Here is a 105773-nt window from a genome sequence, read left to right as displayed (position 1 = left end):
ATGTGCCAACTATGTTGACAGACTCCGTGTGTAGATTTATAGTCATCCATAAGAACAATTCGGAATATGACTACTCCCATTGATGACGCACAGAAAAAGCTGGGTTCCGTGATCCGAGAGCGTAGACGCGCTGCCGGTATTTCCCAGGAAGCCTTCGCCACCGAGGTCGGGATTCATCGCACCTATATTGGCGCGGTGGAGCGGGGCGAGCGCAATGTCTCCCTGGCGAACATCCTGCGTATCGCCAGGGCGTTGAACGTCTCCGCCGCCGAATTGTTCAATGAGGCCGGCCTTTAGTTCGCACGGGATTCAAAGGCTTTCTCTCCAAGCTTTCCTGTCGCCACCCCACCAGGAGACAACCATGATCATCTCCTCCACCCACGATTACCGCCTCGCCGCCAAACGCCGCCTGCCGCCGTTCCTGTTCCACTACATCGACGGGGGCGCGTACGACGAGCACACCCTGGGGCGCAATGTGGCAGATCTGCGCGATCTGGCGTTGCGGCAGCGGGTGTTGAAGGAAGTGGGGGAGGTGGATCTTTCGGCGCGGTTGTTCGGGGAGGCTGTGAGTCTGCCGGTGGCGCTGGCGCCGGTGGGGCTCACCGGGATGTACGCGCGGCGCGGCGAGGTGCAGGCGGCGCGGGCGGCGTCGTCGCGGGGCGTGCCGTTTACGTTGTCGTCGGTGTCGGTGTGTCCCATTGAGGAGGTGCAGCCGGCGATGACGCGGCCGATGTGGTTTCAGCTGTACGTGCTGCGCGACCGCGGTTTCATGAAGAACGCGCTGGAGCGGGCCTGGGCGGCGGGGGTGCGGACCCTGGTGTTCACGGTGGATATGCCGGTGCCGGGGGCGCGCTATCGCGATCGGCATTCGGGGATGTCCGGGCCGTTCGCGGCCTGGCGGCGGATGCTGCAGGCGGTGACGCATCCGCGCTGGGCGTGGGACGTGGGCCTGCGCGGGCGGCCGCACGATCTGGGCAATGTGTCGGCCTATCTGGGTCACCGCATCCACCTGGAGGATTACATCGGCTGGCTGGGCGAGAACTTCGATCCGGCCATCGGCTGGCGGGATCTGGAATGGATTCGGGAGTCCTGGAAGGGCTCCATGGTGCTCAAGGGCATTCTCGATCCGGAGGACGCCCGCGAGGCGGTGCGCTTCGGCGCGGACGGCATCGTGGTCTCTAACCACGGCGGGCGCCAGCTCGATGGCGTGCTGTCCTCGGCCCGGGCCCTGCCGGCCATCGCCGACGCCGCGCAGGGCGACCTGACGATCCTGGCGGATTACGGCGTCCGCTCCGGCCTGGACGGGGTGCGCCTGCTCGCCCTGGGCGCGGACGGCGTGCTGCTGGGCCGCGCCTTCGTCTACGCCCTGGCCGCCGCCGGCGAGCAGGGCGTGGCCCATGTGCTGGACCTGATCGCCAGCGAGATGAAGGTGGCGATGACGTTGACCGGGGCGCGGGCGGTTGGGGAGGTTTCGCGGGAGAGTTTGATGCGGGTGTGATGCCGGTAGCGAGTGGGTTTGGCACGCCTGCTTGACACAAACTACAGAATAACTACATTGTAATGCATGAGCCATTTGGAATTTGAATGGGACCCGCGAAAGGAAGCGTCCAATCAGCGCAAGCACGGCGTCTCGTTTCAGGAAGCCAAGACAGCGTTTACCGACGAGTTCGCCCGCGTCATTGGAGACCCGGACCATTCTACTGAGGAGGACCGGTTCATCCTTCTCGGCACGAGCATCCATTCGCGCCTGTTGGTGGTCTGTCATTGCGTCCGAGAGGCGGACACCATCCGCATCATCTCCGCCCGTAAGGCCAACAAGCGCGAGCGAACCACCTATGAGGAATGCCGCCATGCGTGACGACTACGATTTTTCCAAGTCCACCAAGAATCCCTACGCCAAGAAGCTCAAGAAGCAGGTCACGATCCGGCTTGATGAAGACACCATCGAGTACTTCAAGGACCTGGCGGAGAAGAAGGATCTGCCGTATCAGAGCCTGATCAACCTTTATTTGAGGGACTGCGCGCAGTCGCATAAAGACCTCAAGATTGAGTGGCAGTAGTCGAGCAGGGTTATAAAGTATGAAGGGCGCTATTGGTATGTGGGATAACCAAATCCGAGCTTCAGGCTTGGTTTTGAGAGGACATGCAGGGTGGTGAAATATGACCGCTTTGTCATCGGCTGACTGATTGGGTCTGGAAACAGGGTGCGCGAGGGGGTATGGACTGGGAATTATTGAATGGGGTAACCGGGCTGATCAGTGCCGTGTGTGCCATTATCAGTGTTGGTTATTTCAGCTTTCATAAGGAGAGCCCCGATAAAACCGGGCCGGAAGCGGTCTTGAGTCTTCCGAAACTGGCTTCATTCCTCGTGGCTTGCTCCGGTTGGGCGCTGTGCTGTTTGAGTTTTCTATGGGTCTTTGAACCTTTCGGGCGCTTTCCGTCAGACGCAGAATATCGACAGCTTTACGGCGTGATTCTGGCGTTTCCTGCCTATGTTCTCTTGAATTTTGGTATGGGTCTTTTGAGGTCGAATCAGAGTGATCAAGAGCCGGAGGATAGTGGGTCGGCCGCATCACAAAAGAATATTGATACGTAAGGAAAGCAATGCAGGGAGAATGGGTCAGGTCATTGCTGGGTGCTATTGAGAATGGCGAATGGTTGCTCGTTGCAGTCACTTTGTTTGTCGCTGCTCTGTCAGGGTTTTCTAGTATTGCCCGGTATATGATTAACCGTAGGAAAGTGCAAGTCGCGAATATCGAAGAAGCTTGGAGGTCGAAATATTGCGACGGGGAAAGTCAGGAAGCCTTGACGCGCCAAGCTGCCGCGGAATACTTTAATCTGGCTACAGGGATTCGACTGGAGAAAGAGCCTCGTGAAGCCTTGATGGCTATTTACAATCGTGCCGCGGGCAGAATGCCTTTTGTTCACTTTAAACGCGCTGCTCGATTGGCTCGTTACGAGAAAGACAAGTTGGATATCCACATAAGCCGCCTAGACTGGTTTCTTCTTTGGGTTGGTCTTCTTTTCGGTGGCAGTATGTCCGTTATTGGTATTCCTCTGATTCTGTTATTCATTGCAATAGTGGAGGATCCTTGGTCTCGTGTTTTGGGGGCTGGGTACATGATTGTTTCGGCTGTTGTTCTTTTACTGCAAGCGCTGCCCATCTGGTCGGCATATAGGGTAAAGAGGGAAATTGCCCGGCAGGCAGCGTGCTGCACGAAAGAATCCAAATGATGATGCCATGGTGCTCAAGGGCATTCTCGCCCCGGAGGACGCCCGCGAGGCGGTGCGGTTCGGCGCGGACGGCATCGTCGTCTCCAACCACGGCGGGCGCCAGCTCGATGGCGTGCTCTCCTCAGCCCGGGCCCTGCCGGCCATCGCCGACGCCGTGCAGGGCGACCTGACGATCCTGGCGGATTCCGGCGTCCGCTCCGGCCTGGACGTGGTGCGCCTGCTCGCCCTGGGCGCGGACGGCGTGCTGCTCGGCCGCGCCTTCGTCTACGCCCTCGCCGCCGCCGGCGAGCAGGGCGTGGCTCAATGTGCTGGACCTGATCGCCAGCGAGATGAAGGTGGCGATGACGCTCACCGGGGCCAGGGCGATTGGGGAGATTTCGCGGGAGAGTTTGGTGCGGGCGGGTGGCTGAGACCCGTTTGACAAGTGTCACGTGACAAAATACGGTCATCGGCATGATCTGGAGGTCTGCGATTACCACTGAAGTGAGGTGATGACAATGGCGATTTCCAATACCACCGGTATCCAGCGTAAGCCGACGCATCCCGGCGAAATGCTCCGAGAGGATTTCATGCCGGACTATGACCTGACGGTGGCAAAGCTTGCCGAGCGCCTCGGCGTGTCCCGGCAGTCGGTGAATGAGCTGTTGCGCGAGCGCCGCGCTGTCAGCCCGGAGATGGCGTTGCGGCTTGGGCGGTTGTTCGGCAATTCTCCGGAGTTCTGGCTTAACGCGCAGCGCGCTGTGGATTTATGGGCCGCGTCACGGTCAGTGCAAGAGGAAGTGTCGCGGATTAAGCCGCTGCATGCTGCGTAAGCTGCCATGCGTGACGACTACGATTTTTCCAAGTCAACGAAGAACCCCTACTCCAAGAAGCTGGCGGAGAAGAAGGACCTGCCGTAAAGCGACGGAGTATTTTGGGGGTCCAGGGTACAATTGGACGGCACCCCAGTATGCAATCAGACGCTCCTTTGGCCGTTAACGCCTAATCAAAAATCGAAGGCGAGAGAACCGTCGCCTTCGCCAGGTACTCGATATCCCCGGCTTCCATGCCCGCCGCTGAAAACAGCGCCTTCCAGTGTTTCTCCACCACCTGCTTCATGGCGTCGACGCATTCGGCGGCTTCATGTTCGTTCAGGCCAAACCGTTCCGCCTGGCTGAGGGCGTTGTTGAGCGTGGCCGCGCGGCCCTGGTGGCCGACCACCATTGCCAGGTCCGCCGAGTAGCCCAGCCTGGGCTGGGGGCAGATGTCGTAGCCGGGTGTTAGGTCGAGGGCGGTGCCGTCCCAGAAACAGGCGTGGTTGCGGGCGTGGTCGTCGGTGTTGCCGATCAGGATGTTGAAGACCATGCGCCGGAAGAGCTCCTGGCCGTCCTGTTCGAAGTCCCTGGCGTATTGGCGCAGGACGTCGGCCAACTCCAGGTAGCTGGCTTCGCCGGTGCGGACGGCGTATTCGTCCAGGTCCAGCAGGGTCATGGCGCTGAGCATGTGGCGGCGGGTTGGGTGGCCGGTCGCGTGGGTGTCGCGGTCGAAGCGGCGGACCAGCAGCACGTCCTTGCCGGAGACTTCCAGGACCCGGGTGTCCGCCACGTTCAGGCCGGCTTTGGCGGCGAGCCGCATGGCGCCGCTTTCCGCGGCGATCATGTTGAGGGTGTCCCGGCTTGAGCTGAATTTGGCGACCAGCCAGGATTTGCCGCGCCGGAACAGCACCTTGGGCCGGGCGCCGCCGATGCTGGTGCCGTGATTCAGGGCGGCGTCCAGGTCATCATCCAGTTCCTGGCCGCGTTCCATCCGTTCCGCCGCTTCCAGGGCGTCCGCCAGCGGGCGGATCGGCTTGGCGCGGGGCGCGTAGGCGTCCGGTCGGTCGGTGGCGTCCAGGGCGCCGATGCGGTCGGTGCCGGCGCCGAGCAGGTAATCAATCTCCCCGAGCTCGCCTTCGAGGCGGTAATGGGCCTCGTCGGTGGGGTCGAGGGTTTTCGCGATTTCCCGCTGGATGATGCGCCGCCCCCAGGCGTCCGGCGCCGCGTCGCGCACGGCACCGCTGAGCTCGTGGTCGAGGACGTAGGGCTCGCCGGTGAGCTCGCCCAGGGGGCGACCGGGGATCGAGAGCGGGATGGCATCCGGCCGGGCGAGGTAGCTTTTGCCGTAGCGGAACACGTACTCGGCGCCATTCCAGGCCACCACGCCGCACACCACCGGTTCCGCCTGCCCCGGCGGAAAGAGCCACAGGTAGGCGCGATCAGAAATCATTGTCGACGTCCTGCGGCCGGAACCGGCGCCGGCTGGCGGGGCGGCGCGCGCCGGCACGGCCCTCGGCGACGCGGTAATACCCCGTGGGGGCGGCGTGCCCGGGTTGCGGCAGGGTCGCCAGCAGGGGCAGGTCAAGCAGCCACAGCGCCGCCACCACCAGGCCGACGTCGACCTTCGGATCGCCTTTTTCCAGGGCGCTCACGTGCCGCCGGTCCACCTTGCCCAGGCGCGCGCCCAGGTCGGTCTGGGACCAGCCGCGCGCCTTGCGGGCCTCGGCGATCAGGGCGCCGGTGTCGCGCAGGGCATCGAGAACCTGGGCCTTCTGGAAAACGGGAGAATCGACTGTCCTGGGCATTTGATCATTAAACCGTACAAAATGGCGTTGAATGTACAGTATGGCGTTCCTTTTGATTCGTCAAGATGTTTTCTGCGCGTGATGTACTTATAGAAGTGCATCGTTCGACTTTTTGTACGCTTTAATGATCAAAAAGCAGTGGCCAGCGAGCGGGGTGTGGCGCATCTGCTGGACCTGGTCGCCAGCGAGATGGAGATGGCGATGACGCTCACCGGGGCGAGGGCAATTGGGGAGATTTCGCGGGAGAGTCTGGCGCGCGTGGGTGAGTGAGCCCTGACTAAGGATCAATTGGACGCAGCCTCACTATACAAATGGACGCGCCATGCTCACTTCTCCGTCATGGCTCTCAAACCGCTGATCACCCGCTCAAACAACCCCGCATCACGCCGCGCCCGGGCCAGGGTGATCGCGCCCTGTATCCCCGCCACCACCTGCTCGGCAATCGCGTCGGCGCGCTCCCCGTCGTGGCCCTGGCGGCCCAGGGCGTCGGCGAGCGCTTCGATCCAGCGTTCGAAATACGCGTTCACGGCGCTGGCGAATCGGTCCCGCGTGTCCGAGAGCGCAAAGGCGCCCACCAGGCACACCCGCTGCCCGGACTGAAAGTAGGCCGAGACCGCCTCCCACATGGCGTCGATGGCCGCTTGCGCGTCCGTCTCTGAACGGAGGGGAGCGAAGATTTCGCGCTCGAACCAGGCCTCGATGTTCTCCAGTACCGCCGCCGCCATCTCCGCCTTCCCGCCCGGGAAAAAGTGGTACAGGCTGCCGCGGCCCAGCCCGGTCTGTTTAGTGATGACCGACAGGCTGGCTCCTTCATAACCGTGCTCGCGGAAGGCCTCGCCCAGCAGGGGAAGCACGTCCGAGCGCTCCATGACCAGGCGCGCCATGGTTCAGAGCCCCAGATCGCTGAGCCCGGGATGGTCATCCGGACGGCGGCCCAGGGGCCAGTGGAACTTGCGCTCGGACTCCGCGATGGGCACATCGTTGATGGACGCGATCCGCCGCCGCATCAGGCCCTGGTTGTCGAACTCCCAGTTTTCGTTGCCGTAGGCCCGGAACCACTGCCCGCTGTCGTCGTGGTACTCATAGGCGAAGCGCACCGCGATGCGGTCGCCGCTCCAGGCCCAGACTTCCTTGATCAGGCGGTAGTCCAGCTCGCGATCCCACTTGCGACGCAGGAAGGCGACGATCTCCTCGCGGCCTTGCAGGAACTCCGCCCGGTTTCGCCAGAGGCTGTCTTCGGTGTAGGCCAGTGACACCTTTTCGGGGTCGCGGCTGTTCCAGGCGTCTTCCGCCATTCGCGCTTTCTGCGCGGCGGTGTCCTGTTCAAAGGGGGGAAGGGGTGGTCGGGCCATCTTGAATCTCCTGTTGTGTACCAATCGGAATATACTTGAACGATTGGTACAGAGCAAGATTTCGGGCTACCTCGGAAGCGCCTTTTGTGCTGGCGACCGAGGAGATGGCTGACACCGATCCTCTTGCTTCTCTGACAGCATCTGCCGTTTTCGCTGATTCTCCGTGGGGTCTTCCAGAGCGAGTATGGGGAAACCTGTCCGATGAGGTAGTTTTGAGAAAGTCATGAAAATCGTAGTTTCAATACGATAATAGGGAGTTTTCTAAATTGCAGGCTGTTTTGGAAAAGCGTATAAGTCGTAGTATGGCTACGACAGGACGTAACAAACTAAATGCGCTCTACACCCGGTTTGAGCCGGGCGCACCGCTGATGTCGGAGGATCTGGCGGCGCTGGGGATCTCCGCTGATCTGGCGGTGCACTACGTGCGCGCCGGCTGGCTCACGCGGCTGGCGCGTGGCGTCTATTGTCGCCCCAACGACACCCTGGCGCTGGGGCCCTGTCTGGTGCTGCTTGAGCGCCGGTTCGAGGGGCTGCACGTGGGCGGCAAAACGGCGCTCGATTGGTATGGCGTGCGCCAGTACGTTGCCCAGCAGCCGGTGCTACAGCTCTATGGCTGGCAGTCCGGCCAATTGCCCGATTGGTTTACTGATCGCTTCCCTGCGGAGTATCACCGGAAGCGGCTGTTTGATGAGCGGCCTGACGCGTTGCGGCAGGTGAGGCCGTTTCAGGGAGAAGCCGGCGCGCCACGGGTTTCGACGCCGGAGCGCGCCTTGCTGGAAATGCTCAGCGATGTGGGTGTGCGCCAGCCGCTGCAGGAGGCCCGCGAGTTGATGGAAAGCAGCTACAACCTGCGGGCCCGGGTGCTGCAGGACCTGTTGGAACACTGCACGAGCGTGAAGACCGTGCGGCTGTGCTTACAGCTCGGCCGCGAGGGTGAATTACCCTGGGCGGCCAAGCTTGATCCCGCCAGGCTGCCCACCGGCAGCGACCGGCCCTGGGTGTCCCGGTCCGGCGATGGCCTGTTGGTGCTCAAGCCATGAAGTCCGTTTACCTCGACACCGCCCGTCTGCTCACTCAGGTGGCGCCGCTGGTGTTCGTTGATGACACCTTTGCCTTGAAGGGCGGGACAGCGATCAATCTGTTCGTCCGTGATATGCCGCGCTTGTCGGTGGATCTGGACTTGGTGTTTCCCGATCACACGTTGCCGCGCAAGGAGGCGCTGGGGAAGATCAACGCAGCGATCCGTCAGTCGGCGGAACGGTTGGAGAATCAGGGCTTTCAGGTCCACATCCCCAAAGCTGACGCCGGCGAGACCAGGTTGCTGGTGCGACGTGGGTCTATCGAAGTGAAGGTGGAGACCAACTTCGTGATGCGCGGCACGGTGAAACCGGTACAACAAACCTCGCTGACGGCTGCGGCCAGCGACGCTCTGCTCGCCGATCTGGATACCCCGGTGGTGTCACTGGAAGACCTGTACGCCGGCAAGCTGGTCGCGGCGATGGATCGCCAGCACCCCCGCGACCTGTTCGACGCGATGCAGCTTTTCGACCATGAAGGGATTACGCCGGGCATCCGTCGCGCCTTTGTGGTGTATCTGGCCAGCAACAATCGGCCGGTTCATGAGGTGCTGTTTCCCCAGTTCAGGGATATCCAGCACGACCACACCCACAACTTCGACGGCATGACCGCTGAACCGGTTTCGCTGGACGATTTGTTGGCGACCCGGGAGCGGTTGGCGCGGGAGCTTCAGCAGGGCTTGGATGACAACGAACGGCGATTCCTGCTGTCCCTGGTATCCACTGAACCCGAGTGGTCTCTGCTGGGCATCGATCACCTCGATCAACTGCCGGCCATCCGCTGGAAGCTTCAGAACCTGGAGAAGCTGAAGAAAAACAATCCAAAGAAGTTCGCCGAACAAGCGGAGACGCTGGCCGAGCGGTTGGACGCCATCGATTGATCCCCCGACGATGGCGTGAAATGCGTTGCTGGATTCGCGTCTGGCTAAAGTTTATATAGCACCGGAAATGCTCACTCTTGGTGACCAAAAGGCAATTTCTATAAACCGTCCTCTGTTTGTGTGAGTCAGCTCCTAGCGGCTCGCATCCGGCCGCGCCTCCACGCTCACCATCATGCTGCGTTCCAGCAGCCAGCCGCGCAGGCGGCGGGGCAGCAGGTTGGTGTAGACAGCCACCTTGTTGAGCAGGCCGGGCACGTACACCACCTGCCGGCGTACATGGCGTCCACGCAGAGCCTGGCCACTTCGGGGGCGGTCATGATGCCGGTCTGTTTCTTCACGGTCTGGCCGGCCTGGTCGAGGAAGGGCGTGAGCACGCCGCCGGGGCAGGCCGCCGTGACGCTGATGGGGCTGTCGCGCAGCTCGTAATCCAGGATTTCGGTAAAGAACCGCACATAGCCTTTGGTGGCGGAGTAGGTGGCGTAGCGGGGTGTGGGCAGGATGCCCGCCAGGGAGGCGATGTTGAGCAGGTAACCGGGCTGGCCGTGGGCCCGGGCGCGTTCAATAAAGCCGTGGCTGAGGGTGGTCAGCGCGGTGACATTAAGGTCGATGTCCCGCTGCAAACCGGCCAGGTCCTGGTCGGCGAACGGCGCCCAGAAGCCGGTGCCGGCGTTGTTGACCAGCACTGTCAGCTGGTCGTTATGCCGGGCGAGGGTGGCATCCACGTCATCGAACAGCGCCGCCAGGCTCTGCCGGTCGGCTAGGTCGCAGGCCAGTGCCGTGGTGGTGATGCCATGGCTGGTGGCCAGTTCATCGGCGAGTTGGTCCAGCAGCTCTTTGCGGCGGGCGACCAGGATCAGGTTCAGGCCGCGCGCGGCCAGTTGCCGGGCGATGTCCAGGCCAATGCCACTGGAGGCGCCGGTGATCAGTGCGGTGTTCATGCTGTTTCCTCGCGTCGGGTGGAGCGGCAAACCAAGGATCCCACTATGCCGCGCCCCGCGCGTGAAAGGCATTGGCCTGAAAGTACAACCCAGAAGACACCAGTGCGCACTGGCCGGCATGCCAGGGGCGATCACACCCGCCGGGAACCCACCAGCGCGAACGGCGCCCCCTGAGGATCGACGCCTTTGACGGCGAAGTCGCCGCCGGGAATCTCATCCGGACCGTGAAGGATTTGCCCGCCGTGTTCGGTGATGGCCTCAAGCGCGGCGTCGATGTCGGCGACACGGAAGTAGTAGTGCCACATCGGCACCGGCATGTCGTCCGGCTTGGGCATAAAGGCGCCGATCACGCCGTTGTGGCGGATGAATTCGTAGGCGCCCATCGGGCCCAGGTCCATTTCACCCTCCTTGGTCCAGCCGAACGCCTCGAAATAGAAAGCTTTCGCGGCGTCGGGGTCGGGGGTGGCCAGCTCGTTCCAGGCGCAGTGGCCCACGCGTGGGCGGACGGAGGCGAACGCCAGGCTGGTGTGGTCGCTGTGGCCGCGCATCACATAGAAGGGCGTGCCTTGCGGGTCGGTCACCATGGCGAGCCGGCCCACGTCGGGGATGTCCCTGGCGGGCATTTGCACGCTGCCGCCGAGGGCGGTGACCTTCGCTACGGTCTGGTCTACGTCGTCGACGCCGATATCGCCGAGCCACACCGGCCTGGCACCACACTGTTTCATCTCTTCGCTGAGCTGCATCAGGCCGCCGATGGCGCGCCATTCGCCCGTGTCCTCGTCGCGGGCATGGAGAAGGCGGTAATCCACGCCGGGCTGCCCGCTGTCGGTGACCCGCCAGCCGAGTATGGCGCTGTAAAACTGCTGGGCGGCGTCCGCGTTGTCGGTGGCCAGTTCGTACCAGATAAATTCGCCGTGTTGGTTGGGCATGGTTCGCTCCCTATCGGTTGTGTACCCGATGGTCGATCCGGCCGGTCAGGAATCGACGGAGCGAGCGTCCTCTTTTGTGCCACGACTATGGGCTCTATGCCCGGGCCCGGCATGGATCCACACCCCATAGCCCACGGCCAGCACACCCAGCCCGCCACCCAGCAGGCACACACCCAGCCAGCCGTTTTGCTGGTAGGCCGCGGCGGAGCCCAGCGAGCCCAGGGCGCCGCCGACGAAATACAGGAACATGTAGCCGGAATTCAGCCGGTTCCGGGCGGCCTCATCCAGGTTGAAGATCATGTTCATGTTGGTGATGTGCACCGCCTGCAGCGCCAGGTCCAGCAGCACGATCCCCGCGATCAGGGCGATCAGAGAATAGAGCCCCAGCCCCAGCAGCCCCCAGGAGACCAGCAGCGCCACCACGCCGAGCACGGTGAGCTGGGCGCCGTGGCCCCGGTCGGTCAGTACGCCGGCGTGGCGGGCGGACAGCGCGCCCATGGCGCCGGCCAGGCCGAACAGGCCGATGGTGGCGTCGGAATAGGACCAGGGCTCGCTGGACAGCAGGAAGGCCAGCGAGGTCCACAGCACGCTGAACATGGCGAAGATCAGGCAGCCCAGCAGGGAGCGTTGCCGGTGCAGCGGGTAGCGGGCGAACTGGGCGAACACCGAGCCAATCAGCTGCCCGTAGTGCATGCGGGCGGTCGGGGCGTAGCGGGGCAGAGCGCGCCACAGGGCCAGGGTGTTGAGCAGCATGAGCGCCGCCGCCACCCAGTAGACCGTGTGCCAGTCGCCCAGGCTGGACAGCGCGCCGGCCACGGTGCGGGCCAGCAGGATGCCCATCAGCAGGCCGCTCATCACCGTGCCGACCACTTTGCCGCGCTGGGCTACCGGCGACAGGGTGGCGGCGAACGGCACCAGCACCTGGGCCACCACGGAAAACGCCCCGGTAATGGCCGTGCCGATCAGCAGGGCGGCCAGGGACCCGGCGGTGGCGCTCACCAGCAGGCCGGCGGTGGCGAACAGCATCATGGTGACGATCAGGCGCCGGCGCTCCACCAGGTCGCCGAGCGGCACCAGCAGGATCAGGCCCAGCGCATAGCTGGCCTGGGCCACGGTGACGATGATGCCGGCCCGGGCGTAGGACAGGCCGAGCTGATCCGAGATGGTGTGCAGCAGCGGCTGGGCGTAGTAGTTGCTGGCCACCACCAGGCCGGTGGTGGTGGCCATCAGCAGTATCAGCCAGGTGCTGAGGGCGGAATCGGTGGTGTTCTCGGCGTGCCTCATGGTGCCTCCTCCGGGTGAGGCCGGGAGTGTCGGCGACTCGGTGCCATCGGGCAAATGTATTATTATGATGCCAACTATCGTTTTTCGAGATGCATGCCATGAAGCTGAAGCAGGTGGAGTATGTGCTGGCGGTGGCCGAGGCCGGCAGCTTTACCGGCGCCGCCCGTCGGTGCCATACGGTCCAGTCCGCGCTCAGCCATCAGGTCGCTCAGCTGGAAAGCGAGCTGGGCGTCACGCTGTTTGAGCGCAACTCCCGCTCGGTGCGTCTGACCGAGGCGGGCAGAGTGTTCGTTCAGCAGGGGCGCCAGGCGCTGGAAGCCGTGCAGCGCATCACCGATGAGGTGGTCGCCTCCACCGGCGAGGTGCGCGGGCGCCTTTCCATGGGCACCATCTCCACTCTCACCAGCCCGGACCCGATCGAGCTGCTGGCGCGCTTTCACCGCCGCTTCCCGCACGTGCGTGTGGAGCTGGTCATGGAGGGCAGTGAGAAGATGCTGGCCAAACTGGAAGAGCGCCGCCTGGATGTGGCGTTTATCGGCGTCTGGCCGGGCGAGACGGTGCCCAGTAGCCTTTGTAGCCGGTCGCTGTGTAACGAAGAGCTGGTGGCTTTGATGTCGCCGTCCCATCCGCTGACCGCGCACGACACGGTGACCCTGGGCCAGCTGGCGTCCTGCCCGGTGGTGGATTTCCCCGTGGGCAGCAGTGCGCACCGCCAGTCCGCGGAGGCCTTCGCCGCCCAGGGGCTGGAATATACCGTCCAGTTCGAGGTGAGCACCGTGCAGCATCTGGTGGCGATCGTTCGCCAGGGGCTGGCGGTGGGGTTGATTCCGCAAAGCCTGTCGCACCAATTGACGGACGTCAGCACCCGGCGGGTGGACAATGCGCCCCAGCGCTCGGTGCGCGTGGTGTGGCCAAAGACCGCCTCACCCGCCACCCGGGCCCTGCTGGCGTTGCTGGCGGTGGAAGACGAAGGCGCGTAAAAGAGGCCCTCGGCATTCAACGAATAAAACAATGAAGCCGGCACAACGCCGGCGGCAAAAAAGGGAGAGAAACAACGTGTTCAACCACATCATGATCGGTTCCAACGATATCGAACGTTCCAAGCGCTTCTACGACGCAGTACTCGGCGTGCTCGGCGCCGGCGAGCCGATCCGTAACGAGACCGCTTCCGGCATCGTGCGGCTGTTCTATCGCCACGACGGCAACACCCTGGCGATCACCCAGCCGCTCAACGGCCAGCCGGCCACCGGCGCCAACGGCGGCACCATCGGCTTCAAGTGCGACTCTCCGGAGCAGGTGAAAGAGCTGCACGACGTGGCGGTGGCCCACGGCGGCACCTCCGTGGAGGATCCGCCGGGCCTGCGCGAAAGCGCCATGGGCGCCATGCACCTGAGCTACGTGCTCGACCCGGACGGCAATAAGCTTTGCGGGCTCTACCGCGTTAAGTAAGTCCCCCCGTTCGCTATCCAGCCGGATGACTGCCATGCTGCGTTGATTCGCCGCACAGGGAGTGATTCGGTATGGAAGTAAAAGCGTGGCGCTGGCGGAGGGTCTGCTGGCGTTGGCGCTGTTGATCGGCATGCAGTTCGCCATTTCCTGGTCGAGCACGCGCATGCCGTGGCTGCGTCGGGTGGTCACCGGCGAACCGCGCCTGCTGTTGCGCGACGGCGCCATGCTCGACGACGCGCTGCGCGACGCCCGGGTGACCCGGGAAGAAGTACACGCGGCGGTGCGTTCCGCCGGCATCGGCGCCCTTGGCGAGGTCGCCGCCGTGGTGCTGGAGACCGACGGCTCCTTCAGCGTGATCGCCGGCCAACCCGGCGCCGCCCTATCCAGCCTGGACGGCGTCAAATAGCGCCCCAGTCCTGTCCTACATCCATCAGAGCATTCAGCTCACATGATCTTCCGTTCTCGCTGACTGTCCCGCCCACAGTACAGAGCGAGCATGCCGGCTCATTCCCTGTGAACGGAGCCGGCATGAGCGAGATCGTGATTTTCGAGGAAGACGCCCAGAAGGTTGAAGTACGGCTGGAGGGCGAGACCGTCTGGCTCACCCAGCGGCAGATGGCTGAGCTGTTCGGTAAGGACTTGCGCACCGTCAGTGAGCACATCGGTAACGTGTTTGAGGAAGGTGAATTGGATCGGGAGGGAACTGTCCGGAATTTCCGGATAGTTCGTTCAGAGGGGCATCGTCGGGTCGAACGGCCTATCGAACATTACAATCTCGACGTCATTATCTCGGTAGGTTACCGCGTCAAGTCCAGGCGCGGGGTGCGCTTCCGCCAATGGGCCACCACGGTCCTGCGCCACCACCTGACCCGCGGCTACAGCCTCAATGAGCACCGCCTGGCCCGGCAGGGCCTGTCCGAGTTGGAGCAGGCTGTCGAAGTGCTGGGGCAGACACTGACCCGGCAAGAGCTGGTCTCTGACCTGGGCCAGGAGGTGGTGGGTCTGATCCTGGGTTATGCCCGCACCTGGCGTCTTTTGTTGGACTACGATGAGGGCGGGCTGGGCGTGCCTGCCGGTGCCCGCCCGGCGCGTGGTGTACTGGGACTGGACGAGGCCCGGAGGGCGCTGAATGCTTTGAAGGAAGAATTGCGGGATCGCAAGGAAGCGGGGCCGCTTTTCGCCTTGGACCAGGGTGATGGTTTGGCATCGATTCTCGGCAATATCGAACAGAGCATGTTTGGCGAGCCGCTGTACAAAACTCGCGAAGAGCGGGCGGCACACCTGCTCTATTTTATGGTTAAAAGCCACCCGTTCACGGACGGTAACAAGCGCTCCGGCGCGTTTCTGTTTCTGCTGTATCTGCGCCAGGAGGGCATGAGGCTGACGCTGGATGAGCGCGGTCTGACCGCGTTGACGTTATTGATCGCTGAAAGTGCGCCGCGCGCAAAAAGCTTGATGGTGCGACTGGTGATGAATCTGGTGGCGTAGCCGCAGCCGCTTAAAACCGGTCCGCCCGATAGGGCGCCATATCCACCTCGGTCGGCTCCCCATCCATCATCTGCCCGAGCAACTTGCCGGTAATCGGCCCCATGGTGAAGCCCTGGTGGCCGTGCCCGAAGGCCAGCCACAGCCCGGGCAGACCGGGGGCCGGGCCGATCACGGGTTTCATGTCCGGGGTGCAGGGGCGGGCGCCCATCCAGGGTTGCGGGTCGAGCCGGTCGCCCAGGGGGAAGAGCGTGCGGGCGACGGCTTCGGCGGCGGCCAGTTGCCGGTAATGGGGCCGGGCGTCGTGGCGGGCCAGTTCGGCGCCGGTGGTGAGGCGGATGCCGGCGCGCATGGGGGCGAGCAGGTAGCCGGTTTCGGAGTCCATCAGCCAGTGGTGCAGGCGGGCGTTGTCGCGGGCGCCGTAGTGCATGTGGTAGCCGCGTTTCACGAACAGCGGCACATGCAGGCGCTGTTGGTCGAGCCATTGCGTGGACCAGGGGCCGAGGGCCAGCACCACCTGCTCGGCGAAGAACGTGTCCCCGCCGACCACGGCCTGCCAGCCGTTGCCGTGGCGCGACAGCGTTTCCAGTGGCGCCTGGACGAAGCGTCCGCCCTGTTGCTGGAAGTGGTCGGCGTAGGCGGCCACCAGAGCGCCGGGGTCGGTGGCGGTCCAGGGCTGGGTCCAGTGGATGGCGCCGGCGAGGCCGGGCGCCAGGTCCGGTTCCAGCTTGGAAAGTGTGGCGCTGTCCAGGACCTCATGGGTGACATCGTATTCGGCGGCGTCCTGTTCCGCCTGCCGGCATTCCGCGTCGAACGCTTCGGCGGTGCGGAACACTTCCAGGTAGCCGTCCCGCCGGATCAGCTCGCCGGCGCCGGCGGCGTCGATCATCTTCGTGTGGGCGTTCAGCGCCCGGGTGATCAGCGCCGCGTATTCGGGGACGATGCGCGCGTAGCGCTCCGGCGCCGAATTACGCCAGTACTGAAACAGGGGCAGCGCGGCTTGCGCCATGCCGGACGGCTGGTAGCGGATATCCACCTGCCGGTTGGGCAGCACCCGGGTCAGCGTGGTCAGATCGCGGGGGAAGCGGTAGGGCCGCACGGCCTCGCGCTGAATAATGCCGGCGTTGCCGAACGAGGTCTCGCGCCCCGGCGCGTTACGGTCCACCAGGGTGACCCGGTGGCCGCGTTGCAGCAGGTGCCAGGCGGTGGAGACGCCGACCATGCCGGCGCCCAGAACCAGAATGTCGCGGGCCATGTTTGCTCCTGTTGTGGACACCCAGGAGACCATAGAAGGCCGGCCCGGCACTAGCGTCTGCGTTCGCTTGCCCGCCGGTCCGCGACGGCGTTTCAATGGCGGCCACCAACGTCCACGAATGCAACGGAGTGTTTTATGGACCAGGTACTACAGAGCCGTCTGCAAAAAACACTGAGTGAACGGCCGCCCGGCTTGTTCCATTTTCCCGAGGTTTACGGTCGGGGCTGGAGCGGGCTCTACATCGGGGACCGCGTTAAGTTGGGCAACGACTTCCTACGGCTGGTCCGGCAAGGCCGTTTCGAGGGCGTCGAGGACACCGGAGATAAGAAGCGCGGCGGGCGCCTTTACCGCAAAGTGAGAGGACGTCGAGACCGTGACGGCGCCGGTTGACAGCGAACGGCGATCTGGCACGCTTCAAACCATCCGAAAAACCAAACGGTTGTAAGGGACGATGGCGAACAAGGACACTCACTCTCAATTTAAAGCGCGACTGCTTCGCCCAAAAAAACCGGGCGATGACGAGGCTTGGGCCTTCGTGGTTCTGCCCAAGGACGCCAGTGCGAAGCTGCCCCGGCGCGGGCGGACCTCCGTGGACGGTACCCTCAACGGCACGCCGTTCAGCGCTTTGTTATTGGAGCCGGACGGCCAGAAAAGCCACTGGTTGCGGCTCGATAGCGGCCTGCTGGAAGCGTCCGGGGCCGAGCCTGATGAGGTTGCTGAGTTCGAGATCGCAGCCGTGGCGCAGGAGCCGGAGCCGGCGGTCCCCGAAGATCTGGACCAGGCGTTACAGGCGTCCCCGGAAGCCCTCGCCACTTGGGAGGCCACCACTACGTTGGCGCGCGTGGACTGGATTCATTGGGTGGTCACCGCCAAGCAGGCGAAGACGCGCGCCAAGCGGATCAACGACGCCTTGGACAAGCTGGCGTCCGGCGAAAAGCGGGTGTGTTGTTTCGACCCGTCCGGGTTTTACAGCAAGGCCCTGAAAGCGCCGGAGGCCGAGGCGTAACCGCTGCGGGTCATGTTCCCGTCGTCTGGATTGCGGCACTATAGGGCCACCCCTTTATCGCCCGGAGACACACAACAATGATAATGCTGATTCTCGGTTTGCTGATTTTCCTGGGTATTCACTGCGTCGGCTTCTTCCCGGAATGGCGGCAGCGCCGCGTCGATGGCATGGGCCTCTTGCCCTGGAAAGGGCTCTACAGCCTGATCGCTCTGGCCGGCTTCGTGCTGATTATTCTCGGTTTCCAGCGGGCCCGGCTGGACCCGGTGGTGTTGTATGCGCCGCCCGCCTGGCTGGGACATCTGAATTCACTGTTCACTCTGATCGCCTTCATCCTGCTGGCCGCCGCCTATGTGCCCGGCAACCGTATTCGCGCCCGCCTCGGCCACCCCATGGTTGTGGCCGCCAAGGTCTGGGCGTTCGGCCACTTGCTGTCCATCGGCCTGTTGCACGACGTGGTGCTGTTCGGTGCTTTCCTGGTGTGGGCGATCGTGGCGTTCGCCAAACTGCGCCGCCGTGACCGCGCCCAGGGCGTCACCTACGCGCCCGGTACTCTCAAGGGCGACGTGATCACGCTGGTGGTGGGCGTGGTGGCCTGGGCGCTGTTCGCGTTCTGGCTGCATGGCGCCCTGATCGGCGTGCGGCCGTTCGGCTGAGAGGACGGGCCGTGGACGACAACGAGCTGAAAGCCCTGTTTGACCAGATGGCGCCGGGCTACGACAAGCAGTGGGAAAGAACCGCGCCGATCAACCAATGCCTGTACTTGCTCCTGGAGTCCGTGTTCGCGGCGTTGCCTGCCGACGCCAGGATGCTTTGCGTGGGCGCCGGCACTGGCAGTGAAATCCTGCATCTGGCCCATCGCTTCCCCGGCTGGCGGTTCACCGCGGTGGAACCGGCCCGTGGCATGTTGGACGTGTGCCGGCGCCGGGCTGACGAGGCGGGCATCGCCGAGCGGTGCGAATTCCATGAAGGCTACCTGGATTCGTTACCGGCCGGTGCGTCTTACCATGCCGCCACCTGTTTTCTGGTGTCGCAGTTTATTCTGGATCAAACGGCGCGCTCGGCGTTCTTCGAAAGGATCGCCGAGCGATTGGTGCCGGGTGGCATGCTGGCCAGTTCTGATTTGTCCACCGAGCAGGACGCGCCAGGTTACGACGATCTACTGCGCGTCTGGCAGCGTGCCACCTCGCCCGCGGAGGTCACCGACGAAGGGCTGCGCCGGATGAAAGCCACCTACGCCAAGGACGTGGCCGTGCTGCCGCCCGCCGAGGTCGCCGCGATTCTGCGGGCCGGCGGCTTCGAGACGCCGCGACCCTTTTTCCAGGCCGGGTTGATTCGTGCCTGGTTCACCCGGCGTCGCTAGCGTACCGGCCGAGTTCAGGCGAATACGTCTTTGCTCATTAGTACGTCCAAGCGATGAACATGCGCCGGGCGCGCCAGAATGCCGTTCATCCGCGTCACGTCCCGAAATATCTCGCCGCCGCCCCCTTCCACATGTGCTTGGCGGCCGGCGCGGTTGGGGAAGACTTCAAAGATGCCGAAGGTTGACCGCGAATAGCGTACGGCATACCAGGGTCCGGTGGCGGGTTCGCCTTGCACGCACCCCAGAATGTCCTCAAGCATGCGGATTACCTCGTTCTCCTTGCCAGGCAGTGCTTCGATGTGGATGTAGAAAGCTTTACGGCCTTCTTCGCCGTCCTGTCCGGAGACCTCGACGCCCCGGTGAGGGCGTGCGGCTATTGGCTGTGGTTGCGGCGTCGGTCCTGGGTTTCGGGGGGCGCTATCGGTCATGGTGTTCTCCCGTTGCTGAGGTTTATACGGTAGTCGGAAGCGGGCAACGTAGGATGCTTAAAACACGCTTGTTTTTGCCTGATTGTCCTGACTGCCTGTACCCGGAGCCGGCACTGGATAACAATGGGGCATGTCCGATGCTCTGCGCCAAGTGGTAAATCACTACACCCGAACCCACGCCGACGCGGCGGGGATCGCCCCGACGCCGGTGCCGGGGCTGTTTCTGGTGCGTGGTACCGCCCCCGGAGGGCTGGAGCACATCATTGCCTGCCCGTTGGTGTGCCTGGTGCTGCAGGGGCGCAAGCAGGTCACTCTCGGCAACCGGGATCTCAGCTTTGCTTCTGGGGATTCAATGATCGTTCCGGCCGCGATGCCCACCGTCAGCCGTATCAGTGAGGCCAGCATCGCCAGGCCCTATCTGTCGTTCGCGTTGGATCTGGACCCGTCAGTGATTGCGGAGCTGGATGTGGTGATCGACGGTGCTGAACAGCCCGTTCTGGAGCCCCCTGCCGTTATCGATAACCACCTCCGTGATGCCGTGCTCCGGCTGGTGCGGCTGCTGGATCGCCCCGCTTCGCTGGCGGTGCTGGGCACGTCGCTGGTGCGCGAGATCCACTATTGGCTGTTGCTTGGCGAGCAGGGTGAAGCGATTCGGCGGCTCGGCCCGCCGAACGGCCGTGTTCGGCGCATCGCGCGGGCCGTGGCGCTACTGCGCCGGGACTACGCGCAGCCGCTAACCATTGAGCGGCTGGCCCGGGAAGCCGGAATGAGCCGGTCCGCCTTCCACCAGCATTTTCGCGCGGTCACCACGGTGTCGCCGCTGCAGTTTCAGAAGCAACTGCGTTTGATCGAAGCGCGCCGACTGATGCTGGCGGAGGGCAAGAGCGCCAGCCGCGCCGCGTTCGATGTGGGCTACGCCAGCGTGCCGCAGTTCACCCGCGAGTACGCTCGCATGTTCGGACTGCCGCCGGCGAAGGACCGTAAATATAGCAACGAAGAGGCTCTGCCGGGGGCGTGGACGGTGGCCGATGACGTCAGTCGGTGATCACCTCTGGCACCACCGACATGCCCACTTTCAGCTTGCCCACATCGGGCTGGTCCGGGTCCACGGCGATGCGTACCGGAAGACGCTGAACGATCTTGGTGAAGTTGCCGGTGGCGTTGTGGGGTGGAATCGCTGAGAAGCTTACGCCACTGGCGGGGCCGAGGCTGGCTACCTTGCCGGTCAGGGTCGCGCCGGGCAGCGCGTCCACGGTGAAGCGCACCGGCTGGCCGGTGTGCATGTGCGCGATCTGGGTCTCGCGGAAGTTGGCGTTGATGTAGAGATCATCCAGCGGCACCAGGGTGAGCAGGGTCTCGCCGACGTTGACGTAGGCGCCGGGGCGTACCACTTTTTGTGCCACGGTGCCGTCCACCGGTGCCTCGATGCGGGTGTAGGAGAGCGCCAGCTCCGCCGCGTCCAGTCTGGCCCGCGCGGTGTTCTCGGCGGCGCGGGCTTTTTCGATGTCCGCACGCAGCACTGCCCGTTCCTGTTTAGCGGCGTCGTAGGCGGCGCGGTCGCCCATCTGGCCGGCGCGCCGGGCGGCCAGCTCCGCTTCCGCTCTTTGTTGAGCCTGGACGGTGCCGGCCCCGATTTCCGCCAGGTCGTGGTAACGGGTTTGTTCCTGCCGGGCGAGGTTGACGGCGGCGCGGTCCGCTTCCAGTTGGGCCCGCGCCTGCTCGATGGTGCTTGCCTGGCGTTTCAGCCGTGCTTGCAGGCCCACCACTTCGGCGCTCGCCTGGGCGAGGGCGGCGCGCGCCTCCTCCACCTGGATACGCGCGTCGCGGTCGTCGATTTCCACCAGTGGCTCGCCGGCGCGCACCGCCTGATTTTCCTCCACCAGTACCTTGCCGACGCGGCCGGCGATTTGCGGCGACACCCGGGTCAGGTCCGCTTGTACATAGGCGTCGGTGGTGGACTGCTCTCCGGCGGCGCTCTCCGGGCGGTTAAGCAGATGGAAACCGATACCGGCGAGAATCAGGATGGCCAGCACGGCTAATAGGCGAAACAATCGAGAAGAAGCCATGGGGTTATTCCGTTGAGGGTGAAGGAAGCCGCGGTGGCGCCACGGGGGTCAGACAAAGCGCCAGGGGAATCAGAACCAGCGCGAGGATGCCGAGCACGCGGTAGGCATCGGCGGTGGCCAGAGTGGTGGCCTGGGTGGCGACGCTGTCGGACAGCGCCACCATACGGTCGTCGTGCAGCCCCAGGGTGGCGCCGGCGCGGGCCAGGTTGCCCAGCAGCATGTCGCTATGAAACCGCCCGCGTTCCAGCATCATCTGGGTGATCAGGGCACTGCCTAAGGCAGTGCCGAAGGCACGCAACATGTTCACCATGCCGGAGACGAACGGACCTTCCTCAGGCTGGACCACGCTGGTGGACAGGAACAGCAACGACACCACCGCCATCGGCTGTCCGAACGACTGCAGCACCTGCACGGTGACGAACTGCCGCCACATCCATTCACTGTTGACCTGCGCACCAAGCCAGCAAGACAGCGCCAGAAGCACCAGACCGGCGGCGAGTACTTTGCGTGCGTCCACCCAGGGCCGGTAGAGCATCAGCGCCACCAGCGAGCCGAGCACCAGTTGCGGCAACCCGATAATCAAACTGAGCACGCCGGACTGCAGCGGTCGGTAACCCTGAACCTCAGCGAGGAAGTGCATCGGCAGCAGCGCCCCGGACAAAAACAACACCAACAGCCCGATAAACAAGGTGAAGCCCAGCCCCAGGTTGCGGCGCGCCAGCAGTTGCAGACGGATAAACGGGCTGGGGTGGCGCCATTCGCTGATCAGGCCGGCGGCGGTGGCGATCAGGCCGCCGGTGAGGGCGCCGGTGATCAGCGGCGAATGAAACCAGTTCAGCCGTACGCCCTGGCTCATCGCCACCGCCAGCAGCGCGAGGCCGGTAACCAGTAGAACGTGCCCGACCCAATTCCCTTGGCCGAAGCGCTCATGGCGCGGTGGGTCCTGGGGCAGGCCCCAGGCGCAAAGCACCAGACTGAGCAGACCCAGCGGCACGACCTGCCAGTAGATCCAGCGCCAATCGAAAAGTTGGTCGGTCCAGGCCCCGGCCAGCCACACAGCCAGGTTGGGCGCCAGGGTGGCGGTCATGGCGTACAGCGCCAGGCCGTGCAGCCGGATCGGCAGCGGCAGAAAGCGCAGCGCCGCCATCATCAATGTTGGGATCAGTCCGCCGGCGACGATGCCCTGCAGGCTTCTTAGCACCAGCATCGCCGGCAGCGATTGGGCAAACGGCAGCAGCAGGGCGAGCAGGGTGGCAACGCTGATCAGCGCCATCTGGTAGCGGCGCAACGAGAAGGTAATGGCGAACCAGGCGGCGAACGGCTGCACCGCGATTTCACCGACCAGATAGACGGTATCCAACCAGGACGCCGGATCGACACCGAAGCCGTGGGCGCCGCGGATATCCATCAGCGCCAGCGAAGCCACCCGACTGTTCAGACCGGCCATGATGGCGGCGATAAACACACCGGTGAGCCCAGCGGCGAGCCGGGGGCCGAAAACGGGTTGGGCCGGCGCGGTGGCCGGAACGCTGGTCATGCTGGGAACTCCGGCGTGCAGGGCAGGAAAATCGAACTGTACCTATCGGTTCGATATGTTAGAGATGAGCGTGCATTAGCGCAAGTGAGATAACGAAGGGAGTGATATATAAAGGGTTTTCCCTCGGCGACCCGGGCGATGACGCCAGCCGAGACATCCGGTACACTTTCGGGCATTCTTCCGCCGGAGACCGCCATGAGCCCCGCCGCTCCCTCCAACCAGAAAGCCCGGACTATTTTGCAGGCGGCGCGAAAAGTGTTCCTGGAGCACGGTTTCAGCGCCGCCACCACCGACATGATTCAGCAGCAGGCGGGGGTCTCCAAGTCCACCGTGTACGCGCACTATCCCACCAAGGAAAAGCTGTTTATCGCTGTGGTCGAAGCGGAGTGCGAGTCTTTCCTGAGCGGCATGCAGCGCATTGAGTTTCAGCCCAACGGGGTAGAGGCGCTGCTGCACCAACTGGCCAACACCTATCTGGACATCGTGTTGTCGCCGGTGGCCCTGGCCCAGTACCGGGTGCTGGTGGGCGAAGCGCCGAAGTTTCCGGAGCTGGCCCACCGTTTCTATCAGGCTGGTCCGCGCGCCATGATCCGCCAGGCCACGGAGTTGCTGTCACGGGCGGCGGAGGCCGGCGAGTTGGATTTCGGCGGGCTGTCCGCGGAGACGGCGGCCACCGCCTTCGCTAACCTGGTGCGCTCCGAGCTGCAGCAGCATTACCTGCTGCACCCCGAGGCCCGGCCCAGCCGCGCCCAGATCGAGCAATGGGCGGAAACCTGCGTGTTTATTTTTCTGCGCGCTTTCGCGGCGAAACGCTGACCTGCCGCACGCGGCCACTGGGCCCGCCACCACAGTAGAAGCTGCCGTTGCCGTCGTAGGTCAGCCCGGAGACATGAACGCCTTCGGGCATGTCGATGCGCTCCAGCACTTCGCCGGTCTGCGAATCAATGTGCCGCAGGTCGGCGTCTTCGCCTTCCCAGGTGCCGTGCCAGAGTTCGTCGTTGATCCAGGTCACGCCGGTGACGAAGCGGTCGGATTCCAGAGTGCGCAGTACCGCGCCGGTTTCCGGGTCCACCTGATGGATCTTTCGTTTCCGGTACTGGCCGACCCACAGCGAGCCTTCCGCCCAGGCCATGCCGGAATCCTCGCCGTCGCCGGGGGCGGGCACGGTGGCGATAATCTCACCGGTGTTCGGGTCGATCTTTTGAATCCGCTTTTCGGCGATCTGGTAGAGGTGGGTGCCGTCGAAGGCGGTGCCGGCGTCGGCGGCCACATTCAGGCTGCGTTGTAGCTCGCCGCTGTCCGGGTCGAGGGCCTGAAGCTTGTCGCCCATGGCTAGCCACACGTGGCGGCCGTCGTAGTCGATGCCGTGGATAATGGGTGCGCCTGGGAAGGGGCCGTATTCGCGGGTGACCCGCGCTTTGGATTGTTTCATGTCGATATCCTCCTTGTAGGTTCAGGCCATCCTAGCCGCCGGGCAGTGGCGCGGTGAGTAACAAGGTTGTCGTGAATCCGAGCACCGGCGAAGCCACCCAGCGGCGCGCTCGGCCTTGCCCGATGGCTTCCACTTTGCCGGCGTTCGCCAGAGCGTCCAGCGCCCGTTGCACGGTGCGCTGGCTGGTGCCCAGCGCCAGTGCCAGGGCGGAGCTGGACCAGGCTTCGCCGTCGGAAAGAAACGCCAGTATCGGCGCGTGCTTCTCTTCCACCGGCCGGGCCAGCACGGCGACGTCGCCGGTCAGCGGCTCCAGCTTGAAGCCGTGACGGGTGGCGTGCAGTCGGGCCAGCGGTCGCAACGCCTGCCGCAGCCGGCCGATTTCCACGCGCAGGCGGGCACGGTGGGATTCTTCCACCTGACGCAGGCGGAAGGCGCGCTCGATCAAGGTGTCGCGGCGGGCGTCGCCGGGCCAGGCTTCGGCCAGCGTGCGCGCCAGGGTGAACAGCACCGGCCGTGTTGCCAGTTCGATCACGGTGCCGGCCTGGCGCACGCTGTAGCGGCAGGCGTCCACCACCAGGGTGGGGGAGGCGAACAGCGCTTCCACTTCATCAAGCCGCACCGGTCGGTCTTCGCCGTGCGTGATCAGCCGGGCGGCCGGCGCCTGCAGCACCCGGGCGGCCTTGTCCACTTCGTTGATCAGGGCGGCGATGCCTGAGCGTCGCGCCGCTTGACTGGCGTGGCCCAGGGCGGTGCCTGCGGTGCCGGTATCGAGCCGGCGCAGGGCAATACCGGCGACGGCCAGCTGGTGGGTGGCCTGCAAGGCCGGCGGCAAAACATCAGGGTTGAGTGCCTGGAGCTGTTCCCCGGCATCGTCGAGCCGACCGATCAGCAACAGACGGTGAATCGCCAGGTAGCGGGCGTGGGCGGCGTTCACGGTGTCGCCGTGGCGCTGCAGGGTCTCCCGCGCCGCGTCCAGCGCCTTGGAGGAGGCGTGCAGGTCGCGGGCGGCCAGCGCCACCTCCGCCTCGGCCACCACGCAGCGGGCGCGCGCCACCGTTTCCTTTGTGGTGAAGGCCCGCGCCGCGCGCCGCAACAGGGCCCTGGCGCGGGCCAGGTCGCCGAGCTGCGCCATGGCGATGCCGCGTAAGGCCAGCGCCGGCGCGTCGTCCCGTAGCGAGACATGGTTCAGCGCCCGCAACGGGTCGCCGCCGGCCAGGGCCCGCGCCGCCGCTGAAATCAGCGAATCCATAGGGGTGCCACCATCTGTCTCCGCCTGTTATAACCGCCCTGAGTCTAGCAGTGTTGAACGAACGCGTGACGCGCGAGGTAGACCATGAAAGTGAAACGTATCATGGCCAACACGGCCACTTCCGATTTGGACAAGGCCGACCGCTTTTACGGCGACATTCTTGGCCTGGAACGGCTAATGGACCACGGCTGGTTCCGCACCTATGGCTCCCATGAAACCATGATGGTGCAGGTCAGCTTCGGGTCCGAGGGCGGTTCGGGCACCCCGGTCCCCGACCTTTCCATCGAGGTGGACGATCTGGAAGGCGCCCTGTCCCGGTTCCAGCAGGCCGGTGTGCCGATTGAGTACGGCCCGGTCAGCGAGCCCTGGGGGGTGCGGCGCTTCTACGTGCGTGATCCGTTCGGCAAGCTGCTCAACATCCTTCAGCACGAGTGAACCCTGTGGCGTGCCGAGTAACCTAATGTCCACCTTGTTTGGCACGAAAGGCCCGTTACAGGTCCGCCCGCCGGCGCCATGATGGTGGCCGACTTGGTAAAGGGGCAGACTATGCAAATCGATACGAGCACGCCGGTGATGGTCACCGGCGCCACCGGCTACGTGGCCGGCCGTCTGGTGGAGCGTTTGCTGGAAGAGGGCGTTACCGTGCACGCGGCGGTGCGCGACCCGGACGACAGCCGCAAGCTTCAGTATCTGAACGCCATCGCGGAAAAGACGCCGGGCAGTATCCGCTACTTCAAGGCGGACCTGCTCTCCCCCGGCTCCTACGCGGAGGCCATGGCCGGCTGTTCGGTGGTGTTTCACACCGCGTCGCCGTTCACCACCACGGTGAAGGACCCGCAAAAGGAGCTGGTGGAACCGGCGCAGCTGGGCACCCGCAACGTGTTGGAAACCGTCAACGAGACACCGTCCGTGAAACGGGTGGTGCTGACCAGCAGCTGCGCGGCGATCTACGGGGACAACGCGGATCTGAAACACACCGCCGGCGGCGTCTTCACGGAAGCGGACTGGAACACCAGCTCGTCGCTGGATCACCAGCCCTACGCCTACTCCAAGACGATGGCGGAGAAAGAGGCCTGGAAGATCGCCGATGCTCAGGACCGCTGGGATCTGGTCACCATCAATCCGTCCCTGGTGGTGGGGCCGGGCATCAACCCGAACGCCACCTCCGAAAGTTTCGATATTCTGTGTCAATTCGGCGACGGCACCGCGCGCCCCGGCGTGCCCGATGTGGGCATCGGCGTGGTGGACGTGCGTGAAGTGGCCGAGGCGCACCTGCGCGCCGCCTGGCTGCCCGAAGCCAATGGCCGCTATATCCTCTCCGGCCATAACACCGACTTCCCCGAAATGGCCGCCGTGCTGCGCCGCCGCTTCGGCAGAAACTACCCGATCCCCAAGCGCGCCCTGCCCAAGGCGGCGGTATGGCTGGTGGGCCCGGTGGTGAACAAAACCCTCACCCGCAAATTCGTCAGCCGCAACGTCAACCTGCCGTGGCGCGCCGATAACAGCCGCAGCCGTGAACAACTCGGCATCCAGTACCGCCCCTTAGATGAATCCCTGAACGAATTCTTCCAGCAATTGGTGGACAGCGGTCGCCTGAAGAAATAACGCCGTCCGCTGTCTCCTCGCGGGGCCTTCGGGCCCTGTCACACCGAACAAACGCTTACCTGCCAGCGAGCAAAGCTCTCACAGCAGATTCCATGTGTTGCCGACATCCCTAGGGATTTTGTCGCTCTACAGTGTGTGGAGGGCTGATAAGCCGTTCTTTCAATTTATACGCAGGTAGCGTACAGTATGGATGCTGTGTTCGTGGAACTCGCGCCGTTTCGCCGCCATCGCCCCTTGTACCTGGACGATGACGCCTATCGGTTGTTGCAGCAGCTATTGATGTCGCGCCCGGAGGCGGGCGCCCTGATGCGCGGGACAGGCGGGCTTCGTAAGCTGCGCTTCGCCGATGAGCGCCGGGGTAAGGGCAAGCGCGGGGGCTTGCGGGTTATTTATTATTGGTGGCGCGGTGGCGGCCAGTTCTGGCTGTTCACTCTCTACGGTAAAAACGAAGCGAGTGATCTGACCGCAGAGCAACGAACCGCGTTGAAGAGGATGCTGCAGGTAGAAACAGAGGCCAGGAGAGGCTTATGAAACGGGATCTGTTTGCCGAACTGAAAGAGGGCTTCGCGGAGCTTGAAGCCGAGCGCCACGGGAAACTCACCCTGCGCGACCAGCCCGCGCGCTGGGCGCCGGTGGCCGGCTTCGATGCGCAGGAGCTGTTGGCGCTGCGCGAGAAGCTGGGCCTGTCGCGGGGCGTGTTCGCGACTTACCTGCGCACCAACCCCCGTACGCTGGAAAACTGGGAGCAGGGGCGGGCCAGGCCGAACGCCCAGGCCGCTATCCTGCTCCGTCTTATCCAACAATACCCAGACACTCTGGAGCGCCTGGCGCGTCTCTAATCCAGTCCCATGGCCGCGTCGACGCCGGTTTCCACCGAGGCTTCCGTATCCTGGCGGATCTCCAGGTAGGTGTCGTTGGCCTCGGTGTAGGCCGGCCATTGCAGGCTGGACGGGCTGGGGTCGCCGGTCTTCGCGAAGTTGGTCCACATCGTCATCATCAGCTCGCTGACGGTGGCGTCGTCGGCGCCGTACTGCATGGACAGGAAGATGTCCTGCGGGTCGCCGGCGCTGCCGGTCACGCCGTTGCCGTTCAGGTCGCCGATCTCCGGCCGCGTGCCTTCCGGCGTCAGCACCAGGCCGAGCAGGAAGTTCTGCACCAGCCCGGTGGGATGATTGAACAGGTAGGGCAGTTCGCAGCCGTGGCAGCTCTGCAGGCCAAGGGCTTCCCAGCCTTCCGGTACCCGGGTGAACTTGTAAACGTACTGGTCGGACTGGTAATCCTGGGAACGCTGTTCCAGCCACACTGGCAGGGCGCCGCGCAGGCTGGTGTAGTCGCCGGCGGTGACGCCGGCCATCAGCGGCACGTCGCTGGGCATGCCATCGAGCACGTTCTGGTAGTAGGTTTTCGGCTGGTAGTAATAGTCCGCGTTGGGCCGGTAGGTCTGGCGCGGAATGTTATTCTCCGCGTCGGCGTCGGTGAAGGCGGTCCAGGGCAGTTGCCGGGCCTCTTCCAGGGAGTCCACGCCGACCCGGTCGAACAGGGCGGTGCCGATGGCTTCCGATTCCGCCAGGGAGTCCGCCGGCACGCTGTCGATGTCCATGGGCGCGAAGCCGCTCATCACGATGGCCTTGTGGAACAGGCCGGTGGCCTGCGGCGAGTTCATCAGCGAGTAGGTTTTGCCGCCGCCGCCGGACTGGCCGAAGATCGTCACGTTGTCGGCGTTGCCGCCGAAGGCGGCGATGTTGTCCCGGACCCATTCCAGGGCCATCACCAGGTCCATCTGCCCGTAGTTGCCGGAGCCGCCGTAGCCGCTTTCCTCGCTGAGTTCCGGGTGGGCGATGTAGCCGAACGGGCCCAGCCGGTGGTTGACGGTGACCAGCACCACGCCCTTGGTGGTGAGGCTGTCCGGGTTGTTGTACTGCTCGGAATTGGCGGACAGGATCGCGAACGAACCGCCATGGAACCAGACCATCACCGGCAGGTTGTCGGCGTCCTTGGGTGCGGTCACGTTGAGGTACAGCGAGTCTTCACTCATGCCGCCTTCGTTGATGCTTTCCAGCGCCCGGTCCTGGGCGGACTGGTCCGCCCACTCCACCGCGTCACGCACACCGCTCCAGGGCTCCGGCGCCACCGGCGGGCGCCAGCGCAGCTCGCCCAGTGGCGGCTTGGCGTAGGGGATGCCCAGGAATTGCCAGGTCGTGTCGTTGGCTTCGAAGCCGCGCAGTTCGCCGCCGGTGGTGCTGACCACCGCGCGTGCGCCGGTGGACCGGCTGAAGTGCGCCAGCGCGTCGGCCGCCTCACGGACCTGGCGTGGTCGCGGGTCAGTGTCGGTGAACAGCTCGCTGGTCTCCAGGGCCGTCATTAGCGGCGCCAGACTGGTGCGGAAGCTGTCCGAGGGCTGGTCGAAATCGATGCCCGCGGCGTTCTCGGACACCAGGACGCCAATGGCCTCGGTGATCTGGATGCCGTTGTTGAGATCGCCGTCCTGATCCAGCGTTTGAAGCAAAACCAGCTTGTTGCTGACGCGGTCGTCCTCGGCGGTGTCGGCGCCCTCGGTGATCGTCAGCGGCGTCAGTTGCCGGGCGCCCTCCGCACTGCCCAGCGGCAGATCGCCGATGGAGAAGGTGAGGGTTTCGCCGTCCTGGTATTGGAACTGGCCGGCGTCGTTGGTGACGCCGGCGGCACCGTCGGTGCCGGCGTAGTCGAGCCCGGCCACCGGGCTGTCCACGAAGGTGCCGGTGCGCAGGGTCGGGCCGGCGGAACCGCCGTGGTCATTGTCGCTGTCGCCGCCGCAGGCGACCAGCGCCAGCATCAGGGGCGTGACGGCGGCGGCCAGCCAGGCCGGCCGGGCGCCGTGTCGTTTTGGGTGTGTCATGGTGCTCTCCCTTTGTTGTTCTCAATGTTTGTTGTTGGTGTTAGTCGTTCAGGACGTTACCCAGACCCGCCTTCACCTCGGCGGTGTCGCTGATTTCGACATAGCTTTCGGTGGCCGCGTCGTAGAGCGGGTAGTCGATCTCGCCGTCGATGCTGGGGTCGCCGGTCTTGGCGAAATTGGTCCAGATAGTGAGCATGCGGTCGATCACCTGTTGGTCGGTGGCGTCGAAACCGGCGGAGGCAAAAATGTCCGCCGGATCGCCCTGGGAGCCGGTCACGCCGTTGCCGTTCAGGTCGCCGATCTCCAGCGAATCGCCGGTGGCCGGGTCGATCACCAGGCCGAGCAGGTAATGGGTGATCACGCTTTCCGGCATGTTGAACACATAGGCCAGTTCGGCGGCGTGGTAGGCCTCGACGCCCTGGGCTTTCCAGCCGGCGGGTTGATGGGTGAAGTAGGTGGCGTAGTGGTTGGCCGAGCACAACGGCGCCATCCACGGAAACACATTGATCGCCGTGTTGGTCGGGTCCGGGGTGTCGTTGGCGTTAATGCTGAACATGAACGGCACATCGTTCTGGTTGCCGGATTCGAAGGCGACCCGTTCGGTGTAGGGCAGATAGTGGTTGTCCACGTTGGTGTAGGGCACCAGGGTCGCGGCGGCGGCCACCACGTCCTGCCAGCTTTTCTCGCGCATTTCCGTGAGCGAGGCGGCACCGAGATTGGTTTGCAGCTCGCTGCCGATGGTTTCGGCGGCTACCAGGCTGCGGGTATCCGGAATCAGGGTGCCACTCTGGCTGATGGCCCGGTGGAACAGGCCCGCGGCTTCCGGTGAAGCCATCAGCGACAGCACCTTACGGCCGCCACCGGACTCACCGAAAATGGTCACGTTGTCCGGGTCACCGCCGAACGCGGCGATGTTGTCCTGCACCCACTCCAGCGCGGCGATCAGGTCCATCTGGCCGTAGTTGCCAGAGCCGTTGTAGCCGCTTTCCGCGCTGAGGCCTGGGTGGGCGATGTAGCCGAACGGGCCCAGCCGGTGGTTCACCGACACCTGCACCACGCCCTTGCTGGCCACCGCTTTCGGGTTGTTGAAGGGTTTGGTGTTGCTGGTCAGCGCGGTAAAGCCGCCGCCGTGGAACCACACCATCACCGGCAGGCCGTCGGCGTTCTTGGGGGCGGTCACGTTCAGATACAGCGAGTCCTCGCTCATGCCGCCTTCGCCGAACCGTTCCAGGGCGGCGTTCTGGGCCGCCTGGTCGCTCCAGGCGGTGGCGTCGCGAACGTCGTCCCAGGGTTCTAACGGTTGCGGCGCGCGCCATCTCAGATCGCCGAGCGGCGGCTGCGCGTAGGGAATGCCGAGAAATTGCCAGGTGTTGTCGTCCGCTTCGAAGCCGCTCAGGCGCCCGTCCGCCGTGTCCACGATCCGGCGCGGGCTGCTGGCGCGGTCGAACTGCTCCAGGGCGTCGGCGGCGTCGGTCAGGGTGCGGGCCCTCGGGTCCGTGTCCGAAAACGCGCCGGCGTTGTCCAGGTCGGCGACCAGGTTTTCCAGCGCGGTGGTGAAATCGGCGGTGGGCTGGTCGAAGTCCAGATTGGCGGCGTTAGCGGAGACGGCGTCCCGAATCTGTTCGGTGAGCTGGATGCCGTTGTTCAGGTCGCCGTCCGCGTCCAGCGTTTGTAGTAGTATCAGCCTGTTGAGGACGCCGGGGTCGCTGGCGGACGCGGACTCACCGCTGACCCCCAGTACGTTGACGTTTGCCGCGCCCGGTGCCGAACCGAATGCCAGTTCGCCGATGGAGAACGCGACCTCCTGGTTGCCGGTATAGCGGAAGCCGCCGCGCTCATCGGTAAGGCCTGCCGGCGCGTCGCCGCTTCGGTAGTGCAGCCCGGACACCGCGGTGCTGCCGAAGATGCCGGTGCGAGACACCTGGCCTGGTTCAGGGTCCGACGACGAAGAGCCGCCGCACCCGGCCAGCGATAGGCACAGCAGCGCCACTGAAGCAGTCAACCGGTTGCGCGGGCCGTGAGCGCTGTCACGTTTTTTCATAAGTTGTTCTCCCGAGGTGTTTTTATTCTGAAATTTGTGTTTTCAGGGTGTTATAGAGTCGGGAGTGAAGTATTGAATGTTTTTGCCGCACCAGCGCAAAAACGTACAAGCCCGGCCATCGACGCGCTGGGCTATGATCGGGGTTGGTAAAAAGGGGGAGCTGTGTCTTGGCGCCGTTTATTGAGTGCGCCACCTAGGGCAGGAGAGATCCCATGGGTTTAAAGTACCAAGAACAAGAAACCGCATTGCCGGCCAGCGCGGCGGACCACCCGATAGACAACGTCTACATTGTGGGCTGCTCGGGGTTTATTTACACCGCCGCGTCGATCGTCAGTGAAGAAACCCGGCCGCCTTCCGCGGCCTTGATTGTGTCGGTCGGCGCGGCGCCGTTCCGCATCACTTTTAAAGGCAAGGCGCTGTGGACCCGAGCGGCGGTGATACCGCCGTTCCTGGCGCGCGGCCTGTGCGCCCGTGATGTGCCGGTGGTGTGTTTCCATATCACGCCCGGTTCGCCCCGGTACGCCGGTTTCAGGGCGTTGGCGCGGGGTGGAGTTGCACCGCTCGAGCGCGACTTTTTCAAGGATATCGACGCCCCGCTGGAGGCCCTCTATCAAGGCCGTCTGGCGCCGGCTCTGGCGCCGGAAATCTATGAGCAGGCGCTGTGCGTTCCGTTCCGGCATCTGACGCCTCAGTCCCAGCCGGATTCCAGAGAACCGCTGATACGTGAACTGCTGGAGAGCGGCCGGGACCTGACGCTGACCGATCTGGCCCGGGAGCTGGGCACGTCGTATTTCTGGGCGTCGCGTCTGATGAGCGACGTGTTCGGGATGTCATTGCGTGACTATAAATCCTGGCAAAAACTGCAGCGCGTGTTCCATCTGCTGCACTCTAAACGCAGCATCACCGAGATTGCCCACGCGGCCGGCTTCACCGATTCGGCGCATCTGTCCCGCACCTACCAGCGCTGGTTCGGCCAGCCGCCGTCTTACAGCCGCAACCGCAACAATGTGCGGGTCATGCGTTGCGGGTGACCTTCACCGGGACCGGCGGCCGCGCTTTAACCCGGGCTGACCCACCCGCAATGAAAGCCGTGGGGAATATGATGCGGCAACGGCACCGCGGCCACTTCTTCCAGGTTCTCGCTACGGGCGTCCAACAGCACGATCTCACTGCAATGCGTATTGACGTCGTAGACGGCGGCGCATAAATAGCCGTCACCCTCTTTTTCACCCTCAGGCACGAAGACCGCTTCGGAAACGAAGCGCCCCGGTCCCATTCTGTGCAGGGCGGTGTGGCCGCTCTCGGTGTCCAGTCTCTGCACGGCGTTGAAGAAGCCGCCCTGGTCGGCGAGCGCGGTATTAAAGAGAACGCGGCTGCGCTCGCCCTGATAGCGGTTATCGAAAGTGGGAAACTCGCAGCCGGCCTGATGCGGCAGTGGCCGATAGGTCTGTTTGCCGGTGCGTAGATTCAGCCGTAGCTGTCCTGGTTCGCCGGCGTCATTTTGATAGTGGCGGGTGAAATCCCGCAGGCCCTGGTTGACGGTGAAATCAGGAAAGCGCACCAGTTCCACGATCAATTCGTCGCCGATCTCGCGGGCGTTGCCGAAGTGGAACACCACGAACGGATCAAGTTCGAAGGTGTGAGTGCGTTCCAGGGAATTCAGGTCGATCACATGGGCGCGCATGCCCCAGGCCGGATTATGGGTCATGCACTGGTCGACGGTACGTAAGCCAAGCATCATCTTGGTGACGCCGGTCATGGCCACCGGCTGCTCCAGGAACAACCAGTGACGTTTCGACATGGCGGAGCCGTGCAGAAACGTCAGGCGCGGCAGCGGGAAACGCCCGCGCCGTTCCATGCGCCCGCCGGGGCCGATCTGGTAGAGATTCACTTGCGGGCCGTGCCGCCCCAGGCTGACGCCATGGTTGTAGTAGCGCCCGCTGTCCGGGTGATGGTGGCCGTGGGCGCTGAAGGGCTCGAACGGTTTCAGACCGCCACCGAAGCTGGCTTCGCCCAGGGTCTTCAGGTCATGCGGGTCCAGGGCCCAGGGGCGGCCGCCTTCCCATTGTGCCAGCAGCCGATCGCCATGCTGGACAATACTGGTGTTGGCGGCGTTGGCCGGTGGCCGGCCGATGTTGGCGAGGATGCCGCCCGGGGCGTTGTGCCCGAAGCTGCGTTTTTTAATCTGGCCGGCGGCGGTTTCGGCCCGGTATTTGGGCGTGCGTACGAAACGGTTGCGGTAGCGGGCGCCCTGTTCGTCGAAGGTAAGCGCGTGCACCATGCCGTCGCCGTCGAACCAGTGGCCGAAGGTCCGTCCGCCCAGTTCACTGCGGCCTGGCCCGATGCGTAAGAAGGTGCCCCGCACGGCGTCCGGTATCTTGCCGCGAATCTCGCGGTTGGCGATGCGCAGGCTGACTTCCCGCTCCAGGTTCTCGAAGCCCCGGCAATGGTCGGGGACCGGATTATTGTCCATAAGACGTGCCCTCCTGACGCCAAGGTATACGCTCTGTTTATCAGAGGGGCAAGAGCGCGACGCCGGTCCCCTACACGCGGCGACCCCGGATTGCCGAGCCGTTCATAGCGCGGACGCCGCTGGCGGTTTATTGTCGGTGTCCTCTCCCTGGCCCCGGATTCCTTGCATGAAATACCACGCCTTTTACGCACCCTGGTTGTTACTCCTCGGTTTGCTGACGGTCGGCTGCCAAAGCGATCACCGCCATTCTCCGCCCGGCAACCCGGGTCTTCAGGTCGAGCAGCTTGAGCCCGGCGTCTGGATGCACACCTCCTACAACACCTTCGACGGCGTGCTGTATCCCTCCAACGGGTTGATCGTGCGCGAAGGCGATCACCTGGTTCTGCTCGATTCCGCCTGGGGCGCCGAGGCCACCGAAGAGCTGCAGGTCTGGATCGACGAAGAGATCGGTTTGCCGGTGGACCGGGCGCTGTCCACGCATTTTCACAGCGACCGCACCGGCGGCGTGGCGGTGCTGGAAGCCGCGGGCATCCCGGTCTGGTCGCACCCGATGACGCAACGCCTGAGCGCGGAAGAGGGCAATCCGGTGCCAGCTAACGCGTTGAAGGGCATTGAAGCCCCGGGCAGCACCACCGGTTCCGGCAGTTTGGAAGTGCTCTACCCCGGCGGTGGCCACGCCCGCGACAACATTATGGTGTGGCTGCCCGAGCAGAAGATCCTCTACGGCGGCTGCGCGGTGCGCGAGCTGGCCACCGATAATCTGGGCAACACCGCCGACGCGGACCTGGGCTATTGGCCGCAAGCGATCCGTCATGCACAGGCAATGTACCCGCAAGCCGAGGTGGTGATCCCCGGCCACGGTAAGCCCGGCGGCCCCGAGTTGCTTGAGCACATGCATACGTTGTTTGAGGACAGCGGCAACTGAACAGGGACGGTTTTATGATCAGCGAGGACGTTCGGCGGTATATCCAGGGCCGCCTGAGGACCGTCGAGGAAGAGCACGGTGTGCGCGTGCTGTTTGCGGTGGAGTCCGGCAGCCGGGCCTGGGGCTTTCCCTCACCGAACAGCGATTACGACGTGCGCTTTATCTACGCGCACCCGCGTGAATGGTACCTGTCGCTGGATCTGGAAGAGCGCCGCGATGTCATCGAATGCGAGATCGTCGACGATATGGATCTCAGCGGCTGGGATATTCGCAAAGCTCTGAAATTATTCTGGCAGTCCAACCCGTCGTTCGTGGAGTGGCTGCACTCCCCTATTGTCTATCGCGACGAGGTCGGTTTTGCCGACCGTGCGAGGGCACTGCTGCCTGACATCTACGACGTGAACAAAGGCGTGCATCATTATTGGAGCATGGCGGACAAGAACTATCGCGGCTATCTGAAGGCGAAGCTGGTGCCGCTGAAGAAATACTTTTACGTCCTGCGTTCCCTATTGGCAATCCGCTGGCTGGAACGTTATCGCTCTCCCGCACCGGTTGAATTCGAGCGCTTGCGACCGTTGGTGGCTGACGATGAAACGGTGGATAAAGAAATTACCCGTCTGCTGGCAAAAAAACAGCGCAGCGAGGAAAAGGAATTTGTCCCGGTGATGGCGGAGCTGAACGATTATATTGAAAAAGAACTGTCCCGGCTTTCGCGTTACTCAGACAAGGCCGCGCCGGTCAGTCGCGACTTGAGCAGTTTGAACACGCTGTTTCGCGATTGTCTGGACAGCGCCGATGCTTGATACAAGTGGCTTCGTGGCCGTCTCAGCGCGTGTCGATCGTGGCCGAGAGCCGCTGGCGCTTGGGCGCCGGCTGCGCCGGCAGCTCCAGTAACTCGGTGAGAAATTCCCGCCAGACTTTATAAATCATAAAACGCCCGAGGCCGGGGAAGCTGCGGAAGCGCGCGTTGGGTAAATCCCCTGCCAGCCCGCGGGCGCTGCCTATGGAGATGATGCGGTCGTCCTCACCGTGCCAGTGCAGGATCGGTACTTTGATTTGCTTCAGGTCCACCAGCCAGGGGTGCTGCATGCGTATGTATTCGTCGATCAGGATGCGCGCGCCCTGGAAGTGGCTGGCGTGCATGCGCTCGATCAGTCGCGCCAGCAGGTCCGGATCGTTGAGCACCGCTTGATCCTCCGGGCACAGCGACTTGGCCAGGCGGGCCAGGTATTTTTCCGGGGAACGCCGCACGCCACGCAACGCTAGACGGCCCACCAGCACGAACAGTCGCGGATCCTTGCGGAAGATGCGCAGAAACATGGCGTGGATGCGGTCGAGCTTGTCCAGTTCGAAGTGCTCAATCGGCACGGTGCTGGCTAGCAGGCCCAGCCGGTCGAACAGATCGGGATGCAGCGCCGCCGCGCACAGCGCATAGGGGCCGCCGCCACAGTACGCCGCCATCGGCGGTCGCTGCAGGCCCAGATGGTGGCACAGGGCGCGGATGTCCGGGCCAAAGTCGCGGAATTCCATGTCCGCTCGGGCAGTGGACAGTCCGTAGCCGGGGCGTACGATCAGAATCATGCGCAGGCCGTTCGCCCGGTACCACTCATCGAAGAGGCGGTGGTCGGGCAGGGCGCTGCCCAGGTTGTCGAGGGTCAGCACCGCTCGTCCCGACGGATCACCGTATTCGAACCAGCTCAACACGCGGCCATCGGGCAGGGTCAGGGTGTGTTCCGGCGTTTGGCTCAGGGCCGGGGGCTGGGCCGCCTGGACCAAGGCATGCCCCATCGCTTGACTGACTAACTGCACCTGACTGTTGGCTTCCAGCTTCGCCATGGTCGACTTAAGCTGACTGCGCGCGGTGTGCACGCTGATCGAGAGCAGCGCCGCGCTTTGACTGAGGTTGCCGATCTTGCAGAGCAGATGCAGCAGGCGGGATTCTGCGTGCGTGATCGGAAAAATGGCTTTCAGGGATTCCGCTGATGGCGTCACCACGCTGTGGCCGGCCAGCACCCAGACGATGGTGCGGACTCTGGCGATGTTGCCTGGTGCGTCGGATTTCTTGACCGGCAGACAAAGCAAGGTCACCGCGTCACGCTGGGACGCAAGCAGCTGGGTATGCCGGCCGGCGGCCAGGCTGTGAACTCGTTTCAGGCCCTCTTTCAATGCCCGATCAGCGAATCGCAGGGTGCCGTCCGGCAGCAGTTCAATGGGCGCCTGGGTGAGTGCCTGCCGCGCCGCCGGATTGCACTCCAGCGCGCGCATTTGCTCGTCGAGCATCAGCATGGGCCAGGGCATCTGGTTGTACATGCTGTTGAGAATCTGGGTGCGGTCCTCAAGAGCGTGCATATAGGCGCTGCTGCGCACCGCCCGTTCCAGGTGCCCGATCAATTGCTCCACTTCCATGGGCGCGCCGTTGGCGTCGCCCGGTGGGTTGTCGTCGGTCCAGCCGGTGATGGTGTCGAGCAGGTCCATCCAGTCGCCGGGGGACAGGGCGGTTTCGTAGATCCGACCAATCAGGTCGTTATTCTCATCCTGCAAGGCGACGGCCCCGGATTCGGCAAGGTGGTTGTCCGGATCATAGGAAGCGCGCGCCGGGAGCGCAACGAAAAAGACCCCGGGGGGGCCGGGGTCAAAGGGTGCGGCGAGGCCGAAGCCCGCCGCGGGGGTACGCCTGGCGGCGTTCGGGGGTGAAGCGGTTACTCGGTGACGTCGATCAGCACCACCAGGCCCAGCTCGTTGGGGTCGCCGCCCTGCGGAACCCAGCGGGTGGTGAATACGCCCAGGCTGGCGTCCTGGTTGAAAAAGCCTTCCATGATATTGCTGCCGTCCTGATCGGCGAGGGTCAGGGTGGTGGCGCCGTTGGCGGCGACAGTGACGTTAAGGGCGGCGCTTGCCGTATCGCTGTCCACGGAGAGATCACCGCCGAGGCCGGTTTTATGGACTTCCGTGAAGTCCCCGGCCAGGGTGCCGGCGGTATTGCTGCTCAGGGTCACGTAGCTGTTGAACTGGCTGTTGATCATCTCGATGTCGCTGGTGCCGTTGCCGACCCCTTCAAGGGCAGCGGACAGCAGCATCAATCGGTATTTTTTTCCGGCCACGTCGGGGGCGCTTTCAGGCAGCTTCACCATCAGGGTTTTGTTGAACTGGGCCCAAACGTTCTCATTGTTTTCCGTTTCCGCGAAGGCGATGAAATCGAAAGTGTCGTTGACAAAGCCATCGGCGGGCACGGGCTGGCCGTCGTCGGTGCCGGCGGAAATGATGTCGCCGTCGGCGCCGACGTCGATGGGCTCGCCGTTGGTGCCAATTTCGTTCAGCGCCTGGTAGGTGCTGCCGTTGCTTTCCAGCCCTACCCGGTGGCCGGTGGCGTCGCCGTAATCGAAGGTGCCGTCGCCATTGAAGGTGACCACGTTGACCTCGGTCTGCAGTTCGATCACACCGGTTTGCGCGTAGGTTTCCAGGAACACGCGGCCGAAGGCGCCGCTGAGATCCGAATCGCTCATCCCGGACGGTGAGCGGGCGAACACTTCCAGGGCGCGGAACACTTCATCGCCACGGCGGTCATTGGGGTCGAGCGCGTCCGGCTCTTCGTCGCCGTTGGTGTCGGTGGTGCCGTAGCGTACCGCCGCTTCCTGGGACAACAGGAAGAACAGACCTTTGTTCTTGACCTGTTGCAGGTTGTAGATCACCGACGGATAGCGGAACGCATTGTCTCCGTTGATTTCTTCTTCGAACGCGCCCTCGATGGACAGGATGCCGGAGTCGGTAAGTGTGCCCGAGAGGTTTTCGGATTCGGTGTCGATGTCTGTTTCGTAGTAGATCGATCCGGTGGCCACGCTCATGCCGGAAAAGTTCGAGTAGGCACTTTCTTCGCCTTCCAGGGTGATCGCCACGGTGTCGCCGCCGTTGGCGAAGTTGAACTGGCTGCGCCACATATCGTTGGCGAAGGTGCCGAAATTGTTATTGTCGCTGTCATGCAGGCCGAGGCTGAAGGCCGCGCTTCGGTAATCGCCGGTCACGCTGTCCACGTCGCCGGGTTGCTCTTTGATGACCGCTACCTGCTGCTCGACGAACTCGCCCACTTCCTGGTCCAGTTTGGCGAGCATGTCACTGAGGTCGTTGCCGGCGGTGAGATCAAAGGTGTCCACCTTGCCGCTCAGGGTGACCACGTCCGTGACCACCAACTGGTCCAGATCGGTACCTTCCTCGATGAACTTACGCAGCACGAATTCCGATACCGGGTTGATGTTCACCGCCTGATCCACCACCTGGGCCCGCATCTCGGTGCCGGTGCCGGTAATCCTCACGATCAGATCGCCCGCCAGGTTCACGCCTTCGGGGAGCGTCAGACGGTAGTCGCCGGTGATCGAGGTGACGGTTTCCGCCAGCACCTCACCCACCGGGTTGCCGGCGTTATCCACCCGCAGTAGCTCGACGGTCGCGCCGCCGACCGGATCAAGACCGGTGATGGCCGCGTGCGCCGACGGGATCAGCGCGTTCAGGGCCAGTTCGAAGACGCTTGGGGCCTCGTGAAAGGCCACGGCGCCGGCCGGTGCCGTGGCGGTGCCGCTGATGGTGCGCGAGGTGGCGCCGCCGCCGGTATCGTCGCTGGATGAGGAGGAACCGCCCCCACACCCCGCCAGAATCGTGGCCGATGCCACGCACGCAATGAGGAATAACGCTGCTTTCTTCATGGTTGCCCTTCCGATGTCCAATCAGGTTCGATCGAGCCTAGGGCGTTTGCTTAATGGGCACATACCCCATATGGGCTAAACCGTCACCGATTGTTGGTGGGGCCCTTTAAATCCCACTTTCCATCGCCACGCAGGGGTGATAGGTAAACAACACAAGGAGACAAGCCATGGACGACGATCATCATTCGCAGGCTGTCCCTGGCACCATGTCGGCCATGGTGCTCACCGGCCACGGTGGCGTGGATAAGCTGGTTCACCGCGACGATGTGCCGGTGCCTCGACCCGCGCCGGGCCAAGTGCTGGTGCGCGTCACCGCCACCGCCAAGAACAACACCGACCGTAAGGCCCGTGAAGGCCTGTATCCCACCAAGGACAAGGACGAGGTGGCGTCCTTTCAGATGGGTGGTTCGGCCACGCTCACCTTCCCCCGTATTCAGGGCGCCGACGTGGCCGGGCGGGTTGCCGCGGTCGGTGAAGGCGTGGATCCGGCACGCCTCGGCGAGCGCGGCCTGCTGGATTTCAATCTTTATCCGGACGACCGCCGCGACATCAACCTGACGCCGGACTACTACGGCCACGGCGCCGACGGCGGCTTCGCCGAGTACGTGGCGGTGCCCTCGGACCAGTTCCACACCGTGGACAAGGCGGACCTGGCCGACGCGGAGCTGGCGGCCATGGGCATGTGCTCCTACCAGACCGCCCTGCATATGCTCACCTCCGCCAATGTCGTCGCCGGGGAGCGGGTGCTGGTGACCGGCGCCAGCGGCGGTGTCGGCACGGCGCTGATCCAGCTGTGCCGGGTCCTGGGCGCGATTCCCTATGCGTTGAGCACGCCGGACAAGGCGGGCGCCCTGCGTGAGCTGGGCGCCGAAGCGGTGCTCGACCGTTCCGACATGGACGGCTTCACCGACCGGGTCCGCGAGCTGACCGGCGGCGCGCCTCTGGACGCGGTGATGGATCTGGTCGGCGGCGACATGACCGACCGCTTTATCGACGCCATGATCTTCGACATGAAGGCACGCGACAGCTATCCGCGTCTGAGCATCGCCGGCGCCAGCGGTGGCAACCTGAGCGAGATCATGTGGACGCGCATCTACCTCTATCAGGTACAGGTATTCGGTGTGTCCCACGGCACCCGGGAAGAGGCGCAACAGTTGATCGACTGGATCCGCTCCGGCGAGCTCAAACCGGTGCTGCACGCCGCCTTCAAACTCTCCGACCTGCACCGCGCGGAGGACTACTTCGTCAGCCGCGGCAACAACTTCCTCGGCAAGATCGTCATCGTCCCCGACCGCCAGTGGGCGGACTTCGGCGAACCCTTCGCGTTAAAGGAGACAACCTGATGCGCCAGGAGTTAAGCCTGAACCTTATGGACACCCACGCCGGCGGCGATGTCAGTCGCATCGTTCTCGGCGGTATTGATCCGCTGCCCGGTAAAACCGTGCGCCAGCAAATGGAGTACCTGCGCGACGACGCCGACGGCCTGCGCCGGCTTTTACTGGAGGAGCCCTACGGCATTCCGGAGATGTCGGTGGATCTGATCGTGCCGCCGTCCCACCCGGACGCCAGCGTCGGCTACATCATCATGGAAGTGATGGGCTATGCGATTTACTCCGGCTCCAACACCATCTGCACCGCCACGGCGGTGCTGGAAAGCGGGCTGGTGCCCAAGGAAGAGGGCCGGCAAAGCTTTATGATGGAATCGCCGGCGGGGCTGGTGCACATCGAGGCCCAGGTCCACGACGGCGTGGTGGAATCGATCACCTGCGGCGGCCTGCCCAGCTACATCGACACCCACCGTGCCACCATCCATGTGCCGTCGCTGGGCAACGTCACCTACAGCGTGGCTTACAGCGGCGGGTTCTACGCTCTGGTGGACGCCACCGAGCTGGGCTTCCATCTGACCCTGGATGAGGAGGCGGATCTGGCGCGCTGCGCCCGCGCCATCGTCGAGGCGATTCAGGCGGAGCGCGGCTTTTCCCACTACACCCTGGGCGACGTGGGGCCGCTGCCGTTCCTGCACTTCATGGGCCCGGTGGAGCAGGTGGGGGATCACTTCTACCGCTCCCGCTCCGCCACCTATGTGCACCCCGGCGTGATCTGCCGCAGCACCACCGGCACCGGCACCTCCGCGCGGCTGGCGCTGATGCACCACGAAGGCAGGATCAAACCCGGCGACCGGCTGGAAACCGTCTCCCTGCGCGGCTCCGGCTTTATCGGCGAGTTCATCGACACCCGCCGGGAGGAGGACCACGACGTGGTGGAGAACACCATCACCGGCAAAAGCTACGTGCTGGCGCACTCCAGAACCGTGGTCAACTGCGAGGACCCGATGGTCGACTGCGGCGGGCTGCACCACATCCTCAGCGACGGCCACGACTGACGGCTCTCGCTCTAATCGGAATCGTTGAGTCGCTCCTGGCGCTCCTGTTCTTCCTCAAAGGCGGCTTTGATTTCGGCCAGGACGTCCTCGACGTTGGCGGCTTCGCCGGAGTCCTCGAATACGCCCGTGAGTGACACCTCCGGGTGCAGTTCGCCGGCCTCGTAGAGCGCCCAGATCTCCTCGCCGTAGCGGCTGCCCAACAGGGCCGGGGCGTACTGGCCGTAGTAACGTGTCATGTTGTTGACGTCGCGCAGCAGGAAGGCTTCGGCGTGGTTGTTGGCGGCGGCGTCCACCGCCTGGGGCAGGTCGATCACCACCGGCCCGTAGGCGTCCACCAGCACGTTGAATTCGGACAGGTCGCCGTGGACCAGCCCGGCGCACAGCATCAGCACCACGTAGTGCATCATCAGGGCGTGGTCTTCCAGTGCCTGTTCCTCGGTGAGCACCACGTCGCACAGGCGCGGCGCCACGTCGCCGGCGTCGTCGGTGATCAGCTCCATCAGCAGCACGCCTTCCAGCATGTCGTAGGGCCGAGGCACGCGCACGCCGGCGTCCGCCAGGCGGCGCAGGGCGTCCACCTCGGCGGTCTGCCAGACCTTTTCCTGCTGATCGCGGCCGAACTTGGAGCCCTTTTCCATGGCCCGGGCACGGCGCGTGCTGCGCACCTTGCGGCCTTCCTGGTAGTGCACCGCCTGCTTGAAGCCGCGCTTGGCGGCCTCCTTGTACACCTTGGCGCACTGCACCCGGTCGCCGCAGCGGACCACATAGATGTCCGCCTCTTTGCCGCTCATCAGCCGGCTGATCACTTCGTCCACCAGGCCGTCATCGACCAGGGGTTGTATCCGTTTCGGGGTTTTCATGCCGCCCTTATACGCTATTCGCCGATGGCGGGCATCCCCTGGTGGAGGGGGTGGTTCACGGCGCTCGGCCGGCGGCGTCGAGTTCCGCCTCCAATTGCCGGTGAAAACGCGGCGCGCTGTACTCAAACGTGCCGAAAGTGAGTACCTGATTGGCGCCGGACGGCAGTCCCTTCTGGATCGATTCCGACAGGTTGTAGTCCTCGGCCAGGGTGCGCCGGTACAGGTCCACGTTGGCTTGCCAGTAACGCTCCGCTTTGTCGCTGTCCGGGGCGGCGGGCAGCAGGGTGATCTCGTGGACACGGGTACGGTTCGGCCCGAGCGGCTCCAGGGTGCTGAACTGGGCGTGGTCGGGCTGCACCAGCACGGTGGTGTTGGGAAAAAAGAAGTACAGAATGTTGCCGTGCCGGCGCGGTTCAAAGCCTTCGGCGTCCGGCGGGTTGGCCGGGTCCAGGTTGGATTTGACCAAATACAGCCGGCGATTGAGTCCCGCTTCGTCGATGATCTGGAGGTTGTCGGTGAACAGGTGCGCGATGGTATTCCGGTGCGCCACCTTGAAGTGGTAGGCCTCTAGGGAACCGTCCACCAGCAGTTTCCAGTTGGCGGCCACCTCATAGTGGCGCGGCGCGTAGGCCACGGGCGCGGACAGATCCAGGGCTTCCAGCTCGCCCATCAATGGATCGAGATGGCTGTCGATATCGCTGTCCGCGAGATCCGGGTCGGCGACTACCCAGACCAGGCCGCCGCGCTCCCGAACGGCCAGGCGCCGCAGCCCGGATTCCGCCTTGTTCAGGCAGGGAAAGCCGAACGCCTGGGGCAGCCCCTTCAGGCTTCCGTCCAGGGCGTAGGTCCAGGCGTGGTAAGGGCAAACAAAGGTCCGGGCGCTGTGGCCGGCGCCTTCGTCCAGCAGGCGGGCGCCCCGGTGGCGACATACGTTGAGGAAGGCCCGCAAGGCGCCGTCCTCCTGACGCACCAGCAGCAAAGGCACGCCCAGCCGGTCGCGGGCCAGCCAGGCGCCGGCGGCGGGCAGTTCGCTGCTGGCGGCCACCGCCTGGGGGCGGCGCCGCATCAGGGCCCGCTCCCGGTCGGCACGGCCGCGGTCCAGATAGCGGTCCACCGGCACCTCGCCGGGGGCGGCCCGACCTTCCGGCCGCGTCCCGTTGAGCGCCTCCAGGGTGCGCCGGTGAAGGTCTGCACGGACCTCTGGTTTCATGTTGGGGCTCCGGTGTCATCTTGTTGTTCTGATCGGACCAAAATGCGCGTGGCGCCGACAGTCTGTCAATGCGCCCTTGCCGGCTCGGCGCGCTTGCAATGGTGAGGCCTCCTGTGACGTTATAGACGGCTTCGGCGTTGTGTCGTGGCGAAAGAGGAAAAGGGATGTCCAACCGGCGTTGTTTCGGTGTGCTGATGGCGCTGTTCGTGGTGCTGTTCGCGGTGCTGGCGGTGGCGCCCCGCGAGCCGGCGACCTGGGCGATGGAAAACGCCGTGGCGGCGCTGTTCGTCATCGGCCTGTGGGTGACGCGCCGCTGGTTCCGGTTCTCGCGCAGCGCCTACCTGATGATGTTCTCGTTTCTGGCGCTGCATGAGATCGGCGCCCACTACACCTATTCCCATGTGCCCTACGACCAGACCCTGCATACGCTCTTCGGTTTCAGTCCGGACGCGGTGATGGGGTGGCAGCGTAACCAGTACGACCGCTTTCTACATCTGCTCTATGGCCTGCTGTTGGTGTTGCCGCTGAGTGAGCTGTGCCGGGAATGGGGCGGCTTGCGGCGGCCTGCCGCGGCGCTGTTCGCGTTCACCCTGATACTGGCGTCGTCGCTGCTCTACGAGCTGATCGAGTGGGGCGCCGCCGTGGCGCTGGGGGACGGCAGCACCGCCTTTCTCGGCACCCAGGGCGACCCCTGGGACGCCCAGAAGGACATGGCACTGGCCACGGTCGGCGCGCTGGCCTCGCTGGTGATCGCGGCACTGGCACGGCGTATCCGGTGAGCTCTAACCGGATTTTGCATTCGCGCCGTATCCGCGCCGCCGGCCGGGTGTCTACACTGGAACTCGTTCATACACGCCCAATGGCAAGGAGAGCACCATGACCTATAGCGCGGAGTACGCTACCGATCACCCCACCCGGGACGAGGTGGAAGCCATCCGCGAGCCCACCGTGGTGGAATTCGGCCAGCCCGGTTGCGGCCACTGCCAGGCCGCCGCGCCGCTGATCAAGGCGGCGTTCGCCGATTTTACCGGGGTGGTGCACCTGAAACTGGAGGACGCCAAGGGCCGGTTGCTCGGGCGCGCGTTCAAGGTAAAACAATGGCCGACACTGATCTTCCTGCAGGAGGGCGAGGAAGTGGCGCGTCTGGTGCGCCCGCAGAGCGAGCAGGCGGTGCGCGAAGCCCTGGAGAAAATCGACACCAAGGCCTACCGGGACGCCGACCAGGCGGGCACGGGCGGCAGCAAGGATCCGTGAAGAACCGGTTTTAATTTGTGGCGCGCAATTACATTAACAATGTGGTTGCGCGTCCTTTGTCATGCTAAGTTTGCCCGAAATAAAAATAAACATAATTAATGGGGTAAACAATGCGCATTGGTATTGTCGTGGATTCCACCTGCGATTTACCGGAATCCTATTTCGAAAAAAATAATATACAGATTCTTCCTATCTCCATTCGCCTGGGCGACGAGCTGCTGGTCGACAAGCGCGACGCGCAGGCCACGCGGCGGTTCTACCAGGAGCAGCTGGATTCGGAAGGCATCCACGCGGAATCCATTCCTTATTCCGTGGATCAGATTCAGGCGGTATTTCTGGAGCAGCTGGTCATCGATTATGACCTGGTGTTCTGCATTACCGTATCCGGTAAGCGCAGCCTGATTTTTGATAACGCCACCAAGGCCTCGTTCTCGATTCTCAAGCAGTACCAGAAAGTGCGCGCCGACGCCGGCGTGCCCGGCCCTTTCTCGATGCGGGTGATCGACAGTAAAACCCTGTTTTCCGGCACCGCGGTATTGGTGTGCGAGGTGGCTAAAATGATCGAGCAGGGCGCCAACCGTAATGCGATCCGCCTGCGTATCGATGAGATGCTGCCGCACATCTGCGGTTACATGGTGCCGGAGAAACTGGCCTATGTGCGCGACCGGGGTTTCAAGAAGGGCGAGCGCAAAAGCTTTTCCGATTCCATGCGCGGCGTGGCGCTCACCGTGGGGTCGGCGCTGTCCATGCATCCGGTGATCCGCATCCACGGCGGTGAGGAAAACCCGGCCACGGTGAACCGCAGCTACGAGAAGTCCGTGCGCCGCATGCTGGAGCACGTCGCCAAGCAGATCCGCGCCGGAAAGTTGATGTCCGGCCATGTCTGTCTCAGCTACGCCGGCGACGCCGCCCGCGTGCCGACCATGCCCGGTTATGCCGAGCTGGAGGCCGCCGCCCGCGAGCACGATGTGCAGCTGCTGGTCTCCACCATGAGCCCCACCGGCGCCATTAACGTGGGCGCCGGCTGCCTGTTCGTGGCGTTCGCCAGCCAGGACGATGAGTTCGAGTAAAGGGGCGGCCCTAGGGCTGCTCCTCCACGGTTTCCGCCGCGCCGGCCGGGGCGGCGGCGTTCGCCGGCCGGCCCCGCAGTAACAGCGCCGTCATCAGGGCGGTGCCGGCGATGATCACCGCGCCGATGGCGGAATTGGTGTGCAGGGCGGCGCTGAAGCCGGCGCGGGCCGCTTCCAGCACCTGGGCGGCCAGCGCCGGTGGCAGTTGCGCGGCGGCGCCGATGGCGCCCCCCAGCGTATCGCCGGCGGCCAGGGTCTGGGCGTCGTTGAGCCCCGCCGGCATGGCGTCCAGCATATGCCGCCGGTAGACCGCCGCGCCAACACTGCCGATCACCGCGATGCCCAGGGCCATGCCCAGCTCGGTGGCGGTCTCGGACGTGGCCGAGGCGGCCCCCGCCTTGGTGGCCGGCGCCGCGCTCACCACCATGTCGGTGCCGAGGATCATCATCGGCATCACGCCCATGCCCATGATCGTCATGCCCACCACCAGCAGCATCAGGTCGTCGATATCGTTGACCCGCATCAGCGCCGCCAGGCCCACGGCGGCCAGTACCAGGCCGCCGCTCACCAGCCGCGAATGCGGTATGTAGCGGGTGGCCGCCGGAATCAGTAACGACGCCGCCGTCTGCACCACCGCCGGCGGCAGCATGGCCAGCCCCGCCTGCAGCGGCGACAACCCCAGCACCCCCTGCAAATACTGAAACACCATCAGCCAGGCGCCGGAGAGCGCCAGGATGGTCAGCATCATGGCCGCGACCGAGGTGCTGAAATGGCGGCTGCGGAACAGGCTCAGGTCGAACATCGGTTCACTGAGACGGCGCTGGCGCCGGGTGAACACCGCGGCCAGGCCCAGGCCCAGCAGCATCGACAGGAACAACGCCGCGTGCACGCCGTTGCGGGCCAGATCCTTGAGCCCGTAGATCACCGCCAGCACCATCGCCACCGACAGCAGGGCGCTGGGCAGATCCTGGCGGCCGGCGTTCTCGTCGCGGAACTCCGGCAACAACCAGGGACCGCACAGCAACAACAGCAGCATCACCGGCACCCCCAGCAGGAACACCGAGCCCCACCAGAAGAATTCCAGCAAGGCGCCGCCCACCAGCGGGCCGATGGCGTTGCCGACGATAAAACCGGTCATCCACACGGTGATCGCCAGGGTGCGTTCGCGCTCCACCTGGAACATATTGCGCAGCAGCGACAGGGTGGACGGCATCAGCGTGGCGCCGGCCACGCCCAGCAGAGCACGCGCCGCGATCAGGGTTTCCGCGCTCTCCGAAAACGCCGCCATCACCGACGCCAGCCCGAAGGCGCTGGCGCCGGCCAGCAGCAGCTTGCGGCGGCCGATGCGGTCGCCCAGCGTGCCCATGGTCACCAGGAAGCCGGCGATCATGAAGCCGTAGATATCCAGAATCCACAGCAACTGATCGCTGGTGGGCCGCAGGTCGGCGCTGAGATGCGGCGCGGCCAGGTGCAGCACCGTCATATCCAGCGCCAGCAGCACCGTGGGCAGCATCAATACCGCCAGGCCCAGCCATTCGCGGCGGGTCGCCGGGGTCGCGGTGATTTCATCGGGTACAGCGGGGGGCATGGTGGGATCCTTTCAGTAACGTCCTTCTTCGCGCAACTCGGCCTCGATGGGCCGCACTTCGATAGCGCCGATGCGGGCCGACGGCCAGTGGGCGGCGATCTCCAGCGCGTGCTCGTCGTCGCGGGCTTCGATCAGGAAGTAACCGCCGATCTGCTCCTTGGTTTCCGCGAACGGACCGTCGGTCACCGAACCTTTGCCGTCGCGCACGCGGGCGACCCTGGCGCGGGTGGGGCTTTGCAGGGCCTGGGTGTCGAGCAGCTCGCCGCGCTCGCGCAGCGCCGCCACATAATCCAGGGTTTCCTGGCGCAGTGCCAGCCACTCCTCGCGGCTCAGGGACTTGAGGTCCTGTTCCGCTTCATAAGCCAGACAAAGATATTTCATGTTCGCTCCTGTTAACGGAAGGGTGTCGTCTCACAGTCGTCGTGGCGGCCGCCGTTTCGACAATCCGGGTTTCACGTTTTGTGGATACTTTTTCGCCTATCCAGTGTCCAGTGGTCTAGTCTGACCAAAAATAATGCCGTTGGAGAGTGACAAGGAGAGTGCCATGTTTTCACGTCGTGATTTCCTCAATACCAGCCTCTGGGCCGGCGCCGGCCTGGCCCTGGGCGTGCACCGCGCGGCACTGGCGGCGGACGGCAAGGGCGCGCTGCCCGCCGGCGAAAGCCTGCGCACCCGCGCCATCCCGGCCAGCGGCGAACAAATTCCGGTGGTCGGCGCCGGCACCTCCGGCAGCTTCGTGGCCGAGATCGGCTCGGAGAAGTACCAGCGCCTCAAGGAGGTCATGGCGATCTTCTTCAACAGCGGCGCCACCGTGTTCGATACCTCGCCCAACTACGGCGGCGCGGACAAGGTGCTGGGCGCGCTGCTGGAAGAGGGCGGCTGGCGGGACCAATGCTTCCTGGCCACCAAGATCGCCGCCGACAGCCGCGCCGAGGCCGAGCGGCAGTGGGCCGAATCCCTCAAGGCATTGCGCACCGACAAGGTGGAACTGCTGCAGGTGCACAACCTGCGCGACTGGAAAACCCAGCTGCCTTACGCCCGCGAGCTGAAAGAGCAGGGCAAAACCAAGTATGTGGGTGTCACCCACTACCTGGATCGTGGCCTGGACGAAATGGAGCGGATCCTGCGCAGCGAACCGCTGGATTTTATCCAGATCCACTACTCCATCAACGCGCCGGCGGCGGCGGAAACCGTCCTGCCGCTGGCCCGTGACAAGGGTGTGGCGGTGCTGATCAACCGCGCCTTTGACGACGGCAAGCTGTTTGGCCGGGTGAAGGACAAGCCGCTGCCCGGCTGGGCGGCGGAAGTAGGGGTGGAATCCTGGGCGCAGATGTTCCTCAAGTTCGCCATCAGCCATCCGGCGGTGACCTCGGTGATCCCCGCCACCAGCAAGCCCAAGCATCAAAGGGACAACCTGCAGGCCGGCTACGGGCCGCTGCTCAGCGAGGCACAAACCCGGGAACTGATCGCGATGGACCTGTAGCGGCGTGAGCACCTTCGCCCGCTTGTTCAATCTGCACAGCCGGGAAGCGCCTTCGGTGCTTGCCGGTCTGTTGATGTTCTTCCTGCTGTTCACCGGTTATTTCATGCTGCGCCCGGTACGCGAAACCATGGGCGTGGCCGGCGGCGTGGACAACCTGCAGTGGCTGTTCACCGGCACCTTCGTGGCGACGCTGGCGGTGCTGCCGCTGTTTGGCTGGCTGGCCTCGAGAGTGGCGCGGCGGCGCATCATGCCCTGGGCCTACGGTTTTTTCGTCGCCAACCTGCTGCTGTTCGCCGCGGTTTTCCTGCGCTGGCCGGAAAACCCCTGGGCGGCGCGCAGTTTTTATATCTGGTTGTCGGTGTTCAACCTGGTGGCGATTTCCCTGGCCTGGAGCGTGCTCGCCGACGTGTTCTCCACCACCCAGGCCAAGCGCCTGTTCGGCATGATCGCCGGCGGCGCCAGCCTGGGCGGGCTCACCGGGCCCGGCCTGGGGGCGCTGCTGGTGGCGCCGGTGGGCCATGTGGGCCTGCTGATGCTGGCGGCCCTGTTGCTGGCGGCGAGCGCCGGCGCCGGGGTATGGCTGTACCGTTGGCGCGACCGCAATCCCTTGCCGGCCGGGACGCGGTCGCAGGAGGAGAGCCGCCATGTGCCGCTCGGCGGCAACCCCTTCGAGGGCGCCGCCGAGGTGGCCCGCACCCCGTTTCTGATCGGCATCGCCGTGTTCGTGGTGCTGCTGGCCAGCGTCAGCACCTTTCTCTACTTCGAGCAGGCGCGGCTGGTGGCGGAGCACTTCCCGGACCCCACCCGGCAGACCCAGGTGTTCGGCCTGATCGATACCGTGGTCCAGGGGCTCGCCATCCTGACCCAGGTTTTCCTCACCGGGCGCATCGCCCAGCGTTTGGGCATCGGCGTGCTGCTGGTGGCGGTGCCGGTGGTGATCGCCGCCGGTTTCCTGTGGCTGGCGCTGGCGCCCACCTTCGCGGTGTTCGTGGTGATCATGGTGGCGCGCCGGGCCGGGGAATACGCGCTGGTGCGGCCCGGCCGGGAGATGCTCTACACCGTGGTGCCGCCGCAGCAGAAGTTCAAAGCCAAGAACTTCATCGACACCGTGGTCTATCGCGGCGGCGACGCGGTCAGCGGCTGGGTGAAGCGGGCGCTGGATCTGCTCGGCGAGCTGCCGGGGCTGGCCATGTTCATCGGCGCTGGCATTGCCCTCACCTGGGCGGGCACCGGCTTTCTGCTGGGACGGGCCCAGCGGCGCCGGGAAGCGGATCCGGAGGCCCCGGCGCGGCGCTCTTGAAGCGCCGCCCGGGCCGCCGAAAACCGCCAGGGTAAACACGGCGTTTCACGGAAGGCTCACGCCGCCGTGACGACGATGACAAGTTTGGATCACCGGGAGCCCGATAATGATAACAGCGCGCCGCCTGCCCCTTTTGGCCTTGCTCTTCGCGATCCTCTGGTCGCCGTCCGTACTGGCCGCCGGAGGCGATGACGCCGCCGGCGCCGTGCCCGCCCAGGTGTTGAGCGAGCAGGGACGTTACCGGGTGGAAGTGCGCCAGGTGCCCGAGCCGCTGCCCGAGGGCGAGCACTTCAGCCTGGGGTTACGGGTGGTGAGCATGGATAACCCCGACACGCCCTTGGACGCCTCCGCCGTCTCCGTTGAAGCGGGCATGCGCCACGGCCGTGAAGACGGCTTCGCCCACGGCATGCAGTCCGAACCGCAAGTGAGCGCCCGCGACGGCCTGATCCTGGTGGAGGGGCTGTACTTCCATATGGGCGGTGCCTGGACCCTGCAGCTCGCCATCGACGGTGACGACGGCGAAGACCGGGCCTGGCTGACGCTGCCCTGCTGCGGGGGATGAGCCGGCTCTTGGGAGGCGCCGCCCTGATCGCGGCGCTGGCTGTGGCGGTGCCCTGGCTGGCCGCCGCTGGCGCCGGTGACACCGCGTTCACGGACGCCGAGCGGGCCGCGGTGCGGGCGCTGGCGGTGCCGCCGGGCCATACCCCGCCGGAAATTCCGGACCCGGCGCTGGCGGAGTTCGGCCAGCGCCTGTTCTTCGACCGCCGGCTGTCCGGGGACGGCCGCTTTTCCTGCGCCTCTTGCCACCAGCCGGAACGCGCCTTCACGGACGGCCTGGCCCTGCCGGAAGCGGCCGGGCGCGGCCACCGCAATACTCCGACTCTGATCAATGTGGCGGACAACCCCTGGTTTCAATGGGACGGCGCCGCCGATAGCCTCTGGTCGCAAATGCTTCTGGTGATTGAGAACCCTCGGGAGCTGGATAACGACCGTCTGAACCTGGCGCATACGCTGTATCGAAATAAGGATTTGCGCGCCGCCTACCGGCGCCGCTTCGGCCCCCTGCCACCGATGTCCGAGGGCACGCGTTTCCCGGCCCACGGCTCGCCCCAGGCCGCATCGGACTCGCTCGAAGGCCGGGCCTGGCGGCGCATGGCGGCGGCCGACCAGGAGGCGGTCAACCGGGTGATGGCCAATCTGGGCGTGGCGCTGGCCGCCTGGCAGCGGCGGCTGGTGCGCTATGATTCGCCGTTCGACCGCTTCGCCGCCGCGCTCGCCGACAACCCGGACCCGCTGCCGGACGACGCCTTCCCCGCCGCCGCCCGGCGCGGGCTCAAGCTGTTCGTCGGCGAGGCGCAATGCACGCTCTGCCACAGCGGCCCGGAGTTCAGCAACCAGGCGTTCCACAACCTGGGCGTGCCGGTCACGGACCACCGGGACACCGGCCGGGAGCAGGGGCTGCGGCGCCTCGCCGCGAGCCCGTTCAACGCCGCCGGGCCCTACGCGGGCGATGACGGCGACGCCGACCGTCTGCGTTTCCTGCCGCCGCCGGAAAGCCAGCGCGGCGCCTTCAAGACCCCCAGCCTGCGCAACGTGGCGCGCACCGCGCCGTATTTCCACGACGGGCGCTTCGCCACGCTGGAACAGGCGGTGCGGTTTTACCTGGAGCCACCGGACGGCGAGACCCTGGGCAAGCGCGAAGACACCCTGGACCTGATCCCCGACCTCACCGACCGCCAGGTGGCGGACCTGGTCGCCTTCCTGAAAACCCTGAACAGCGCGCCGCTGCCCGAGGCCGTTACAGCGCCGCCGTCTCCTTAAACGCGGTAACCTCCGCCACCAGCCAGTCGCTGAACGCGCTCAGGCTGGGGTCTTCCGCTTTGCGCTCCGGCAATACCAGGTGGTAGGCCTTGGCGGTGCGGTAGCTGTGCTGAAACGGCACAACCAGCCGCCCGGCCTCCAGCTCCTGGCGGATCAGGAAGGGCGGAATCAGCGCCACGCCCATGTCCTGCATGGCCGCCTCGGCGAGCATTGAGAACAGCTCGTAGCGCGGGCCGGCCATGTCCTGGTCCACCCGCAGGCCCAGCGAATCAAACCATTCCCGCCAGGCGTAGGGGCGCGTAGTCTGTTGAAGCAGGGTCTGCTCGGCGAGCTGCTGCGGAGTGCGCACGCCGTTGGCGTTGAGCAGGCGCGGGCTGCACACCGGCACCGGCTCTTCGTGCATCAGCGCGGTGGTGCGGGTGCCGGGCCACTCGCCGTCGCCGAAGTAGATGGCGGCGTCGAATTCGGTGTCCGCGAACAGGAACGGCCGGGTGCGGTTGGTCAGGTTCACGGTGATGCCCGGGTGGGCGTCGTGGAAGCCGCGCAGTCGGGGCAGCAGCCAGCGGGTGGCGAAGGTGGGCACCACCGCCAGTTCCAGGGTCTGCCCTGGGCCGTGCTGGCCCATCACCGCCAGGGTATCGCGCTCCAGATCGTCCAGACGCGCGGTGACCCGGCGGCTGTAGGTGCGGCCGGCCTCGGTGAGCTGCACGCCGCGCCGGGTGCGCCGGAACAGCTTCACGCCCAGGAAGTCCTCCAGGTTGGCGATCTGCCGGCAGATGGCGCTCTGGGTCAGGGCCAGCTCTTCCGCCGCCTTGGTGAAACTCTGGTGGCGGGCGGCGGCCTCGAAGCCGACCAGGGCGGTGGTGGCGGGGATTTTTCGGCGCATGATTCACTCGCTTGCTATCAAAAAGTGACAAAATAGCACAGGTTGGTGCAATTTTATCGTTTGAAAGCGGTGCGCTGTTCTCCCTAGGATGACGCCCAAATCCAATAATGACACCGGTTTGCGGCGCCCCGGGGCGTGACAGGCCGACTTTGGTTCGGAATGAAGAGGACGAATTCCATGGCACAGAACGCATCTTTTGATTGGGCCAGCCCGCTGCTGCTGGACCAGCAACTCACCGAAGACGAGCGCATGGTGCGCCAGACCGCCGAGCAATACGCCCAGAACAAGCTGGCGCCGCGTGTTCTGGAAGCCTTCCGCCATGAGAAGACCGACCCGGAAATCTTCCGCGAAATGGGCGAGCTGGGCCTGCTCGGCGCCACCATTCCGGAAGCCTACGGCGGCGCCGGCATGAACTATGTGTGCTACGGCCTGATCGCCCGCGAAGTGGAGCGGGTGGATTCCGGCTACCGCTCGATGATGAGCGTGCAGTCCTCCCTGGTGATGGTGCCGATCAACGAATTCGGCAGCGAAGAGCAGAAGCAGAAGTACCTGCCCAAGCTGGCCAGCGGCGAGTGGATCGGCTGTTTCGGCCTGACCGAGCCGGACCACGGCTCCGACCCGGGCAGCATGGCCACCCGCGCCAAGAAAGTGGACGGCGGCTACAGCCTCACCGGCAACAAGATGTGGATCACCAACAGCCCGATCGCCGACGTGTTCGTGGTGTGGGGCAAGACCGAAGACGGCAAAATCCGCGGCTTTATTCTGGAAAAAGGCTGGGACGGTCTGTCCGCCCCGGCGATCCACGGCAAGATGGGCCTGCGCGCCTCCATCACCGGTGAAATCGTCATGGACAATGTGTTCGTGCCGGAAGAGAACATGTTCCCCGAAGTGACCGGCCTGAAAGGTCCGTTCACCTGCCTCAACTCCGCCCGCTACGGCATCTCCTGGGGCGCGCTGGGCGCCGCCGAGGACTGCTGGCACAAGGCGCGCCAGTACACCCTGGACCGCAAGCAGTTCGGCCGCCCGCTGGCCGCCAACCAGCTGATCCAGAAAAAACTGGCCGACATGCAGACCGAGATCACCCTGGGCCTGCAGGGTTGCCTGCGCCTGGGCCGCATGAAGGACGAAGGCACCGCGGCGGTGGAGATCACCTCCATCATGAAGCGCAACTCCTGCGGGAAGGCCCTGGACATCGCGCGGATGGCCCGCGACATGCTCGGCGGCAACGGCATCTCCGACGAGTTCGGCGTGATCCGTCACCTGGTGAACCTGGAAGTGGTCAACACCTACGAAGGCACCCACGACGTGCACGCGCTGATTCTGGGCCGTGCCCAGACCGGCCTTCAGGCCTTCACCGGCGAATGACCGGGATGCGAACGGGCGCCGCCAGGGGCGCCCTGGACGGCCTGCGCGTCCTGGATCTGTCGCGGGTTCTGGCCGGCCCCTGGGCCGGTCAGATCCTCGGCGATCTGGGCGCCGAAGTGATTAAAGTCGAGCGCCCCGGCCGGGGCGACGACACCCGCGCCTGGGGCCCGCCCTATCTCAACGACGGCCAGGGCGCGCCCACCTCCGAATCCGCCTACTACCTGAGCGCCAACCGCAACAAGCAGTCGGTCACCATCGACATCACCCGCCCGGAAGGCCAGCGGCTGGTGAAAGAGCTGGTGGCGGAAAGCGACGTGCTGTTGGAGAACTTCAAGGTCGGCGGCCTCAAGCGCTACGGCCTGGATTATGCGTCCCTGGCGGCGATCAATCCGCGCCTGATCTACTGCTCAATCACCGGCTTCGGCCAGGACGGGCCCTACGCGGAGCGGCCGGGCTATGACTTTCTGATCCAGGGCCTGGGCGGCCTGATGAGCATCACCGGCCAGCCGGACGGCGAACCCGGCGGCGGTCCGGTGAAAGCCGGCGTGGCCCTCACCGACATCACCACCGGCCTGTACGCGGCCATCGCGGTGCTGGCGGCGGTGAACCATCGCCATCAATCCGGCCAGGGTCAGCACATCGACATGGCCCTGCTGGACGTGCAGGTGGCCACCCTCGCCAATCAGGCGATGAACTTCCTCACCAGCGGCACCGCCCCCGGGCGCATGGGCAACGCCCACCCCAACATCGTGCCCTACCAGACGTTCCCCGCCGCCGACGGCGACATCATTCTCACCATCGGCAACGACGGCCAGTTCGCCCGCTTCTGTGAAGTCGCCGGCCGCCCGGAGTGGGCCACCGACGAGCGCTACGCCACCAACGCCGCCCGGGTGGCCAACCGCGATTCGCTGATTCCGGCCCTGCGCCAGACCACGGTGATGAAGACCACCGCCGAGTGGCTGCGCCTGCTTGAGGAAGCCGGCGTGCCCGGCGGCCCGGTGAACACCATCGAGCAGGTGTTTGGGGATCCGCAGGTGCAACACCGGGGGCTGCGCATCGATCTCTCCCACCCGTTGAGCCAAAGCGTGCCCCTGGTGGGCAGCCCCCTGCGCCTGTCCGGTTCGCCGGTGCGTTACGCCAGTGCGCCGCCGCTGCTCGGCGAGCACACCGGCGACGTGCTGAGCCAGGTGCTGGGCCTCGACACGGTCGCCATCGAACAGCTGCGGCGCGACGGCGTTATCTGACCGGAACGGACTGATTGGAGCGGGCACTGTCCATTGGTATGCTAGCCAAATGGACAGTGCCCCGATCGCCAACGTCACTCTGGACGACCCGTTTTACTACCTGCACCACTTCCAGGAAGTGCTGAGCTGGGTGGCGTCGCGCCATGGCGATCTGCTGAACGACGACGAGCTGGTCTTCGTGTCGGCGTTTGGCGCACTGCCCCGGCCGGCCCGGGCGCTGCTGGTGCGCATGGTGATGCGCAAGGGCGAACACTTCCGGGCGGATAAACTGGTCTACCCGGAGATCGGCGACACCCTCAGCGCCGCCGCGCCGCTGATCGATCACGGCTGGCTGGACCCGGCCCCGACGCTCGACCTGCCGACCCTGTTCCGGCTGTTCACCAAGGCGGAACTGCGCCACCTGTTGCGTGAGCCGTTGGCCGCCGCCGGGGTGCCGGCCTCGGCCCGCAAGGCGGACTGGCTGGAAGCGCTGTCCGAACTCGAAGACGTTCACCAGGCGCCTTCGGACACGCCGGTGTACCACCTCACCCTGATGCCCCTGTGCGACCGCTTCCGGCTGATGTTCTTCGGCAATCTCTATCAGGACTGGTCCGAGTTCGTGCTCAGCGACCTGGGCACCTTCCAGTACGAGCCGGTGAGTTTCAGCCAGAGCGTGCGGCCGTTTCAGAGCCGGCGGGACGTGGACGCCTACCTGCACCTGAACGCCTGCCGGGACCGGTTTCAGGCGGGCGACGCCCTGGAGGAGGTGGAAGCGGGGCTGCCGCCGGCGCCGGATAGCCCTTGGGCCCGGGAGCGCTGGGACCGGCTGTGTTTCAAGCTGGCGCGGGAGTGGGAGCGGGCCGGGGAACTGGAACGGGCCGGTGCGCTGTATAGTGATTGCCGCCATCCTGGTGCCCGGGGCCGGCAACTGCGGGTGCTGGAGCGCCGGGAACAGTATGACGCCGCCCTGACCCTGGCGCGGGACGCTGAGCAGGCTCCGGAAAGCGAAGCGGAGCGCCAGCAGCTGCGGCGCCTGCTGCCCCGGCTGCACCGCAAGCTGGGCCTGCCCCGGCCAACCCCGACGGCGCCGGCCCGGCCCCAGGTGCTGCACCTGTCCCTGCCGCCGGCGGCCAGCGTGGAGCAGGCGGCGGCCCAGGCCCTGGCCACCCCCGAGGCACCGGTCCATTACGTGGAGAACAGCCTGATCCCGGGGCTGTTCGGGTTGCTGTTCTGGGATGCGATCTTCGCGCCCGTGCCCGGCGCCTTCTTCCACCCGTTCCAGGGCGGCCCGGCGGATTTGCACCACCCGGAGTTTCGCCACCGCCGCCGGGCCGAATTCGACGCCGGCTTCCAGACCTTGGCGGACGGCGAGCACCGGGCGCGGATCCTGGCCCGCTACCGGGAAAAGTTCGGTCGCCTGTCGCCGTTCGTGCACTGGGGCCGGCTCTCCGAAGCGCTGCTGGAACAGGCGCTGGATTGCCTGCCCGCCGAGCATCTGGCGCTGTGTTTTGAACGGTTGCTGGCGGACATCGCCGCCAACCGGGCCGGCCTGCCGGACCTGATCCAGTTCTGGCCGGCGCAGCGTCGCTACCGGATGGTGGAAGTCAAAGGCCCCGGCGACCGGCTCCAGGACAACCAGCGCCGCTGGCTGGATTTTTTCATCGCCCGCGACCTGCCGGTGGCGGTCTGCCAGGTGACGTGGCAATGACCGACGCCATCGGGACCCCCAACACCTACACCGTGGCGGTGCGCGCCCTGTGCGAGTTCACCGCCAAGGCCGGCGACCTGGACCTGCGGTTCACGCCGTCGCCCACCGCCCAGGAAGGCATCGCCGGCCACGCCGTGGTGGCCGGTCGCCGGGGCGAGGGTTACGAAAACGAGGTCGCGTTGAGTGGCGAGTTCAAACACCTGAAAGTGCGCGGCCGTGCCGACGGCTACGACCCCAAGCACAACCGTCTGGAAGAGGTGAAAACCTTCCGCGGCGACCTGGACCTGATGCCCGCCAACCACCGCGCCCTGCACTGGGCCCAGGCGAAAATCTACGGCTGGCTGCTGTGCGCCGAGCGGGGGCTGGACGAACTGGAACTGGCGCTGGTTTATTTCGACATCGTCAAACAGAAAGAAACCCCGCTGCGCGAAACCCACAGCGCGGAAGACCTGCGCGCCTTTTTCGAAACCCAGTGCGAGATTTTTATTCACTGGGCCGATCAGGAACTGGCCCACCGCCACGCCCGCGACCGGGCCCTGGCTGATTTGGCATTTCCCCACGAACGCTTCCGGCCCGGGCAACGGGAGCTGGCGGAAGCGGTCTACCAAAGCGCCAGCACCGGCCGCTGCTTGCTCACCGAAGCGCCCACCGGCATCGGCAAGACCGTCGGCACCCTGTTCCCGCTGCTCAAAGCCATGCCCGGCCAGAAACTGGATAAAATCTTTTTTCTCAGCGCCAAAACCCCCGGCCGCAAGCTGGCACTGGACGCGCTGGAAACCCTGGACCCGGCGCCCCTGCGCACGCTGGAACTGGTGGCCCGCGACAAAAGCTGCGAACACCCGGACAAAGCCTGCCACGGCGAATCCTGCCCGCTGGCGCAGGGGTTCTATGACCGGCTTCCCGCCGCCCGCGCCGCCGCCGCCAAAGAAACCCGGCTGACCCAGGGGCGCCTGCGCGAACTGGCCCTCGAACACAGCGTCTGCCCCTACTACCTGAGCCAGGAAATGGCGCGCTGGAGCGACCTGGTGGTGGGCGACTACAACTACTACTTCGACCTCAGCGCGCTGCTGCACGGCCTCACCACCAGCAACCAATGGCGCGTCGCCGTGCTCGCCGACGAAGCGCACAACCTGGTGGAGCGGGGCCGGGGCATGTACTCCGCCGAGCTGGATCAGGCCGCTTTCCGCGCCGTCAAAAAACAAGCGCCGGTGGCGCTCAAAAAAGCCTTCGAAAAACTGCACCGGCAATGGAACAGCCTGAACCGGGACAGCGAAGTCGAGGACCCGCACGCCGATTACCAGGTACAGCCGGAACTGCCCATCGCCTTCCTGAACACGCTGCAAAGCACCGCCGCCGCCATCACCGACTACCTCGCCGAACAACCCTTCGCCCTGGACAGCGACCTCACCCGCTTCTATTTCGACGCGCTGCACTTTTTACGGGTGGCGGAACTGTTCGACGACGATGCGTTTCTGTTCGACATCACCTGGCAACAAAACCTGAAAGGCCGCCGCGCCAGCCGCCTTTGTCTGCGCAACGTGGTGCCCGCCGCGCTACTGCGCCCGCGCTTTGAAAGCACCCGCAGCACGGTGCTGTTCTCCGCCACCCTGCGCCCGCCGCGTTACTACGCCGACCTGCTCGGCCTGCCGGACAACACCGCCTGGAGCGAAGTGCCGTCGCCGTTCCAGGCCGACCAGCTGCAAGTGCGCGTGGCGCGCCGCATCTCCACCCGCTTCCGCGACCGCCCGGCCTCGCTGATCCCCATCGCCGACCTTATCGCCGACCAGTACCGCCAGCGGCCCGGCAACTACCTGGCCTTCTTCAGCAGCTACGACTACCTGGACCAGGCCCTCGCCACCCTGCGCCAGCGCCACCCGGACCTCACCGTCTGGGCCCAGGACCGGCGCATGGACGAAGCCGCCCGCGACGCCTTCCTGGAACGCTTCCAGGCCCACAGCCAGGGCATCGGCTTCGCGGTGCTCGGCGGCGCCTTCGCCGAAGGCATCGACCTGCCCGGCGCGCGCCTGATCGGCGCCTTCGTCGCCACCCTCGGCCTGCCGCAAATGAACCCGGTCAACGAGCAGTTCAAACAACGCATGGCGGCCCTGTTCGGCGACGGCTACGACTACACCTACCTCTACCCCGGCCTGCAGAAAGTAGTGCAGGCCGCCGGCCGCGTGATCCGCACCGAAACCGACCGGGGCGTGGTGCACCTGATCGACGACCGTTTCGCACGCGGCGAAGTGAAGGCGTTGTTGCCGGTGTGGTGGACGGTGCAGTAACCCGCTGCCAGAGCATTCTGGAACCGAGTTCACACTTCGTTGCCGACTGGCTGATTTCTTACAGCCGGTGTAAGCGATCTCTTATGCATCTTGTTGGTTAGCTTTGCTAGTTTTGGCGGCTCTAGGTTTGCCGCTCTCGGTCCGTGGGGGATCAAAAGCGCAAGGAATAGCAATTTGGGGGTAGGGCATGGAGACGCCTTTTGCCGGACCTGGCTTCCGGTTTCGTGTTGTGTTTTTTCTTTTTGCCGTCCTGATGGCGGTAGCAGCCTCATCACCGGCGCACGCTGGTCTGGCGGAAGGCCGCAGCTGGCTGGCCAGTCAGGTCACCGACAATGGCGGCATGGCCGGAGACGCCAGCCTGGCTATCGGTTTTCAGGCCACCTCGGAGGCGGTGGCACTGTGGCGCGCGGCGGAATGGTCCGGCGGTGCGCTAATCGATGGCCTTCCGGCCTATCTGCAAACCGCGGAAGCGGACGCCAGCACGGAAAATCTGGCGCGGCGTTTGTTCATGGGGCTCGCTGTCAACGGTGTTGATGGCGACCTTCGTGATCGACTGCTGCGCCGCAAGGGCGAGCGTTCCGGGTTCGGTGCCTTCCCGGGCTATCAGCCCGATCCGCTTAGCACGGCGTTCGCTCTCGCCGCGCTGCGGCAGTACAACATCACCGGTGAGCCGGCGGCCCAGGCCATCGGTTTTCTGCTTGATAGCCAGAACGAAGACGGTGGCTGGGGCCTGGACGGGGAAAGCTCCCAGGTCCAGACCAGTGCCCTGGTAATGCAATCGCTGTGGGAGTTCCGGCGTGACTTCAATATCGCCGGCGCGCTTGCCGAGGCGCGTGGGTTCTTAAGCAACCGCCTTGCCAACGGCGCCGTGACCCACACGGAGAGCCTGGCCCTCGCATTGATTCCGCTACTGAACGAAGCGGTGGACCGGTCCCCTTACGGTGACTGGATAGCGGAACTGACGAGCCGGCAGAACCCCGCCGGCGACTTTGAGAGTGACACCTACATCACGGCTCTGGCGCTTCGGGCGCTGGCCTTGTCGGCACAACCGCCGGCCGATCTCACGGTGCTGAACGGCACGATTGTCGACGCGGACAGCGGCCAGCCCTTGCCCGATGCGCTGATCGCCTTGCAAGGTCCACAGGACATCGACGCGCGCAGCGACCAGGCGGGCGCCTTTCGTTTTACCGATCTTCAGCGCGGCCATTACCGCGTAGAAATATCCCGTTCCGGCTATCGCACGCTGATTCTTAACACCGTGTTGGAGACCGGTGACAAGCGTGACCTTGGCGAGATCCGACTGGATGTGCGTGCCACCGATCCGGACACCGGCGAGCCGGTGACCACCGGGCTGATACGCGGGCAGGTTACCGACCGCCGCAGTGGCGCGCCGCTGTCCGGGGCAACCATTGCTCTGGCCGGTGGCACGTCGGTGATTACCGGCGCGGATGGACGCTATTTGCTGGACGAGGTCGCCGCCGGAAGCGTTGCGGTGTCCGCCTCGGCGCCGGGTTACGGGCAGGCCCAGGGCCAGGCCGAGGTGGTGGCCGGCCAGACACTGATTTTTTCCCCGGCTCTGGATCCGCAGCCGGACGGTGATGTGACCCTGTCCGGTACGGTGACCGCGCAAGAGGGCGGTGAGCCTGTCGCCGGGGCGATGGTAACGGCTCAGGTCGGTAACGACAGCAAAAGTGCCACCACTGGCGCCGACGGCTTCTACCAGCTGGACGAACTGAACGACGGCGAACTGACAGTGACGGTCAGCGCCGGTGGCTTTGCGCCGGCATCCGGCGTGGCGCAGGCCTCACCGGGCGCCGACATCACTTTTTCTCCGCGCCTCGTCGAGGAAGGCGCCCCCGGCGGCGAACAGCCCGGCGGCTTTACCGGCACGGTGGTGGACGCCATCACCGGGCGCGGCATCGAAGGCGCCCGGGTGCTGGTGGAAGGCGACAGCTATCAGGAAGAAAGCCTGACCGACCAGGACGGTGGCTTCCAGGTTGCAGGGCTGCCGAGCGGTGACGTGAGTTTGGAAGTCAGCATGGATGGCTACCTGCCACTGACCGGATCCGGTGCGGTGGAGGCCGGCTTCATCAATGATCTGGGTGAAGTGGCCATCACGCCTCGGGACGAAGCGGTGAACAGCGTGACCGGCCGTGTGGTGGACGTGCGCACCGGTGATCCGCTTCAAGGCGTGCTGGTGCAGGTCGGGCCGCCGGGGAGTGCCACCGTGAACGGCGAAGGGCTCACCGGCCAGGACGGTGCGTTCGAGGTGCCGGGACTGCTGCTCGCGGATTATGAAATCCGCTTCTCCCTGGATGACTATCAGGACAAGGCATTCCCACTGGTGATGACCACCGGCGGCACGCTTGATCTGGGTGAAATCCGCATGCGTCATCCCGGCGTCGACGCGCTGCTTCCGGATCTTGCCGTACAGGGCCTGGATACCGCCGCGCTGACCTCGAATCAAGCCACCTTCGCCGCCGGCGGTACGCTGGGCGTCACGCTGATTAACCGGGGTAACAGCGATCTTACCCAACCGTTCGAAGTGATCGCGTTCAGTGATCTGGATGGCGACGGCGTCTGGGGTGTCGATAACGAGCCCGTACTGGGCAGTCTTTCCATCGCTGAAGCGGTGGAAGTGGACACCACCCTGGACCTGGAACTGGCCATCGAGGGGGATCTGCCGTTCAGGGACGCGCCGATTTCGGTGATGCTGGATTCAGAGCAATCGATCACCGAACTTTCCGAAAGCAATAACCTGGAAAGCACCGCCGGCGAGTGCGTGAACAATCAGAAGCCCTATCTGGACCTGGGGCTGTGCATGGATTCCTCCGGCAGCGTTAGCCGTTCGGAGTTCCAGCTGCAACTCGAGGGCACCGCGCGGGCCATCGAAGACGCGGATATTGTGCCCCGGGATGGCAGTGTGCGGGTGTCGGTGACGCAGTTCGCCAGCGGCGCCTACGTGGAATTGGATCCGGTCATTGTTGAAGAAGACAACGTCGCCGAAGTGGGCGATGCGATCCGCGCGATCAACAAGCGCGGCGGCGGGACCAGCATCCACAGCTGTATCGATCGTGCTTCGGACCTGATTACCAACGCGAGCCCGGCGGCCCCATTGCGTGTGATTGATGTCTCCACGGACGGGCAATCCAACCAGTCGCGTGCGGTGGCTGCCTCCGAGCGTGCCCGCCAGGCTGGTATTAGTGTGCTAAACGCAATCGGCGTGGGGTCTGGTGCGAACGAAAATCTGCTGAACACTATTGTCTTCCCCCAGCCCGCGGGCGGCGAGCGTGGTTTCGTCCTCACGGTGGATGGCTATGAAGAGTACATGGAAGGCATCGCCGGCAAGATTTCCAGAGAGACGCGCATCGCCGACCTTACGGTGGGTGCGCTGACCCTCCTCGACAACGGTAACGGGCAAACCGTCAGCCTCAGTGCCGTGTTGGGCAACGCCGGCTCGGCGGATATCTCCGAAACGGTCACGTTGACGTTCTACAACGGCGATCCATCGGCAGGGCAGGTGATCGGTGACGTTGAGTATACCGGCGGCCTGGAATCCGGTACCCGTCAGACGGTGGTGTTGGAGGATATCGACGCGACCCTGTTGTCCGATGACGAGGTACAGGTCCGCGCGCAAATCAGCGGAGAGGTCTCCGAGTGCAACACCGGCAACAATACCGCCTCCGAGACCGTGTCCGCGCGCCTCGGCGAGGTCTCGCTTATGTTGTCGAGCCACACCCTGGCGCCGGGCGAGCAGCTGGAGCTGGACGCTTTGGTCACCAACAGCGGAGCGCTGCCGGCGGGCTACCAGGTGGCCTTGCATATCGAGGACAGCGACGGCGTCCGCGTGATCGGCTTCCCGGAACAAGGGGTCGCCGAGCTCGCCGCCGGCGAGGCGCAACGGGTGGTCGATCAATGGAACACCGGCGTTACCGTGGCCGGCCCTTACCGCGCGGTGGCTGTTCTTTACGCGGCCGATGGCCGCACGCTGGATACCGACAGCGCGGACCTGGTGATCCGGGAGGGCGGTGACTCACCCGTGCCGGTGGCTGATGTGCGCGTGGGTGCCGAGCGGGCGTCCTACCGGCTGGACGAGACCGCCGCTCTGGAGAGTCTGCTCGAAAATACCAGCGCCAGCACCCTGATCCAGAATGCCCGCTATCGGCTTGTGGTCAGCGGCCCTGATGGTGCCGTGCTTCTCAACGAGGAGCGACCGGTAAGTAGCCTGGCCGTGGCGCAGGTGCTGCCGTTCAGCGACGCGGTGTCGCTGGATAACACGCAACCCGGCACCCACAGCGTAGCCGGGACTCTGCTTAACGCCGATGGGGAAACGCTGGCGCGGGATCAGGCGACGTTTGATGTGGTCAGGGACCCGTTGGCTGCCGTGTCCGGCGAAGTCACCCTGGCGCAAGAGTGGGTGTATCAGGGCGACAGCCAGACCTGCCGCTACCGTGTCTCGTTACCCGAAGGCGCCGATCCGCGCGCCGTGACGGTGACGCGCACCCGACTTGATGTGGACAACCGCGAAACCCTGGCCACTGAAAGCGCCTCGGTCACCCTGAGTGGCGATGAACCTCTTACGTTCACGGATTCGTTCAGTACCGCGGGACGAACCCTGACCCGGCATGCCTGTGCATTGAGCGTAAGCCTGGACGGCGAGGTCCGGGAACTGGACCAGGCGTTGTTCCAGATTAAGGAGAAGCCGCTGTCGATCGAGACCGGTTTATACGCCTCCGATGCACCACGACTGCTGGTGCTGGCGGACCCGGTCCGTTCCACCTGTGAAGCCGTCACCGGCATCACCTTGAAAGCGGACTTCGAGCAACCGGTTCGGCCGCTGGATACGGTTAACGCCAAGGCCCTGGAAAGTCCGTTCCTGATTCGGGACCTGGAAACCGCCACTCCGCGCTTCTTCGACGGCGAGATGGATAACGACGGCGAGCGCCGCCTCGACCTGACGATCAGCGATCTGAACACCGACGGCGTTGAAATCCGAATCGACGGTGAGGATCTGGCGGAACGCTTCGAGAGTAAGAGCAGCCTTGAGGTGATGGTGGATTACCCGCGCTTCCTTTGGTTCCGGAACACTCTGACGACCGGAAAGCAGAAGTTCCATTGCGGCAAACCGCCGGAGCCCGGCGATAACCTGGGCGATTTCCAGGTGGTGGACGTCTCTCTGGAGGAACGCGCCAGGAACGATCAGCGCGACAATAAGCTGGAGCAACCCGCGATCGCCGAGCAGCGCGCCCGTCTGGACACATTCCTGGCAAGCCGCGCACACACCCTGGTGGATTCATCAAAGGCGTTCCGGCGGCAGCTTCATGCCGGTCAGCACCACCAGTATCTGCTGCTCGCCGATCGTGTGCCGCTGAATCACTGGGACGCCAAGTACCTTCGCGAAGCGGCAAACCGCGGCGAAGGCGTGATCCATGCTTCCGGCGACCGGCCGCACCCGCTGCTCCTGACCACGGCCCTGGGCCTGAAGGCCGGTCACGGGCCGGGCCATAAGCCGCATCGGGCCCATACCATCACCTTGCTGGACAGCGCTCTGGCCCAGGCCGGTGAGTTGCCGCTGTTGTTGCAGCGCCAGGTGCCGGCGACCCGTCTGCATCGGGCGGATCTGGCCGGTTACTTCAAGCCGTCATCGCAACACAAAGGGCGTCATGGCGGCCATCACCACGGTTGGCCGCATCCGGATCCCAGCACACCAGCGGTCACGCTCAATGAATACGGGGAAGGGCGCACGGTGTTCCTGGCCTTTGACTGGCTCGCGGAAATGACGGTCTCGGACGCCGGCGGTGAAGAACAAGGGGCGATGGCCGAACTTATGGAGCAGGCTCTCGACCACACCGCGCCGTCCACTCTGAACCCGGCCGCCGGTGAACCGGTGCCGCTGCGCCTGACGGTCGAGAATACCGGACCTGCCTTGATGGTCACCGTCGCCCTGAACTGGGACAACGGCGGGACGTTAGTGGACGCGGTGCCCGATACCGGCGACGACGGGCAATGGCACTTTGACCTGGCGGCTGGGGAGACTCGCGTTCTGCAAGCCTGGATCGCCTCGGACGAAAGCGACCAGAGCCTGCGAGTGGAGGCCGTGTTTGAAGGCGAAGACCAGGCCGGCAACCAGGTGGAGGCTTCAAGGCAGCTTCACCTGGAGCTGGACCAGGATGTCCCTGACCTCGGTCAGGTCCATGAAAAGGTCGGTTCCGCTTACTGGCAGAGGCCCTGGGACCTGGCTTTGAAAAAAGCCCTGCTGGAACTGGGCTCAGCGAAACACGCGTTATACCAAGGCAAACAGGAAAAAGCGTTGCGCTTTGCGCTGAAAGCCACCTCGTCGCTGGCGGCGTCCCATCATGCGGATGCCAGTGCGTTGCGGCTTGAGCTCGATCGGGCGATTCGGGGGATTCGCCCATGAAACCAACATTCGGAAAAGGACCTTCTCTGGGGGAGACCATCATGGAACAGATCCGTCGCGCCGGTGCGTTGTGCCGCACCGTGGCCCTGGCAACCACCCTTTTGCTGCTTAACGCCGTCATCTGGCCCTCCTGGGCGCTGGCCATTGAGGCCGAGCGCCACAAGGAGCAGCAGGAACAGGCCCGCTGGGAAGCCCGGCATCAGACCTTCGAGCAGGTATTGCGCGGCATTCGCGACCAGGCGCGTCAGCAACAACAGACTATCAACGAGCGACTCGGCGAGGACTCCGGAATCATGGCGCGCGCTGCCCGGGCGCTGGGGCTTGGCGACGAAGCGCTGGCTACGGAGCGCCTTGTCTGGTTGCAGGAAAAAGCGAATGCGATGCACCAGCAAGCGTTGGCCGGTTTTAAAGAAACCGAGGCCCGGCTGGAGAAAAACAACGCCAGTACTCGAATTCGGGACCGCCACGAACGCGCAGTAGCGGACTATCTCCAGCGTTATCAGCATTTGAAAAAGCAATTGCAGTCGGTAACCGGCTCAGAGTCACTGACCGCCCAGAGCGACGCCACCGCGGAGCTGGTCGGTTTCCTGGAGCCGTTCCGCATGGAGAAGCCCCGTGACCCCTTCGACCCGAACAAACTCCCCTGGCGAACCCCGGATCCGGACCAGACCCGTGCCCCCGCGAACAGCGCCTCCGAGTTAAGCCGCAGCAGCGGGCTTCCCCTGTTCGATATGGGGGCTCAGGTCGCCAGTTCATCGGCATCCATGGACGGTCTCCTGTTGGAAAGCGCGGTGGCCCCCGACGAGGAGCATCTGGCGAGCACCCTGGACGCGGATATCACGCCGGCCATCGAAGCGCTGGCGGAAGAGCTGAATCACGAGCCCGTGGCGATCTATCAGTGGGTGCGCAATAACATCGAGTTCATTCCCAGCTACGGCTCCATCCAGGGCTCCGAATACACCTTGGAAAACCGTCGCGGTAACGCTTTCGACACCGCCAGCCTTCTGATTGCGCTGCTGCGTGCCTCTGAAATACCGGCGCGCTACGCCATGGGCACCGTGGAAATACCCGCGGACCAGGTAATGAACTGGGTGGGTGGCGTCCGTGCTCCCGGCGCGGCCGGCAACCTGCTCGGCCAGGGCGGCATCCCAAATACAGCCATGACCCGTGGAGGCCGCGTCGACAGCTTCCGATTGGAGCACGTCTGGGTGGAAGCCTGGGTGGACTTCCACCCGAGCCGTGGCGCGGACCATCGCCAGGGCGATAGCTGGATCCCAATGGATGCTAGCTTTAAACAGTACGACTACGGTGACGGCATGGCGCTGGACCAGGAGGTGCCGTTCGATGCGCAAGCGCTGGCCGACACCATCGAACAGCAAAGCACCATCAACGAAGAAGAAGGCTGGGTGCAAGGCGTGCCCGGCGGTGCCATCGAAGACAGCCTGGAGGACTATCGCGCGGAACTGGAAGCCTACATCGACAGCCAGGCCCCGGACGCCACCGTAGGTGAAGTATTGGGGAGCAAAGGCATCAAGGAAGTGATTCACGAACAACTGGCCCCTTCACTGCCCTACCAGCGGATCACTCGCCAACTGACCACGCCGGAACTCTCGGATTCACTGCGCTGGAAGTTCAAGTACCAACTGCACACCGACGCCAACGGCTACAAAGGCACCGAGCTATTCACCATCGAAGAGCCCACCGTGGCGCTCGCCGGCAGAAAGCTCTCAGTGTCTTTCTCTCCCGCCACGCAGGAAGACGAAGACACCCTGGCAGGGTATCTGCCGCAACCGGATGAAGAGGGTGAACTGGATCCGGGCCAGCTCCCCGACACGCTGCCCGGCTACCTGATCAACCTGAAGGCTGAGCTCGCCGTCGACGAAGACATTGTCGCCAACCCGGACGTGGAAGTGACTATGGGGTCCGGCTTAATTTCGGAGATGGGCTACTGGCAGCCGGGCCGGGGCTGGGACACTTCGGAAAACAACCCGATCGCCGGTGAATACCGCGCGCTCGCCCTGGACCTGCAAGGCATTAGCGCCCAGGCCGCGGAAGATCTCGAAACCAGCCTGGAAGACACCCGGGCCAAGTTGGATGCCGAGGACTACACCGGCCTCACCAAGCAACAGCTGGTGGGTGACATGCTCTACAGCACCATCCTCGGCTACTTCGCACTCAACGACATGCAGGACCAGATCGGCGAACGGCAAGCCAACAGCGTTGGCTACAGAGCGCCCAGCTACGGCCTGTTCAAAACCAGCCTGCAACCGCAATACTGGTTCGGCATGCCCCGCGACGTAAAAGCCAGCGGCCTGACCATGGACGTGGACCATATGAGCAGCATCCGCGTCGACAAAGACAACAACCGGGAACGCTGGGTGGCCTTCAACCGCGCCACCGGCGCCCGTATGTCCGCCATGGAACATCTCGTCCCGGAAGAAATGTACAGCACCGAAGACAACCCCGCCCACGGCATCAGCGCCGTAAAGGCCCTGCAGCTGGCGGCGGCGGAAGGCCAGAAAATCTGGACCATCACCCAGAGCAACCTTAGCCAGGCCATGGCCGCCCTCAACCTGAGCAGCTCCGTGGAGGCCGACATCCGCAATGCTGTCCGCACCGGCAAGGAAGTCACCGCCCACGAAGACACCATCAACTTCCACGGGCGCCCCTCCGCCGGCTATATGGTCATCGACCCCGAAACCGGCGCCGGCGGCTACCTTATCGCCGGCGGCGAGAACGGCGGATTCCTATCTGTAATCATAGCTGCTCTGTTGGGTTTCTTAGGGGGGATTACTATGAGTGGAAAAACTGGCCAGCCAGTTTTCTCAGAAAGACTAAGGACTTTGGCTAGGCAAGCAAGATACGTTTCTATACTCGGAGTGATATCCCTTTTTGTCGAGACTTTGGGCGCGCTGGGGGATGATTCGTTAAGTATTTCTAGCAAGATTGGTCGTATTTCAACCGCGATGTTTGCTTATGCGTCAACATCCATTGTGACGGCGGCTGCGTTTAGTGTTATTGGAGGGCCTGTTGCTGCTGCGATCGCGGGCCTAGTCTTTGCTGCTATCATAACAGTGCTTCTTATTAACTTTAATAGTAGGTATTTTTCGTCTAATCATATTAGATTTTTCAGAGGTTATGCGTGATATACGAAATAATCGCTTTTTTTTTGGCGGCCATTTCTTCACTCTCTCTCGTGATTTTTATGACTATGTGCTGGGCTAGATTCTGGCCCAGGGTTCCAAGTAAAGACACTGAAAAATTAGTAAACGAGGTGAAGGTTGGTGATCGTAGGGTTTGGATTGTTACTGTTAAATACCACTATTTTCATCAAGGTGAAAAATACGAAGGTAATACGTATTTTCTTTTTGGAGGACGTCCCTTTTCATCAAAAGAAAAGGCGGAGGAAGCGGAAATGCCAGATCGTGTATTCGTTTGCCCGGTCAGTGCGAATATCAGCTATCTAAGGCAGGACCAGAGGACATTTTGGTTCTTTTTGGGAGCTGCCATTTTCGGCTATATCGTGACTCCATTTATATTTTTATTGTCATGAAGGGCCATTGGAGCCGTGTGGGACAGACGTTTTCCGCACGTGGGCTGCCTCGTTCGGGGGATACTATGCGACGTTCGGCGGACCTACGATTGATTACATGATATACCGAAAGGAGAACAACCATGAGGATGTCGATTTCAAAGGCTTGTGTCGTGGCCCTGCTGATCACTGCGCCTGCACTGGTTTCGGCGGAAACGCCCAACATTAACCCTGGCCAGTGGGAATATGAGACCACCATGACGATGAGCGCCGGTGGCCAGGCGATGCCGGCCCGGACCATGAAGAACAAGGACTGCGTGCGCCAGGAAGACGTGACCGATCCGGACCTGTTCGGCGGTGATGAGCTGAAGGACTGTGAGGTGTCCGAGCTGGAGCAGAGCCGGTCACGGTTGCGTTATACGCTGAGCTGTCCGGGGCCGGACGGTTCGCCCTATACGATGTCGGCGGACCTCAAGCTCCAGGGCGACACCATGGAGGGCACCATGACGGGTGATATGAAGAGCCCCATGGGGCCGATGAACATGCGCATGGAGCTGAGCGGCAAGCGCATCGGCGACTGCTGAGTGTCGGCTGCTTCGGGGTTTTATTCGAACTCGCCGTGGCGGCCGGCGCCTTTGGCGAAGCGTTCGGCGCCGGCGATGGCTTCTTCGAAGACGATCGGGTAGCCGCCGGCGCCTTCGCGGGCCAGCGCGTCCGCCAGGGGCTGGTCCCATTGCTGGTAGGCGGAGAGCCGGTCGGCGCGCAGGCAGCGTTGTGGGAAGCCGGCGATGCTGTGGGCCAGGGCCTGGGCGCTTTCCAGGCCTTCGCCGTCGTCGACCACGCGGTTGGCGAGGCCCATGCGCAGGGCTTCGTCGGCGTGCACCGGGCGGCCGGTGAGGATCATGTCCATAGCGTGGCCCTGGCCGACGATACGCGGCAGGCGTACGGTGCCGCCGTCGATCAGCGGTACGCCCCAGCGTCGGCAGAACACGCCGAACACGGCGGAGGCCTCCGCCACCCGCAGGTCACAGAACAGCGCCAGCTCCAGGCCGCCGGCCACGGCGTAGCCGGAGACCGCGGCGATCACCGGTTTGCTGAGCAACATGCGCGACGGGCCCATGGGGCCGGGGCCGGTGCCTTTCGGTTCGACTTCGTTGCGGCGTTGCGGGTCGCCCAGGGCGGCCAGGTCGGCGCCGGCGCAGAAGTTGCCGCCGGCGCCGGCGAGCACCGCCACGCTGACGGTGTCGTCGTCCTCGAACGCCTGAAAGGCGTCGCGCAGGGCGTCGGCGGTGGGGCGGTCCACGGCGTTACGCTTGTCCGGCCGGTTAATAATGATCGTGCGGACCGGGCCGTCGGTTTCGACAAGGATCGGGGAAGCGGACACAAGGTTCTCCTGTTTCTGGGCTCCGCCGCAGTATCGCCTATCCGGCGCCCTTGGTGTACGCCGGGGGCGGCGAGGTTTCCGATTTGCGGATCAGGAACACCGCCAGGGCGGCGAGCACGCAGGCGGCGCCGGCGGCGAACAGCGCGGGGGTGTAGGTGAGCAGCAGGGTGCGCGACAGGCCCGCGCCGTAGGCCGCCACGGCGCCGCCGAGCTGGTGGCCGGCGAAGATCCAGCCGAACAGCATGCCGGCTTTTTGCGGGCCGAACGCCTGGCCGGCCAGCTTGATGGTGGGCGGCACGGTGGCGATCCAGTCGAGGCCGTAGAACATGGCGAACAGGCCCAGCCCGTACAGGGTGAAGTCGGAGTAGGGCAGCCAGAACAGGCTCAGGCCGCGCAGGCCGTAATACCAGAACAGCAGTTTGCGGCAGTCGAAGCGGTCGGACAGCCAGCCGGAGAGGATGGTGCCCACCAGGTCGAAGGCGCCCATCATCGCCAGCACCGAGGCGGCGGGCAGCGGCGCCATGCCGAAGTCGCCGCACAGGGCGATGAAGTGGGTCTGGATCAGGCCGTTGGTGCTCAGCCCGCAGATAAAGAAGGTGCCGAACAGCACCCAGAACACCCGGTTCTTAAGCGCGCCGCGCAGCAGCCGCAGCGGCTCCAGGAAAGACATCGGCGCGACGCCGGCGGCGGGCGGCGCTTCCACCGAGGTGTCGGCATGGGCGCCGAAGGGGCGCAGGCCCAGGTCGCGGGGATGGTCGCGCACCAGCAGCCATACCAGCGCCGCCACCAGCAGGCAGCACAGCACCACCGGCATCAGCGCCCAGCGCCAGCCCACCACCTCGATCAGCCAGGTGGCCAGGGGCAGGAACAACAACTGGCCGGTGGCGACGCTGGCGGTGAGCATGCCCAGCACCAGGCCGCGCCGCTGCTCGAACCAGCGGTTGGCGACCACCGCGCCCAGCACCAGGGCGATCAGCCCGGAGCCCAGGCCCAGCAGCACGCCCCACAGCAGAATCAGATGCCAGACTTCGCTCATTTGCGTGGACAGGCCCAGCCCGCCGGCCACGGACAGCAGCGCCCCGGCCATAATCGGGCGCAGCCCGAAGCGTTCTATAAACAGGGCCGAGAACGGCCCCATCAGCCCGAACAGCACGAAGCGGATCGCCAGCGCGGTGGAAATCTGCTCCGTGTTCCAGCCGAACTCTTCCCCCAGGGGGCGCAGAAACGCCCCCGGCAAACCCAGCGCCGCCGAGGCGGAAAGCATGGTCAGGAAGGTGACGCCGGCGATCACCCAGGCGTAGTGCCAGCGTCGCATTTACAGCGCTTCCAGAATGGTGGCCACGCCCTGGCCGCCGCCGATGCATTGGGTGGCGAGGGCGTACTTCACCTTTTCCCGTTGCAGCAGCGCCGCCGCTTTGCCGGTGATGCGCGCGCCGGTGGCGCCCAGCGGGTGGCCGATGGCCATGCCACCGCCGTCCAGGTTGACGGTGGCCGGGTCCAGATTCAGGTCGCCGATGCAGGCCAGCGCCTGGGAGGCGAATGCCTCGTTGATCTCCACCACGCCCAGGTCGTCGGCGTTCAGGCCGGCCCTGGCCAGCGCTTTCTGCGTGGCGGGGATCGGGCCCAGGCCCATCACCGCCGGGTCGCAGCCGGCGCTGGCCACGGCGCGGATGCGCGCGCTCGGGGTCAGGTTGTGGCGGGCGGCGAAGTCGTCGCTGGTGACCAGTACGGCGGAGGCGCCGTCGGTGAGCGGCGACGAGGTGCCGGCGGTGACCACGCCGTTCTCATCGAACGCCGGCGGCAGCTTGGCCAAGGCTTCCAGGGAGGTGTTGGGCCGGATGCAGCCGTCCTCGGTGATCCACTCGCCGGTGCCGGTCTGGATGCGCACGATCTCGTCGCGCAGGCGCCCCTGCTCCCGGGCGGCGGCGGCCTTGTGGTGGGATTCCAGCGCCATCCGTTCCTGTTCAGCGCGGGGAATGCTGTAGCGTTGCGCCACGTTCTCGGCGGTGCGGCCCATGGACACATAGGCGTCGGTCTGTTCCTGGAGCGAGGGGTTGGGCGAGAAGTTAAAGCCGCCCTGGGGTACCTGCGTCATCGATTCCACGCCCACGCATAGGAAGGCGTCGCCCAGGCCGGCCTCGATGTTGGCGGCGGCAATATGGATCGCCGACATGGACGAGCCGCAGAAGCGGTTCACGGTCATGCCGCCCACCTCCTGGGGCAGGCCGCTGAGCAGGCCGACGATGCGCGCCAGGTTGTTGCCCTGGGACGCCTCCGGGTAGGCGCAGCCGAGAATCACATCTTCGAGCAGCGCCGGGTCCAGGTCGGTGCGGGCGAGCAGCGCCTTGACCACCTGGCTGGCGAGATCGTCCGGACGTACCCGGGCGAGCAGGCCTTTGTTGGCGAAGTGAAACGGGGATCGGGCGTAGCCCGCGATAACGGCTTTCATGGTGTGTCTCCTGTGTCAGGCCCGCCCGGTGCCTGTCGCAGCCAGGGCAAGCCGTTGAACAACGCCATCGCCACCAGGGCGGCCACCATCACCGCGCACAGCGCGGCCAGGTTGCCCGGCAGCCACCAGGCCACCAGCGCGCAGCCGAGGGCCAGCACCGTCAGCCGCACGACGCTGGCGAACAGCGGCCAGCCCATGCGTCCGGCGCCCTGGGAAGCGAAATACAGCGCCAGGCCGACACCGAGAAAGGCGTAGGCGGGCGCGACGATGCGCAGGTAGAGCGCGCCGGTGGCGATCGCCTCCGGGTCGTCGGTGAACAGGCTCAGCCAGGCGTGTGGGAACAGTGCCGCCGCCAGGCCCACGGTCTCGGTGGCGATGGCCGCCACCGCCGCGCCGGTCCAGGCGATGCGCCGGGCGCGCTGGAACTGGCCGGCGCCCAGGTTCATGCCCACCATCGCCACCAGGGCGGTGCCGAAACCGAACACGATGGGGATCTGCAGATACTCGATGCGGATGCCCAGGCCGAAGCCGGCCAGCGCCTCCATGCTGGTGCGCGCCACGAAGAAGGTGGCCACCACCACGCACAGATTCGACAGCACGGTGTTCAACGACGACCACAGACCGACGCCGAGGATCTCGCCGAACAGGGCGCGCCGCAGAGAATGGTGCAAACTCAGCCGCACGCCGCCGCGCCCACGGATCAGCGTGGCCGCGAGAATCACCGTGGCGATCAGGTAATAACCGGCCAGCGCCAGACCGGCGCCGGTGATACCCAGTGCCGGCACCGGGCCGAAGCCGAAAATCAGCACCGGCGAGAGCACCAACAGCAGGGGCACGCCGCCCACCATCACCAGGGCCGGCAGGCGCATATTGCCGGCGCCGCGCAGCACCGCCGACAAACCGTTCATCAACCACAAAAACACCACGCCGCAGAACAGCGCGTTGGAATAGGCCACCGCCGCGTCCAGGGCCGCGCCCTGTCCGCCCAGCGCCCCGTAAAGGGGGACGGCGAAGCCGATCACGATCGCCGAGCAGACCAGCCCGAAGACCAGCACGATCACCACCGCATGCAGGGCCAGGGCGTCGGCCTTGTCCTGATCGCCGGCGCCCAGGGAGCGGGCCACCGCCGAGGAGATGCCGCCGCCGATACCGCCGGCGGACATCATCATCATCAGCATTACCAGCGGAAACACCAGGGCGGCGCCGGCCAGGGCGTCCACGCCCAGCAGGCCGACGTAGTAACTTTCCAGGAAATTGGCCAGTGCCTGGGCCAGCATCACCACCAGGTTGGGGGCCGCCAGCGCCAGCAGGGTGGGCAGCACCGGCGCCTCCAGAATCATCCGGGTGCGCGCATTCGGCAGGGCGCGCGGCGGGCTCAGGGTGGCGGCCTGGTTCACGGTGGTCACCGCTGCATGATCAACAGGGTGGAGGTGGCGCTGGCGTAGAGCTTGCCGTTGCGGTCGGTGAGGCGGGCTTCGGCGAAGCCGAGGCGGCGGCCCAGGGTGATCACCGTGCCTTCGGCGCGCACCGGGCCGGTGTCCTTGGTCATGCCCCGGTGGTAGGCCACTTTCAGTTCCGCCGTGGTATAGGCCTGGTCGGCGTCCAGGCTGGCGTGCACCGCGCAGCCGCAGGCGGAATCCAGCAGGGCGGCGGCGTAGCCGCCGTGCACCGAGCCGATCGGGTTATAGACTTTCTCCGAGGGCGTGCCTTCGAACACGGCGCGGCCTTTTTCCACTTCCACCAGGGTGAAATCCAGGGTGTCGCCGATGGCCGGGTTACGCTTCTCCCGCATCAGCATTTGCAGGGTTTCCAGGCCGTTCAGTGCGGCTTCGCTCATGGTTTTACTCCAATGTTCGAGTTAAAAAATCCGGGGTTAGTGCGTGCCGGGCAGCTGGGCGGCCACGGCGTCTAGGAATTCTTCGGAAAGCGCCGGGTCGTCCACCGCCCGGGACAGCACCAGCGCACCCACCATGGCGGCGCAGGCGGCCACCGCCTTCTGCCGGCGGGCGGCTTTGGCGCGGGTGGGAAGGGCATTGCCGAGCAGGTCGATAAAGCGCTTTACGCTGCCGGTGAAGGCGGCGCGCACCGGCGGGCTTTGTCGCGCGGCATCGCCGGCCAGGGCGGCCAGCACGCAGCCATCCCCGGGGGCGTCGCGGTGGCGTTTGGACAGGTAGCGGCGGGCCAGGGTGTCCATGGACGGTCCGTCGCTGTCGCTGACCAGCCGTCGCCAGCGTCGCCCGGTGACGCCGATGGCGTACTCGCAGGCTTCCGCCATCAGCTGTTCCTTGGAGTCGAAATGGCCGTAGAAGCCGCCGTGGGTCAGGCCGGCGTTCTTCATCAGTTCGGCCACGCCGATGCCGTCGAAGCCCCGTTCGCGAAACAAACGGGCGGCCTGGTGGACGATCTGCTCACGGTTGGCGGCGGCCTGTTCCTTGCTGACTCTCATGCTGGACCTCTTGCGCTTGGCGGTCGCTTTTTGATGATGAGCGTCATTTATATAATGATGATGACCATCATGTAAATAGGCCGCGTGAAGAAAAGTGCGCCGACGGACTGAGACCGGACTGTGCATGAATAGCGAAAGTGTGGGCCGGCTGCTTTTCTTTTCTCCGGCAAAACCGTTCAATAGGCGGCAATAACGATGACTTCTAAAAGCGAGGAGGGAATATGCAAAACGCCGATTTGGGCAAATTGATTCTGCGCCTGACCTTGGGGCTGCTGTTGTTGCTGCACGGCATCGCCAAGCTGGAAAGCGGCGTGGGCTGGATTTCCGGTTCGTTGCAGGGTTATGGGCTGCCGGGTTTTCTCGCCTATGGGGTGTTTATCGGTGAAGTGATCGCTCCGGTGATGATCATCATCGGCTATTACACCCGGATCGGCGCGGTATTGATCGTGGGCAACATGCTGGTGGCGCTGCTGATGGCGCACATGAACGAACTGTTCGCGCTCAGCAAAACCGGCGGTTGGGCGATCGAGCTGCAGGCGTTCTACCTGTTCAACGCGGTGGCGCTGTTCTTCCTCGGCGCCGGCAAATACGCCATGAAAAACTGAGAGAAAAATTGTGGGAGCGGGCCTCGCCCGCGCAAAGTTGGCAAGAGCCACCCGGCGGGATTCCAGAGACGCGTGGAATCCCGCCGGCCTGCATACCCCCTTTAAAGCGACCCGTGCATCATGTTCTTGCTGCTGATCTGCCCGTTCAGGGTCCAGTAGTCATAGAGAATCCCCAGCCCGAACAGACCCACCGTCAGCAGGTAGATGATGCCGGTGATCCATTTGCCCATGTAGAACCGGTGCAGGCCGAACACGCCGAGAAACGTCAGCAGAATCCAGGTGATGTTGTAGTCCGTGGGCCCTGAGCGGTAGCGGATGTCCGCGGACTCATCCATGCCGGGAATCAGAAACAGGTCGATGATCCAGCCGATAAAAAACAGGCCCAGGGTGAAGAACCAGATGGTGCCGGTGATCTGCCGTCCGTAGTAGAAACGGTGGGCGCCCATGAAGCCGAAGATCCAGAGCAGATAGCCGATGATCTTGCTGTGCGTATCCCGATACATGAAAAACCTCTCCGTTGAATTGAAAACGCCGGGCCGTTATAGCTCGACCTTGATGGCGGCAATCACTTTGTTCGCTTTGACGCGGGCGCGTTCCACGCTGTCGGCGCGGGCCACGGCGACGCCCAGGCGGCGGCTGCCGCTGACTTCCGGCTTGCCGAACAGGCGCAGGTCGGTGTCCGGCTGCGCCAGGGCCTCGTCCAGATTGCCGTAGCGCATGTCGGTGGACTCGCCTTTCACCATCAGCACCGAGGACGCGGATGGCCCCCGCTGTTCGATCAACGGCACCGGCAGGCCGAGAATGGCGCGGGCATGCAGCGCGAACTCCGACAGGTCCTGGGACATCAGCGTCACCAGGCCGGTGTCGTGGGGGCGCGGTGACACCTCACTGAACCACACCTGGTCGCCTTTGACGAAGAACTCCACGCCGAACAGGCCGCGCCCGCCCAGGGCGTCGGTGACCGCTTTGGCCTGCCGTTCCGCCTCCACCAGGGCGGCGTCGTTCATCGGCTGCGGCTGCCAGGACTCGCGGTAATCGCCGTCCTCCTGGCGGTGGCCGATGGGCGCGCAGAACGAGGTGCCGTCCCGGTGGCGCACGGTCAGCAGGGTAATCTCGTATTCGAAATCCACGAACCCTTCCACGATCACCCGGCCCTGGCCGGCGCGGCCGCCGGACTGCGCGTAGTCCCAGGCGTCGTCGATGTCCTGCTCCTGTTTCACCAGGCTCTGGCCCTTGCCGGAGGACGACATCACCGGTTTCACCACACAGGGCAGGCCGATCTCACGCACCGCCGCCAGGTACTCCTCCCGGTTGCCGGCGAAACGGTAGGGCGACGTGTTCAGGCCCAGCTCTTCCGCCGCCAGCCGGCGGATGCCTTCGCGGTTCATGGTCAGGCTGGCGGCGCGGGCGGTGGGCACCACGGTGACGCCTTCCTGCTCCAGCTTGAGCAGCTCGTCAGTGGCGATGGCCTCGATCTCCGGCACGATGAAGTGCGGCCGCTCCTGTTCCACCACGCCCCGTATCGCGGCGCCGTCGAGCATGTCGATCACGTGGCTGCGGTGGGCCACCTGCATGGCCGGCGCGTTGGCGTAGCGGTCCACGGCGATCACTTCACAGCCCAGCCGCATCAGCTCGATGCTGACCTCTTTGCCCAGTTCGCCGGAGCCCAGCAGCAGCACGCGAGTGGCGCCGGGCGCATGGGGGGTGCCCAGAGTGGTCATGGTGGCGGCTCCTTTCCTTGAAAATCATTGCATCGCCCGCGGGCGCGTCGAGGCATGATTGTAGCCGCTACGGAGTGCCTTGTGGGAGCGGCGTCTGGCGCCTGGCGTCCCGCACGCCGTACCATACGCCGCTGGAACGCAGGGAGATCACCATGACCGCGCAAGACGATGAATTCTGGATGGCCCGGGCGCTGACGCTGGCGGAAAGCGCCGCCGGGGAAGGGGAAGTGCCGGTGGGCGCGGTGGTGGTGCGTGACGGCGAGGTGATCGGCGAGGGCTGGAACCGGCCGATCATCGCCCATGATCCCACCGGCCACGCGGAAGTGAACGCCCTGCGTGACGCCGCCGCCCGGGCGGGCAATTACCGGCTGTCCGGCGCCACCCTCTACGTCACCATTGAGCCCTGCACCATGTGCTTCGGCGCCTTGATGCACGCCCGCATCGCGCGGCTGGTGTACGGTGCCCGGGAACCCCGGGCCGGGGTCTGTGAAAGTCAGCTGGGTTTGCCCGAGCGCGGTTTCTACAACCACCGCATTGAAGTGACCGGCAGCGTTTGCGCGGAGCAAGCCGCGCAATTGCTGCGCGACTTTTTCCGCCAGCGCCGCTAGTCCGCCAGGGCCACCATGTTGGCGCGGTGGCGGTCGGAGTTGTTGGCCCACACCAGCAGGTCGTAGTAGCGGCGGATATGGCGCACGTATACCGCCGCCTGGCCGCCGGGGGCGGCGCCGTAGCGCAGCTGGTTCACGTAGGCCGGGTCGTCGAGCAGGGTGAGGCGGGTTTTCACGTCCTGCCACAGGTCCGGGTTGTCGCCCTGGCGCTCGGTGAGCACGCGGGCGTCTTCCAGGTGGCCCATACCCATGTTGTAGGCGGCCAGCGCCATCCAGGTGCGGTCCGGTTCCTGGATGCGGTCCGGCACCCGGTCGTGCAGCTTACGCAGGTAGGCGGCGCCGGCACGGATGCTCTGGGCCGGGTCGGTGCGGTCGGAGACGCCCATTTCCCGGGCGGTGCGGTTGGTCAGCATCATCAGGCCCTCGACCCCGGTGGGGGAGATCGCCTGGGCGTCCCACAGGGATTCCTGATAGGCCATCGCCGCCAGCAGGCGCCAGTCGAAGCCGGCGTCCACGGACGCTTCCTGGAATTGGGCGGTGTAGCTGGGCAGGCGGTCGTCCATATGGCGGATAAAACTGCGCGCCGCGTACAGGTTGAACTGGTCCACGTGGCCGTAGAAACGGTTCGCCAGCCGGGTGGTGGTGCCGTCCGCCTTGGCCTGGGTCAAGAAGCGCTGCGCCGCCAGATAGAGGCTGCGGTCGTCGTTGGCGCGGAACGCCCACGCCAGGCCCTGATCCACGCTCAGGGTGAAGCCGGACGCCAGGTCCGGAAACAGCGAGCGGTGGATCGCATAGGCGTTGGAGTTGATCAGGGCGTAGTCGCCGTCGCCTTGCTCGACCAGGGCCAGCAACTGCTCGGCGGTGGCGTTCTCCACCTGCTCGAAGCTCAGTTCCGGGTGGTCCAGCTGCGCCGCCACCAGCATGTCCGCGTGGCGGCTGCCGGCGCGCACCAGCACCTCCTTGCCGATCAGGTCGGTGATCTCGGCGGGGCGCTGGTCACCCAGGCGGTACATCACCAGGGTGTCCACGTTCTGGTAGGGGGTGCTGTAGCGCAGCGCTTGGTCGCCGTCGTGGCCGGCCAGCAGGGCGGATGCGGCCAGATCGGCCTTACCGCGGCGCACCGCGTATTTAAGGTCGGAGGTGCTGTCCACCTCCAGCAGGCGCAGTTCCACGCCCAGGCGCTCGGCAAAGCCGCGCGCCAGCTCGTATTCCATGCCGGTGAGGCCGTTGGGGTCACGGTAGACGGTGGTCAGTGAGGGCCGGGTGGCCACCACCAGCTCGCCCCGCGCCTGGACACGTTCCAGGGCGGTGGGGGTGGGGCGCATCGCCACCATCAGCCCGACCGCGCCAAGCAGCGCGAGCGGGGCGATAAGCTGTCGGCCGGGGCGGAGGAAACCGCGAAGCCGTTGTAGCACTGTCATATCCGTTGATACCTCTGCTGGGTGTACTCCAGACAGGTCGGTACGGCCCGTGCCGTCCATCGCCGGACCCGGAAATCGGGGCGCTCGCCCCCGGGTCGGCTGTGACCTACATCACGTGTGCGCGGCGAATCTACCATCGGAACTGGTCAAAAATCCATCATTTTTGTCCAACAATCATATTTGCTTGCATCTTTTCGGCCCCCGCGGCGCGCGCATAGGAATTCGGGCGGCCATCCCTTATCATTGCGATCCTTATTTCTCCCCCTGCACGTAAAGGAAAAGCCGACCCCATGCTGATCCTCCCCGGTAGCCCGGCCCTATCCGCGTTTAGAAAGGAAAAACTGCTGGAGGCTCTGCCCCAGGCAGAGGCTCTGTCCGCCCGTTTCGTGCACTTCGTGGAGCTGTCTCCAACGGAGGGCGACGCCGGGCTGGATGAGCGCGAGCGCCAGGTGCTCGACAGCCTGCTGGAATACGGCCCCAGCCTGGAAGACGCGGCCGTGGAAGAGAGCGGCAGTGAAACCTTCGTGGTGGTGCCCCGCCCGGGCACGGTGTCGCCGTGGTCGTCCAAGGCCACCGACATCTGCCACAACGCCGGCCTCGCCAAGGTGGCGCGGGTGGAGCGCGGCATTGAGTACCGGCTCAAGCTCAACGGTCCGGCGGACCGGGGCGAGCTGGCGGCGGCGTTGCACGATCGCATGGTGGAAGCGGTGCTCGACCGGCTGGAGGACGCCGAGGTGCTGTTCACCCACCACCGGCCGCGCCCGCTGACCAGCGTGGACGTGATCGGCGGCGGTCGCGAGGCGCTGGCCACCGCCAACGGCGAGCTGGGCCTGGCGCTGGCGGAGGATGAAATCGACTATCTGGCGGAGCGCTTCACCGCCCTGGGGCGCAACCCCTCGGACGCCGAGCTGATGATGTTCGCCCAGGCCAATTCCGAGCACTGCCGCCACAAGATCTTCAACGCGGACTGGACCATCGACGGCCAGGAGCAGGACCTCAGCCTGTTCGCCATGATTCGCAACACCTACAAGCACGCCAGCGAGGGCGTGCTCAGCGCCTACAGCGATAACGCGGCGGTGGTGGCCGGCCCGGTGGCGGACCGCTTCTACCCGGACCCGGGCAACGCCGGCTATCCGTGTGAGTACCGCTACCGCAACGAGCCGGTGCACATGCTGATGAAGGTGGAGACCCACAACCATCCCACCGCCATCGCCCCACGCCCCGGCGCGGCCACCGGCGCCGGCGGCGAGATCCGAGACGAGGGCGCCACCGGCCGCGGCGGCAAGCCCAAGGCCGGCCTCACCGGCTTTTCCGTGTCCAACCTGTGCATCCCCGGTTTCCGCCAGCCCTGGGAAGACGACTACGGCCGCCCCGGGCGCATCGCCTCGCCGCTGGACATCATGATCGACGGGCCGCTGGGCGGCGCCGCCTTCAATAATGAGTTCGGCCGGCCCAACCTGTGCGGTTACTTCCGCACCCTGGAAATCCAGGCGCCGGGCGTGGCCGGCGACGAGCGCCGCGGCTACCACAAGCCGATCATGATCGCCGGCGGCCTGGGCAACGTGCGTGACGGCGACGTGCACAAGAAACCGATTCCGCCGGGCGCCAAGATCATCGTGATCGGCGGCCCGGCGATGCTGATCGGCCTGGGCGGCGGCGCCGCCAGTTCCATGGCCAGCGGCGAATCCGACGAAGCGCTGGATTTCGCCTCGGTGCAGCGCGACAACCCGGAAATCGAGCGCCGCGTCCAGGAAGTGATCGACCGCTGCTGGGCGCTGGGCGAGCACAATCCGATTGTGTCGATCCACGACGTGGGCGCCGGCGGCCTGTCCAACGCGCTGCCGGAGCTGGTCCACGACCACGACCGGGGCGCCAAACTGTCGCTGCGCGCCATCCCCAGCGCCGAACCGGGCATGAGCCCGGTGGAAATCTGGTGCAACGAAGCCCAGGAGCGCTACGTGCTGGCGGTGCTGCCGGAGGACCTGGAGCGCTTCGAGGCGCTGTGTGAGCGCGAGCGCGCGCCATTCGCGGTGCTCGGCGAGGCCACCGAAGCGGAACACCTGGAGGTGGCCGACGACCACTTCGGCGACGCGCCGGTGGACCTGCCCATGGACCTGCTGTTCGGCAAGCCGCCGAAAATGCAGCGCGCCTACGACCGGGAAGATTTCGAGCGCCAGCCGTTCACCACCGAAGGCATTGAGCTTAAGGACGCCATCGAGCGGGTCATGCGCCTGCCCACGGTGGCCTCCAAGAATTTCCTGATCACCATCGGCGACCGGTCGGTGACCGGCCTGGTGCACCGTGATCAGATGGTCGGCCCCTGGCAGGTGCCGGTGGCCGACTGCGCGGTGACCGCCACCGGTTACAACCAGCGCACCGGTGAAGCCATGGCGATGGGCGAGCGCACCCCGGTAGCGCTGGTCAACGCGGCCGCCTCCGGCCGCATGGCGGTGGCGGAAACCCTCACCAACCTGGCCGGCGCCCACATCGGCTCGCTGGGCCAGATCCGCCTGTCCGCCAACTGGATGGCCGCCGCCGGCCACCCGGGCGAGGACCAGGCCCTGTTCGAAACCGTGAAAGCGGTGGGCATGGAGCTGTGCCCGAAGCTGGGCATCGCCATCCCGGTGGGCAAGGACTCCCTGTCCATGCGCACCCTGTGGCAGGAAAAAGGCATCGACAAGAGCGTGGTGGCGCCGCTGTCGCTGATCGTCTCCGGTTTCGCCAACGTCACCGACATCGGCCTGACCGCCACGCCGCAGCTCAAAACCGGCCTGGACAGCGAGCTGCTGCTGATCGACCTGGGCCGGGGTAAGAACCGCCTGGCCGGCTCGGCGCTGGCCCAGGTGTTCGGCAAGGTCGGCGATGTGGCGCCGGACCTGGATGACGCCGACGATCTGATCGCCTTCTTCGAAGTGACCCAACGGCTGCTGGCGGAAGAGCGCCTGCTCGCCTACCACGACCGCTCCGACGGCGGCCTGTTCACCACCCTGGCGGAGATGGCGTTCGCCGGCCGCACCGGCGTGGACATCGTGCTGGACAACATCGCCGGTGACGGCCCTGAGGCCGTGGCGGCGCTGTTCGCCGAGGAGGCCGGCGCGGTGATCCAGGTGCGCGCCGCCGACGTGCAGGCGGTGCGCCAGCGTTACCAGGACGCCGGTCTGGGCGGCTGCGTGCACAGTGTCGGCACCGTCAACGACGAGGACGTGGTGCGCCTGCGCCTGGGCGGCGCGGTGTTGCGCGAACGCCCGCGCTGGGGCCTGCAGCGGCTGTGGTCCGAGACCAGCTACCGCATCCAGGCGCTGCGCGACAACCCGGACTGCGCCCGCCAGGAGTTCGAATCGATCGCCGATTCCAACGACCCGGGCCTGAACGTGCGGCTCACCTTCGACATGAGCGAGGACGTGGCCACTCCGTTCATCAATACCGGCGCCCGCCCCAAGGTGGCGATCCTGCGCGAGCAGGGCGTTAACGGCCACATGGAAATGGCCGCCGCCTTCGACCGCGCCGGGTTCAGCGCCATGGACGTGCACATGAGCGACCTGCTCGCCGGCCGCGTCAGCCTGGATGACATGAAAGGCCTGGTGGCCTGCGGCGGCTTCTCCTACGGCGACGTGTTGGGCGCCGGGGAGGGCTGGGCCAAGAGCATTCTCTACAACCCGGGTCTGCGCGACGCCTTCAACCGCTTCTTCTTCCGTGAGGACACTTTCTCGCTGGGGGTCTGCAACGGCTGCCAGATGCTGTCCAACCTCAAGGATCTGATCCCCGGCGCCGAGCACTGGCCGCACTTCGTGCGCAACCTGAGCGAGCAGTTCGAGGCGCGCACCTCGTTGGTGGAGATCCAGGACTCGCCGTCCGTATTGCTGCGTGACATGGCCGGCACCCGCCTGCCGATCGCCGTGGCCCACGGCGAAGGCCGCGCCGAGATCAGCGACCAGGATCTCAACCGCAACATCGAACAGCGGCTGCTGGCATTGCGCTACGTGGACAGCCTGGGCAACCCGGCGGAGCAGTACCCCGCCAACCCCAACGGTTCCGCCCAGGGCGTCACCGGCTTCACCTCCCGCGATGGCCGGGCCACCATCATGATGCCGCACCCGGAGCGGGTGTTCCGCGTGCTGCAGAACAGCTGGATCCCGGATGATTGGCGCCGGTTTGAGAATGGGCCCTGGTATCGGTTGTTTGCTAACGCGCGGAAGTGGGTCGGGTAGAGGCAATTGATAGTTGATAATTGATAGTTGATAGCGAAAGGCGAAGTCAAAAGACTGGGCGCTTTTGCGGGATTGGAGTGGGGGAGTATGGCGGACGAGATGTATAACTATTTTGATATGTTGATCGCGGAGTCGCCGGAGCCGACGGCGGTGTCCGAGCGGCGTCGGGAGCTGGCCAGCGAGTTGAAGGCGATCAGTGAGCAGTTGATACGTCTGGACGCGGATGAGGCGGCGCTGGCGGAGTACACTGAGCAGGCGCGGGCGTTGCGTGAACGCCTGGAAGGACATGGCCATCGCAGCATGCGCGATATTCTTGGCCGGCTGATTGTCGGCAAGGGCAGCCGCCAGGACGCGCTGGATATGGCCGACTTTGAAATCCTGACCGGCCAGGCGACGCCGCTGTCGCCGCCGCTGGAGCTGTGGCTGGACGGCGACACCGTGCGCGGCCGCGCCACCTTCGGGCGGCTGTTCATGGGCCCGCCGGGCAAGGTGCACGGTGGCGTGCTGTCCCTGGCCCTGGATATGCTGATGGCCAAGTGTCAGGATTTCGTCACCGGCCTGGGCATGACCGGCACGCTCAACATCCGCTATATGGCGCCCACGCCGCTGAATACGGAGATCCGCTTTGAGTCCCGCGTGACCAAAGTGGAAGGCCGCAAGCTGCTCACCGAAGCCAAGGTGTTCGCCGGCGACACCCAGACCGTGTCCGCCACCGGCGTGTGGATTTCATCCCAGGGCAACTATCAGTTGCGCGACGCCTACGCGCACCTGGCCGAGCCCGCCGACAACGACCGCGAGACCGCCTGAACCCGGGCGGTCCGCCAGGGAGGCCCGATGACCGTCTACAAGCTTTGTTTCTACGTCCCCGAAGAGCATGCCGAAGCGGTGAAGAACGCCGTCTTCGAGGCCGGCGCCGGCCGCATCGGCAACTACGATTGCTGCAGCTTTCAGGTTGCCGGCCAGGGGCAGTTCCGGCCCCTGGAAGGCAGTGACCCCTACATAGGCGGCCAGGGCGAGATCGAAACGGTGCGCGAATTCCGGGTGGAAACCATCTGCATGGAAGACCACCTCAAAGCCGCCCTCAGCGCCTTGCGGCTGGCGCACCCCTACGAAGAGCCCGCCATCGACCTGTGGCGGCTCGAGGACCTGCCGGGCTAGGTTCAGGCCCGCTCCCACAGGCCCCGCTCTCACAAGTTCAGTCGTCCAGCGAAGGTTTGCGCTTCAAAGGCGGGATATCCTGGGTGCGCACCGGAAACTCATTGCCATTGGCGCGGTCCTGGATAAAGAACTTCAGCGTCCGGCCGATGGTGGGGAAGGCGAGCTCGTCCCAGGGAATCTCATCCTCGGAGAACAGCCCGGCGTCGGCGCTTTCGTCGCCGGCGGCGAAGTCGCCGTTAACCATCTCGCTGAGGAAGAACATGTAAACCTGGTTGATGTGCGGCAGGTTGAACACCGTGTACAGGTCGCCGATGGCCACGGTGGCGCAGGCTTCCTCCCAGGTTTCCCGGGCGGCGCCTTCCTGCAGGGTCTCGCCGTTCTCCATATAGCCGGCGGGCAGGGTCCAGTAGCCGATGCGCGGTTCAATGGAGCGTTTGCAGAGCAGGAAGCGGCCTTCCCAGACCGGGATCGCGCCGACCACGATTTTCGGGTTCTGGTAGTGGATCACGCCGCAGTGGTTGCACCAATAGCGGGGCCGGTTATCCCCTTCGGGGATGGAGAACAGGATCTCTTCGCCGCAATGGCTGCAATATTTCATTGATGCTCTCGCCTGCTTATGGAGCCTCATCGGGCAGCCTGGCCGCCGGCCGGCATGATGAGGAAACGACAGCCTAATGGCTTGGCGGTGGATCGGCAATTAGGGCGTTTTCACGGGCTCCGCCGTGAATAGAGGGCATCCGGCCTTGCCCGGTGCGCGAGGCCTGTTCAAACTGGTGTTTGAAATAAAACTGGGAGTACCCCGTGCTAGAAAAACTCCGGCAGCGCATGTCGGCCTATCCTTTCAATGACTTACCGGTGGAGCTACCGGAAGCGGCCGTGCTGATGCCGTTCGTGGACCAGCCCGACCCGGAACTGATATTGACGGTCCGTGCCCAGGGCATGCCCACCCACGCCGGCGAAGTGGCGTTTCCGGGCGGCAAACGGGACCCCGGCGACCGCGATCTGTTGCATACCGCCCTGCGAGAAAGCCACGAGGAGGTGGGCCTGGCCCAGCGTGAAGTGGAGGTGATCGGTCAGCTGTCGCCGCTGGCGTCCCGGTTCGGCATGAAGGTGACCCCGTTCGTGGGCGTGGTGCGGGCCGGGGTGGATCTGACCCCCGAGCCCGGCGAGATCGAGACCATCTTCCAGGTGCCGTTGAGCTTTTTTCTGGAAGAAGAGCCGGAGCTGTCGCCGCCGATCGACTTTTACGGCCGCCGCCTGTGCATGCCCAGCTACTATTACGAGGACAAGCGGATCTGGGGGCTGACCGCCTTTATGATCCTGGATTTGATCAATCATGTGTACGACGCCGATGTGCGTTTCGACCTGACGGGTGAAAAATGATCTATAAACTGGAAGGCCGCCGCGTGGAAATGCGCGGTGAAGGCCAATGGGTGGCGCCCAACGCCACGGTGATCGGTTCGGTGGTGCTGGGCGCCAACAGCAGCGTCTGGTTCGGCGCGGTGATCCGCGGCGACAACGACCTGATCGAGATCGGTGACAACACCAACGTGCAGGAAAGTTCCGTACTGCACGTGGATCCGGGCGTGCCGATGAAAATCGGCAACGGCGTCACCGTCGGCCACAAAGTCATGCTGCACGGCTGCACCATCGGTGATAACAGCCTGATCGGTATCAACGCGGTGGTGCTGAACAAGGCGAAGATCGGCAAGAACTGCATCATCGGCGCCCACGCCCTGGTGCCCGAGGGCATGGAAATCCCCGATAATTCCCTGGTGATGGGCGCGCCGGCCAAGGTGGTCAAGGAGATCTCCGACGGCCACAAGGCGATGCTGACCATGAGCAGCCAGCACTACGCGGCCCACGCCAAACACTTCGATGAGCACCTGGAAGTCGATGAACGCTTTCAATAACCGGCCGGAATTCCCGGAAGCTCCGGTGTCGCCCTGCGTATCGATCTGCGCCCTGGACGGGGACGATATCTGCGTGGGGTGCTTCCGTACCGGCCGCGAGATCAGCTATTGGGGCCTGCTGCCCGTGGAGGAGCGCCGTGAGGTGCTGGTCCGCTGCCAGCAGCGCATGGCCGGCGAACCGGCGCCGTGCATGGTGACGAAGGAGCAGCCGTGAGAGGGGTGGACCAGGCCGTGAGAGGGGTAGAGCAGCCGTGAGCGAGAAGGAGCAGCCGTTACTGCCCGCCCGTCCCCGGGTGGGGCTGGCGCTGGGTAGCGGGTCCGCCCGGGGCTGGGCGCACATCGGCATTATTCAGGCGCTGGAAGAGCGCGGCATCGAAATCGACGTGGTGGCGGGCACCTCCATCGGCGCCCTGGTGGGCGGCGCCTACGTCAGCGGCGCGCTGAAGGAGTTCGGTGACTGGGTGCGCACCCTGACCACCAAGGACGTCTTCGGACTGATGGATTTCACTTTCTCCGGCGGGGTGGTGAAGGGGGAAAAGCTGTTCGGCTTTTTCGAGAAGCTGCACAGCAACCCCAATATCGAAGACCTGGAAAAGCGGTTCGTCACCGTCGCCACGGACATGAAAAGCGGCCGCGAAGTGTGGATCAGCAAGGGGCCGGTGCTGGACGCCGCCCGCGCCTCCTGCGCGCTGCCCGGGCTGTTCTCGCCCCTGCAGCACCAGCGGCGCTGGATGCTGGACGGCGGCCTGGTCAACCCGGTGCCGGTGTCGGCGGCGCGGGCGTTCGGCGCCGATGTGGTGATCGCGGTGAACCTGAACGCCCAGCTGGTGGGCGCCCACCTGTCCCGCCAGACACCGCCGGAGGGCGGCGACAGCGACGAGGATCGCAGCCTGTGGCAGAAGATGACCCACTACTTCTCGTCCCAGGATGGCGGCCCGCCGGGCTTCTTCGATGTGGTGGCGTCCAGCGTCAATATCATGCAGGACCGCATCACCCGCTCGCGGATGGCCGGCGATCCGCCGGAAGTCACCCTGATCCCGCTGCTGGAGGATTTTGCCCTGATGGACTTCCACCGCGCCGGGGAAGCCATCGACGAAGGCTACCGGCTGGTGGAGCGGCATGAAGGGGATATTTTCGCTTGGGTGGGGGCGCCGGACGCGGACAGAGTGTAGGTCTCTGGGATCCTGCCGGCCGGCGCAGCCGGCCTTTCGCGGGCGGGGCCCGCTCGCACAGGGGTGCCGGTTTTAGGGGGCCTCGGGCTCGTTTGAGGCGTGGCGGACCTTGGCGGCTTTTACCATGTTGTCCTTCACCTGCAGGATTTCGATCAGGTAGTCGCCGACGCGGATCGAGATGTTGGCGTCGGGGATATCCTGCAGGTACTCCAGGATCAAGCCGTTAAGCGTGCGCGGCCCGCCGGTGGGCAGGTCCCAGTCCAGAGAGCGGTTGATCTCCCGCAGGTGGGTGGCGCCGTCGATCACATGGCTGCCGTCCTCCTGGGGGTGGATGTCCTGGCTGGTGGCGGCCAGGTCAGTGGTGAATTCGCCGACGATCTCCTCGAGGATGTCCTCCAGCGTCACCAGCCCCAGCACGTCGCCGTATTCGTCCACCACGATGCCGATGCGCCGCCGCGCGTTCTGGAAATTGATCAGCTGACGGTTCAGCGAAGTGCCTTCCGGCACGAAGTAGGGCTCCACCGTGTGCTGCATCAGCTCCGCTTTGTTGATGTCTTCCTTGAGCAGCAGCCGGCTCAGTTTGCGCAGGTGCAGCAGGCCCAGCATGTTGTTGGGGTCGCTGCGGTACACCGGCAGCCGGGTGTGCTGGCTGGCGCGCAGGGTGGACATGATCTCATCCATGTCGTCGTCGATGTCCACGCCCACCATCTCGTTGCGCGGGATCATGATGTCTTCCACGGTGACGCTTTCCAGATCCAGGATATTGAGCAGCATCTTCTGGTGCTTTTCCGGGATCAGGCCGCCGGCCTCGTTGACCACGGTGCGCAGCTCCTCGGGGCTGAGGTGGTCGTCGTCGCTGTTCCGGGTCTGGGCGCCGGCCAGCTTCAGGAACACCATGCTGATGCCGTTCACGAACCACACCAGCGGCGCCAGCAGCACCTGCAGGGGCTTGAGCACCACGCTGGCGGGGAAGGCGATGCGCTCCGGCTTGAGCGCGGCGTAGGTTTTCGGGGTGATCTCCGCGAATACCAGCATCACCAGGGTGATCACCACCGGCGCCACCGCCGCGCCGCTGTCGCCCAGCCAGCGGATCGCCAGGATCGCCGCCACCGTGGCGGCGAAGTTGTTGACGAAATTGTTACCGATCAGGATCACCGACAGCAGGCGGTCGGTGCGGCGCAGCAGGCTCTCCACCCGCACGGCGGCGCGGTGCCCCTGGCGGGCCAGATGCCGCAGGCGATAGCGGTTGATCGCCACCATGCCGGTTTCACTGCTGGAGAAGAAGGCGGAGCCGAGAATCAGGATGATCAGGGCGGTGATCAGCCACCCGTCGGAGAAACTGTCCAAGAGGAAGTCGTTTCGTTGCTTATTGGCTGCACATTGTTTGGGGTCGGCGGTGGGCTGTCAACTGTGTCCCAGCCACAGGGCGGTCAGCTCCGCGCGGCTGCGCACATTGAATTTGCGGAACAGGGTTTTCACGTACTGGTGGGTGGTGTGCGGGCTCTGGCCCATGGCCTCGGCGATGTTTTTCTCGGCGCTGCCGGCCAGCATATGCTTGAGCACGCCGCGCTCGGTGGGGGTGAGCGGGGCGTCGGCCATCAGCTGGCCGTAGCTGAGGTGGATCTGCCGGTTCAGCCAGCCCAGGCTGCGCAGGGCGTAGCTGGCGATTTCCAGGTCCTGCGGGGGTGAAATCGGGCTGGCCGCGCGGCCGGTCGAACATAAAGTAGCTTTCCACGTCCTCGTTCACCGGCATCACCACGAACAGGCGGTCGGTGATGCCGCGCCCCAGATAATGGTGGATGTAGTGGTCGCCGGAGTAGAACCCCTCGGAGACGTGGTCCACCAGCAGGGTGGCGCGGAATTCCCCGGCACGGCGCACATGGTTGTAGGTGGATTCGTCCGGGATACCCTTGTCGAGCCGTTTCACCGCGCCGGTGTAGGCCTGCTGGTCCGCCGGCAGCTCACCGTGGAAGAACACCGAACGCGCCCGCCAGCCCAGCAGCGGGTCGTTGTCGGCGTCGTCGGCGAGGCGCAGGGAGGAAAGCCACGGGCCGTGGCGTGAGTCGATCAGCGCGCTGATCTCGGTGAACAGTTTGTTCAGGCAGACTTCGGGGGCGGAGGCGGGCAGTTCGGCCATCTCGTCCCACAGGCGGTGGATGGCGGTCCGTGTCTCCTCATCGATGTGCATCCCGCCCTCCCTAGGTTTTGTCGAGAATCACTTCCAAAACCAGTTGGGAGCCGAAGAACGCCACCACCAGCGCCGCGAAGCCCGCCAGGGTGAAGCGCACCGCCGTGCGGCCGCGCCAGCCGCGCAGATGGCGGCCGCTCAGCAGCACCGCGAAAATCACCCAGGAGACCAGCGTCAGCACGGTCTTGTGCACCAGGTGCTGGGCGAACAGGTCGTCCACGTACATAAAGCCGAACAGAATCGCCAGCGTCAGCAGGCTCTGGCCCAGCCAGATGGTGTCGAACAGCATCGACTCCATCACCTGCATGGGCGGGAACAGGCGCATCACCCCGCGGATATGGCCGTCCTTGAGCTGGCGGTCCTGGACCATCAGCAGCAGCGCCTGGCAGGCGGACAGCACCAGCACCGCGTAAGCGAGGATCGACAGCAGCACGTGCAGGCCGATGCCGTGTTCCAGCGGGTGGGCGGTGTAACCGGTGTCGATCCACAAGCTGGCGGGAATGATCAATGCCGCGAACGGAAACACCAGCGCGCCGATCCACTGAAACGGCCGGTACAGGCTGGACACCAGCACCAGCCCGGCGCCCACCGCCGCCATGCAGGAGGCCACCGGGAACAGGCCCAGGCGAAGCCCCTGGTCGGTGACCAGCAGGAAATACAGCCCCACGGCGTGGGTGGCCACCGCCAGACCGCCGGGCAGCATCAGCACCGCCCGTGACGGCGCCGCCTGACCGCGGAACTGGCGGTACAGCAGCAGCGACGAGAGCGCGTATAAAAAAGTGGCGATCAGGCCCAGGGCCTCGGCAGCAGTCATAGGGTGCGATTTCTCCGAAAAAGCCGCCGAAGTCTGGCACAGGTACCCGTGCTTTTGAAGCGCCAGCCATGACGGGCGGGGCATCGGTGCCCTATAATCGGCGGCCTGTCGTCTCGGCGTGCGCGGTCAGCGCCGCCGAGCGCTCGAAATCTGGAGGTTGATGATCATGTTCGAGAATCTCACGGACCGCCTGGGTCAGTCGCTGAAAGGCCTGGCCGGCCAGGGGCAGCTCACCGAAGACAATATCCGCGACACCCTGCGCGAGGTGCGCAAGGCGCTGCTGGAGGCCGATGTGGCCCTGCCGGTGGTCAAGGAGTTCGTGGAGCAGGTCAAGGAAAAGGCCCTCGGTCAGGAGGTGTTGAAAAGCCTTAACCCGGGCCAGGCGTTCGTCAAGATCGTCAACGACGAGCTGGTGCACACCATGGGCGACGCCAACGACGCCCTGAATCTGGCCTCCAAGCCGCCGGTGGTGATCATGATGGCGGGCCTGCAGGGCGCCGGTAAGACCACCTCGGTGGCCAAGTTGGCGCGTTTCCTCCAGGAGCGGGAAAAGAAGAAAGTGATGGTGGTGTCCGCCGACGTCTACCGCCCGGCGGCCATCGACCAGCTGCAGACCCTGGCCGGCGAGGTGAAGGCTGAATTCTTCCCCTCCACCGGGGACCAGGACCCGGTCGACATCGCCAACAACGCCCTGGCGGCGGCGCGCAGCAAATATATGGACGTGCTGATCGTCGATACCGCCGGCCGTCTGCACGTGGACGAGCAGATGATGGGCGAGATCAGCCGTCTGCACGGCGCCATCAGCCCGGCGGAGACCCTGTTCGTGGTCGACGCCATGACCGGCCAGGACGCCGCCAACACCGCCCAGGCCTTTAATGAGGCGCTGCCGCTCACCGGTGTGATTCTCACCAAGGCGGACGGCGACTCCCGGGGCGGGGCGGCGCTGTCCGTGCGCCACCTCACCGGCAAGCCGATCAAATTCATCGGCATGGGCGAGAAAACCGACGCCCTGGAGCCCTTCCACCCGGACCGGATCGCCAGCCGCATCCTCGGCATGGGCGACGTGCTGTCGCTGGTGGAGCAGGCCGAGCGCACCCTGGACAAGAAGAAAGCCGACAAGATCGCCAAGAAGTTCAAGAAAGGCCGGGCGATGGACTTCGAGGATCTGAAGGACCAGTTCCAGCAGATGCGCAACATGGGCGGCATGGCCAGCCTGCTCGACAAGCTGCCCGGCATGGGCGGCATGATGGAGGCGGCCCAGAACCCGGCCTCCATGAAACAGATGAAGCACATGGAAGCCCTGATCGACTCCATGACCCCCAAGGAGCGCCGCAACCCGGACGTGATCAAGGGCTCGCGCAAGAAGCGCATCGCCGCCGGCGCCGGCCTGGAAATCCAGGACCTCAACCGCCTCATGAAGCAGCAGAAAATGATGGCGAAGATGATGAAGAAGATGCGCGGCAAGGGCGGCATGAAGAACATGATGCGCGGCATGGAAGGCATGATGGGCGGCGGCTCCGGCGGTCCCGGCGGCGGCATGCCCCCGGGCGGCATGGGCGGCATGGGCGGCGGCGGTGGCATGCCGCCCATGGGCGGTGGCGGCGGTGGTCTGCCCCCCATGGGAGGCGGCCGCTAGGGCTTTATCTCGGCTGCGGATGGGCGTACAATCCGCACCCTTCGCGACCCGACCGGGCCTTTTTCATGGCGCCGGGCGGGTTTTCAAGCGGATACGATGGCCGGCGGCGGGCGCTGCGGGTCGGGAAACCGGATTGAAATAAGGTAATTGAATTATGGTAGTTATTCGTCTCGCCCGCAGTGGCGCCAAGAAACGTCCCTTCTATCACATCGCCGTGGCCGACAGCCGCACCTCCCGCGATGGCCGTTTCATCGAACGTCTGGGTTTCTACAACCCGATCGCCCGTGGCGGCGAAATCCCGCTGCGCATTGATCTGGCCAAGGTTGACGCCTGGGTCGCCGAGGGCGCGCAGCCTTCCGAGCGCGTTAAGGCGCTGGTCAAGAAAGCCCGGAAAGAAGCCGAGCAAAGCGCGTAAAGCGCTGCTGGCGAGCGCCTGAAGATGGCGGCAGCCGATAACGCCCTGACATCCGAGCAGGTGTTGGTGGTGGGCCGCGTAATGGCGGTCCACGGCGTCCAGGGGTGGGTGAAGGTGTATTCCCACACCGACCCGATGGAAAACATCTTCGAGTATCAGCCCTGGTATATGCGTCGCGGCGAGCACTGGCTGCCGGTGACGCTCACCGGCAAGCGCCGGCAGGGCAAGGGGCTGGTGGCCGGCGTGCAAGGTTGCAACGACCGGGACCAGGCCCAGCAAGAGCTGGTCGGGCGGGACATCGCCGTCCCCCGCGACCTGCTGCCCCGCTCCGGCGGGGGCGATTATTACTGGCGCGATCTGATCGGCCTGCGGGTGAAACTCGCCGACGGCCGGGATCTGGGCCAGGTGCACAGTTTAATGGAAACCGGCGCCAACGATGTTCTGGTGGTGCGCGGCGACGGCGACAGTCTCGACCGGGAAGAGCGGTTGCTCCCCTGGTTGCCCGAGCAGGTGATTCTGGATGTGAATCTGGAGCACGGCGAGATGCGGGTGGACTGGGACCCGGAGTTTTAGCGAACCGGCTCAAACGGGGGCACGGCCATGCGGATAACGCTGATCACCCTGTTCCCGGAGATGGCGCGGGCGGTCACCGACTTCGGGGTTACCCGGCGCGCGGTGGAGAACGGCCAGTTGGTGCTGAACACGGTGAACCCGCGGGATTTCACCGAGGACCGCCACCGCACCGTGGACGACCGGCCCTTCGGCGGCGGCCCCGGCATGGTGATGAAGGTGGCGCCGCTGGAAATGGCGCTGACCCATGCCCGGCAACGGGCCGGCGGTGGCAGGGTGATCTACCTGTCGCCCCAGGGGCGGCCGCTGACCCAGGCGAAAGCCGAGGCGCTGGCGGCGGAGCCGGAATTGATTCTGCTCGCCGGCCGCTACGAAGGGGTCGATGAGCGCTTGTTGGAAGCGTCGGTGGACGAGCAGATCTCCATCGGCGACTACGTGCTCAGCGGCGGTGAACTGCCGGCGCTGGTACTGATCGACGCGGTGACGCGTCTGCTGCCCGGGGTGCTCGGGCATCAGGATTCGGCGGCCCAGGATTCGTTTTCCGGCGACATGGAAAACCTGCTGGACTGCCCGCACTACACACGGCCCGAGCTGTATCAGGGCCGGTCGGTGCCTGAAGTTCTGCTCAGTGGCGATCACGAACGGATCCGTCGCTGGCGTTTGAAGCAGGCACTGGGACGCACCTGGCGGTGGCGTCCCGAACTGCTGGAGGCCCGCCGGGAGCGGGGCTTGAGCAAGGAAGAGAGCGAGTTGCTCGACGAATACATCCGCGAGTTCGAAGCGCGGGACGACGGGCAGCAATACAGCGATCAATGAACCGAGGAGCCTGCCATGAGCGGCAAAAAACCCCTGATTCAGGAAATCGAACAGGCACAGCTGAAAACCGACGTGCCCGAGTTCGGCGCCGGTGACACCGTCACCGTGCAAGTGAAAGTGAAAGAAGGTACCCGTGAGCGTCTGCAGGCGTTCCAGGGTGTGGTCATCGCCCGCCGTAACCGCGGTCTCAACTCCGCCTTCACGGTGCGCAAGGTGTCCCACGGCGTGGGCGTTGAGCGGGTGTTCCAGCTGCACAGCCCGATCATCGATTCCATCGAAGTGAACCGTCGCGGTGACGTGCGTCGCGCCAAGCTGTACTTCCTGCGTGACCGCTCCGGTAAGTCCGCGCGGATCAAGGAAAAAATCCGCAAGTAATCGAACTTGCGGTTGTGCCGCCGCGAGCCATGTCGTCTCAGCCTTTGCTGTAGGGCAATTCGGAGACGACCTCTGGTCCGGCGGACGCTCCCAAAAAAAGGGCCACCCCAGGGTGGCCCTTTTTTATGCGGCTTGCGGGTGCCTCTATTTAGACACCGCCCGAAACACCGCCAGAATCACCAGAGCGCCGATCACCGCGGTTACCAGGCCGCCCAGGCTGAACGAGCCCACCGGGCCGCCGATGCCGGCCATGGCGCCCAGCCAGCCGCCGACGATCGCGCCGATGATGCCGAGAATAGTGGTCAGAATAAATCCCCCGCCGTCGCGGCCGGGCATGATCCATTTGGCGATAATGCCCGCCAAAAGCCCCAGTACGATCCACGATAAAATGCCCATAAAACGTTCTCCTTGGCCGATTCATTGATCACTTTCAGTATGCCTGCGCAAGCGCGGCGGGGCCGGTAATAAAAGGTAAAACCAGAACGTGAACAGAGCGCGAGGACGGCGATTGTGTTTTCCGCCGCGATTGCCAATACTCGCGGCATGAACTCTCCCCGCACGCCCCTCAGCGACACCGACCGGACCCTGGTCGACGCCTGGCTGGACAACCAGTGGCTGGAGCGCGGCCTGAGCCGCCACACCCTGGAAAGCTACGGCCGTGACCTGCGCCAGTTCGGCGAGTGGCTCGCCGGCGGCGGGCGGAGCCTGGGGGGCTGTGACCGGGAACGACTGCTGAGCTTCCTGGCCGACCGGCACCGCCAGGGCGTCGGCGCACGCTCGGTGGCCCGTCAGTTGTCCGCGTTGAAAAGCTTTTTCCGCTGGATGAAACGGGAGGGGCGCATCGCCGAGGACCCGACCCTGAACGTGGCCCGCCCGCGCACCGGCCGGGCCCTGCCGAAGACCCTCTCCGAGGCCGATGTGGAGGCCCTGTTGCGCGCCCCGGACCTGGACGACAGCCTGGGCCTGCGCGACCGCGCCATGCTGGAAGTGTTGTACGCGTCCGGGCTGCGGGTGTCGGAGCTGGTGGGCCTGACACTCAGCCAGGTGAACCCCCGCCAGGGGCTGGTGCGGGTGATCGGCAAGGGCGACAAGGAACGGCTGGTGCCGCTGGGCGAGGAGGCGCTGCACTGGCTCGAACGCTACCTGCGCGATGCCCGGCCGGCGCTGCTGGGCGAGCACCGCGAAGTGTTGTTCCCGAGCCGGCGCGGCGGCTTCATGACCCGCCAGACGTTCTGGCACCGCATCAAGCAGCTGGCGGTGCGCGCCGGGGTGCAAAAGCCGCTATCGCCCCATACACTGCGACATGCCTTCGCCACGCATTTGCTCAACCACGGCGCCGATCTGCGCGTGGTGCAAATGCTGCTGGGGCACAGTGACCTGTCCACCACGCAGATTTACACCCACGTCGCGCAGCAGCGGTTACAAGAGGTGTACCAACAACACCACCCGCGCTCGGGAACCTGAGGGCGGCCCCGGGCTCCAACTGGCCTGGGAACCCGAACAACTGGAGAACAATGATGAAAGCGATTGTAAGTGCCCGTATGGCGACCCTGGCGGCCACGCTGCTGGCCGTATCCGCCGTCGCCCAGGGCGCGGGGGAGATCGACGAGAAAACCTTCAAGAGCAACTTCCAGGATGCCTTTCCGCGCACTGAAATCACCGATATCCAGCCCGCCGCCGAGGGCCTGGTGGAAGTGGAGCTGAACGGCCGCGAGATCATCTACGCCTCCGATGACGGCCGCCTGGTGTTCACCGGCGACGTGATCGAGCTGCGCGACACCGGCCCGGTCAACCTCAAGGAAGCCCGCTACCAGAAAGTGCGCAACGCCGGTCTCGCCGACCTGGACCCGGACGCGTTGATCACCTATCCGGCCAAGGGCAAGGAGAAGGCCGAGATCTACGCCTTCACCGACATCACCTGCGGTTACTGCCGCAAGATGCACCGCCACATCGAGGAATACAACGACGCCGGCATCACCGTGCATTACCTGGCGTTCCCCCGCGGCGGTCCGCAGGCCGGCAGCGCCGAGGACATGCGCCACATCTGGTGTGACGCCAACCCCGACGAGGCGCTCACCGCCGCCAAGCTGAATAACACCATCTCCGACTCCGAGCTGGCCGAGTGCGCCGCCGCCGTGGACGAACAGTACCAGCTGGGGCTGGAATTCGGCGTGCGCGGCACCCCCGCGGTGTACACCGCCGAAGGCGCCCAGCTGGGTGGCTACGTGACCCCGCAGCAGCTTAACCAGCGCCTCGGTCTGTAGCCGGGCCGCCCGCTCCAGGCCCCGCCATACGGCGCTTTGCGGCGCCGTTCACCGGTTCTTTACATTGACGGCGCAGGGTTGCGCCGTTAATGTGTCCGGCTTCCAATGACCCCGCCCAAGGTGACGCCGTGGAAGCTGACTTTCAGCGCATCAAGCGCCTGCCCCCCTATGTCTTCAACATCGTCGGCGAGTTGAAGATGGCGGCCCGTGCGCGCGGCGAGGACATCATTGATTTCGGCATGGGCAATCCGGATCAGCCCACCCCGAAGCACATCGTCGACAAGCTCACCGAGACCGCCCAGCGCGGCGACACGCACCGCTATTCGCAGTCCAAGGGCATTCCCCGTCTGCGCAAGGCGATCACCGACTGGTACCAGCGCCGCTACGACGTCAGCCTGGATCCGGAAACCGAAGCCATCGTCACCATCGGCTCCAAGGAAGGCCTGGCGCATCTGGCGCTGGCCACCATGGGCCCCGGCGACACCGTGCTGGTGCCCAATCCCAGCTATCCGATCCACCCCTACGGCTTCGTGATCGCCAACGCGGACATCCGCCACGTGCCGCTGGTGCCCGGCGTGGATTTCTTCGAGGAGCTGGTGCGCGCCATCAAGGAAGCCTGGCCCAAGCCGAAACTGCTGGTGCTGAATTTCCCGGGCAACCCCACCGCCCAGTGCGTGGAGCTGGAGTTCTTCGAGAAGGTGGTGGCCATCGCCCGCGAGTACGGCATCTGGGTGGTGCATGACATCGCCTACGCGGACATCGTCTTCGACGGTTACCAGGCGCCCTCGATTCTACAGGTGGAAGGCGCCCGTGACGTGGCCGTGGAGTTCTTCTCCCTGTCCAAGAGCTATAACATGCCCGGTTGGCGGGTGGGGTTCTGCTGCGGCAATCCGCAACTGATCCAGGCCCTGGGCCGGATCAAGTCCTACCTGGATTACGGCACCTTCACGCCGATTCAGGTGGCCGCCATCGCCGCCCTGGAGGGCGACCAGAGCTGCGTGGGCGAGATCCGCGACATGTACCAGCGGCGCCGCGACGTGCTTTGCGACGGCCTTAACGAACTGGGCTGGACGGTGGAGAAGCCCCGCGCCACCATGTTCGTCTGGGCGCGCATCCCCGAGACCTACCGGGCGATGGGCTCGCTGGAATTTTCCAAGAAGCTGCTTCAGGAAGCGGGCGTGGCGGTGTCACCGGGTATCGGCTTCGGTGAATACGGCGACGACCATGTGCGCTTCGCACTGATCGAAAACGAACAACGTACCCGGCAGGCGTTGCGCGGCATCAAGAAGATGTTCCGCGCCGACGGCGTGTCCGGCGAATGAAGAGAGAGGATGCCAAGGTGAATGCGGTAAAGGTCGGCATAGCAGGTCTGGGCACGGTGGGCTCCGGCACGGTCAACGTTCTGCAGCGTAACGCCCGGGAAATCGCCCGGCGCGTGGGCCGCCCGATCGAGATCGCGCATATCGGCGCCCGCCGCGACAATCCGGCGTGCGACATCAACGGTATCCGCGTGTCGCGGGATATCTTCGCGGTCGCCACGGATCCGGAGATCGACATTCTGGTGGAGTTGATCGGCGGCACCGACACCGCCCGCGAGCTGGTACTCACCGCGATCAAGAACGGCAAGCACATCGTCACCGCCAACAAGGCGCTGATCGCCGAGCACGGCAACGAAATCTTCCAGGCCGCCCATCAGAACGGCGTGGACGTGGCCTTCGAAGCGGCGGTGGCCGGCGGCATCCCGATTCTGAAGTCCCTGGGTGAAGGCCTGGCCGCCAACCACATCAACTGGGTGGCGGGCATCATCAACGGTACCGGCAACTACATCCTCACCGAGATGGAGCAGGGCGGTCGCGCCTTCCAGGAAGTGCTGGAAGAAGCGCAAAGCCTGGGCTACGCGGAAGCGGACCCGACCTTCGACGTGGAAGGCGTGGACGCGGCGCACAAGCTCACCATCATCGCCTCCATCGCCTTTGGTATTCCGCTGCAGTTTTCCAAGGTGTACATGGAAGGCATCAGCCGCATCACCATCGAGGATGTGAAGAGCGCCGCCCAGTTCGGTTACCGCATCAAGCACCTGGGCATCGCCAAGGACACCGGTCACGGCATTGAACTGCGCGTGCACCCCACGCTGATTCCCCGCGAGACCATGCTGTCGGCGGTGAACGGGGTGATGAACGCGATCATGATCGACGGCGACGCCGTCGGCCCGACCATGTTCTACGGCGCCGGCGCCGGCGCCGAACCCACCGCCTCGGCGGTGGTGGCGGACATCATCGAAATGGGCCGCGCCTTGACCGTGGACCACGACGAGCGGGTGCCATACCTGGGCTTCCACGCCGACCAGATGTCCGACGACCCGATTCTGACCATCGACGACGTGTCCTGCAGCTTCTACCTGCGCCTGCACGTTCAGGACAAGCCCGGCGTGCTGGCCAACATCACCCGTATCCTCAGCGACAACCACATCAGCATCGAAGCCATGGTGCAGAAGGAAACCGAGGAAGGCCTGGTGCCGATCGTGATGATGACTCACAAGGTGCTGGAAGGGGATATGAACGCGGCCCTGGCGGCGATCGCCGCCCTGGACACCGTTGATAACAGTATTATGCGCATCCGCGTGGAAACGCTGGACGCCTGACGCTTAAGAGAGATACGACATGCCATTCCGTGACCGCTATACCGGCCTGATCAACCGTTACCGTGACCACCTGCCGGTCAACGACGACACGCCGTTGATCAGCCTGGGCGAGGGCAACACGCCGCTGATCCGTCTCAAGAACATTCCCCGCCTGCTCGGCAAGGACGTGGACATCTACGTCAAATACGAGGGTCTCAACCCCACAGGGTCGTTCAAGGACCGGGGCATGACCATGGCGGTGACCAAGGCGGTGGAAGAGGGCAGCAACGCCATCATCTGCGCGTCCACCGGCAACACCTCCGCGGCGGCGGCGGCCTACGCCGCCCGCGCCGGCATCACCGCCTTCGTGATTATCCCCGAAGGCAAGATCGCCATGGGCAAACTGGCCCAGGCGATGATGTACGGCGCCGTGATCATGCAGATTCGCGGCAACTTCGACCAGGGCATGGAACTGGTCAAGCAGGTGGCCGAGAAGGCGCCGGTGACCATCGTGAACTCGGTCAACCCCTTCCGCCTGCAGGGTCAGAAAACCGCGGCCTTCGAAATCATCGAAGAGCTCGGCCGCGCCCCGGACTACCACTGCCTGCCGGTGGGCAACGCGGGCAACATCACCGCCCACTGGATCGGTTACTGCGAATACTCGTCCAGCAAAACCGACATCGTTACCGAGGCGTGCGCGTTCTGCGAAGGCCTCTGTCGCTACGCCGGCGGCCCGATGATCGGCGACCGGCCGAAGATGGTGGGTTACCAGGCGGCGGGATCCGCCCCGTTTCTGCGCGGCGAGCGGGTGTCCGATCCGGAAACCGTGGCCACCGCCATCCGTATCGGCAACCCGCAGTCCTGGGACAAAGCCTGGAAAGTGAAGGAAGAGTCCGGCGGCTGGTTCGATGAACTCAGCGACGAGGAAATTCTCGCCGCCCAGAAGCTGCTCGCCGAGAAAGAGGGTATTTTCTGCGAGCCCGCTTCCGCCGCTTCCATCGGCGGTGCCATGCGAGACATCAAATCCGGCAAGATCGCCGAAGGGTCCACCGTGGTGTGCACGCTCACCGGTAACGGCCTCAAGGATCCGGACACCGCCATCGAGCAGTGCAAGGATTCCCGTATGGTGACCATCGATGCGGAGCTGGACGCGGTTCGTGACGCCATCGTCAAGAATATGTGAGGCGCGGTTAAAATCATCCGGCGTCCGTTGAAGGGACGCTTTTAAAAGGAGGCGCGGCGCCGAAAGGGCCGCGCCTTTTCTGTTTTTTGCACAAGCGAATACCGTCTCGGCCTTGAAACCTGACGCCGAATGGAGGATATATAAAGCATCCTTGAACGCCGTGCGGTAATTAGTTCATTGGATTTTTCAATTTTTTTATATTGCTGGAAAGCCAGAGACAATAAGGGTTTTTTGGCGAAAGTCTGAGCAAGAAAAAGGTCATCGATTTGACATCAGTTCAATGATCTTTAGGCTGCGTGATGACTTCTGCTGGGGAGACCATAATGAGAAAGTCTATTTTTGCGAAGTCCGCACTGGGTTTGTTCGCGGCATCCGCCGTATGTACACCGATCACGGCCACCGCTGGGGCGGAATTGAGTGCCGGCGTTTGGTGGGTTTATCAGAACGTAACCAATTCTGATTTCAATTCGGCCTCGTTCAGCGAGGATCTCGATAACGAAACCGGCGGCAACTTCGCCGATCCGGCGCTGATTCTGTATGCCGATGACGACGGCAGTCACGGTCCTTGGCATTTCAGCGCGGAAACCCGCATCGGTACCGGTTCCTTTACCAGCGCCGCTAACAACAACAGTGGCGACAATTTTACCGTGCACAAGGCCTGGATCGGTTACGACCTGACCGAAGAGACCAGCCTCAAGATCGGTAAAAGCCAGGTGCCGTTCGGTTGGAAAACCGTAAATTTCTGGCCCGGTGACGGCCTGCAAGGCGGTTACGGCGACCAGATGGACGTGGGCCTCAAGCTGAGCGGTGACGCCGGCGCCATCCATTATGACGCCGCCTACTATCACCAGGACGACTGGGGCGAGGACAGCACCGACACCGTTGACGACAACGATCACTGGGGCAGCAGCGCCACCTACCGCAAGATCAAGACCGGCGTGCTGAACGTGGACTGGACCTTCCTGGAGCATCACACCGTCGGCGCCTCCGCCCAGTACGGTCGCATGCAGGATCTGGTGCCGGTGGCCGCTAATAATCCGTCCGCCAGTAACGACGAAGGCACCCACCAGGCCTACGATCTGCACTACATGTTCCAGATGGACAACTGGTCCGCGAAATACCGCTTCATCAGTGTCGAGCGTGATTTCGGTGGTATGGATGCTTTGCTCGGCTCTGCTCTGCCTGATCCAGACAGTGGCCTTTTCGATCGAGAGGTTGAAAACCAGCGTCATGTAGTGGAAGTGGGCTACAACCACAACAACTGGTTCTACTATGTGGACGCCGGTGTGGCCAGCACCGACACCACCGGCAACGACGCCGATGACGTCCAGTTCATCGCCCCCGGTGTTCGTTACCAGTACGGTCCCGGCTGGATCTACTTCGAATACCTGCAGTCCGACGGCGACATCAATGCCTATGGCGATGTCTACGAATCGGATTTCGATGCGGTCTACGTCGCCTTCGATTTCTACTTCTGAATCCAATGCCGTCAAGCCGGCCGCGGGCCGGCTTCAGGGTTCGGCCCCGCCGAACCGAACGCGCGGCGCCGCCTGTCTGGTTCTGAGCCGGCGCCGCGTGACACGGAAAATGGAGCTATGCCATGAGCGTGGAATACGAAACAGACTATGAAGTGGGTCAGGATAATGTGCAGGTCCTCGGCATGGACATGCACAATCCGGTCTTCTTCATCAGTGCGGTACTGATCCTGGTATTCGTGATCGGTACCATTATTTTTCCCGCCGAGGCCAAGACGGCCCTCGACGGTGCCAAGGGCTGGACCATCGACAACTTTGACTGGTTGTTCATGGTCGGCGCCAATATTTTCGTTTTGTTCTGTATCGCCCTGATTTTTCTTCCCGTCGGTAAGATCCGCCTGGGTGGCAAGGACGCCCGGCCGGATTTCTCCACCCTGTCCTGGTTCGCGATGCTGTTCGCCGCCGGCATGGGCATCGGCCTGATGTTCTGGAGCGTGGCGGAGCCGGTGGGTTACTACACCGACTGGTTCGGCACCCCTCTGAACGTGGAGCCCAACACCCCGCAAGCGAAAGACATGGCGCTGGGCGCGGTGATGTACCACTGGGGTCTGCACCCCTGGGCGATCTACGGCGTGGTGGCGCTGTCCCTGGCGTTCTTCGCCTACAACAAAGGCATGCCGCTCACCATCCGTTCCGCCTTCTACCCGATTCTGGGCGAACGCTGCTGGGGCTGGGCCGGCCACGTCATTGATGTGCTGGCGGTGCTGGCGACCATCTTCGGTCTGGCCACCTCACTGGGCCTGGGCGCCAAACAGGCCGCCGGTGGCATGCATTTCCTGTTCGACACGCCCAACGCCATCAACGTGCAGATCGCGATCATCGTCGGTGTTACCGCCGCGGCGGTGATTTCCGTAATGCGCGGCCTGGACGGTGGTGTGAAACTGCTGAGTAACATCAACATGGGCCTGGCGGCGCTGTTGCTGCTGTTCGTGATGATCGCCGGCCCCACTCTGCTGATCTTCACCAGCATGGGGCAGACCGCCGTGGACTATGTGGTCAACATCATTCCGCTGAGCAACTGGGTCGGCCGTGAAGACCAGGGCTTCCTGCACGACTGGACCGTGTTCTACTGGGCCTGGTGGATTTCCTGGTCACCGTTCGTCGGCATGTTCATCGCCCGCGTTTCCCGTGGCCGCACCGTCCGTGAGTTCCTGACCGCGGTACTGCTGGTGCCCACCCTGGTGACCGTGGTGTGGATGGCCACCTTCGGCGGCTCCGGTCTGCATCAGACCATCAACGGCATCGGTGAGCTCGCCAACGGCGTCGGCGATTCCTCCCTGGCACTGTTCCAGATGCTGGCGGAACTGCCGCTCACCGCGATCACCTCCTTCCTGGCGATCGTGCTGGTGCTGGTGTTCTTCATCACCTCCTCGGACTCCGGGTCGCTGGTGATCGACTCCATCACCGCCGGCGGCAAGCTGGACGCGCCGGTACCCCAGCGTGTGTTCTGGGCGATCATGGAAGGCCTGATCGCCGGTGCCCTGCTGTACGGCGGTGGCGAGCAGGCGCTGAACGCGCTGCAGGCCGGCGCCATTACCACCGGCCTGCCGTTCACGGTGGTGCTGTTGCTGATGTGCTTCAGCCTCTACAAGGGCCTCTCGGCGGAGCGCAAGCTGATGACCGCCAACCCCTGAAGGCTCTCAGCAAGCCGCAAGAAAAAAGCCCGGCCTCAGCGCCGGGCTTTTTTTGGGTTCATCGCGGATTACCGGGAAAAGC

Annotated in this window: 102 protein-coding genes and 1 pseudogene; 66 read left to right on the top strand and 37 right to left on the bottom strand. The window is 64.8% G+C overall.

Annotated elements, in window-relative coordinates; translation table 11 throughout:
* The first annotated feature begins 66 nt into the window (after positions 1–66).
* From ISO4_RS07860 to ISO4_RS07825, 8 genes and pseudogenes are all read left to right on the top strand, one after another.
* Entirely contained in the window at positions 67–297 is a 231-nt protein-coding gene (locus ISO4_RS07860) for a helix-turn-helix domain-containing protein (RefSeq protein ID WP_194855798.1), read from the top strand.
* A 64-nt stretch (positions 298–361) separates the two neighbouring features.
* Positions 362–1498 (top strand): FMN-dependent L-lactate dehydrogenase LldD, encoded by a 1137-nt coding sequence (lldD, locus tag ISO4_RS07855; RefSeq protein WP_194855797.1) that lies wholly within the window; start codon positions 362–364, stop codon positions 1496–1498.
* 66 nt (positions 1499–1564) lie between these two features.
* Positions 1565–1858 carry a BrnT family toxin gene (locus ISO4_RS07850; protein ID WP_194855796.1) on the top strand — a complete coding sequence of 98 codons (294 nt, stop codon included), beginning with the start codon at positions 1565–1567 and terminating at the stop codon, positions 1856–1858.
* On the top strand, positions 1851–2060 hold the full coding sequence (locus ISO4_RS07845) for a BrnA antitoxin family protein (protein WP_089031361.1): 210 nt from the start codon (positions 1851–1853) through the stop codon (positions 2058–2060). Before ISO4_RS07850 ends, ISO4_RS07845 begins: the two co-directional genes overlap by 8 nt.
* Before the next feature lie 158 nt (positions 2061–2218).
* The gene (locus tag ISO4_RS07840; RefSeq protein ID WP_194855795.1) at positions 2219–2596 is read left to right on the top strand and encodes a hypothetical protein; all 378 of its coding nucleotides are present in this window, start codon (positions 2219–2221) and stop codon (positions 2594–2596) included.
* Positions 2597–2604: 8 nt separating this feature from the next.
* On the top strand, positions 2605–3234 hold the full coding sequence (locus tag ISO4_RS07835) for a hypothetical protein (protein ID WP_194855794.1): 630 nt from the start codon (positions 2605–2607) through the stop codon (positions 3232–3234).
* Positions 3233–3644 (top strand): annotated as a pseudogene (locus tag ISO4_RS07830) (alpha-hydroxy-acid oxidizing protein); the annotation flags it as partial. The gene ISO4_RS07835 and the pseudogene ISO4_RS07830, both read left to right, overlap by 2 nt.
* A gap of 87 nt (positions 3645–3731) precedes the next feature.
* Entirely contained in the window at positions 3732–4046 is a 315-nt protein-coding gene (locus tag ISO4_RS07825; protein ID WP_194855793.1) for a HigA family addiction module antitoxin, read from the top strand.
* Between the two features lie 169 nt (positions 4047–4215).
* Here the strand turns inward: ISO4_RS07825 and ISO4_RS07820 are convergent, their stop codons facing one another.
* Positions 4216–5478, bottom strand: a complete 1263-nt coding sequence (locus tag ISO4_RS07820; protein WP_194855792.1) for a type II toxin-antitoxin system HipA family toxin — start codon at positions 5476–5478, stop codon at positions 4216–4218.
* Positions 5468–5833, bottom strand: coding sequence for a helix-turn-helix domain-containing protein (locus ISO4_RS07815; RefSeq protein WP_194855791.1), 366 nt, complete (start codon positions 5831–5833; stop codon positions 5468–5470). Before ISO4_RS07815 ends, ISO4_RS07820 begins: the two co-directional genes overlap by 11 nt.
* 138 nt (positions 5834–5971) lie before the next feature.
* On the opposite strand from ISO4_RS07815, the gene ISO4_RS16990 reads away from it, so the two are divergent.
* Positions 5972–6103: an alpha-hydroxy-acid oxidizing protein gene (locus tag ISO4_RS16990; RefSeq protein ID WP_255442377.1), complete on the top strand. Its 132-nt coding sequence runs from the start codon at positions 5972–5974 to the stop codon at positions 6101–6103.
* Between the two features lie 56 nt (positions 6104–6159).
* On the opposite strand, the gene ISO4_RS07805 is transcribed toward ISO4_RS16990, so the two are convergent.
* Together ISO4_RS07805 and ISO4_RS07800 are read right to left on the bottom strand one after the other, a co-directional pair.
* Positions 6160–6717, bottom strand: a complete 558-nt coding sequence (locus tag ISO4_RS07805) for a TetR/AcrR family transcriptional regulator (protein WP_194855790.1) — start codon at positions 6715–6717, stop codon at positions 6160–6162.
* A 3-nt stretch (positions 6718–6720) separates the two neighbouring features.
* A complete protein-coding gene (locus tag ISO4_RS07800; RefSeq protein WP_194855789.1) occupies positions 6721–7185 on the bottom strand; it encodes a nuclear transport factor 2 family protein in 465 nt (154 codons plus the stop codon).
* Between the two features lie 302 nt (positions 7186–7487).
* Between ISO4_RS07800 and ISO4_RS07795 the strand changes: the two genes are divergently transcribed.
* Positions 7488–8225 carry a type IV toxin-antitoxin system AbiEi family antitoxin gene (locus tag ISO4_RS07795; RefSeq protein WP_194855788.1) on the top strand — a complete coding sequence of 246 codons (738 nt, stop codon included), beginning with the start codon at positions 7488–7490 and terminating at the stop codon, positions 8223–8225.
* The gene (locus ISO4_RS07790; protein ID WP_194855787.1) at positions 8222–9142 is read left to right on the top strand and encodes a nucleotidyl transferase AbiEii/AbiGii toxin family protein; all 921 of its coding nucleotides are present in this window, start codon (positions 8222–8224) and stop codon (positions 9140–9142) included. The genes ISO4_RS07795 and ISO4_RS07790 overlap by 4 nt, the downstream gene beginning before the upstream one ends.
* 170 nt (positions 9143–9312) lie before the next feature.
* Here the strand turns inward: ISO4_RS07790 and ISO4_RS07785 are convergent, their stop codons facing one another.
* The 3 genes from ISO4_RS07785 to ISO4_RS07775 all read right to left on the bottom strand — a co-directional run bounded on the left by ISO4_RS07785 (position 9313) and on the right by ISO4_RS07775 (position 12293).
* On the bottom strand, positions 9313–10080 hold the full coding sequence (locus tag ISO4_RS07785) for an SDR family NAD(P)-dependent oxidoreductase (RefSeq protein WP_194855786.1): 768 nt from the start codon (positions 10078–10080) through the stop codon (positions 9313–9315).
* 131 nt (positions 10081–10211) lie between these two features.
* On the bottom strand, positions 10212–11009 hold the full coding sequence (locus ISO4_RS07780; RefSeq protein ID WP_194855785.1) for a VOC family protein: 798 nt from the start codon (positions 11007–11009) through the stop codon (positions 10212–10214).
* 45 nt (positions 11010–11054) lie between these two features.
* Positions 11055–12293, bottom strand: a complete 1239-nt coding sequence (locus ISO4_RS07775) for an MFS transporter (RefSeq protein WP_228547996.1) — start codon at positions 12291–12293, stop codon at positions 11055–11057.
* A 98-nt stretch (positions 12294–12391) separates the two neighbouring features.
* Here ISO4_RS07775 and ISO4_RS07770 point away from each other — a divergent pair, with 98 nt between their 5' ends.
* The 4 genes from ISO4_RS07770 to rhuM all read left to right on the top strand — a co-directional run bounded on the left by ISO4_RS07770 (position 12392) and on the right by rhuM (position 15230).
* Positions 12392–13273, top strand: coding sequence for a LysR family transcriptional regulator (locus tag ISO4_RS07770; protein ID WP_194855784.1), 882 nt, complete (start codon positions 12392–12394; stop codon positions 13271–13273).
* A 76-nt stretch (positions 13274–13349) separates the two neighbouring features.
* Positions 13350–13742, top strand: a complete 393-nt coding sequence (locus ISO4_RS07765) for a VOC family protein (protein WP_194855783.1) — start codon at positions 13350–13352, stop codon at positions 13740–13742.
* An 85-nt stretch (positions 13743–13827) separates the two neighbouring features.
* On the top strand, positions 13828–14148 hold the full coding sequence (locus ISO4_RS07760) for a DUF421 domain-containing protein (RefSeq protein WP_323745353.1): 321 nt from the start codon (positions 13828–13830) through the stop codon (positions 14146–14148).
* 122 nt (positions 14149–14270) lie between these two features.
* Entirely contained in the window at positions 14271–15230 is a 960-nt protein-coding gene (gene rhuM / locus ISO4_RS07755) for a virulence protein RhuM/Fic/DOC family protein (RefSeq protein WP_194855782.1), read from the top strand.
* Between the two features lie 10 nt (positions 15231–15240).
* Here the strand turns inward: rhuM and ISO4_RS07750 are convergent, their stop codons facing one another.
* Complete coding sequence (locus tag ISO4_RS07750; protein WP_194855781.1) at positions 15241–16482, bottom strand: NAD(P)/FAD-dependent oxidoreductase; 1242 nt, start codon at positions 16480–16482, stop codon at positions 15241–15243.
* A 135-nt stretch (positions 16483–16617) separates the two neighbouring features.
* Between ISO4_RS07750 and ISO4_RS07745 the strand changes: the two genes are divergently transcribed.
* The 4 genes from ISO4_RS07745 to ISO4_RS07730 all read left to right on the top strand — a co-directional run bounded on the left by ISO4_RS07745 (position 16618) and on the right by ISO4_RS07730 (position 18848).
* A complete protein-coding gene (locus ISO4_RS07745) occupies positions 16618–16872 on the top strand; it encodes a DUF1413 domain-containing protein (RefSeq protein WP_194855780.1) in 255 nt (84 codons plus the stop codon).
* A 61-nt stretch (positions 16873–16933) separates the two neighbouring features.
* Positions 16934–17488 (top strand): YdeI/OmpD-associated family protein, encoded by a 555-nt coding sequence (locus tag ISO4_RS07740; RefSeq protein WP_194855779.1) that lies wholly within the window; start codon positions 16934–16936, stop codon positions 17486–17488.
* 77 nt (positions 17489–17565) lie between these two features.
* Positions 17566–18141 carry an NnrU family protein gene (locus tag ISO4_RS07735; RefSeq protein WP_194855778.1) on the top strand — a complete coding sequence of 192 codons (576 nt, stop codon included), beginning with the start codon at positions 17566–17568 and terminating at the stop codon, positions 18139–18141.
* Between the two features lie 11 nt (positions 18142–18152).
* Positions 18153–18848: a class I SAM-dependent methyltransferase gene (locus ISO4_RS07730; protein WP_194855777.1), complete on the top strand. Its 696-nt coding sequence runs from the start codon at positions 18153–18155 to the stop codon at positions 18846–18848.
* 14 nt (positions 18849–18862) lie between these two features.
* Here ISO4_RS07730 and ISO4_RS07725 read toward each other — a convergent pair whose 3' ends face one another.
* Positions 18863–19276, bottom strand: a complete 414-nt coding sequence (locus tag ISO4_RS07725) for a putative quinol monooxygenase (RefSeq protein ID WP_228547995.1) — start codon at positions 19274–19276, stop codon at positions 18863–18865.
* A gap of 130 nt (positions 19277–19406) precedes the next feature.
* On the opposite strand from ISO4_RS07725, the gene ISO4_RS07720 reads away from it, so the two are divergent.
* Complete coding sequence (locus tag ISO4_RS07720; protein ID WP_194855776.1) at positions 19407–20321, top strand: AraC family transcriptional regulator; 915 nt, start codon at positions 19407–19409, stop codon at positions 20319–20321.
* Here the strand turns inward: ISO4_RS07720 and ISO4_RS07715 are convergent.
* A complete protein-coding gene (locus ISO4_RS07715) occupies positions 20311–21342 on the bottom strand; it encodes an HlyD family secretion protein (RefSeq protein ID WP_194855775.1) in 1032 nt (343 codons plus the stop codon). The genes ISO4_RS07720 and ISO4_RS07715 overlap by 11 nt on opposite strands.
* A 4-nt stretch (positions 21343–21346) precedes the next feature.
* The gene (locus ISO4_RS07710; RefSeq protein WP_194855774.1) at positions 21347–22879 is read right to left on the bottom strand and encodes an MFS transporter; all 1533 of its coding nucleotides are present in this window, start codon (positions 22877–22879) and stop codon (positions 21347–21349) included.
* Positions 22880–23074: 195 nt separating this feature from the next.
* Between ISO4_RS07710 and ISO4_RS07705 the strand changes: the two genes are divergently transcribed.
* The gene (locus ISO4_RS07705; protein WP_194855773.1) at positions 23075–23695 is read left to right on the top strand and encodes a TetR/AcrR family transcriptional regulator; all 621 of its coding nucleotides are present in this window, start codon (positions 23075–23077) and stop codon (positions 23693–23695) included.
* Here the strand turns inward: ISO4_RS07705 and ISO4_RS07700 are convergent.
* Both ISO4_RS07700 and ISO4_RS07695 read right to left on the bottom strand, forming a co-directional pair.
* Positions 23661–24311: an NHL repeat-containing protein gene (locus tag ISO4_RS07700; protein ID WP_194855772.1), complete on the bottom strand. Its 651-nt coding sequence runs from the start codon at positions 24309–24311 to the stop codon at positions 23661–23663. The genes ISO4_RS07705 and ISO4_RS07700 overlap by 35 nt on opposite strands.
* Positions 24312–24342: 31 nt before the next feature.
* Entirely contained in the window at positions 24343–25560 is a 1218-nt protein-coding gene (locus tag ISO4_RS07695) for a helix-turn-helix domain-containing protein (RefSeq protein ID WP_194855771.1), read from the bottom strand.
* 84 nt (positions 25561–25644) lie between these two features.
* Here ISO4_RS07695 and ISO4_RS07690 point away from each other — a divergent pair, with 84 nt between their 5' ends.
* The 4 genes from ISO4_RS07690 (at position 25645) to ISO4_RS07675 (ending at position 28004) form a co-directional block, all read left to right on the top strand.
* The gene (locus ISO4_RS07690; protein ID WP_194855770.1) at positions 25645–25995 is read left to right on the top strand and encodes a VOC family protein; all 351 of its coding nucleotides are present in this window, start codon (positions 25645–25647) and stop codon (positions 25993–25995) included.
* Between the two features lie 111 nt (positions 25996–26106).
* A complete protein-coding gene (locus tag ISO4_RS07685) occupies positions 26107–27165 on the top strand; it encodes an NAD-dependent epimerase/dehydratase family protein (RefSeq protein ID WP_194855769.1) in 1059 nt (352 codons plus the stop codon).
* A 186-nt stretch (positions 27166–27351) separates the two neighbouring features.
* Complete coding sequence (locus ISO4_RS07680; RefSeq protein ID WP_194855768.1) at positions 27352–27696, top strand: type II toxin-antitoxin system RelE/ParE family toxin; 345 nt, start codon at positions 27352–27354, stop codon at positions 27694–27696.
* A complete protein-coding gene (locus ISO4_RS07675; protein ID WP_194855767.1) occupies positions 27693–28004 on the top strand; it encodes a helix-turn-helix domain-containing protein in 312 nt (103 codons plus the stop codon). Before ISO4_RS07680 ends, ISO4_RS07675 begins: the two co-directional genes overlap by 4 nt.
* Here the strand turns inward: ISO4_RS07675 and ISO4_RS07670 are convergent.
* Both ISO4_RS07670 and ISO4_RS07665 read right to left on the bottom strand, forming a co-directional pair.
* The gene (locus ISO4_RS07670) at positions 28001–30040 is read right to left on the bottom strand and encodes a carboxylesterase/lipase family protein (RefSeq protein ID WP_194855766.1); all 2040 of its coding nucleotides are present in this window, start codon (positions 30038–30040) and stop codon (positions 28001–28003) included. The two genes, ISO4_RS07675 and ISO4_RS07670, sit on opposite strands and share 4 nt — an antisense overlap.
* A 40-nt stretch (positions 30041–30080) precedes the next feature.
* The gene (locus ISO4_RS07665; protein WP_194855765.1) at positions 30081–32081 is read right to left on the bottom strand and encodes a carboxylesterase/lipase family protein; all 2001 of its coding nucleotides are present in this window, start codon (positions 32079–32081) and stop codon (positions 30081–30083) included.
* A gap of 245 nt (positions 32082–32326) precedes the next feature.
* Here ISO4_RS07665 and ISO4_RS07660 point away from each other — a divergent pair, with 245 nt between their 5' ends.
* Positions 32327–33112 (top strand): helix-turn-helix domain-containing protein, encoded by a 786-nt coding sequence (locus tag ISO4_RS07660; RefSeq protein WP_194855764.1) that lies wholly within the window; start codon positions 32327–32329, stop codon positions 33110–33112.
* A gap of 26 nt (positions 33113–33138) precedes the next feature.
* Here ISO4_RS07660 and ISO4_RS07655 read toward each other — a convergent pair whose 3' ends face one another.
* Positions 33139–34554, bottom strand: a complete 1416-nt coding sequence (locus tag ISO4_RS07655; protein WP_142948544.1) for a carotenoid oxygenase family protein — start codon at positions 34552–34554, stop codon at positions 33139–33141.
* Between the two features lie 166 nt (positions 34555–34720).
* Between ISO4_RS07655 and bla the strand changes: the two genes are divergently transcribed.
* Together bla and ISO4_RS07645 are read left to right on the top strand one after the other, a co-directional pair.
* On the top strand, positions 34721–35479 hold the full coding sequence (gene bla / locus ISO4_RS07650; protein ID WP_185956898.1) for a subclass B1 metallo-beta-lactamase: 759 nt from the start codon (positions 34721–34723) through the stop codon (positions 35477–35479).
* A gap of 14 nt (positions 35480–35493) precedes the next feature.
* Positions 35494–36282 (top strand): nucleotidyltransferase domain-containing protein, encoded by a 789-nt coding sequence (locus ISO4_RS07645; protein ID WP_194855763.1) that lies wholly within the window; start codon positions 35494–35496, stop codon positions 36280–36282.
* Between the two features lie 22 nt (positions 36283–36304).
* Here ISO4_RS07645 and ISO4_RS07640 read toward each other — a convergent pair whose 3' ends face one another.
* Positions 36305–38020: an alpha/beta fold hydrolase gene (locus tag ISO4_RS07640; RefSeq protein WP_194855762.1), complete on the bottom strand. Its 1716-nt coding sequence runs from the start codon at positions 38018–38020 to the stop codon at positions 36305–36307.
* Between the two features lie 158 nt (positions 38021–38178).
* Positions 38179–40173, bottom strand: coding sequence for a hypothetical protein (locus tag ISO4_RS07635; protein ID WP_194855761.1), 1995 nt, complete (start codon positions 40171–40173; stop codon positions 38179–38181).
* A gap of 167 nt (positions 40174–40340) precedes the next feature.
* On the opposite strand from ISO4_RS07635, the gene ISO4_RS07630 reads away from it, so the two are divergent.
* Complete coding sequence (locus ISO4_RS07630) at positions 40341–41516, top strand: zinc-binding dehydrogenase (RefSeq protein WP_194855760.1); 1176 nt, start codon at positions 40341–40343, stop codon at positions 41514–41516.
* Entirely contained in the window at positions 41516–42556 is a 1041-nt protein-coding gene (locus ISO4_RS07625; RefSeq protein WP_194855759.1) for a proline racemase family protein, read from the top strand. The genes ISO4_RS07630 and ISO4_RS07625 overlap by 1 nt, the downstream gene beginning before the upstream one ends.
* Before the next feature lie 11 nt (positions 42557–42567).
* On the opposite strand, the gene ISO4_RS07620 is transcribed toward ISO4_RS07625, so the two are convergent.
* Together ISO4_RS07620 and ISO4_RS07615 are read right to left on the bottom strand one after the other, a co-directional pair.
* Positions 42568–43416 (bottom strand): PA4780 family RIO1-like protein kinase, encoded by an 849-nt coding sequence (locus tag ISO4_RS07620; protein ID WP_194855758.1) that lies wholly within the window; start codon positions 43414–43416, stop codon positions 42568–42570.
* Positions 43417–43471: 55 nt separating this feature from the next.
* The gene (locus ISO4_RS07615; protein WP_194855757.1) at positions 43472–44626 is read right to left on the bottom strand and encodes an aromatic ring-hydroxylating oxygenase subunit alpha; all 1155 of its coding nucleotides are present in this window, start codon (positions 44624–44626) and stop codon (positions 43472–43474) included.
* Positions 44627–44790: 164 nt separating this feature from the next.
* On the opposite strand from ISO4_RS07615, the gene ISO4_RS07610 reads away from it, so the two are divergent.
* The 3 genes from ISO4_RS07610 (at position 44791) to ISO4_RS07600 (ending at position 46950) form a co-directional block, all read left to right on the top strand.
* Positions 44791–45405, top strand: coding sequence for a DUF2238 domain-containing protein (locus ISO4_RS07610; RefSeq protein WP_194855756.1), 615 nt, complete (start codon positions 44791–44793; stop codon positions 45403–45405).
* A gap of 97 nt (positions 45406–45502) precedes the next feature.
* Positions 45503–45880 carry a thioredoxin family protein gene (locus ISO4_RS07605; protein WP_142948552.1) on the top strand — a complete coding sequence of 126 codons (378 nt, stop codon included), beginning with the start codon at positions 45503–45505 and terminating at the stop codon, positions 45878–45880.
* 110 nt (positions 45881–45990) lie between these two features.
* Complete coding sequence (locus ISO4_RS07600; RefSeq protein ID WP_194855755.1) at positions 45991–46950, top strand: DegV family protein; 960 nt, start codon at positions 45991–45993, stop codon at positions 46948–46950.
* A gap of 10 nt (positions 46951–46960) precedes the next feature.
* Here ISO4_RS07600 and ISO4_RS07595 read toward each other — a convergent pair whose 3' ends face one another.
* On the bottom strand, positions 46961–48538 hold the full coding sequence (locus tag ISO4_RS07595; protein ID WP_194855754.1) for an MFS transporter: 1578 nt from the start codon (positions 48536–48538) through the stop codon (positions 46961–46963).
* A 12-nt stretch (positions 48539–48550) separates the two neighbouring features.
* The gene (locus ISO4_RS07590; RefSeq protein ID WP_142948555.1) at positions 48551–48919 is read right to left on the bottom strand and encodes a YciI family protein; all 369 of its coding nucleotides are present in this window, start codon (positions 48917–48919) and stop codon (positions 48551–48553) included.
* Positions 48920–49082: 163 nt separating this feature from the next.
* Here ISO4_RS07590 and ISO4_RS07585 point away from each other — a divergent pair, with 163 nt between their 5' ends.
* The 4 genes from ISO4_RS07585 to ISO4_RS07570 all read left to right on the top strand — a co-directional run bounded on the left by ISO4_RS07585 (position 49083) and on the right by ISO4_RS07570 (position 53142).
* A complete protein-coding gene (locus ISO4_RS07585) occupies positions 49083–50021 on the top strand; it encodes an aldo/keto reductase (protein ID WP_194855753.1) in 939 nt (312 codons plus the stop codon).
* A 4-nt stretch (positions 50022–50025) separates the two neighbouring features.
* Positions 50026–51321 carry an NTP/NDP exchange transporter gene (locus ISO4_RS07580; RefSeq protein ID WP_323745352.1) on the top strand — a complete coding sequence of 432 codons (1296 nt, stop codon included), beginning with the start codon at positions 50026–50028 and terminating at the stop codon, positions 51319–51321.
* 106 nt (positions 51322–51427) lie between these two features.
* Positions 51428–51883 carry a hypothetical protein gene (locus ISO4_RS07575; protein ID WP_194855752.1) on the top strand — a complete coding sequence of 152 codons (456 nt, stop codon included), beginning with the start codon at positions 51428–51430 and terminating at the stop codon, positions 51881–51883.
* An 8-nt stretch (positions 51884–51891) separates the two neighbouring features.
* A complete protein-coding gene (locus tag ISO4_RS07570) occupies positions 51892–53142 on the top strand; it encodes a cytochrome-c peroxidase (protein WP_194855751.1) in 1251 nt (416 codons plus the stop codon).
* Here ISO4_RS07570 and ISO4_RS07565 read toward each other — a convergent pair.
* Positions 53120–54028, bottom strand: a complete 909-nt coding sequence (locus tag ISO4_RS07565) for a LysR family transcriptional regulator (protein WP_142948559.1) — start codon at positions 54026–54028, stop codon at positions 53120–53122. The genes ISO4_RS07570 and ISO4_RS07565 overlap by 23 nt on opposite strands.
* A gap of 177 nt (positions 54029–54205) precedes the next feature.
* Between ISO4_RS07565 and ISO4_RS07560 the strand changes: the two genes are divergently transcribed.
* The 8 genes from ISO4_RS07560 (at position 54206) to ISO4_RS07525 (ending at position 71140) form a co-directional block, all read left to right on the top strand.
* A complete protein-coding gene (locus ISO4_RS07560) occupies positions 54206–55393 on the top strand; it encodes an acyl-CoA dehydrogenase (RefSeq protein WP_194855750.1) in 1188 nt (395 codons plus the stop codon).
* A 5-nt stretch (positions 55394–55398) separates the two neighbouring features.
* A complete protein-coding gene (locus ISO4_RS07555; RefSeq protein ID WP_194855749.1) occupies positions 55399–56637 on the top strand; it encodes a CaiB/BaiF CoA transferase family protein in 1239 nt (412 codons plus the stop codon).
* 49 nt (positions 56638–56686) lie between these two features.
* Positions 56687–58324: a VRR-NUC domain-containing protein gene (locus ISO4_RS07550; RefSeq protein WP_194855748.1), complete on the top strand. Its 1638-nt coding sequence runs from the start codon at positions 56687–56689 to the stop codon at positions 58322–58324.
* Positions 58321–60606, top strand: a complete 2286-nt coding sequence (locus tag ISO4_RS07545) for an ATP-dependent DNA helicase (protein WP_142948563.1) — start codon at positions 58321–58323, stop codon at positions 60604–60606. Before ISO4_RS07550 ends, ISO4_RS07545 begins: the two co-directional genes overlap by 4 nt.
* A 187-nt stretch (positions 60607–60793) precedes the next feature.
* Positions 60794–67024: a carboxypeptidase regulatory-like domain-containing protein gene (locus tag ISO4_RS07540; RefSeq protein WP_194855747.1), complete on the top strand. Its 6231-nt coding sequence runs from the start codon at positions 60794–60796 to the stop codon at positions 67022–67024.
* A gap of 41 nt (positions 67025–67065) precedes the next feature.
* Positions 67066–70170, top strand: a complete 3105-nt coding sequence (locus ISO4_RS07535; RefSeq protein WP_228547994.1) for a transglutaminase-like domain-containing protein — start codon at positions 67066–67068, stop codon at positions 70168–70170.
* On the top strand, positions 70167–70577 hold the full coding sequence (locus ISO4_RS07530) for a hypothetical protein (protein ID WP_142948566.1): 411 nt from the start codon (positions 70167–70169) through the stop codon (positions 70575–70577). The genes ISO4_RS07535 and ISO4_RS07530 overlap by 4 nt, the downstream gene beginning before the upstream one ends.
* A 122-nt stretch (positions 70578–70699) precedes the next feature.
* Positions 70700–71140 carry a DUF3617 domain-containing protein gene (locus ISO4_RS07525; RefSeq protein ID WP_142948567.1) on the top strand — a complete coding sequence of 147 codons (441 nt, stop codon included), beginning with the start codon at positions 70700–70702 and terminating at the stop codon, positions 71138–71140.
* A 20-nt stretch (positions 71141–71160) separates the two neighbouring features.
* Here the strand turns inward: ISO4_RS07525 and ISO4_RS07520 are convergent, their stop codons facing one another.
* From ISO4_RS07520 to ISO4_RS07495, 6 genes are read right to left on the bottom strand one after another with little or no spacing between them, the layout of a single operon-like run.
* On the bottom strand, positions 71161–71940 hold the full coding sequence (locus ISO4_RS07520; RefSeq protein WP_142948568.1) for a crotonase/enoyl-CoA hydratase family protein: 780 nt from the start codon (positions 71938–71940) through the stop codon (positions 71161–71163).
* A gap of 37 nt (positions 71941–71977) precedes the next feature.
* Positions 71978–73255, bottom strand: coding sequence for an MFS transporter (locus tag ISO4_RS07515; protein ID WP_142948569.1), 1278 nt, complete (start codon positions 73253–73255; stop codon positions 71978–71980).
* Positions 73256–74389, bottom strand: a complete 1134-nt coding sequence (locus tag ISO4_RS07510; RefSeq protein WP_142948570.1) for a thiolase family protein — start codon at positions 74387–74389, stop codon at positions 73256–73258.
* Positions 74386–75786 (bottom strand): MATE family efflux transporter, encoded by a 1401-nt coding sequence (locus ISO4_RS07505; protein WP_323745351.1) that lies wholly within the window; start codon positions 75784–75786, stop codon positions 74386–74388. Before ISO4_RS07505 ends, ISO4_RS07510 begins: the two co-directional genes overlap by 4 nt.
* Before the next feature lie 5 nt (positions 75787–75791).
* A complete protein-coding gene (locus tag ISO4_RS07500) occupies positions 75792–76226 on the bottom strand; it encodes a PaaI family thioesterase (protein WP_067604838.1) in 435 nt (144 codons plus the stop codon).
* Between the two features lie 36 nt (positions 76227–76262).
* Entirely contained in the window at positions 76263–76835 is a 573-nt protein-coding gene (locus ISO4_RS07495) for a TetR/AcrR family transcriptional regulator (RefSeq protein WP_142948571.1), read from the bottom strand.
* Between the two features lie 221 nt (positions 76836–77056).
* Here ISO4_RS07495 and ISO4_RS07490 point away from each other — a divergent pair, with 221 nt between their 5' ends.
* On the top strand, positions 77057–77440 hold the full coding sequence (locus tag ISO4_RS07490) for a DoxX family protein (RefSeq protein WP_142948572.1): 384 nt from the start codon (positions 77057–77059) through the stop codon (positions 77438–77440).
* 101 nt (positions 77441–77541) lie between these two features.
* Here the strand turns inward: ISO4_RS07490 and ISO4_RS07485 are convergent, their stop codons facing one another.
* Together ISO4_RS07485 and purT are read right to left on the bottom strand one after the other, a co-directional pair.
* Positions 77542–77943, bottom strand: coding sequence for an NINE protein (locus ISO4_RS07485; RefSeq protein WP_142948573.1), 402 nt, complete (start codon positions 77941–77943; stop codon positions 77542–77544).
* 36 nt (positions 77944–77979) lie between these two features.
* Entirely contained in the window at positions 77980–79161 is a 1182-nt protein-coding gene (purT, locus tag ISO4_RS07480; protein ID WP_194855745.1) for a formate-dependent phosphoribosylglycinamide formyltransferase, read from the bottom strand.
* 152 nt (positions 79162–79313) lie between these two features.
* On the opposite strand from purT, the gene tadA reads away from it, so the two are divergent.
* Entirely contained in the window at positions 79314–79769 is a 456-nt protein-coding gene (gene tadA, locus ISO4_RS07475) for a tRNA adenosine(34) deaminase TadA (protein WP_194855744.1), read from the top strand.
* On the opposite strand, the gene mltF is transcribed toward tadA, so the two are convergent.
* Positions 79766–81190, bottom strand: a complete 1425-nt coding sequence (gene mltF, locus ISO4_RS07470) for a membrane-bound lytic murein transglycosylase MltF (RefSeq protein ID WP_142948576.1) — start codon at positions 81188–81190, stop codon at positions 79766–79768. The two genes, tadA and mltF, sit on opposite strands and share 4 nt — an antisense overlap.
* 290 nt (positions 81191–81480) lie before the next feature.
* Here mltF and purL point away from each other — a divergent pair, with 290 nt between their 5' ends.
* From purL to ISO4_RS07455, 3 genes are all read left to right on the top strand, one after another.
* The gene (gene purL / locus ISO4_RS07465; protein ID WP_142948577.1) at positions 81481–85398 is read left to right on the top strand and encodes a phosphoribosylformylglycinamidine synthase; all 3918 of its coding nucleotides are present in this window, start codon (positions 81481–81483) and stop codon (positions 85396–85398) included.
* An 87-nt stretch (positions 85399–85485) separates the two neighbouring features.
* Positions 85486–86205, top strand: a complete 720-nt coding sequence (locus tag ISO4_RS07460; protein WP_142948578.1) for a PaaI family thioesterase — start codon at positions 85486–85488, stop codon at positions 86203–86205.
* A 27-nt stretch (positions 86206–86232) separates the two neighbouring features.
* Positions 86233–86556, top strand: a complete 324-nt coding sequence (locus ISO4_RS07455) for a Nif3-like dinuclear metal center hexameric protein (protein ID WP_142948579.1) — start codon at positions 86233–86235, stop codon at positions 86554–86556.
* Between the two features lie 37 nt (positions 86557–86593).
* Here ISO4_RS07455 and ISO4_RS07450 read toward each other — a convergent pair whose 3' ends face one another.
* Positions 86594–87154, bottom strand: coding sequence for an NUDIX hydrolase (locus ISO4_RS07450; RefSeq protein WP_194855743.1), 561 nt, complete (start codon positions 87152–87154; stop codon positions 86594–86596).
* Positions 87155–87357: 203 nt separating this feature from the next.
* On the opposite strand from ISO4_RS07450, the gene ISO4_RS07445 reads away from it, so the two are divergent.
* The 4 genes from ISO4_RS07445 to rssA are packed head-to-tail and all read left to right on the top strand — an operon-like array spanning position 87358 to position 89641.
* Positions 87358–87939, top strand: coding sequence for a CoA pyrophosphatase (locus ISO4_RS07445; protein ID WP_323745350.1), 582 nt, complete (start codon positions 87358–87360; stop codon positions 87937–87939).
* Positions 87936–88469, top strand: coding sequence for a gamma carbonic anhydrase family protein (locus ISO4_RS07440; protein WP_194855742.1), 534 nt, complete (start codon positions 87936–87938; stop codon positions 88467–88469). Before ISO4_RS07445 ends, ISO4_RS07440 begins: the two co-directional genes overlap by 4 nt.
* Positions 88453–88683: a DUF1289 domain-containing protein gene (locus ISO4_RS07435; protein ID WP_194855741.1), complete on the top strand. Its 231-nt coding sequence runs from the start codon at positions 88453–88455 to the stop codon at positions 88681–88683. Before ISO4_RS07440 ends, ISO4_RS07435 begins: the two co-directional genes overlap by 17 nt.
* Positions 88684–88720: 37 nt before the next feature.
* Positions 88721–89641, top strand: a complete 921-nt coding sequence (rssA, locus tag ISO4_RS07430; protein ID WP_194855740.1) for a patatin-like phospholipase RssA — start codon at positions 88721–88723, stop codon at positions 89639–89641.
* 72 nt (positions 89642–89713) lie between these two features.
* Here the strand turns inward: rssA and ISO4_RS07425 are convergent, their stop codons facing one another.
* From ISO4_RS07425 to ISO4_RS07415, 3 genes are read right to left on the bottom strand one after another with little or no spacing between them, the layout of a single operon-like run.
* Positions 89714–90988 carry an HlyC/CorC family transporter gene (locus ISO4_RS07425; RefSeq protein WP_194855739.1) on the bottom strand — a complete coding sequence of 425 codons (1275 nt, stop codon included), beginning with the start codon at positions 90986–90988 and terminating at the stop codon, positions 89714–89716.
* Positions 90989–91007: 19 nt separating this feature from the next.
* Positions 91008–91829, bottom strand: coding sequence for a hypothetical protein (locus ISO4_RS17340; protein WP_228547992.1), 822 nt, complete (start codon positions 91827–91829; stop codon positions 91008–91010).
* Positions 91830–91839: 10 nt separating this feature from the next.
* Positions 91840–92643 (bottom strand): cytochrome C assembly family protein, encoded by an 804-nt coding sequence (locus ISO4_RS07415; protein ID WP_194855737.1) that lies wholly within the window; start codon positions 92641–92643, stop codon positions 91840–91842.
* A 166-nt stretch (positions 92644–92809) separates the two neighbouring features.
* On the opposite strand from ISO4_RS07415, the gene ffh reads away from it, so the two are divergent.
* From ffh to rplS, 5 genes are all read left to right on the top strand, one after another.
* Positions 92810–94279 (top strand): signal recognition particle protein, encoded by a 1470-nt coding sequence (gene ffh, locus ISO4_RS07410; protein WP_194855736.1) that lies wholly within the window; start codon positions 92810–92812, stop codon positions 94277–94279.
* A 154-nt stretch (positions 94280–94433) separates the two neighbouring features.
* Positions 94434–94694, top strand: coding sequence for a 30S ribosomal protein S16 (gene rpsP, locus ISO4_RS07405; protein WP_067611244.1), 261 nt, complete (start codon positions 94434–94436; stop codon positions 94692–94694).
* A 24-nt stretch (positions 94695–94718) separates the two neighbouring features.
* Positions 94719–95267, top strand: a complete 549-nt coding sequence (gene rimM / locus ISO4_RS07400; protein WP_194855735.1) for a ribosome maturation factor RimM — start codon at positions 94719–94721, stop codon at positions 95265–95267.
* 27 nt (positions 95268–95294) lie between these two features.
* On the top strand, positions 95295–96080 hold the full coding sequence (trmD, locus tag ISO4_RS07395) for a tRNA (guanosine(37)-N1)-methyltransferase TrmD (RefSeq protein ID WP_194855734.1): 786 nt from the start codon (positions 95295–95297) through the stop codon (positions 96078–96080).
* A 15-nt stretch (positions 96081–96095) separates the two neighbouring features.
* The gene (rplS, locus tag ISO4_RS07390) at positions 96096–96455 is read left to right on the top strand and encodes a 50S ribosomal protein L19 (RefSeq protein WP_142948591.1); all 360 of its coding nucleotides are present in this window, start codon (positions 96096–96098) and stop codon (positions 96453–96455) included.
* 144 nt (positions 96456–96599) lie between these two features.
* Here the strand turns inward: rplS and ISO4_RS07385 are convergent, their stop codons facing one another.
* Positions 96600–96851, bottom strand: coding sequence for a GlsB/YeaQ/YmgE family stress response membrane protein (locus ISO4_RS07385; protein ID WP_142948592.1), 252 nt, complete (start codon positions 96849–96851; stop codon positions 96600–96602).
* Between the two features lie 147 nt (positions 96852–96998).
* On the opposite strand from ISO4_RS07385, the gene xerD reads away from it, so the two are divergent.
* The 7 genes from xerD (at position 96999) to ISO4_RS07350 (ending at position 105691) form a co-directional block, all read left to right on the top strand.
* A complete protein-coding gene (xerD, locus tag ISO4_RS07380) occupies positions 96999–97919 on the top strand; it encodes a site-specific tyrosine recombinase XerD (RefSeq protein ID WP_194855733.1) in 921 nt (306 codons plus the stop codon).
* Between the two features lie 53 nt (positions 97920–97972).
* The gene (locus ISO4_RS07375; protein WP_142948594.1) at positions 97973–98719 is read left to right on the top strand and encodes a DsbC family protein; all 747 of its coding nucleotides are present in this window, start codon (positions 97973–97975) and stop codon (positions 98717–98719) included.
* A 128-nt stretch (positions 98720–98847) separates the two neighbouring features.
* Positions 98848–100041 (top strand): alanine transaminase, encoded by a 1194-nt coding sequence (alaC, locus tag ISO4_RS07370; protein WP_221929743.1) that lies wholly within the window; start codon positions 98848–98850, stop codon positions 100039–100041.
* Positions 100042–100058: 17 nt separating this feature from the next.
* Positions 100059–101360, top strand: a complete 1302-nt coding sequence (locus ISO4_RS07365; RefSeq protein ID WP_194855732.1) for a homoserine dehydrogenase — start codon at positions 100059–100061, stop codon at positions 101358–101360.
* A gap of 19 nt (positions 101361–101379) precedes the next feature.
* Complete coding sequence (thrC, locus tag ISO4_RS07360) at positions 101380–102522, top strand: threonine synthase (RefSeq protein ID WP_194855731.1); 1143 nt, start codon at positions 101380–101382, stop codon at positions 102520–102522.
* A 413-nt stretch (positions 102523–102935) separates the two neighbouring features.
* Positions 102936–104000, top strand: coding sequence for a hypothetical protein (locus ISO4_RS07355; RefSeq protein WP_228547991.1), 1065 nt, complete (start codon positions 102936–102938; stop codon positions 103998–104000).
* 122 nt (positions 104001–104122) lie between these two features.
* The gene (locus ISO4_RS07350; protein WP_194855729.1) at positions 104123–105691 is read left to right on the top strand and encodes a BCCT family transporter; all 1569 of its coding nucleotides are present in this window, start codon (positions 104123–104125) and stop codon (positions 105689–105691) included.
* The last annotated feature ends 82 nt before the right edge of the window (positions 105692–105773 follow it).

Source organism: Alloalcanivorax venustensis ISO4 (assembly GCF_015356855.1).
In the GTDB taxonomy this organism is placed as follows: Bacteria; Pseudomonadota; Gammaproteobacteria; order Pseudomonadales; family Alcanivoracaceae; genus Alloalcanivorax; species Alloalcanivorax venustensis.
The sequence above is the reverse complement of the archived record's forward strand: the minus strand, read 5'-3'. Positions and strand labels throughout refer to the sequence as shown.

Bases quoted from the DNA above. Each gene is read 5' to 3' on its own strand.
- ISO4_RS17340 (WP_228547992.1), bottom strand. From the start codon at position 91,829: ATGCACATCGATGAGGAGACACGGACCGCCATCCACCGCCTGTGGGAC.
- mltF (WP_142948576.1), bottom strand. From the start codon at position 81,190: ATGACAGTGCTACAACGGCTTCGCGGTTTCCTCCGCCCCGGCCGACAG.
- ISO4_RS07860 (WP_194855798.1), top strand. From the start codon at position 67: ATGACTACTCCCATTGATGACGCACAGAAAAAGCTGGGTTCCGTGATC.
- ISO4_RS07735 (WP_194855778.1), top strand. From the start codon at position 17,566: ATGATAATGCTGATTCTCGGTTTGCTGATTTTCCTGGGTATTCACTGC.
- ISO4_RS07745 (WP_194855780.1), top strand. From the start codon at position 16,618: ATGGACCAGGTACTACAGAGCCGTCTGCAAAAAACACTGAGTGAACGG.
- thrC (WP_194855731.1), top strand. From the start codon at position 101,380: ATGCCATTCCGTGACCGCTATACCGGCCTGATCAACCGTTACCGTGAC.
- ISO4_RS07655 (WP_142948544.1), bottom strand. From the start codon at position 34,554: ATGGACAATAATCCGGTCCCCGACCATTGCCGGGGCTTCGAGAACCTG.
- ISO4_RS07850 (WP_194855796.1), top strand. From the start codon at position 1,565: ATGAGCCATTTGGAATTTGAATGGGACCCGCGAAAGGAAGCGTCCAAT.
- ISO4_RS07695 (WP_194855771.1), bottom strand. From the start codon at position 25,560: ATGGATTCGCTGATTTCAGCGGCGGCGCGGGCCCTGGCCGGCGGCGAC.
- ISO4_RS07450 (WP_194855743.1), bottom strand. From the start codon at position 87,154: ATGAAATATTGCAGCCATTGCGGCGAAGAGATCCTGTTCTCCATCCCC.
- ISO4_RS07675 (WP_194855767.1), top strand. From the start codon at position 27,693: ATGAAACGGGATCTGTTTGCCGAACTGAAAGAGGGCTTCGCGGAGCTT.
- ISO4_RS07670 (WP_194855766.1), bottom strand. From the start codon at position 30,040: ATGACACACCCAAAACGACACGGCGCCCGGCCGGCCTGGCTGGCCGCC.
- purL (WP_142948577.1), top strand. From the start codon at position 81,481: ATGCTGATCCTCCCCGGTAGCCCGGCCCTATCCGCGTTTAGAAAGGAA.
- purT (WP_194855745.1), bottom strand. From the start codon at position 79,161: ATGACCACTCTGGGCACCCCCCATGCGCCCGGCGCCACTCGCGTGCTG.
- ISO4_RS07545 (WP_142948563.1), top strand. From the start codon at position 58,321: ATGACCGACGCCATCGGGACCCCCAACACCTACACCGTGGCGGTGCGC.
- ISO4_RS07555 (WP_194855749.1), top strand. From the start codon at position 55,399: ATGCGAACGGGCGCCGCCAGGGGCGCCCTGGACGGCCTGCGCGTCCTG.
- ISO4_RS07790 (WP_194855787.1), top strand. From the start codon at position 8,222: ATGAAGTCCGTTTACCTCGACACCGCCCGTCTGCTCACTCAGGTGGCG.
- ISO4_RS07630 (WP_194855760.1), top strand. From the start codon at position 40,341: ATGGACGACGATCATCATTCGCAGGCTGTCCCTGGCACCATGTCGGCC.
- ISO4_RS07740 (WP_194855779.1), top strand. From the start codon at position 16,934: ATGGCGAACAAGGACACTCACTCTCAATTTAAAGCGCGACTGCTTCGC.
- ISO4_RS07780 (WP_194855785.1), bottom strand. From the start codon at position 11,009: ATGCCCAACCAACACGGCGAATTTATCTGGTACGAACTGGCCACCGAC.
- ISO4_RS07635 (WP_194855761.1), bottom strand. From the start codon at position 40,173: ATGAAGAAAGCAGCGTTATTCCTCATTGCGTGCGTGGCATCGGCCACG.
- lldD (WP_194855797.1), top strand. From the start codon at position 362: ATGATCATCTCCTCCACCCACGATTACCGCCTCGCCGCCAAACGCCGC.
- ISO4_RS07595 (WP_194855754.1), bottom strand. From the start codon at position 48,538: ATGCCCCCCGCTGTACCCGATGAAATCACCGCGACCCCGGCGACCCGC.
- ISO4_RS07575 (WP_194855752.1), top strand. From the start codon at position 51,428: ATGATAACAGCGCGCCGCCTGCCCCTTTTGGCCTTGCTCTTCGCGATC.
- ISO4_RS07515 (WP_142948569.1), bottom strand. From the start codon at position 73,255: ATGCGACGCTGGCACTACGCCTGGGTGATCGCCGGCGTCACCTTCCTG.
- ISO4_RS07720 (WP_194855776.1), top strand. From the start codon at position 19,407: ATGTCCGATGCTCTGCGCCAAGTGGTAAATCACTACACCCGAACCCAC.
- ISO4_RS07805 (WP_194855790.1), bottom strand. From the start codon at position 6,717: ATGGCGCGCCTGGTCATGGAGCGCTCGGACGTGCTTCCCCTGCTGGGC.
- ISO4_RS07775 (WP_228547996.1), bottom strand. From the start codon at position 12,293: ATGAGGCACGCCGAGAACACCACCGATTCCGCCCTCAGCACCTGGCTG.
- ISO4_RS07625 (WP_194855759.1), top strand. From the start codon at position 41,516: ATGCGCCAGGAGTTAAGCCTGAACCTTATGGACACCCACGCCGGCGGC.
- ISO4_RS07840 (WP_194855795.1), top strand. From the start codon at position 2,219: ATGGACTGGGAATTATTGAATGGGGTAACCGGGCTGATCAGTGCCGTG.
- ISO4_RS07665 (WP_194855765.1), bottom strand. From the start codon at position 32,081: ATGAAAAAACGTGACAGCGCTCACGGCCCGCGCAACCGGTTGACTGCT.
- ISO4_RS07610 (WP_194855756.1), top strand. From the start codon at position 44,791: ATGTCCAACCGGCGTTGTTTCGGTGTGCTGATGGCGCTGTTCGTGGTG.
- ISO4_RS07535 (WP_228547994.1), top strand. From the start codon at position 67,066: ATGGAACAGATCCGTCGCGCCGGTGCGTTGTGCCGCACCGTGGCCCTG.
- ISO4_RS07500 (WP_067604838.1), bottom strand. From the start codon at position 76,226: ATGAGCGAAGCCGCACTGAACGGCCTGGAAACCCTGCAAATGCTGATG.
- ISO4_RS07750 (WP_194855781.1), bottom strand. From the start codon at position 16,482: ATGGCCCGCGACATTCTGGTTCTGGGCGCCGGCATGGTCGGCGTCTCC.
- ISO4_RS07680 (WP_194855768.1), top strand. From the start codon at position 27,352: ATGGATGCTGTGTTCGTGGAACTCGCGCCGTTTCGCCGCCATCGCCCC.
- ISO4_RS07835 (WP_194855794.1), top strand. From the start codon at position 2,605: ATGCAGGGAGAATGGGTCAGGTCATTGCTGGGTGCTATTGAGAATGGC.
- ISO4_RS07510 (WP_142948570.1), bottom strand. From the start codon at position 74,389: ATGAAAGCCGTTATCGCGGGCTACGCCCGATCCCCGTTTCACTTCGCC.
- ISO4_RS07785 (WP_194855786.1), bottom strand. From the start codon at position 10,080: ATGAACACCGCACTGATCACCGGCGCCTCCAGTGGCATTGGCCTGGAC.
- ISO4_RS07645 (WP_194855763.1), top strand. From the start codon at position 35,494: ATGATCAGCGAGGACGTTCGGCGGTATATCCAGGGCCGCCTGAGGACC.
- ISO4_RS07800 (WP_194855789.1), bottom strand. From the start codon at position 7,185: ATGGCCCGACCACCCCTTCCCCCCTTTGAACAGGACACCGCCGCGCAG.
- ISO4_RS07590 (WP_142948555.1), bottom strand. From the start codon at position 48,919: ATGAAATATCTTTGTCTGGCTTATGAAGCGGAACAGGACCTCAAGTCC.
- ISO4_RS07550 (WP_194855748.1), top strand. From the start codon at position 56,687: ATGGACAGTGCCCCGATCGCCAACGTCACTCTGGACGACCCGTTTTAC.
- ISO4_RS07715 (WP_194855775.1), bottom strand. From the start codon at position 21,342: ATGGCTTCTTCTCGATTGTTTCGCCTATTAGCCGTGCTGGCCATCCTG.
- ISO4_RS07815 (WP_194855791.1), bottom strand. From the start codon at position 5,833: ATGCCCAGGACAGTCGATTCTCCCGTTTTCCAGAAGGCCCAGGTTCTC.
- ISO4_RS07460 (WP_142948578.1), top strand. From the start codon at position 85,486: ATGGCGGACGAGATGTATAACTATTTTGATATGTTGATCGCGGAGTCG.
- ISO4_RS07495 (WP_142948571.1), bottom strand. From the start codon at position 76,835: ATGAGAGTCAGCAAGGAACAGGCCGCCGCCAACCGTGAGCAGATCGTC.
- ISO4_RS07375 (WP_142948594.1), top strand. From the start codon at position 97,973: ATGAAAGCGATTGTAAGTGCCCGTATGGCGACCCTGGCGGCCACGCTG.
- ISO4_RS07710 (WP_194855774.1), bottom strand. From the start codon at position 22,879: ATGACCAGCGTTCCGGCCACCGCGCCGGCCCAACCCGTTTTCGGCCCC.
- ISO4_RS07845 (WP_089031361.1), top strand. From the start codon at position 1,851: ATGCGTGACGACTACGATTTTTCCAAGTCCACCAAGAATCCCTACGCC.
- ISO4_RS07540 (WP_194855747.1), top strand. From the start codon at position 60,794: ATGGAGACGCCTTTTGCCGGACCTGGCTTCCGGTTTCGTGTTGTGTTT.
- xerD (WP_194855733.1), top strand. From the start codon at position 96,999: ATGAACTCTCCCCGCACGCCCCTCAGCGACACCGACCGGACCCTGGTC.
- rimM (WP_194855735.1), top strand. From the start codon at position 94,719: ATGGCGGCAGCCGATAACGCCCTGACATCCGAGCAGGTGTTGGTGGTG.
- ISO4_RS07485 (WP_142948573.1), bottom strand. From the start codon at position 77,943: ATGTATCGGGATACGCACAGCAAGATCATCGGCTATCTGCTCTGGATC.
- ISO4_RS07585 (WP_194855753.1), top strand. From the start codon at position 49,083: ATGTTTTCACGTCGTGATTTCCTCAATACCAGCCTCTGGGCCGGCGCC.
- ISO4_RS07770 (WP_194855784.1), top strand. From the start codon at position 12,392: ATGAAGCTGAAGCAGGTGGAGTATGTGCTGGCGGTGGCCGAGGCCGGC.
- ISO4_RS07415 (WP_194855737.1), bottom strand. From the start codon at position 92,643: ATGACTGCTGCCGAGGCCCTGGGCCTGATCGCCACTTTTTTATACGCG.
- ISO4_RS07600 (WP_194855755.1), top strand. From the start codon at position 45,991: ATGCGCATTGGTATTGTCGTGGATTCCACCTGCGATTTACCGGAATCC.
- ISO4_RS07490 (WP_142948572.1), top strand. From the start codon at position 77,057: ATGCAAAACGCCGATTTGGGCAAATTGATTCTGCGCCTGACCTTGGGG.
- ISO4_RS07705 (WP_194855773.1), top strand. From the start codon at position 23,075: ATGAGCCCCGCCGCTCCCTCCAACCAGAAAGCCCGGACTATTTTGCAG.
- ISO4_RS07795 (WP_194855788.1), top strand. From the start codon at position 7,488: ATGGCTACGACAGGACGTAACAAACTAAATGCGCTCTACACCCGGTTT.
- ISO4_RS07605 (WP_142948552.1), top strand. From the start codon at position 45,503: ATGACCTATAGCGCGGAGTACGCTACCGATCACCCCACCCGGGACGAG.
- ISO4_RS07615 (WP_194855757.1), bottom strand. From the start codon at position 44,626: ATGAAACCAGAGGTCCGTGCAGACCTTCACCGGCGCACCCTGGAGGCG.
- ffh (WP_194855736.1), top strand. From the start codon at position 92,810: ATGTTCGAGAATCTCACGGACCGCCTGGGTCAGTCGCTGAAAGGCCTG.
- ISO4_RS07440 (WP_194855742.1), top strand. From the start codon at position 87,936: ATGATCTATAAACTGGAAGGCCGCCGCGTGGAAATGCGCGGTGAAGGC.
- ISO4_RS07565 (WP_142948559.1), bottom strand. From the start codon at position 54,028: ATGCGCCGAAAAATCCCCGCCACCACCGCCCTGGTCGGCTTCGAGGCC.
- ISO4_RS07700 (WP_194855772.1), bottom strand. From the start codon at position 24,311: ATGAAACAATCCAAAGCGCGGGTCACCCGCGAATACGGCCCCTTCCCA.
- ISO4_RS07820 (WP_194855792.1), bottom strand. From the start codon at position 5,478: ATGATTTCTGATCGCGCCTACCTGTGGCTCTTTCCGCCGGGGCAGGCG.
- ISO4_RS07350 (WP_194855729.1), top strand. From the start codon at position 104,123: ATGAGCGTGGAATACGAAACAGACTATGAAGTGGGTCAGGATAATGTG.
- ISO4_RS07685 (WP_194855769.1), top strand. From the start codon at position 26,107: ATGCAAATCGATACGAGCACGCCGGTGATGGTCACCGGCGCCACCGGC.
- ISO4_RS07725 (WP_228547995.1), bottom strand. From the start codon at position 19,276: ATGACCGATAGCGCCCCCCGAAACCCAGGACCGACGCCGCAACCACAG.
- rhuM (WP_194855782.1), top strand. From the start codon at position 14,271: ATGAGCGAGATCGTGATTTTCGAGGAAGACGCCCAGAAGGTTGAAGTA.
- tadA (WP_194855744.1), top strand. From the start codon at position 79,314: ATGACCGCGCAAGACGATGAATTCTGGATGGCCCGGGCGCTGACGCTG.
- ISO4_RS07560 (WP_194855750.1), top strand. From the start codon at position 54,206: ATGGCACAGAACGCATCTTTTGATTGGGCCAGCCCGCTGCTGCTGGAC.
- ISO4_RS07435 (WP_194855741.1), top strand. From the start codon at position 88,453: ATGAACGCTTTCAATAACCGGCCGGAATTCCCGGAAGCTCCGGTGTCG.
- ISO4_RS07525 (WP_142948567.1), top strand. From the start codon at position 70,700: ATGAGGATGTCGATTTCAAAGGCTTGTGTCGTGGCCCTGCTGATCACT.
- ISO4_RS07825 (WP_194855793.1), top strand. From the start codon at position 3,732: ATGGCGATTTCCAATACCACCGGTATCCAGCGTAAGCCGACGCATCCC.
- rplS (WP_142948591.1), top strand. From the start codon at position 96,096: ATGAGCGGCAAAAAACCCCTGATTCAGGAAATCGAACAGGCACAGCTG.
- rpsP (WP_067611244.1), top strand. From the start codon at position 94,434: ATGGTAGTTATTCGTCTCGCCCGCAGTGGCGCCAAGAAACGTCCCTTC.
- ISO4_RS07690 (WP_194855770.1), top strand. From the start codon at position 25,645: ATGAAAGTGAAACGTATCATGGCCAACACGGCCACTTCCGATTTGGAC.
- ISO4_RS07455 (WP_142948579.1), top strand. From the start codon at position 86,233: ATGACCGTCTACAAGCTTTGTTTCTACGTCCCCGAAGAGCATGCCGAA.
- trmD (WP_194855734.1), top strand. From the start codon at position 95,295: ATGCGGATAACGCTGATCACCCTGTTCCCGGAGATGGCGCGGGCGGTC.
- ISO4_RS07385 (WP_142948592.1), bottom strand. From the start codon at position 96,851: ATGGGCATTTTATCGTGGATCGTACTGGGGCTTTTGGCGGGCATTATC.
- ISO4_RS07620 (WP_194855758.1), bottom strand. From the start codon at position 43,416: ATGAAAACCCCGAAACGGATACAACCCCTGGTCGATGACGGCCTGGTG.
- bla (WP_185956898.1), top strand. From the start codon at position 34,721: ATGAAATACCACGCCTTTTACGCACCCTGGTTGTTACTCCTCGGTTTG.